We start from the raw sequence: 115343 nt of genomic DNA, 5'->3' as shown, positions 1-115343 counted from the left end.
ACAGTGGAAGTAAACAAACAAGTACAGATAACCAGATTACCAAGGTAAGCCAAACATCTTTTTTTGATGGAAAGTACACTTAAAATGCCTCCTACTTTTTCTGTTAATCCAAACTTAACCTTTGCCTCCATTTTCTTCAACAGGTTTTTATATTTTCGCTCACCTTGGACATGATTGTTACAGGCTTGTATGTTCCTTCTGCCCTCTCCTTTTTCAAATCCATTAAGCACTTCATAAATTTCTCTGGCTCATCGACCGAGATGTATACTTTTTCAATGTTTCGTTTTTTTCCATAAAGGCCCCTCATCGTTATTCCTTCCTTAAATTTCACAACATAATGGACTTTGTCTTCCATCATTGAACCTAATTCCATTGAATAGGCCCGTTTCTCTTTTTGCCTTTCTTCCTTTGTAGACCGATTTACCTCTATCGATTCAATATTGTTATAGTCGATTTCCATCGTGGCCCTCAATCCCTTTTGGATTTTTATAGAACCTTTAGTAAGCATGATTGGGCTTTGCACAATCGCTTTATAATCGGCTATCAAAATTAAAAGGGCATAAACATCAAGAGCCGTTACTGTCCACGCAAGTATGTGGTTTATCTTAAGCATCATAAAATGGACACCGATAATTTCTATGGCCAACGCATGGGACAGCATAATAAATTCTCCTAAATAACTTGAATTCTTATGGTAGCTGAATGCAGTTTCACTTTCCTTATTTTTATTTTTCCAAGAAAACAAGCCGTAGTAAAAAACAGATATCTCAGTTGCAAACAAAATGAGGACTTTTCGCTGTCCCATTGTTTTTATCAGTGCATTTTGTAAATTGATGAGAAACTGATTGCTTACCTGTTTTTCTTTTTTATACTGGTTAATCAGTTTAGGGACTTTTGCAATTAAAAATATTGCAAGAAAAAGTTCAAAMCCTATTAGTACCGCCTCTGCCAATAATAAGCTATTTTTAAGAAAATCCAACGCCGGCAAATCCTCTTTCGGCACAAGCAAGTAGGCGAACCAAAAACAAGCGATTGCAAAAGGAACAACAGTATAGATTTTAAAATTCCTACGGACGATTAAAAAATAAAAAAGAATTGGAAGGCAGACCGATAAATCCAAAAAGGACCAGATTGCTACTTCTTTTCTTATCGATTCAAAATAAGGGAGAGTCATGAATGCTATGTTTGAAACTGAAATAATAAATAAGATTACGATAAAGAATGTAAGTCTTCTCTTTGAAATTTTCCCCATTTCCCTCACCCCAGGTTATGTATGACCTGCCATTTTACTGTTTTTCCATTATTATACTCCAGTTTGTTGTGGAGGATATATTAATAATGGGGGCTGAAATAAATAAAAGTGCAAGAAACGAAACGAACCAGCAGGTTAGCCCCGCTGGTTCATTTATAAGTCTAAGTTTTATTAAAATTTTTCATCCTTGTCGTGGTTCGGCGATTCCTGTCCGCCTGTTGTGTGGCTGCCTTTGTCATTTGAATAGCCAAGCCCGCCTGACTTTTCCGATTCGAATGAATCATCACTGGCTGACATGTCAACCGATTCGGAAGATACGGATGAGTTGCCAAGTCCGTAGTCCACAGTTCCAAGCTCTGTTGAGCCTGTTAACGAACCGGACGCCTTACCAAGATACGTTTCGGACATGGATGAATTCACCGAGTTATCATATTGGGATGAAGATGAGTTGTCAGTGCCCGATCCCGTTGGCGCGGCGGCCTTCAACTCAGAGCCTGCTTCCGCTACCTTCGAACCGATTTCCTTTACTTCACCTTTAAAGCCCATGACAGTGTCGAGAGCATCCTTTGAAATGTCCTTCACATCGGCTACTTTCCCGAACAAGTCGTTGTTCAGGCGATCGTACAGCCTCTGTGCGTCAGCAATCGCTTCTTTCAGTACATTGGATGCCTGCTGGAACTGTGAAACCATCTGATCCTTTACTTCAGTCGGGTTTTGCTTTACTTCCGTAAACATGTTCTTAGAGGTATTTTTCAGGTCTACAGCTGTTTCCTTCAGGCTGTTTCGCGTCGAAGAATCAAGAAGTGTCAGGACTCCCCCGATTACGCCGCCGATTACGATCCCTTTTAACAGTTTGCTGTTCTTTTCATTTTCAGAGTAGCCATAATTCTGGTTGTTTTGGTTTTCGTATTCGTTCATTGCCAATTCCTCCTTAAATCATTTAAAAGTAAAGTTTCGCCTGTTTGTGTATTTCCCGGTCATGGGCTTGCCTAAACAAGGAAAAGGGGTATTTCCAGGATATTCAATTGATTGCACGCGTATTTATCCCCGGTCGAACCCATACTTTATCATGCAAAAAAGGCGATCCCCGCTTGACCCGAGATCGCCTTTTAATAGTTTATTTTTTACCTTGGCCGTTCGCTTGCCGCGAAGCTGAAGGATACATAGTCCTGAATCGGAATCCAGGCGCCAATTCCCTGGGAGGTGACATTTTTGATGACGAGTGATTTTTTGTTGCCCTTTAGCACAAGGTACACTTCGCCGTATGTGACTTTCCCTTTTTCATTGATGGCCGGGGCGTATGCATACAAATACCCGAGCCGCTTCCTTGGAATGTTGTAAATTTGGTCTTTCTTTGTCCCAAGGCCAATCACGGTTTCAAAAGCGAGCGGCAGGTTCGTTTTGCCGGCAGCTTTGATCAGCATCATTTTTTTCACTTCATCTGCATTCGGAATTTTCGCCGTCAGTCCTCCCTTGATGACCTTCTGTGCTTCCTGGACGTAATGGATTTGGTATGGCTTCTCCCCGCCCCGATTGTCAAAATAATTCGTGTTAATCCGCTGGTATTCCCAATTCGGTGACGTTTCCGCCGATTCATAATTGAGCGGCCACTGCCCAAGATAGATGATGGCTTTGTACCCTATGGCAAAAGGGGTGGTGCTGATTGAAGTTTCGTTCAGCATCCGGATTAAATTTGGGTTTTCGATTTTGACCCTGGATGACTCGATTAGCTTTCTCGCAAGGTCGCTTGGCTGGAGTAGGGGCTCATCCTGGTTTGGGTTCGGATACGTATTTTCTTTCGTAATATTCATAACCCCTTCCGGAATCAGCTTTTTCTGCGGCGCCTTTTCGGCAGAAGCCGGCGAAGCGAGAGAAACCATCAATGTAATCATAATGAAAATGACAAGTTTTTTTCTCACAAAAAAGAACTCCTTTCACAAAGGTGCATGTGTTTGCACTTATTGTTTTCGGAGTTCGGCGATATTATCCAATTTCCTGGCTTTTTCCGGCGGAAGCAAGCAGCTTGTTGTACAAATTTTCAAACGGCGGAAAAAAGATTTGGATGACAGGGCCAATTGCAAAGGTAATGATTAATGTCCCAAGCCCAATCGGCCCGCTAAAAATTAGCGCAAGGATAAGGGCAATCAATTCCCCAATTGTTTTTGCTGTCATAATACTGACGTTCAGCCGCTTTTTTATTCCCATCATTAATGAATCAATCGGATTCAGCGGGAATTTCGGCTGCAAGTAAATTGCCGCGCCAATCCCAATCACAACGATTCCTCCAAGAAACATTGAAAGCTGTTCGAACAGCCCTGAAGGTTCCCATCCTCCAAAGAATAGCGCCATCCATACATCAATAAGCGAGCCTATGGCAAAAATGATTCCAATTGCCAGAAACTCCGGCCTGCTTTTATGAAGAAATGCATTCACCACAATCAGGATGGCTCCGACAATCATGACCCAACGCCCGATTGATAGGCCAATCGTTTCCGTTAACGCAACATTCAGCGCATCCCATGCACCCGCCCCAAAGTCAGCGACAATCGTCATGCAGATGCCGATTGTTAAAATCACCAATCCTGTAAAAAAAAATAAAAAACGATACAATAATCCCATTTTACGCTCCCTTTATCAAAAAGTAATATTCAGAATGTTTACAAAAATTAAATAATGGTGTATACTGACCTTACTTTAATAAAAAGGAGGGCAGGATCAACTCGCTGGCAACTTTCCATAAAAGGAGGCAGGGATACACTAATTTATGTTGACTGAGATCGATTTTACCATATTAAGCATGAAGGTTGGTGGTTGTCCCCTAAATAAAAGCGAATTGGTTGAGGTCCCTTATCGGTGATAAAACTGATAGTTGTATGAAAAGATGGCTCCGGGCATTTCGCCCAGAGCCATTTTGTGTTGCAAGGGAAGTTAAAGCAGGAAGAAACCGATTCCCATGATAAAATAAGCCGCCAGAAGCGTCAGCCCTTCAAACCAGTTTGATTCTCCGTCATTTGAGATAATGACCATCAAGAGGACGGATGATGCCATCGCAATGAGCTCCGGCAGGGTAAAGACGAGCGGCATGGCTTCATTGAACAGAAGCGAGACGAGAACAAGCACCGGTGCGACAAACATCGCAATTTGCAGCGTGGATCCGATTGCGATTTCGACAGCGATGTCCATTTTATTTTTCCAGGCAAAAATGAGGGCGGATGCGTGCTCTGCCGCATTACCGACAATCGCCACAATGATGACCCCAATGAACAGCTCAGTCCAGCCAAACGATTCCGCTACGGTTTCGAATGTGTGGACAAGGTTTTCAGATACATACGCAACTGCGAGCGTGGCAACGGCCAGGACGATGATTGCTTTCATTTTGCTCCATTCCGGTTCTTCCTCATGGCCGCCTCCACTGCTATTTTCACTTTGGCTTTGGTAAACCCCACGGTGGGTGACAAGCTTGAAAAAGAGCGCTGCCAGGTACAGTGCGATCAATATAATGGAAATCCCGACACTTAATGAAATCGTCTTGCCTTCATCCATTCCCATCGAAAACACCTCAGGGATGACGAATGCGACGAGGACGGCAAACATTAAAAGCCCCGAATTATGGCGCGCATCATAAACGTTAAAGGTTTGGCGCTTGAACTTGATACCGCCAATAAAAAAGGATAGCCCGGCAACCAGCAGCAGGTTCCCAAGAACAGAACCGGTCAATGAAGCGAGAACGACTCCCGTCAGCCCCGCCTTCAATGCAAATATCGAAATAATCAGTTCGACCGCGTTCCCGAAGGTGGCGTTCAACAATCCGCCTACCCGTGGCCCGGCAATGATTGCGAGGCTTTCAGTTGCCCTGCCCATATAGCTTGCCAGCGCGATGATGGTCAAACAATAAATCCCGAACATAATGGTGCTCGGCCAATGCATCAAGCTTCCAATGACAGACACCGGAACGCCGACAAAGGTCATAATCATAAAAATTTTGTTAACCACAAACTCTCCCTCTCAATCTTGGTGCTGATTATAGTTCTACCTTTACCCGCGTTTCCTTCATTTATTCCCTATTGACGAGCTCGAACGTTTCCTTGATATTGATGCTGCCCTTTACAGATTGGGCCATGGAGCAATTTTTCCCAACAAGCTCAAGCGCTTTTTGGACTTGTGATTCCTCAAGCCCCTTGCCTGTTATGATGAAATGGAGATGGATTGCTTCTATCCTGTTTGCCTCATCCGGATTCCGGTCGACTTCGGTTTGAATTTCGATATCCTCTACTTGAAGCCGCTTTTTTTCAAGAATGGTCCGTAGTATTCCACCGCTGCACACTGCTACGGAAGCGGCCATCAGCTGGTATGGCCGGAAGCCCGCCTCCTCATTGCCTGATACATCGAGACGCCCATACGGCAGATCTGTGTAAAATCCTACTTCTTTCATTTTAAAAATCATTCTCTTCACCTCTATGGATTGTTTTGCTGAAAGCATCTTGTTTTGAGAGTAACTCAAAACAATAACAGTGGAAAGTTTTTTACTCCTTCCGCTTGCAAAAAGGGGGCATAACAGATACCATCAATTTTGACTATTCTAGTAAACTGAGGTTTTCATCATGAAAAAAACTCCCGCTGCCCATTTTTGGATCCTCGTAAGTACGGTCGGCATCTCTGGCATCTCACAGGGCATGCTGCTTCCACTTATTGCAATCATATTTGAACATGACGGGCTCCCTTCATCATTGAACGGAATTAACGCGACTGCCCTTTATATCGGAATATTGCTAGCCTCCCCTTTCATGGAGGGACCGCTTAGAAGGTTCGGCTATAAGCCGATCATCCTTGCCGGCGGCTTGAGCGTCGCGGTGGCGCTCGCTTTATTCCCTGTCTGGAAAAGTTTTTGGTTCTGGTTCATGCTGAGGTTTTTGATTGGCGTCGGTGACCATATGCTCCATTTCGGTGCACAGACATGGATAACAGCTTCCTCGCCGGAAAACCGGCGCGGCAGGAATGTCTCGCTGTACGGGCTTTTCTTCGGAATTGGGTTTGCAGTCGGGCCACTTCTGACCCGGCTTGTAGAAATCAATGAAGCTCTTCCTTTTATCGTATCCTCCGTTTTGTCGCTGATTTCCTGGCTATTCGTCTGGCTTTTGCGGAATGATTCCCCCGATTCGGACGGCGCGGGTTCTTATTTTGGCACCTTTTCCCGTTTTGGGAAGGTTTTGAAAGTCGCCTGGGTTTCATTGCTGCCCCCACTTGGGTATGGTTTCCTAGAAGCCTCCCTAAATGGAAACTTTCCCGTTTTGGCATTGCGTAATGGGCTTGATATATCAGCCGTTTCAATTATCCTGCCTGCATTCTCGATTGGCGGGATCCTATTCCAGTTTCCGCTTGGGATGCTGAGTGACAGATTGGGAAGGCGGAACGTTCTGATGGGCATTATGCTTAGCGGCTGTTTATGCTTTATCGCCGCGGGTATTTTTCATAAAACAGCCCTTGGACTTCTAATTTGCTTCACTTTGGCCGGGATGGCGGTGGGCACGACATTCTCGCTTGGAATTAGCTATATGGCCGATTTGCTGCCGAAACAGCTCCTCCCTGCCGGGAACCTGATGTGCGGAATCTTTTTTAGCCTCGGCAGTATGTCTGGCCCTTTCTTTGGCGGGCTGGCCATTCAGTTCACTGAGGGTGCGACGTTTTTCTATATGATTAGCGTCTTGCTGCTTATCATTTTTGCTTGCCTTTATATTTTCAAACAGCCTGGCAGTTTGATAGCAAAGCAAGCTGCTGATTAACTGGTTTAACAATTCCGGAATTTTGTTCCAGGTTCTTTCCTTTTCTTTGCATATATTATATGATAGAATTATTCTAAACTAGAAAACAAATGCTTTATGCTGCTATCGCTTGTCGGTGGCAGCTTTCGTCATTTTATAAGGGTATTGATTATGATTCTTTTTCTCAATTAGAAGGAGGAAAACGAAAATGGAAGCTGAAGCGAGAGTTAATGAACGGCAAGGCACTCCTGATTCTTTTTTACAAAAAATACTTCCCCACGCGGAATTGATTGCTGCGGCCGTTAGCGGAATCCTGATTCTTGCCGGATGGCTGCTTGGCAAAAATGGCATTGAAGCCGCAAGTGTCATATCCTATTTGTCAGCGTTTGTGATTGGCGGTTTCGCAAAGGCGAAAGAAGGCATTGAAGCGACAATCGAGGATAAAGAACTGAATGTCGAAATGCTGATGGTGTTTGCGGCGATTGGTTCCGCCATCATCGGCTACTGGGCGGAAGGCGCGATTTTAATTTTTATTTTCGCGGTCAGCGGCGCCCTCGAAACGTATACGATGAACAAAAGCCATAAGGAAATCTCGTCGCTGATGGAGCTTCAGCCCGAAGAAGCACTCCTGATTACAAGGAGCGGCGAACGCCGGGTCCGTGTTTCCGAATTGGTGGTTGGCGATGCGATTTTGGTAAAGCCCGGTGAACGCGTGCCGGCAGACGGGATTATTGAAAAAGGTGAATCAAGCATCGACCAGGCCGCGATTACCGGTGAATCCGTCCCGGTTGTAAAAGGCTTGCGCGACGAGGTTTTTGCCGGAACGGTAAACTTGACCGGCGCGGTTACCGTCAAAGTAACGAAAGCAAGCGATGAAACGCTATTCCACAAGATTATCCAGCTGGTGCAGTCGGCACAGAGTGAAAAGTCGCCTTCACAATTGTTCATTGAACGGTTTGAAGGAAGATATGTAAAAGCGGTCCTAGCGGCTGTGGCACTAATGATGGTCGTTCCGCATTTTGCGCTAGGCTGGGGCTGGCAGGAATCGTTCTACCGGGCGATGATCCTGTTGGTCGTTGCCTCGCCATGCGCCCTTGTCGCTTCTATCATGCCTGCGACATTATCAGCGATTTCAAACGGCGCGCGCCACGGAATCCTTGTGAAAGGCGGCGTCCATCTTGAGAATTTGAGCAATCTGAACGCGATTGCGTTTGATAAAACAGGAACCTTGACAAAAGGAAAGCCGGAAGTGACCGAATTCATTATCGGGGAAGGATTTTCCGAAAACGACCTGCTCTGGAAAACCGCTTCAGTTGAAAACCAGTCCAACCATCCGCTTGCGAAGGCGATTGTTGCTTTTGCGAAACAACGGTTTGAAAAAGAGATGGTCCAGCCGGATAAAATGGAGGATATGCCTGGTTGGGGCATTTCAGCCGAAATTGCCGGCGAATCCTGGAAAATCGGCAAGGCGGGGTTTATTGGCGGCGGAGCAGCAGTACTTGGGGGCGAACAGGCTGAACGGCTTGCGGCCGAAGGTAATACACTTGTTTATATCAGTGTTGATGGCGTACCTGCCGGGCTGCTGGCGCTGAAGGATGTTGTCCGCGAGAAAACGATGGCGGCGATTGGCGAGCTTGCACAGGAAGGCGTCTATACGGTGATGCTGACTGGCGACAGCGAAACGACCGCACAGGCGATTGCCGCCGAGAGTGGTGTTGATGAATATTTTGCCGAATGCCTGCCCGAGGAGAAGGTCGATAAGCTGAAGGGACTCATGAACCGGTTTACGACTGTCGCGATGGTCGGAGACGGGATTAATGACGCACCTGCCCTCGCGACTGCGAATGTCGGGATTGCAATGGGTGAAGGCACGGATGTCGCGCTTGAAACAGCGGACATAGTGCTGATGAAAAACGACCTTCCGAAGATTGCTGAGGCAATTCGACTGTCGCGCCGAATGAACCGGATTATCAAACAGAACGTCGTGTTTTCAATTTTGGTTATTATGGTGCTGATTGCCTCGAATTTTTTACAGGTCCTTGATTTGCCATATGGGGTTATCGGACATGAAGGAAGCACGATTTTGGTTATTTTGAACAGCTTGCGGCTGTTGAGGTCTTGAGTTGATGTGTTTTTTTGCGGGTTAGAGCAGCTGGCACTTTGGTGCTGGCTGCTTTTTTATATGGTTGATTGGGGATATGACTAGTGATTTATTGCTATAAATCTCGAAAAATATAGTGAGGGTCTGACCCCTACTAGTTTTTCTTAATATGGATAGTGAGTTTTCACTAGTGAATTCAATTTCAACACGCATTTTGACTAGTGATTTATTGCTAGAAAATTTCGAAGTTCATAGTGAGGGTCTGACCCCTACTATAAACATAGTGAAAATTCACTAGTGAATCCGCTGAAAGCAACCAATATATCGTAAACTCAAAAAAAATTGCCGCACCTTTTTTAAAAAGGCACGGCATTCTTCTCGGCTATTAGCACTTTTTCGCTTTTTCCGCATAGAATGCGTTGATTTCCCCGCCCAGAAGGATAATTAACCCGGTCAGGAAAAGCCAGATCATCAGGATAATGAATGCCCCGATGCTTCCGTACGTCGCGGTATAGTTGCCAAGATTATTGACATAGAACGAAAATAGAAGGGAAACAACCGTCCAGCCAACCGTTGCAAAAATCGCACCGGGTACCGCTGATTTGCATTTCATTTTTACGTTTGGCGCCATCCAGTAAAGGACGGTGAATATTCCGAAAAGGATCAGCGCGCTGACAATCCAGCGGATAGCGGCCCAGATTGCCAGGAACTGTTCACTAAGGCCGAATTGCGAAAACAAAAACAGCCCGATTGCTTTACCGAATACAGGGAGAGCCAACGCGACGATAAAGACCGTGATCATTCCAAAGGTAAAGAGGATTGCCATGCCTCGCGCCACAATAAAAGGGCGGCTCTCCTTTACGTTATAGGCTTTATTGAACGCGCGGACAAGTGCGTTGATTCCGTTTGAGGCGGACCAAATCGTACCGATGATCCCGATGGACAATAGCCCGCCGCTTCTTTTTTCCATTACACTCGCAAGGTTTTTCTCAATCAGGCCCATTGCCTCTTCCGGAGCGTACCGGCTGATCGCCCCAAGGATGTCATGATGGGGAATTGGCAAATATGGAAGAAGCGTAAACAGGAAAATCAGCAATGGGAACATGGAAAGGAGGAAATAGTAGGCCAATTGAGCCGCCAGTCCCGGCAGTTCATCCTCCTGGATCCGGTGCCAAAGCTGTTTAAAGATGTTCTTGCTGAACAAACGGCTGACGTTCTGGACTCTTTCCTCCACTGCCTCATGTGCCAACAGTATCAGCTTCCTTCAGGACTACTTCGCTTAATACCGGCTCGTTGCCATCGCTGTCGGGTTTCACTCCGCCTGCCATGGCCGAAACAGTTTCGGGAATATCGCTGTCTTCTTTTTTCACGAAGGCTTCCTTTGTTTCCTTCAAGATTCCAACAAGCTGTGGTGTTGTGCCGCGCAACTCATCCACTTTTCCCGCGATATAAACAATGTCATCGTTCATTTGTTCAACAGTGGCTTGGATTTTTTTTGCGGCATCACGGATTGATGTCGTGATTTCCTGGGGATTTTTCACGACATACATTAGGTTGCCGGATGTTTTTTTTGCTCCTTCAACAACGGCTGTACGCGTTTCCTTGTTAAAAAGGCTGAGAGCCCCGCCAGCCAGTGCCCCCAAGGCGACTGCCTTCCAAAACTTGCTCGTACCTGCCATAAAAAATCTCTCCTTCTTCTGCGCATTATTCTAATAATTTTTATACATTTGATAAGTCCGTCCTGGCCGGATTCTTGGTACTATCCTTCCCGCTTTCAGAAACAGGCAAACATGGCGCCGCCTGCACGCCTACCGATGGAAATTCTTTTAATCGTTTTTGCCTTCCTTCTGCTGTTGACATTTCCCACTTGCCATGGAAAGATGAAACTACGAAAACCAGGAAGGGTGGATAAGATGGACTTATCGAAAAAATCGACTGAAAACGTTGAGTATATGATCGAAAAAATAAAGGACAAGCTTAAAGTTATGAACCTGGGAGCAATCAAACCCTCCCACTTTGATGAAAATATGTATGAAGAACTCACAGAAATCTATGAAATGGTCATGCGGAAAAACTCCTTTTCCACAAGCGAAATGCAAGCACTCGCCGAAGAACTTGGCAACCTCCGCAAACAATAATATGTAAAAGGAATGGCGCTTCCAAACGAGGCGCCATTTTTAGTTAATTGAGGTGCCTGGCACCCGACTGGGACGGAAAATGTCCCACTATGGTGCCTGGCGCCCTATTTTCACTCCTGGTTTGTGAGGATGAGTGGACCGTCTTTGGTGATGGCTATGGTGTGTTCGTATTGGGCGGAGTAGGTGCCGTCTACGGTTCTTGCTGTCCAGCCGTTTAGGTCCATTTTGGTTGCCCATGCGCCGATGTTGACCATTGGTTCGATGGTGAAGACCATGCCTTCTTTTAATCTGGCGCCTTTGCCTGGCAGTCCGAAGTGTGGTACATCGGGTTTTTCATGGATGACGGATCCGATGCCGTGGCCGATAAAATCGCGGACGACCGAGAACCCTTCCCCTTCGACATATTGCTGGATGGCATGGCCGATGTCGCCGATTCTCGCTCCGATGACGGACTGTTCGATTCCTTTATAAAGCGATTCCTTCGTTACGTCCAAAAGCCTTTGGACTTCATCGCTTACCTTGCCTACAGGGTACGTCCAGGCAGAATCGGCAAGCGCCCCGTTCAGGTTGACGACCATATCCACTGTGACTATATCGCCTTCCTTGAGCGGCTCCTTTCGCGGGAACCCATGGCATACTTCGTCATTGATGCTCGCGCATGTGGCATATTCATATCCCCGGTAGCCTTTCTGCTCCGGAGTGGCTCCATGTTTTTTCAAAAACTCTTCCGTAAATTGGTCAATCTCCCATGTTGTTATGCCTGGTTTGATTATGCCGGCCAACTCTTTATGGCAGGCAGCCAGAACCTCTCCTGCCTTTTTCATCATGGCGATTTCCCTTGGTGATTTGAGGACTATCATGTTTTTCCCGCCTTTTTGCAAATTTCATTTTCTCGTTTACTATATGCTCTCACGATAAAATGCTCTCATACTTATAGTATCTCTCTTTTCCTGTTTTTCAAAGCGGCTTGTTTACTAGCCGGACCTAAAATTACACAAGTCCCCTGCAACAGGAACATGCCGTTATACCGTACTTGCCAGCTTTCCCTTTGCAAGCAAAAAGGCTGTGCCGCACTTGGCCGGCTACAGCCCTAGATATAAAGGGATTGTATTTTATTATGCTTCCAGTAATTTAGTGGATTCTCGAATAAAGGCCGGAATATCATCAGGGGTACGGCTTGTGACGAGCTGGCCGCCGCAGACAACAACTTCTTCATCCTTATAGGTTGCCCCGGCGTTTTCCAAATCAACCTTTATGGATTTGTAGCCGGTTACATTTCGGCCGTCAAGGGCCTTGGCAGTAATGAGCAGCTGCGGCCCGTGGCAAATGGCGAAAACAGGCTTGTTTTCGTCCATGAAATGCTTGGAGAATTGAACAAATCGGTCATCAGCGCGAAGAATGTCGGGCGAGAAGCCACCAGGTAAAAAGAGGGCGTCATACTCGTCCGGTTTCACCTCACCAATAGTGTAATCGATTGTGATTGTTGCTTCACCCTGCTTCCCTTTGACTTCCTTCCCTTTTTCGTTCCCGATTGTAAGAACTTCATGTCCGCTTTCGACATAGGCTTTTGCCGGCTCTGTGAATTCGGAGTCCTCAAACATCGATGTAATCAGGCAGGCGATTTTCTTGGCCATTGCAAGCAGCTCCTTCTCTTGATTTTCAACAATTGCCCGTTATTCTCATTCCCTTCGACATTCCTAATAAAACCTCAACCCGTCTCTCCGGGCGGAAAGTCGGATTTTTCGGTTAATCGGTTTCATTGCTATGGTACTTTTATTCCCAATTTGTTATCATGAATGAAAGATATATATTCCAAGGTGTGTGAACGTTGATGATTGGTGATCGCGTCAAGAAGATTCGTTTGGAAAGAAAAATGTCGTTATCAGAGCTGGCCGAGCAGGCAGGGGTGGCAAAATCGTATATTAGCTCCCTTGAGCGGAATTTACAGCGGAATCCGTCCATTCAGTTCCTTGAAAAAATTTCGGCGGTGCTGAATGTTCCTGTCGACCACCTCATCCACGATGCGGCAGACCAGGGAGAGTTGGACAGCGATTGGCTGAATCTGGTTAAAGAGGCGATGGAATCGGGAGTATCAAAGGATCAGTTCCGGGATTTCCTCGAGTTTAATAAATGGCGTTTGAACCAGAATAATGATCAAAAATAGCAAAAACAATCCAATGGGAATTCCCATTGGATTGTTTTTTTGCACCGAAACTGTTATTTCAGTGCCGCTTTTTCGCTCCTGCTCAAAAAATCCCTGACCAAGTCCGATTCGAGGCCTATCTCTTTAGCCTCCATGATAAGTGCGATCCACTCCTGATCCAGTCCCTCAAATCCTCTTTCTTTAACTAGCACTTTCTCACCCCTAAAATACGATTTCGTATTCCAGGCAGCCCAGCCGTCATTGCAATTATCATGCAGAAGACCTGAAGCTTTGCGTCCCGCCTTTTCAAGCGGTTTGCCTTTTTCTGTTGTACCCAAGAGCTCCATGACACTACTAATGTTATTAACATGGACACATACTTAAGTAGTAGTTCTACGTCTATTATAGATAGTTCTTTTGGGGGAGGTTGTTGCATTTTGTCTGCTAAAAACCATATAATACCAATAAATTCATACAAAAATCTACACTAAATCTTCGGAAAAATCACAATCATTTCTCCTTTTCTGACCGGGCTTGAAAAGGAGTTGGGAAATTGTCGAATGAATGGGGAATAAAGAGTACGTCTGTAGCAACTTTCTTTCGGAATTAAACGAATTGTGCCGATTCTTTTATAAAAAAAATGTTGAATAAAAATTATGAAAACTTTTTGAATTTTCAACAAAATCCAAATATAATATTAACAACATGAAAACAAGGAAAATGAAGGAGTTTTTATGGGGGAGGGATTGAATTGACCGTTATCCATGTATTAAATTATACAATCCCGATAGCATTTATGATATTCTTTGGCTTTTTGCTAGATCGGATGTGCAGGCCAGACCAGGCATCGGAGGAAACACACGTCCCTGGCCAGGAACAGGCTTGTGAGAAACCAATTGAAATTCGAAACGGGGTATAGAAATGGGGGGCCGCCTGTATTGGACGGTCCCCTTTATTTATCGCTATGTTAGCTTATTTATGACTTTATCCCCGTAGTTTTTAAAAACGGAGGAGTTTGTTTTGGCGCCCCGTTTAGCCATCATGCTATTGTACCTGAGAAGCTTCTGATTAAGCTTCTTTTGCATGGAAGCTCGCTCTGCATCATCCGTACATTGGGCTATCATGCTTTCAAGTGTGACCATTTCCTGGCGCAGTGTTTTTGCTTCTTCCGTATACCCGCCATTTTTTAGAATGCGGTAAGCCATGCGCAATTCATCTGGGATTCCCGCCAGTTCATCCGGCGGAAGCGGTTTTCCAAAGCCCGGCAAATTTTCGAACTCACCGTTATCGTATGCCTTTTTAATCCGGTCTTCCGAGATAATTTGAAAAAAGTCCACCCTGTTTCCTCCTCAATGGGATTATTTCTGGCTGCACATGCTGTTAACCTAATTATACCACTTTGCCACTATACACATGGGGTAATTCCTTCTGCAATGGGACGTTTCTTTTCATAAATAGGCAGTTACCGGGGAAACTAACCTCGACAGCCAGCAGATATGAGAAAGGAGTGCCAGTATGGGCCGCGGCAAAGAATTTGATCATAAAAAGAAAGGACATCCCGGGGAGTTCCCGAAGGATAGCCTGACTGAAAAGCACGTAAAGGAAGCAATTGGCGATGAGGAATTCCTCGTTGTCAGGGAAGCATTCAAAAACCGGGTCGAACGCGGGGACGGAAACAGGTTCCATTAAGAGACGCAGGCATAATCTTTTTTGAAATAAGATAAAAGCGGTTCTGCCATTCGTTGGCGGAACCGCTTTTTGATTCTTCCGGCATTCCTTACACTTGCTCCTCTTTTGGCAACAGGACCGTGGCAGGCTCCTTTTGCTTGAGCCAGCTTGCTGCGGCTTCGATGTCTTTTGAAAATACCCGGTCATGGGTGATGCTTGGGACGACTCCCCTTGCTTCCTCATACATTTGGCGTGTTGCTGCGGACAGCTTTTCCGGACCGCGGAATTCAGCCGCCTGTAGCGCACAAATGAGTTCGATTGCCAGGACCCTTCTTGCATTTTGGATGATTTGCCAAGCGTGGCGGGCGGCAATTGTCCCCATTGAAACATGGTCCTCCTGGTTCGCGGATGACGGAATTGAATCAACGCTTGCCGGATGGGCCAGGGTTTTATTTTCCGAAACGAGCGAAGCCGCGGCGTATTGCATAATCATCGCCCCTGACTGCAGGCCGGGTTCCGGACTCAGGAACGGCGGCAAGTCATTCAGCTGCGGATTCACGAGGCGCTCAATACGGCGTTCGGATATATTCGCAAGTTCCGCAACCGCGATTTTCATAAAATCCATCGCGAACGCGACCGGCTGGCCATGGAAATTCCCGCCTGAGACGATCATCTCGCCATCATGGAAAATAAGCGGGTTGTCAGTCGCCGCATTCAGCTCAATTTCGAGCTTTTCCCGTACATAATCAAGCGCCTGCCAGGATGCCCCGTGAACCTGCGGAATGCAACGGAGGCTGTATGCATCCTGGACACGCAGTTCCCCCTGCTTCGTTGTTAACTGGCTGTCGTGCAGATATTGCCGAATTCTTGCGGCTGTTTCGATTTGCTGTACATATCCCCTCGCCTGATGAATTTCATCGGCGAATGCATCAATGATTCCGTTCAGCCCTTCAATCGTCAGGCTGGCTATCAGTTCGCTTTGGAAAGCAAGCTGCGCGGCTTCAAGATAGCCCACCGCTCCCATCGCTGTCATCGCCTGTGTTCCATTAATAAGGGCAAGCCCCTCTTTTGCCTCGAGCGTGATTGGCATAATCCCTTCCTGCTTAAGCGCGGCGGCCGCGTCCATGCGTATTCCTTTGTAAAAGACCTCTCCCTCCCCAATCAGGACAAGCGCCAAGTGGGATAACGGTGCAAGGTCCCCACTCGCGCCCAGCGATCCCTGTTGCGGAATGACCGGGTTGATATCGGCATTCACCAGATCGAGCAGCCTTTCAATCACGACCGGACGCACACCCGAGAACCCTTTCAGCAATGCGTTTGCCCTTAACAAGACCATCGCTTTCGAGACAACCTCAGGGAATGGATCGCCAATACCGCATGCATGGGAACGAATCAAGTTCAACTGCAGGTCGCCAACATGGGCAGCGTCGATCAGCACATCGCTAAATTTTCCAAAACCTGTGTTGATTCCATAAACGACCTTCTTCTCGGCGACAATACGCTCGACTGCCTGCCTGCTTTTCGCTGTTTTCTCCATGCTTTCCTTTGATGCTGTTACATACGCACCATTGTAGAGAACTTCTTTTACCTCCGCGAGCGTCAATGTGTTTCCTGTTAATGTAACCATCATTCTCACCTCTACCAATTTAGCAGGTTAAAGAAAAAGGCTGGACGTCCAAACCGGTTAAGATTTGGTGTCCAGCCTTTTGTATATGCCTGCAAAATGTTTTATTTTCATTAGAATCGTCCTCTTTTTTCAGAAAATAACGATAATTACCTTTATTGTATGCCCTCGGCGTTCCCGTGTCAATGTAAATTTCCGTCTTGGACTAGCTTCCATCCGTCCTGTTTTTAAAAATCCCGCATTTTCCGGTATACTGGTAAAAGGCCAACCCGCTTGTCGGGAGAAGCAAGGCTGGACGAAAGGATTGAATGCTGTGAAATCATTGGTACTTGCCGAGAAACCGAGCGTTGGGCGCGAAATTGCCCGTGTGCTTGGGTGCAGGCAATCTTCGAAGAGTTATATTGAAGGCGATAAATACATTGTGACTTGGGCGCTGGGCCACCTGGTTGAATTGAAGATGCCTGAGCATTACGATACAAAATTCAAGAACTGGAATCTTGAGGACCTGCCAATCATCCCGGATAAAATGGGCATCAAGGTCATGAAGCAGACGAGCCACCAGTTCAAGGCAATTGAGAACCTTGCAAAACGGAAGGATGTCGGCGAAGTCATCATCGCGACGGACGCCGGGCGGGAAGGAGAATTGGTCGCGCGCTGGATTCTAGAGAAAATCAACTGGCGGAAGCCAATCAAACGCCTGTGGATTTCTTCACAGACGGACAAAGCAATCAAGGACGGGTTCCGCCACTTGAAACCCGGCTCTCAGTTTGAAAGCCTCTACCAATCTGCTGTCTGCCGTGCGGAAGCCGACTGGCTAATCGGCCTGAATGTGACGAGGGCCCTGACAACGAAATACCAGGATCCCCTTTCCGCCGGCCGCGTCCAGACGCCTACACTGGCGATGGTTCTGGAGCGCGAAGACCAGATTCAAAAGTTCCAGCCGAAGGAATACTGGACGATTTCCCTATCAGCCGGCCCACTGTCACTGGAATGGGAACAGAAAGGTGAAAAGCGCGTTTTCGATAAGGCGAGAGCCGAAGAAATTGTTGGCAAAGTAAAAAATGCCAAAGCCACTGTTGTGAAAATTGAACGGAAAACAAAATCCGAACCGCAGCCGCTTCCTTATGATTTAACCGAGCTTCAGCGGGACGCCAATAAGCGCTTCGGTTTTTCCGCAAAAAAAACGTTGAACACGATGCAGCGCCTGTACGAGCAATACAAATTGGTTACGTATCCTCGTACCGACTCCCGCTATCTCACAACGGATATGGAGGCGACGATGGCCGACCGCCTTGGCGCCGTTGCAGGTGCCTACAAGGAAGAGGCAAAGCCTGTTTTGGGTAAAAGCAGGGTCCTAGCCAAGCGTGTTTTCAACAATGCCAAGGTGACGGACCACCATGCGATTATCCCGACCGAGGAGCGCCCGAACCTATCCGAACTCGATACGGACGAGCGGAAAATTTACGACCTCATCGTCCGCCGCTTCCTCGCGCTCTTCTACCCCGCGTACGAGTACGAAACCATTTCGTTTGAAGTGGCGGCCGCCGGTGAAACATTCACAACCAGGGAAACTGTTACCATTGAACCTGGCTTTAAAAAAGTTCTCGGAAAAGAAGAAACCGTGCCTCTTAAGCCGGCAGTCGCAGCACTGAAGGAAGGCCAGGCACTGACCGTTTCCTCCGCGAACATTAACCAGAAATGGACCGAGCCGCCAGCCCGCTTCACCGAGTCCGATATTCTTGGGCAGATGGAAAAATTCGGCCTAGGCACCCCGGCTACACGCGCTGAAATCATCGAGCGGGTCGTCGAAACAGAAGTCGTCGAAAGGCAGAATGGCCGCCTCCACCCTACCCAAAAAGGCAAGCAGCTGATTCAGCTAGTCAACGATGACTTGAAATCACCGGAGCTGACCGCCAAATGGGAAGAGGAACTAGAGAAAATCGCGAAAGGAAAAGGCGATGCGAAAGCATTTGGCCGGAAAATCCGCGAGCAGACGAAACGGCTCGTTTCCGAAATCAAAACGAGCGAAAAATCGTACCGTCCGCCAAACCTGACAGGCTCAAAATGTCCGGAATGCGATTCCTTCCTGAAAGAGCGGAACACGAAGGAAGGCAAGATCCTTGTTTGCTCAAGCCTCGACTGCTCATACCGGAAGCGGAAGGATCCGAAGCTGTCAAACCGCCGCTGTCCGCAATGCCGCAAGAAGATGGAAATCCACAATGGCAAAGCCGGCACCTACTTCCAGTGCCGTCCATGCAATGTCGTTGAAAAGGCCGAAGAAAGGAAAAAAGCCGTCAACAAGCGCGAAGAGAAAAAGCTTGTCCAGAAATACACCCAAAAGGAAGATTTCGGCACAAGCCTCGGCGACCTGCTCAAAAAGGCGCTCGAGAAAGAAGACTAAATATTTTATGAAGACCGTTTTGGCTGGGTTTCCCTTTTAAATCGGTCTTCATGTTTTCAAATTTTATGATGAAGACCGTTTCGCTGAGCCTTTTTATGGGAAACGGTCTTCATTGCCATTATGAAGACCGTTTTGACCAGGTTTTCCCTTCCAAACGGTCTTCATGGCCTTTGTGAAGACCGTTTTGACCGGGTTTCCCCTTCGAAACGGTCTTCATTTCTCATTAATTACCAGAACATAGCCACTGCCCCTGCAATTCCCGCAACCCAAAGCAGGATGATTACGGCCGCTCCCGCCTTGCTGACCGGCCTTTTGGTATTTTCCGCCTTAATAGCTGCTTCCCGCCTAACTTCCCCCGGTATCAGTTTTAGGGCAATCCAGATTCCAATCGGCAGCAAGATGACGTCGTCAAGGTAACCGAGGACCGGGATGAAGTCGGGTATCAGGTCAATCGGGCTTAGGGCATAAGCAGCAACCATGGCCGCCACAAGCTTCGCATGCCATGGCATCCGTGGGTCTTGGACCGCGAAATAAAGGATCATAATCTGCTTTTTTAGCTGCCTTGCCCATTGCTTTATTTTTTGCATATTTACACTCCCGCCTATTCTTAGGTGTACAGGTAAAGAATATCTCCCTGTTTTCTGTAGGCTCCCTTAATTTCGCCAATGCCGTCAAAGATGAGCGATTCCTCCGTTTCAACGGGCACGGTATCCAAGATTAGATGCAACTCTTTCATATGACGATAATCCTTTTTTACAACCGCAACCACGGGCTGCTGAATGAGATATTCCTCTTGGCTGATGGCTACTTTCAGGTAATGTTTGTGCAGCAGCTTGTCCTCAAGGCGGATGATGTTCATCGGATCAATCCCTTTGGCTGTTAGTTCTCCGGATATGCACACCCGTGTTCCCCGCTTTTTATAAAATTCCTCAAAGACCTTTTCTCTTTCCGCAATTATCTCCCGGACGATGTTCCGGCTCTCCCCACTTATTGATAACTTTACATCGAGACGCCCAGACCCATGCCCTTTCAAGGCTTCTTTTAAAATAGTATACAAAGTTTTATCAGAGTCCAAAAAAGAGCCCTTCCAGTCAGGTGATACTTTATCGAGAATTAACGATAGAAAGATTCCCGTATAATAGCAACTTCTGCGCAGATGGAGAGAAGATTCATAAGGTTCAACTAGGAAGGCCGCATAGTCATCGAGAACTTTTCCAAAGGGAAGCGGGCTTACGAAGGATTTCGCCTTTGCCTCGATGTAAATGGCCGGCCCCTCAACCGTTTCAACCCTGTTTTCGTATTCGAGCGATTCCCCAATCATGTCCGCCCGTCTCTCTCTTAATGCTATAAATCGGTCCAAGTAGCCAAGCATTTCCTCAGGGCTGTCTGCCATGTACGCCTCATACAGAGCTATCCTTTCCTGGATCCTTGCCTCCACATTTTCCTCGATAACCGGGTACATAATTCCGAGAAGTTCATTCGGGAACCGTTTTTCCCCTTTTATATGTTGATACCCATGGAATAATTCGTGAACCAGGGTGGAAAACAATCCTTCATAATCGTTATGGAGTGACAGATTCGCTATCGCGGTTGGATGAATTACCGTTTCAGCCATAAATGAATCCGTTCGGGTTAACACGCGATATGGCTTTTCACCAGCGGCGGGGKAATTGGGATGATTGAAAAGATAAACGAGTTTCTCATCATAAACCGCACATGCTACATATTGAAATCCGGGCCACATTTCTTCCGGGTGGATTCTTATCATATCTTTGGCAATCCGGTCTATTAAACTGTTCATTAAGGTTCCCCCTTTTGTTTCCTTCAACTTCTATAGTTCGTTATTCTTCATGGGAAAACCTTTCAAATTCATACGGATATTATAACGGCTTTCTTCCTTGAAAATTCTTCCTTAAGGATAGTATGATAAAAAAGCTGCCCCTCAGTTAAAAAGAAATGGAGATTTACAATGAGACTTAAAGACTGGGATACAAATTTACGCATCCGTCTCGCTGCCGAGGCATCTTTTAATACAATGTTCTGGATGTTTTTTCCGTTTTTGGCGATTTATTTTTCCGAGGAATTTGGGAAAAGCAAGGCAGGGCTCCTGCTCGTCTTTTCGCAAGTATTCTCCGTTGCCGCCAACCTGATCGGAGGCTACTGTGCTGACCGGTTTGGGCGCAAAAAGATGATGGTCCTGGCTGCAGCCGGCCAGGGAGTGTCGTTTCTCGTTTTCGGGCTTGCCCAGACGCCATGGCTCGATTCCCCGATGCTCGGCTTTATTTGCTTTGCGTTCGCCGGGGTTTTCGGCTCGCTTTACTGGCCTGCCAGCCAGGCGATGGTCGCCGATCTCGTGCCCGAAAAAGACAGGAGTGAAGTATTTGCGGTGTTCTACACTTCGATTAATATATCAGTTGTCGTCGGGCCAATCCTCGGGTCAATCTTCTTCGTCCGCTATCCTTTCGAAGTGCTGCTAGTTTCAGGTTTCATAGGCATTCTGCTCTCTTTTGTCCTTTTAAAATGGATCCGGGAAACACTGCCACACAAAGTGGCTGCCGCCAATACCGGCGGTGGCGGCTGGTATTCGGCTATCATTGGCCAGTTCAAGGATTATCAGGTTATCTTTGCGGATAAAATTTTCCTTCTATTCATCATCGCCGGGATAGTCGTTTCACAGACGTTCATGCAGCTGGATTTGCTGTTCCCTGTTTACATGAAGGAATTCGTCGGAACCCAGACAGTATTTAGCATGGGGGACTGGAACTTCAGGGTGAACGGAGAGCAGGCTTTTGGCCTTGTCCTCTCTGAAAACGGCTTGCTCGTCGCTCTATTTACGGTCGTTGTGACAAGATGGATGGCAAAATACAAAGAACAGAATGTATTTATCACCTCGTCAATTTTGTTTGCGATATCGATTTTCCTCTTTGGACAAACAGTTTGGGTTTGGGGACTCATTTTTGCAATGGTGATTTTCACCCTAGGGGAGCTCGCAACTGCTGGCATCCAGCAAGGATTTGTATCAAAGCTGGCTCCTGAACACCTCCGCGGGCAGTATTTTGCCGCGGCAAGCCTTCGCTATACAATCGGCAGGACAATCGCACCCCTTTCAATTCCGTTAACCGAGTGGATCGGTTTTGATTGGACATTCATTACGCTTTGCGCCCTGTCGCTTTTGAGCGCGGTGCTGTACTGGATGACCTTCAGGAGATATGATAGGCAAAAAGCGGCTATAGCCTAAAAGGAGGGCCAGGAAATGGTTTGGCAAACAAAGCCACAATTAATGGAATTATTGGCGCGACTCGTCAGTATCCCCAGCGTTACCGGGACTGAAACGGAGGCGATTTTCCCGGATCTGCTGGCGCATGAGCTGAAAAAGCTCCCCTACTTCCAGGAGAATGGCCATCACCTAAACGTGCACAACTCTCCAGACGGCTCTTACCTGGCTGCCTTCGTGGAAAAGAAGGGTACCCGGAAGACAATCGTGATGATCAGCCACTTTGATGTCGTCGGAACCGACGATTATGGACAACTGAAAGAATATGCATTCAATCTGGATAAACTGACAGAGGTATATCACAATAATCCCGGCCTGCTCCCAGGCGTTTTTCGCGAGGAGTTCGAGTCCGGCGATTGGGTTTTCGGCCGCGGTTCAATGGATATGAAAGCCGGCATCGTCGCCCAACTATCCCTTTTGGAAAAGGCCGCGGAAGGCAAGGTTGACGGGAATCTCTTATTCGTTACCGTCTCGGATGAGGAGGTCAGCTCGAAAGGAATGCTGAAGGCCATTGATGAAATTCTCCGCCTAAAAGAGGAACTAGGGCTCGAATACATCCTGTGCCTGAATTCCGAACCATCGTTTAAGGAGCACCCTCATGACACGAACAAGTACATGTATACCGGAACGATTGGAAAAATGATGCCGAGCTTTTTGTGCACCGGCCAGGAAACGCATGTCGGGGAGCCATTTGCCGGCCTGAACGCTTCACTCATGGCGGCTGCACTGACGATGGAATTTGAATTGAACAGCAGTTTTGCGGAGACCATTGGCGAAGAAAAAACCCCTGCCTTAACGAGCTTGATGATGAGGGATTTAAAGGCGGGATACAATGTGCAGACGCCAACCGCGGCCGTGTTAATGTTCAACCTTTTGTATATGGAAAAAAAGCCTGGGGAACTGGTTGACGGGATTTTGTCGGCAACCCGGAAAGCAGCCGCCAGGATTGCGGAGCATTACCTGGTTAAAGCAGAAGAAGCAGGGGTGAAGGGATTGCCCTTTGAGATTGGGGTTTATACATGGGAGGAGCTGTACGCGAAGGTTGTTGATTCAATTGGTATTGAAGCCGCAAAGGATTTAATCGTTTCCGCATTGGCAGCCGCAGCTGGAGAGGATGAACGCGGAAAAACGCTTCGAATTGTTCAGGAATTTTCCGCGTTTGTGGATACAAAGCCGTTTATCGTGTTTTATTTCAGTCCCCCTTTCTATCCGGCCGTTTCATCCAGGGGTTCCGGATTCGTCCAGTCACTTGCTTCTTTTATAAAAAAGGAGAATGGCCAAATTATCGAGCGGAACTTTTTTCCGGGCCTTTGCGATTTAAGCTTTGCCGCATCCTCCATTTCGGATAAGGACATCAAGCTGCTGACAGGCAATATGCCTCTCTACGGCAATGGCTATACGATTCCTTTCGATTCAATCGAGAAACTCGATATGCCGGTTTTCAACCTTGGTCCATATGGAGCCGACCCACACCAGAAAACCGAACGGCTCGAACTCGACTTCTCGTTAACAACTCTCCCGGCACTACTCGAAAAACTTGTCCAGCAGGCCTTTCGGCTATCCCAGTGAATCAGGGGACGTATCTTCTGCTTCATTTAGACAATCGGATCTTCGGTTGCCTATTTTATTTACTTATCCCCATTTTTTCCCATTAATTAGCTGCCGTGATAAGAAATACTCGCGTTTTTTGTCAATATTATTTTGTGAAAACTTGATGAACTTTTAATTGAATTGTTTGAAAAATGAGCGTATACTTCAGGTAAATACATATTAAACCATGTTGGGATGGTGGTAATGATGGATTGGATGTCTCCTACCTCCTTGTCTGGGATTATCGCATTCGCATCGCTGTTTTCCTGGGGGATTTACTTAAATATTAAATTATACAATGATATCGAGCAGTAGGCCGGAGCCTGCTGCTTTTTGTTTCCGCCTTTTCCGGACCAAACTTTTTGATAAATTCGCGTGTATATTATTTCTTTTTTTTCCAAATAAGAGATAAACTGAGGAGGACGAAACAGGAAGAGAGGTACATACGATGAGTGATTTTCAAACAAGATTGGAAAAGTATGCGGAGCTTGCAGTTAAGGTTGGGGTCAATGTCCAGCCAGGCCAGACGCTGGTCATCAATGCGACGCTTGACGCAGCTGAGTTTGTCAGAGTCGCAGCCAGGAAAGCATACGAAGTGGGTGCTTACAACGTCGTCGTCAACTGGACGGATGACACCGTTTCCCGCCTGAAGTATGAGCTTGCACCAGATGAAGCATTCAATGAATTCCCTAAATGGAGGGCCAAGGAAACCGAGGATCTGGCCGAAAATGGCGCGGCTTTCATGTCGATCGTTTCTTCATCCCCGGACCTTCTGAAAGGAATACAGTCGCAACGCATATCCAACTTCCAGAAAGCGGCTGGTACCGCACTTGCGAATTACCGCCGGATGATTCAGTCCGATAAGGTTAGCTGGACGGTTATCGCTGTCCCATCCGCTCAATGGGCGGCCAAAGTATTCCCGGACGTTTCGGAATCCGAGCAGGTCGATAAGCTTTGGGATGCTATTTTCAAGGCTGTCCGCGTCGACTCGGAAAACCCGGTCCAGGCGTGGAAGCAGCATGACGAGACCCTTCATGAAAAGGTCCACATCCTTAACGACAAGCGATTTAAATTCCTTCACTACAAAGCTCCCGGAACCGATTTAACGATCGAACTTCCAAAGGACCATCTTTGGGTAGGCGCCGGCAGCATCAATGAAAAGGGTTTTGAATTCATGGCCAATATGCCGACAGAGGAAGTATTCACCGTTCCGCTGAAAACCGGCGTAAACGGCGTTGTTTCTAGCACAAAACCGCTCAGCTATGGCGGCAACATTATTGACAGGTTCAGCCTGACGTTCCAGAACGGCCGCATTGTCGATGTAAAAGCCGAAGAAGGCGAAGAAATTCTGAAGAAGCTCGTCGAAACCGATGAAGGATCCCATTACCTCGGTGAAGTCGCGCTCGTTCCTTTCGACTCGCCAATTTCGCAATCAAATGTATTGTTCTTCAACACACTTTTCGACGAGAACGCGTCAAACCACCTGGCAATCGGCAGCGCGTATGCCTTCTGCATTAAAGGCGGCAAAACGATGAATGCCGAGCAGCTTGCCGAAGCCGGCTTGAATGAGAGCATCACCCATGTCGACTTCATGATTGGCTCCGCCGAAATGGACATCGACGGGGTCACCGAAGACGGCAAATCGGAACCAGTCTTCCGCGGCGGAAACTGGGCGATTTAACTTATTAATCAAACGTTTGATTGAAAAATCATGTCACTTTAATCCAACATTCGTTTGGATTAGCAAGCGGGGTTTTCGAAAACCCCGCTTGTTTTTTTTTGAAAATAACCGGCCAACGCCACTTATTCCCAGGTCAAACCCACTCCCTTTCACGCACAAGGCAGTGACAACTCCCTGCATAATTTGGTAAGGTAGGCTTATCTTTTTTAAAAACGGGGGATTTGGAATGCTGCAAGAATACAAGAAATTTGCAATGAAAGGAAATGTATTTGACCTGGCCGTGGGGGTCATCATCGGAGGGGCCTTTGGCAAAATCGTTACTTCACTTGTAAAAGACATCCTGATGCCGCTCATCGGCCTACTAATGGGAGGAATCAATTTAAAACGCCTGAGCTATACTTTTCACGATGCGGAAATCCTCTACGGTGAGTTCCTTCAGTCTGTTATCGACTTTTTGATCGTTTCATTTTCAATTTTTCTTTTCATAAGGCTCTTCCAGCACTTAAGGCTTAGGAATGTGGAAGAGAAGGAAGAAGAAATTAAAGAGGAAGTCGACAAAACCGAGGAACTGCTGACCGAAATCAGGGATCTCCTGAAAGAGCAGGTCAAAGAATCCACGGACCGCGGCTAGCATTTTTCTCTAAAAACCAGCTTCGCACAATTAGCCAGCCGGCGTTTACTGTCGGCTGGCTTAAATTTTTTATAAATATTTGTAAAAATAGTTGAAACCTTTGAATCTTCTATCCGTAAATGTTTATACTCAAAAAAATTATGAGGTGAGGCACTGATGTATGTACAAACCAGTACGGAGTATTTGCCGTCCGTCATGAGGGCATTCGCACTGTCGATTGCGTTCGCGCTCCTCGGAGCAATGGCTGGCGTTTACGTTCCATCGGCATTATTCCTGCCATTGATAATCCTTGAAATCGGCATGCTCCTTTTCGCATTCCTGATTCGCAGAAAGAAGACGATTTCGTACACATTCCTTTATACCTTTACGTTCATATCCGGAATCACCACTTATCCAATCATTTATCACTATATGGCGCAATCCGGTGGCAATGTCGTCTTGCTCGCACTAGGGACAACCACGGTGGTTTTTGCGGGAATCGGCGTTTACGCGACAAAGACGAAGCGCAATTTCTCCTGGATGGGCGGCATGCTGATGGCAGCCCTGCTCGCACTAATTGCGATTTCGATTTTTAATTTTATCTGGCCACTAAGCTCGACAGGGATGCTTGCTTTTTCATTCGTCGGCGTCCTTGTTTTCAGCGGCTACATTCTATTTGATTTTAACAGGATGAAGCATTATGGAGTAACGGCTGAAGAAGTTCCGCTCATGGCACTGAACCTGTATTTGGACTTCGTCAACCTGTTTATCAATTTGCTCCGTATTTTCGGCATTTTGTCGAGCGACGATTAATATGTGTTCCCCCTTTCTTTAAATAGATAGCGAAAGGCAGGCCTTCCCCCGGGCCTGCCTTTTGCTCATTTAAAGAAAGAATTCCGTTTTTTACCCCGTAAAATATCACCCGACCAGCCTTTCCTTTTCAGGACAATATAGAGAACGAGCGTTGAGAGGACAACCAATCCGATTGCGAATACATACCCATACTTCCACTCAAGCTCCGGCATATTCCGGAAGTTCATTCCCCATAAAGCACCAAGGGCGGTAATTGGGGTGAACAGTGTAGTCAGTACGGTCAATGTTTTCATAATCTCGTTTCCACGATGTGTTGAAACGACTTCCTCAAGCTTGATAAGTGTATCGATTTCAGCCTGATATTCGTTGGCGATTTTGAACCCTCTTTCTATTTTCAGGCATGTTCTTCGGTACTCTTGCTTTCCGGTGGCCCTCTCACCGAAGGCTTCTTCCATTGCAATCTTTATTTCCTGAAGTGGGATCATAAGATGTTTGAGAACAAGCAGTTCGTGGCGGTAATGGTAAATTTCCTCAAGGACACTGGTGCTATTTTCCTTTTTCATCCTCCAAAAAAGGTCGTTGAGCTGTTCCTCAAAAGGATCGATTTCCATCAAGCTGCCAGTCGTAATTTCACCAAGGAGGACAGAAAACCCTTCAAGGGCATTATCCCCGTTGCCCATTTGCTTCTTAAGGAGAGGGTAATCTTTTTTTCCGAGAACCTCGAAATTGAGGCCGCTTGTAATCATGAAGTTTTCCGCAACAAAGAAATGAAAATAATGAAAATCATCCTTGTCATCAAGGTCCTGCTTAAAAACAAGCGACCCTGCCACCCATTCCGAACCTTTATGAAACGTGTCAACCATAATACTGTTGGTTTGCATGGATGCGGACTTTTCAATCCATTGATATAGATCATAGGAAACCTTTTCTCTGGCAAGCTTTTTTAGCCCCTCTGTATCCCCTTGCGAAAATTCATGCCATTCCCAGGCTCCGTCCTTAAATACATGCTTCACTTCCCGCCACATCCTGTTCCGTTCATAAAATATAATCAAGATTCAGTCCTACCTTAAACATCCCCACAACAGCCGCTTTCAAAACTTTTTAGCCGGGAATGTTTTTATGGCCAAGGCTCCGGGTAAATAAAAATTACATTCTAGAGAGAAATTAAACGAAAAGGAGATGGTCTGGCATGAATAAGAATACCCGTTACATGGTTGCAGGAGCCGGCATTGGGGCACTCCTATGGTATGCATTGAAGCCTTCAAAAATGGGTGTGAAGGAAATGGCCAATACAGTGGTTAACAAGCTTCCGTTTGGAAAAAACAAAGTTGAGCCTGTTGTCGCAAAAGCAGGCCTGTCCGACCCAATGGACCTTGATGACAACAAAATGGTTAGCGAAGGATCACAGTACGGAGTCCACTATTACAACCAGAACGAGCAGGATAAGGCCTAAAGGGTTACCTTTAGGTTTTTTGCTGATCCGGGCAATATGATCGATTAGACGGAGGAAACGGCGATGGGCTATTTATTTATTTGTATTTATATTGGAATCATCCTCGTTGTAGTGGAAGTATGTACGATGTTATTTGTCCTGACGGGGCTCGAAAAACCCATCGCCCGTTTCCAGGTGGTGTCGATGCTGACAAGCACAGGTTTCACTACCGGCGAATCAGAGCTCATTATTGCCCATCCAATCAGGAGAAGGCTTGGCGCTTTCCTGATTCTGTTTGGCGCTTTTTCCCTCGCTGTCATCATTTCCGCCATCAGCGGCATCCTGCAGAAAAATTTCCATATAACCGAAATAGGCATCGTCGCAGGAGTCCTGGTCCTGCTGTTGGTTATCCTGAAGCTCCCTTTTTTACAAAAAAAGCTCTCTTCCATACTCCATGAAGAACTTGAGCAACATTACAATCTGGAGGACCTCCCGATCAAAGATGTATTATTGCAAAATGACGATGACTACTTTGCGGAAATCCATGTCCATGAGGACTCCGATTTAGTAGGTTATACATTGGAAGAAACAATCAAGCCGGAAGAGGATATCAATATCCTGTTTATTAAAAGAGGGGATGTTGCCATTCGCCATGACCGGCATAAAGAAAAGATCCAGGCCGGTGACCTGCTGGTGTTGTACGGTGACAAATCGCTTCTGAAAAGGAAGTTTGCCGCCGAAATCAAGGCATATGAAGAAAAAGTTGAGGAACACGCAAAAGGTCAAAAGGTTTAACCTTCCTTGTTGTAATTAACGGTGCCAGGCACCAAATCTCCGCTGTCCGAGGATTTTATATACGTATTGGTCGATAGCACAGTTTGCTGGCTTAATAGCAGACGGCTAGCAGCCACTAGCTTTTATGAACCAGTTTGCTGGATTTATGAACCATGGTGATGCATTTGTGAACCGGTATTCGATTTTATGAACCGGATTTATACTTTTATGAACCGAAAATCATTTTTATGAACCTGATGGCTTTTATGAACCGAATTACGAATCATTTTTAAAACAATTTAACCTCCTGAAAACTCCCAACTCCAAAAGCCTCCTATTCTTAAGAAAGGAAGCTCTTCTATCACTATCCTATTATCGGTCCCTACTTCGTCAGGTTGTGCTTGAACGCGTAGATGACAGCCTGCGTCCGGTCCTGGACCTGGAGCTTGGAGAGAATGTTACTGACATGCGTTTTGACTGTCTTCAGGGCAATGAATAGTTCGTCGGCGATTTCCTGGTTTGTCTTGCCTTCGGTCATTAACAGGAGAATTTCCATTTCCCGTTCCGTCAGTTCCTCGTGGGGCAGGAGTTCTTTTTTCTGGCGCATCTTGAGCATCATTTTGCCGGTGACTTCTGGTTCGAGAATGGATTGGCCTGCGTATGTAGCGCGGACGGCATTGGCAATTTCGCTTGCCTTCGATGTTTTCAGCATGTAGCTTGTCGCTCCCGCTTCAAGGGCTGGGTACACTTTTTCGTCGTCAAGGAAACTGGTGACGATGATGATTTTTGCTTCGGGCCATTGCTCAATAATTTGGCGCGTCGCCTCGATTCCATCCATCTCTTTCATAACCAAGTCCATCAGGATGATATCCGGCCTTAGTTCCAGCGCCAATTCGACGCCGCGTTTCCCGTTATCCGCTTCGCCAACCACTTCGATATCGGGCTGCGCGGACAAGTAGGAAGATACTCCGATTCGGACCATCTCGTGGTCATCAACAAATACTACTTTAATCATTTTCCCCATCCCCATTCGACACAGCCGGAACCTTTACTTCAAGCCGCGTCCCTTTATTCTTAACAGAGACAATCTTCAGTGTGCCTCCTATTTCAAGTGCCCGTTCATGCATATTCTGCAGGCCGTATGCACCTGCTTTCCGGTCTTCTTCGTCAAAGCCGACCCCGTCATCGACAACCCGCATAATAATCAGGCCATCCCTTTTAATCAAAAGCACCTCGAGCGATTTTGCCTTTGCATGCCTAAGCGTGTTCGAGACCGATTCCTGGAGAATGCGGAAAAGGTGGTCCTCAACTCCTTTGTCCATTGAAAATTCTTCTGCCCTCCAAGTAATTTCCATCATTACCTTTTGCGAAAGTTCATTAAGAAGCTCGGCGATGCCTTCCTGAAGGGACTTGCCTTTCAGGGCTGCCGGACGAAGGTGAAGCAGGAGCGCCCTCATCTCAATCTGGGACTGGTGGATCATCCCCTCCACAAGCTTCAATTGTTTCGCTTCCGGGCCATCCTCTTCCCCTCTCGATTCCGTTACCGCCGACATCAGCATCGAAGCGGCGAAAAGCTGCTGGCTCACCGAGTCATGAAGTTCGCGGGCAAGCCGGTTTCGTTCCTGTGAGATGATTTCCTGTATTCTCACTTCCTGCTCCTCCGCTTTTTCAGTAGCAAGCCGCTGTGATACCTTCGCTTTTTCCGACAGCTGTGCATTCAGTTTTTGAAAACGGTCATGGATTTCTTTCATTTCGTTAATAGAACCTTCATCCTTTAATTCCGCCTGGTGCCCCTCCTCAATCTGGCGCAGCGACTGGCCAATCTGCGAAAGCTGCGATTTCCAAAAAACACCGGTAATCAACCCAAATAAAATTCCGAAGGCTCCGCTTGATGCGGGCAAAAAAATGATAAACGGGATGCCCATCAACTCCCTCTCCCAAAGCTGCGACAATTCGGAAATCGGGAATACGACAAAAAATGCCACTGAACCAATGCCCATCAAAACGAAGGCGAACCCGAGGCTCCAGACGACTTGTCTTTGGATTGCGCTCATATCCGGCTCACCTCGAGATTCCCAACGATTAATGATGTGAAGATTTTGACCTTCTGGATTGATTCATCATAGTCGGCTGTTTTCAGCTGATAAACCTGATTGAATACCTTTTCTTCCTCCTGGCCAAAAATGGCCGTCGACCCCGCCACTACCGAGTGGTTGATGCTTACTTCCATATCGTACGGGACAAGGATTTGCACATTGCCAATCAAGTTCCGGATAAAGATGACCGTCTCCCCTTTTGGAAAAACAGTATAACTTAAATCAATTGTCGTATCGCCAACCCCCGCCTGGATATTAATATCATTCCAGTCATACACATGGTCAGGGGTTTTTTGCTGGCCAAATACTAGATTTTCAAAAAGCGGCTTTGTCCTAGCCATTTCCTTTTGGCTGCCTGCGGAATCAGGAGCCCCAAGGGTCGGAGCAATTCGCTTTGGCGTGTTTTTTGACTGAATGAACTGAATGAAGTACAAAACAAGCATGCCAATCAATACGATTTTCAGTGTAATCATATTCATTAGGCTCGCAATTAAAATGACAATCCCAACCCAAAAAAGAATCTTTCCGAACTTAGAAGGCGACTTCTTCCTGCCAAAGTAAATCAATGCCCCCGACAGGAAAATGGAAAAGACAAGGCCGCTGTTAAAAAATGCGATTTCCAATAGAAGTATGATCCCGCCGCCAAATATGAGCCAGCCCATATAATCCCCTGTCATTTTCCTATCCATCTTTCTTCCTCCCCGAAAGCCGCTTCTGTACTATACTCTTTGCGTCCTCTTTAGAATATCATTTACCGTTGGTTGTTGTCTTTAAGTTGTTTCATAAAAAGGGCGTCCCGGCTAATTACCGGGATTCGCCCCTTGCATTTTCTGCTGGTACTGCTCGTACAGTGCATTCGGCTGCTTATTAAATATGCGCATTTAGCCCGAGGCTACCGCCTATCTTATTGTGCGTTTTGCTGCCCTTCATTTTCCCTCAACTGTTTTTCCAACTGGGCGATCCTTGCGTCGATTGTGCTGCGCATATAGTTGTTATTCGCTTCGTGTTCAATCGTGTCAAGGTAGGTTTCGATTTCCCGGAAGCGGTTTTCTGATTTCAATTCGCTGGACTCAACTACCTGGCTAATGCGGTGATTGGCCCTGCTCATATTTTCCCGGCCCATCAATTCAAGGCGGCGAATGTTCATATCCTTTAGCTTGTGCTTCATTTCCTCGTATCTTGCTTCTAGTTCATCATGCTGCCTGGCCGCTTGGGCAATCGCTTCTTCCAGGCGCGCCGCCCGCTCCGTGTATTGCAGATATTCTCTTGATGCAAATTCCTGAAGGCCCAGTTCTCCAGCCTGGGATGCTACGTCCGCCTGATGCTTACGCTTTGCGGCCATTTCCTTTGCTAGGTGATATTCACGTGTAAATTCATCCTTCAGCGCGTGCTGGCGCTCGACAAGCTTCCGTACCTTTTCTGTTTCCTTCTCGCATTGGCGAAGGTACTCGTTCAGCATTGCGATCGGGTTTTTCCTTTCCTTCTGGTCCAACGCCTCGTGCAGGTCCGCCATCACTGTGTTTTTGAGTTTAGTAAATAAGTTTGCCATCATCGTTTCTCTCCCTTATCATTTAGTAGTTTTTATGCAGTTCGTTCCATTGCTTTTCAAAATTAACGAATGGATCAGACTCTTTAACGGGTTCGGAATACCTGGTTTCATTCCAGTTTTTGTACACGAGGTACAGGACATAAGCCGCAGCGATGCCGAATAGGGCAGGCGCGTTGCTTGCCGCAGCGGATAGAACGATTAGACCAAGGATACCAAGGCCAATCCTCGCCGCTGTTGATTTTGTCTTCAGGAATTGCTTAACCACAAAGTACAGAATCGCCAGGCTAATCACCATTCCCGCGATTGGGCCGATTGTCGATAGCAGGACGATGGCTGCGATACCTCCCGCTACGAGCAAACCAAATTTTTTCATTCCATTTCCTCTCCTTTCCTTTCATGTCTCTATCTTACCTTCACGGAGAATTTTCAATAACGTGCTCAAGACAGATTTTCATCTAGGACTTGAGGCGGAGGACAGGCTCGGCCCTTCGTAAACCAGGCTAATTTTCAAAAAAATAAGCATCCGCTTTAAAAAGCGGATGCTTGATTCAAGCTTATTTGGAGATGAACATCTGTGTCCAGTAATGGCGCTGGGCACCGCCAGCCGCATAGCCGACGCCGATATGTGTATAGCCCTGGTTCAGGATATTCGCCCTGTGGCCCGGCGAATTCATCCATGCCCGCACGACTTCCGCAGCGGTTGTTTGCCCGGCCGCGATATTTTCACCAGCGGACCTGTAGGCAATGCCGAAGTTCTTCATCATCGTGAACGGTGAACCGTATGTAGGGCTCGTATGGGAAAAATAATTTTTGTCCCTCATATCAACGGACTTATACCTCGCCACCCTTGAGAGTTCCCAATCATGGGCAAGCGCCTTAAGCCCATATTTGGCCCGCTCCTGATTGGTTAGGCTAATGACCTGCTGCTCTACCGATTTTGCACCAATTGTCGGAATGGTTACCTTTTGTCCGGGATAGATCAGGTTCGGATTTTTGAACTGCGGGTTTGCCCTAATCAGTTCATGCAGCCCAACATGATATCGAACGGAAATTTTCCAAAGCGTATCGCCGCGGACAACCGTATGGATCGTCTGTGCGCTTGAGATTCCCGGCACGGCCACCAATGCCATAACAAACACCATTAGAATCAATACAAATTTTTTCATATAATCGCCTCCTCGGGATAGATTGTGTTTTTTCCACAAAAATATACCGGGATCAAAGGAGGGTATGGTTATTCTTTTCTCAGGCGGGAAAACAGGTAAGGACCCACAGACATGTTTTGGGAAGACTAACAGCAAACTTTTGTAGGAGGCGCATGATGGAAAACCTGTCCTGGCTTGAACTAATCATCCTCATCCTGGCGAGCTACCGCCTGACCCATTTGATTGTTTTTGACAAGATCACCGAATTCATCCGGAAACCCTTCATGAAGAAGAAGAAAATCGAGACTTCGCATGGCAGCGAGGTAAAGGACGTTCCGAAGAACATGTTTGGCTACCTGCTTAACTGTTATTGGTGCGCGGGTATCTGGAGCGCAATTTTTCTCGGGGGCGGCTATCTGCTTTTCCCAAAAACATTCCTTATCCTCGGGTTGATCCTTGCTATCGCCGGCGGCCAGTCCGTCATTGAAACCTTTGTTGGCGTCAATATTAAAAAAGTCGCCTACTACTCCGCAAAGGAAAACGAAAGCAAGGCTCCCAACGCCGAACCGCCAAAGGAACACCCAAAAGGTTAACATACAAAAAAACTCGCCACCTCCGGCGAGTTTTTTAACGAACAGTGGCACCACACGAAAAATCTTGTTTCACAGATAAAACAGATTAGGGTGCGATGTTTGATTTAGCACCGCTATTTAACTATTAAGGATAAGGTGGAACAAGTTCTATCCAGTGGTGTGCCAGATTTTAATCTGTGTCCATTTTTATCAAATCCCACGAGGAAACGATTCCGATTGGCATTTCCTTATGGGAGCCGTTCTCGGTAATAATGACCGCCTCCAGTTTGTTTTCATGCTCTGGACGTGAATCATACAGGTCCTGGAGTTCGAAAATATTCATTTCCTTGGAAACGATTTTAACCGTATTCGTCTTTTCATGCTTTTGGACATCGCTCAGCTTTTGCCCGGCAAGGTCGATCTTGGAGCCCTTCAGCCTGCTGGCAAAATAGCTCCTTAGGCCGCTTTCGGTCACAAGGAATTTAAATCTTTCACCCTCGTAGACCGGATACTGGGTAAATTCATGCTTTTCCATTTCGAGAAGCGCGTCCTTGATTGCTTCATCCGCCTGGAACGTCTTCACCGGTTTTGAAGCGACGGTTAGGATGGAGGGCGGGACTTGCAGGAATTCAGCGATTGCCTCAATTTGCTCGACCACCTCCGGATGGGGTTCCGCGATGTAGAAATTCTTCCGGCTTTTTTCGTGGACAAGCGCGTTCCTGAGCCGGGCGTAACTCTTTAAATCATCGAAATAACGGCGGATTGGCGCATGCCTGTTCTTCACTTTATGAAGCAGCTCAATAAAATGGTCCGTATCGGCATTTTTCTCAAGCTTTTTTAATTCAGTATGGATTTGGTTGAACGCCACCTCAAAGCGTTCAGACCTCTCCCTTACCCTATTTATCACTTTTGGATTATGAGCCATGAACTGGCCTCCTTATGGTTTCTAGTTTCACCTTACTTATTTACCAACCTTGAGGCGATTGTGAAACATGGCAGATTTTTGTGTACGGGGAAAAGTTTGCGCTTCGGGCTTGAAGTGCCACCCAGACCGGGTTTTAAAATTTTTTGCCATACGTGGACGGGGGCTTATGCGGCTAACCGAACCGCGTTTAATCTTGTTGTCACCTAATTGGGGGTTACCTGTACGAAAAGAAAACGCACCAGCTTGGTTGAAGCCGGTGCGTTAATTGCTATTTTTAACCTTGAATAGATTGTTTAATTGCCGTTTCGAACTGGTTGACGATGTCATTCGCATGCTCGATGCCGACGGAAATGCGGACGACCTGGCGATTGATGCCAAGTGCGGCCCGCGCTTCCGGTGTTAATGCGCGGTGTGATGTGACTTCCGGATGGGAAACGGTTGTCTCCACACCGGCGAGCGTTGGCACAATTTTAATCCAGAAAAGCGCCCTGAAAAATGCATTCATATCCGCCTTTTCGGAAAGCTCAATCGTGACAATCGCGCCGTATCCCTCTTCCCCATGCCCAAATGGATAATACACTTTTTTCACATCAGCGTTTTCTTTTAATGCCAATGCAAGCTGACGGGCATTGGAGGACTGGGCCTTCATGCGCAGCGCCAGCGTTTTTAAGCCACGGGTGGTGAGCCACGCTTCAAACGGGCTTAGGTTTGCGCCAAGGTTGGCGATTTTCCCGCCCGCCCTGGCAATCAGATCTGCCCTGCCCACCACGACACCGGATGTGACATCGCTATGCCCGCCAATATACTTTGTTGCGCTGTGCACAACCAGATCCGCACCGAGCTCATAAGGCCGGACATGCAGAGGCGTCGCGAACGTATTGTCAACAAGTGTGAGCAGGCCTTTCTTTTTCGCAAAAGAAATAACGGACTCGAGATCCTCGACGCGGAGAAGTGGATTCGTAATCGATTCCGTATAAATCAGGCGGGKATTTTCCCGTACTTCACTTTCGACATGGGAAAGGTCCTCAAATGAAACAAAGGTTGCCTCAATGCCAAAATCCTTCAGTTCTTCCTTCAGCATATGGTAACTGCCGCCGTATACGTCATCCGCCGCGATGATATGGTCCCCGCTTCTAACTGCCGCGAGCACCCCGGCGAGGATTGCTGACAATCCGGATGAAGCCGCCACTCCTGCAGGCGCCCCCTCAAGCCTGGCAACCGCAGCCCCAAGCTCATCTGTATTCGGGTTTCCAACCCTCGAATACAAATAGCGTCCATTGCCCTCATAGAACCCTTCAAGTTCGTCCAAATCCTTGAACGTAAAGGCAGACGTCTGGTAAATCGGCGTTACCTTGCTCGCAATTTCCCTGCCGGCCTTTTTATCCCCATGCAACACTAGCGTTTGAAATTCCTTTGTCATTCAAGCCACCTTCTTCTATTGGGTATCCTTATTATGATGGTGAGTATATCAGCCGGGCGATGAAGCGTCAAACGCAATTCCCAATCCTTCGAAAAATCTGACAGAGAAAGCGGAGGTAAATTATTGGGTTTATTTTCCCTGGACAGGGAACAATATAGTGAACCTTCCATCAGCGGGGGTTTTTCGCTGATGGTTAGCTGAACCAATCGGACCTTTAGGGACAGTTGCCCTTTAGGGCTTACTGTCCCTTAAGAGTGGGATATAGTGAATTACAGGATCCGGATGAAGGAGGAATAACATGAGTGAACAAAGCGGAACACCAAAGTATCCGAGAACGTATTGGCGAGAAATCGATCTTCCGAAGTTCGGCAGGCTCGAGGGGAATCTTTCAGTTGATGTCGCCATAGTTGGAGCAGGAATGACCGGTATCACGGCTGCCTACCTGCTTTCAAAACAAGGCAAAAAAGTCGCCATTATTGAGGCCGGCAGTGTCCTGAACGGGACGACCGGGCATACGACCGCGAAAATCACCGCACAGCATGGCCTTTTATACGATGAGCTGATCAGCCACTTTGGCGAGGAAAACGCAAAGCTTTACTATGAATCCCATTCCGACGCGCTCGGTTTTATTAGAAGGATCATTAACGAAGAAAATATCGACTGTGACTTCAGCGACCAGGACGCCGTCATTTACTCGGTTACGGATGAATACAAGTCGAAGATCGAAACCGAAGCCGAAGCCTATAAAAAGCTCGGCATCCCGCACGAGTTGCGCACAAGCATTCCTTTTAATATCCAAGTGAAAAATGCACTTGTGATGAAGGACCAGGCGCAATTCCATCCTCTGAAATATTTAAGGGCGCTTTTGAAAAAAGCCATCGAGGCCGGCTGCCAAGTGTTTGAAAATACGACCGCGAAGGATATCACACTTGAAGGCGGCACGGTTGTGCATACGAAAGAGGACAGGAAAATTTCCTGCGGGCATGCAATCATCGCCTCACACTGGCCATTTTTTGATAAAAGAGGGCTTTATTTCGCAAGGATGTATGCTTCCCGCTCGTATGCGATTGGCGTGAAGTCGGACAAGGAATACCCCGGCGGCATGTACGTCAGCGCAGATTCACCGACACGATCGATCCGCTATACGCCGCTTGATGGGGAAAACCTGCTGATTATCGGCGGCGAGAACCATCGCACCGGGAAAAGTGAGGATACGGAGAAGCATTACCATGCACTGGCTGAATTCACCGGGGAAGTGTTTGGTAATGGGGACTATACGTACCGCTGGTCGGCGCAGGATTTGGATACACTCGATAAACTCCCTTACATCGGGCCTTTGAAGGACGATGAAGAAACGATCCTCGTTGCAACCGGCTATAAAAAATGGGGCATGACAACAAGCACGCTCGCCGGACATATTTTGGCCGACTATGTGCTAAATCTCGAAAGCCCATACAAAAAGCTTTACCACCCATCCAGATTCGAAGCCGATCCGTCCTTGAAGAAAGCAGTCAGCTTTAACGCGGCAGTAGCCGGCCATCTCGTAAAAGGGAAGCTGGAGTATATTCCGAAGTCCCCTGGCGACCTCGCGGTTGGTGAAGGCGGCGTTGTCCTGGTCGATGGCAACCGTGCCGGCGGCTACAAGGACGAGACCGGCAAATTGTATCTTGTTGATACGACGTGCACACATCTCGGCTGCGAATGCGAATGGAACAGTGCCGAAAAGACGTGGGACTGCCCATGCCACGGCTCGCGGTTCGCTTACAACGGAGAAGTTGTCGAAGGCCCGGCAATCGAAAACCTTAAAAACCTCGAATAGTGAGGCAGGGGACGTACCCTTTGCCTCTTTTTTTGCAATTTCCCGGATTAAGAATTGCACTTTTTTTAAAAGAATCACGCAAAATCGTATTTACTAGTAATCGTCTCGCTTTATTCGCCCCACTTTATAAAGAGTTCGCCCCAGTTTTCCGATTATTCACCCATTATTTATCGTATTCGGACCTATCTAAATTTTCGGAATTATGTATTTCCCAACCTCTCCCCACCGGGCAAATAAAAAACAGCCACACCACAGTGCAGCTGCCCACAACCTAAGGCTTCATATTCATCCAGCTTTCAAGATGATGGATGGCAAAAACAACGTTGCCGCCGAGTTTTGAAAGTTCACCTTCCATATAGGCTTTTCCTTCTTCATGGAAAGAGATGAAATCCCCCTCCGAACTGGCGTCTGTTTCAACGCCGACAATCAGCGTCTTCCCCGCATTCTCTGCCATGCGCATTTCATTGCTGATAATTTCGGCAATAGCCGGGGCCGTATCGCGGTACGCCATGATGGACGGGAATTCAACTGTTTGAATAACCCAATTGGCGAGATTCCCTTTGCCGATTTTATTGTTGTAATCATGCTCGTCAAACCAGAATGGAATGTCCGCCCCAAGCGGAAGGCCGAGCTCGCTTGCCTGCACCTTTGCGTTTAAAAGAAGGTTCTGATAGGAAAGGACCGTAGCTTTGTAGTTGGACGTCCAGCCACCGTACAAATACGGCTCAACATCCAGATGGATTCCGGTGAACTTCTCTTCCGGAGCGGCCTTGGCCTGGTACGCGGCAACCCAGTCCATGAACTGGTTCAAGTATGCACCGCCTTTTCCCGATACCCAATCGGGAGCGCCGTCAAGGGCGTGAACCTTAATTCCAAGGGCCGAGGACTTGCCAATAAACCGCTTGTATGAATCCATATCAATGTTCCGATTAATTTGCAGAAAAACCTCGTCTGCGTGCTTCTCCTGAAGAAATGCGAGCACATCATCCGGCCGGGCTTCAATCATGGCTGTATCCCAAAGCCACGTTGCCCGGGGCATCCCCTCAGCCTTTACAGTTAGATTTCCCATTGACCCCGCCGCCAAAATTAATAAAATTGCACACAAAAAAGCTTTACGCATAGACTTCTTTTCCTCTCCTTTTTGGAATTGTCCCAGACATCCAAAAAGAAGTCCGGCGGCGTGGCAGCCATTAGGTTTCCCGGGCAGGCCCATCGCTTTGCGTCCCTGTCTTTCGGCAGGTTTGCCTTTTTCTGTATATAGTATAGCGTCTTTGCCCCCAATGGAAAATAGACCAATTTGACCAAAAAAATAGCCACCCCTAGTTGGAGCGGCTAACCTTAATCATCATTCGGCCTGTTGCGGATCAACCTGTCCTGCCCGGTAGTAAACTTCACAAGCTCCGAACTAGTTTTGCCGACACTTTTGTTATTGTTAATCTGCGCATTCCGGTTCCCCAGCTTCTTTCTGCCCATTAACCTCATCTCCTTTTTCTTTAGTTTGGGCTCCGGAAACCGGATTATTCTAATCGGAAGGTGGCAGATTCTTCTTTGTTTTTACGGCTTTTTTGAAAAAACAATCATCAATCAATGTGCGGCTTCTTTCCCAAGGCTGGGCGCTTTCCGGGCAAGGGTTTCCTGCTCAAACGCGTACGCAATCCGGATCAGCTCCGGCTCGCTCCAGGCCGTCCCTGCGAAACTAATGCCCACAGGCTCGCCGTCCTCCGTGAAGCCGACGGGCACGACAACCGTCGGATAGCCGGCGCGCGCTGAAAGATCCGCCCCCTCATCATGCGGGAAAACAATCGCATTAAGCTGGTACTCGTACAGTGCATAATCGATGCCGTTATCTTTCGCATGGTACTCATTGAATTCGAGTGAACGGACATACGCTTCCTCATACAATCCGCCGCTAGTTGCCTCCGAGCCAATCAGGACTTCCTGGCCGTACTTAAGCATTTCCGCTTCATTTTCCTTGTTGAACCGGATTACATCGGCAAGCGTCCGCACCTTCGCGTTTGGCCCAAGGCTTTTCAGGTAGGCGTTCAGCCCTGCCTTGAATTCGAAGGTAAGCACTTCCCAATCCCATTGCTTTTTGGCGGAAGGAATCGAAATATCAACCACATCCGCGCCAAGTGCTTTCAGCTTTTCGATCGCCTTGTCGACGACAGCGGTCCTTTTTTCGCCCGCTTCGGCAAAATAATGTTCCCGGGCAACGCCAAGCCTTTTGCCGGAAAGCCCTTTTTCCAAATTTATCGTAAAGTCCACCCCGCCGAGCCAGCTCGCCAGTGTCGCCGGGTCCCCATTATCCTCGCCAGCAAGCACGTTCAGCAAAATCGCCGCATCCTTAACCGTTCTTGCCATCGGGCCGGCCGTATCCTGGGTATGTGCTATCGGAATGATTCCCCTTCTGCTGACCAGGCCCACTGTCGGCTTGATCCCGACTAGCGAATTTTGCGCCGCTGGATTGAGGATCGAACCCGAAGTTTCTGTCCCAACCGCGACCGCTGCGAAATTAGCCGCGATCGCCGCACCCGAGCCGGCACTTGAACCGCCCACGTCGAAGCGGCCAGGGCCGTATGGATTGAGCGTCTGGCCGCCCCTTGAACTGTAGCCGCTCTTCATGCCAATCGCCATGAAATTGGCCCACTCCGTCATGTTTGTCTTCCCAAGAATAACAGCACCCGCTTCACGGAGCCTGCGCGCCACCTCCGAGTCGGCCGGCGCATAGGAATCGGCCAACGCCTTCGAACCCGCGCTCGTATGCATCCGGTCGCCCGTATCAATATTATCCTTCAGGAGCACCGGAATCCCATGCAGCGGCCCGCGCGCTCCGGAAACTTCACGCTCAGCATCCAAGGCAGCCGCGATTTGCACCGCATCCGGGTTAACTTCAATCACCGACTTTAATTCCGGTCCTTTCCTGTCATACTGTGAGATCCGGTATAAATACATCAGCACAAGTTCCTTTGACGTCAGCTCCCCGGCCGCCATCTTATCCTGCATATCGCCAATCGTCGCTTCTTCAAGCCATGTATCGTGCAGTTCTTTCAACTTTGGATTTTGCATAAGAATCCCCCTTGCTCCCTTTTTTAGGCTCAGTTAAAATTGGCTGTTGATTTCCACTACGGGCACACGCTTTCCGCGGGGCGAAGCAGCTACCTGTATCAGCTTCTCGAGAAACATCTGTGAATTGGCCCCGTGCAGCTTTGCGACGAGCTGAAGATTCACTTCCTCGAATATTCTGTGGCGCAGGAGCATCTTTTGTGGAGCCTCCTCGGCGCTAGCGCCTGCTTGTCTAGCTACAGCGCCTACCCCCTCGAGGTCGCTTCGGTCCTTCAAGCGAAGTCAAAGAGCGACTTCTCCTTCAGGCCCTCCAGCGCTTGTCGGGGCTGACCGAGGCGCTTCTGCTTTTCAAGTGGTCTCCAACATCCCGCTGGACACTGAATAGCATCCTCGAATATTCCCACGCACGAAGGAAACGCGATAGCGTTTTCGAGGAGTCGGTGCCCTCCGTTACAATCAACGTTGTAAAAACCTAGCTTTTCTTCGAAAAATATCTCCTAACTCTTCCTAAAAAAATCGTCCTATCTGATAATTAATAAACAGGCTAACTTCTTATAAATCAGTACAATCTTCTGCCAGGATGGAAACACCGTCTTGTTTACATACATTCGATAAAAGCTCCCGGGAACCCTTTTTTTGCAAAAGGGAGCATAGCCGGAAAAATCAAGGGCGCCCACCCTATAAAGTGGACGCCCTGCTCCCTATCTCTTTTTCGCCCGTTCGAGCTGCCTGATATTTTCAACCGCAATTTTCCCTTTGTAAAAAATCCGCTTCTCCACAGAAACGCCTAGCTTTCGGCCATATACCTTCAGCTCACGCTCCTCCCGTTCCGTCACAAGTGAAATGACCGTTCCATTCGCACCCATCCTTCCAGTACGGCCGGAGCGGTGGATGTACTGGTCAATATCTCTCGGGAAGTCGACATGGACGACATGAGTGACACCCGGGATATCGAGCCCCCTCGCGGCAACATCGGTTGCGACAAGCATCTTAATGTTCCCTTCGCGAAAATCCTTGACCGCCTTTTGCCTGTCCATTTTCCCAAGCTCGCTATGCAAAAGGCCTACCGACAGCTCCTTAAACTGAAGCTTCGACGTGATAACCGGAATTTCCGTTATATCATTAATGAACGCAAGCGCCTTAATCCCGTCCAGACGGGCAATTTTTTCAAGCAGCAACATCTTCTCCCGCGGCTCGCATGAGAAATAAATATGCTCAACCATCCCCTGCTCAATCGCTTCATCCTTCGTAACCCTGAGGATTTCCGGATTTTCCGTCAAATTTTTCGCAAGTTGCTCAGTCTCTGGCTTCATTGTCGCCGAAAACAGGACAACCTGGCGATCCTTCAGAGCCGATGTTACAATATCAAGCACCGGACCGAAATGCTCACGAACCAAGAGCTGGTCGCCCTCATCAAGGACAATCATCTTCACCTCATGCATCTTCAGCTTTTTCTGCTTAATCAGCTCATTCACCCTGCCCGGCGTCCCAAATGCAATATGCGGCTTCTTCTTCAGCTTCTCAAGCTGCCTTTTCACATTTGCGCCGCCAATGAACGTCGCCCCGCGGATGCCGCTCCCCTCCGACCATTTCTGGAACTCCTGATACACCTGCATAATCAGCTCCTGGCTCGACGCAAGCACAACCGCCTGAAGCGCCTGGCTCGAACTGTCCACCTTCTCAAGCGCCGGCAAAAGATACGCCAGCGTCTTCCCCGTCCCGGTCGGCGACTCCGCAATCACGTCGCGCCCCTCAAGAATCACCGGAATCGCGGCCTCCTGAATCGACGTCGGCCGGCTAAACCCCGACTTCTCCCACACATCCTGAATAAATGGCTTAAATGTTTCACGTATCGTTAGCATAAACTGCTCCTTTTCACCTGTTGATTGTCCTTATTATAAGGAAGATTCCCTCACAAATCCATTTATGGCCAAGCCTTTTTGGAAAAATCGGCCCATGCCATCAAGGAGGCCCCATCAATCCGCACACACCATTGTCTTGCATCCTTCTAGCACCCCAAAAACCAAATTTGTCATAATTTACACGCTAATTATGAAACTATTGTGAACAATGGCCTCATAGCCCCTTGCGGCTTTCTATAGATGTTAAAATATAACTATCACGATAACAACATATCGGAGTTGAAAACAATGTTAAAGAAAATTCTCGTCATTTTCGGACTCTTGTTCCTTTTTATATCCAACGAAGCAATTTCACCTACACATACAGGCAAAAACCAGCAAATCACTTTGGCTGCCACATCCGGCAAAGAGCCGCAAAAGCCCGCACTTGGAAAATCCGTGGAATCTTCGCCAATCAAGACATTCGTTCTCCCCGGAATAGCCGGAATCCTGATTATCGGCGGCCTCGCGTCTTACTGGCTCGTGTTCAGGAAAAAGGTTGTCTGAAGGATTTAAAACCAGCCACCGCCTGGCTGGTTTTTATTTTGCAAAATAAATCATCCCTCCTAGTTGAAGCGTTTTCCATAATTAATATTTACCTGTTGTGGTTTTATTTTATCCACAGAAAATCCATCGTTTGATTCCCTGTCAATTGCTTATGTCACAGCAAAACGAATGTATCCTAAATGTTCATATATCTTTCATCTTTTCATGGGGTTGAAAATGGTATTTCAGTATTATAATGGTTTCATGGGAATGGGGGGATTTTTATCCTGCAGTCTTTTTTATCCAACCTGGGCATCCTTTTGCTCATGCATTTATCCATTAATACCGCTTACCATTTAAGTGAAGAAAAAAGAATCCGCGTGGCCTGGTTGCCTGCGATACATATTTTCATTGTAGCGTTGACAGTCATTTCAATGTTTCATTTCCCGTTTATGAGCGGAGGCCATCGGGTCGATTTAAGGCTGATCCCGATTATCCTTGTCGGCTTTTTCCACGGTTGGAAATATGTCCTGCCTGTTGTGGCCATGGCCTCGATATACCGCCTTGGGCTTGGCGGACCGACCGCCATACAGGGAGTTCTGTTTGGCCTTCTCTTCCCGGCGGCATTTTCCATTCTAGCCAATTTACTCAGCCGAAAGAAGCATGTACTTGGGTATTATATTGGCGTGGTCGCCCTATCGTGGGCCTCGTCCGATCTATTATCAGCGAAAATCAGGCTCTTTTTGCCAATGCCGATCGCTGTCCTCCATCTTGGCGCGCTATTATTGGCATTTGCGGTTATGTATTTTTTCGTGCAAATGGGGAGGCGCCATCTCGATTCAACAAAGACGCTCCAGTTTTTTGCCGAACGGGACCCGCTAACCGGCCTGTATAATATGCGGAAGTTCGAGGAAAAGCTTAAGAGCCACAGCCATGACGGGAAGCAAATGTTCATTGCGATGATTGATATCGACCGCTTTAAGGAGATCAACGATAAGTTCGGCCACAAGATTGGCGATGCCGCGATAGCGAAGATTGGAAACAATCTTATGTCCCATTGCGGCCGGGACCTGATTGTCGCCCGCTATGGAGGGGATGAGTTCATCTTGTACATGGCCGCGGAGCGAATTTTAACCGTAAAGCAAAAGCTTGAGGAAATCCGGAAAGGCGCCAAGGAGGCGAACGTTTCAATTCCCGGGAATCCGCCTTTCGGGCTCTCCCTTTCAATCGGAATGGCGGAACTAACAAGCATCCCAAAGTTGAATGAAGCGATAGAAGAGGCCGATAAACAGCTGTACCTCGCGAAAAAGCTTGGTAGGGACCGGGTATGCTAGCAGCCTCCATACAAGTAAAATCAAATGCCTGCCCCGGAAACTGGGCAGGCATTATTAGATTTCATCGCGGCAGCAATCAGCTTTGGCTTGCCGTAAACCCGTTTGCATACCTTGTCCGCAGCCTTTCAGTGTCCGATATTGTAAACGTTCGGGATGAGGACCTTGAATTCTTCGTACGAGATGATTGTATTCCAGTGGCCGGTTACTTTCGCAATCACGACAACGAGAAAGAAGGCTGCGAAAAATGCCGCGGGTACGGCCCATTTATTGACCTTTTTGCCTGCGACGGTCATGTTCAGCGTGTCTTTTATAGGGCAAACTTCGACGCACGACATGCAGGCCGAGCAGTCCGGGGCCCTGACGGCTTTTACCTTGGAAACGGTAATCCGCTGCGGGCATACCCTTGTACAGGCGTTGCAGTCAATGCATGTCTCCTCATTGCGCCTGATTTTCGTAATCCCGAAAACCGACCCAAGCCCGATTAGCGCGCCATACGGGCAAAGGAAGCGGCACCAGAAGTTTTTTACAAAAAGGGACAGGGCCAAGAGAACAAGGATGACCTTCAGCCCAAGGCCGCCCATATGCAAAAAGAACAGCATCATTTTCACATCGGAAATTTTATTGTAATCGCCCGCCATGAAATCTATCGCATAGAAAACCGGCATATCAATCACGATGAATTTGATGAAAAAAAGCAAGATTAAATATTTGAGCGGCTTCAATAGCCTTCCGAGCCACTTTGGAACGTCAAAGTTCCGTTTGAACAGCTTTTGGCCGAGCCTGCCAATCCACTCGGTCAATGTCCCAATCGGGCACATCCAGCCGCAGAATGCCTTCCGGAAAACAAAGCCAGAGGCGACAAAAAAGGCAAACAGCGCAAGCCCCGCGGGATGGATCGGGTCGAATATCCCGGTTGTCATCCACACCTTCAATGCCACCAGTGCGCTGATCGGCAGAAACCCTTCAACAGCTGATGGCCTTGGCACATATGGCGCCGCCCCCATTGAATTGAAATGCTCATAAAATTGGTAAAAACGAAATCCGATGAACAGAAGGAACAGCACAAACACAATCTGCACCGCTATTCGCGCATACTGAACCGGACGCCGCCTCATTCTCTTATAAAACCGGGTGAAAGCAGCCATAACACTCCCTCCATTTCCTACCTATACATCCACTATAGGAAATGTTCTACGGAGAGTATGTGATCTACATAACACACCGCACAATGTCGGAAAACTGTCACATAGTGTTTGGTGTCCTTTTTGGTGCCGGCACCCTTGCTACTTTTTTTCTGCAGCAAAGCGGATTGCGTTTTCGTGCCTTGCTTGCTGGGTTATTTGAAGTACGGTGCGGCTTAGATTCGCTAATTCTTTGTATGCCCCGTCATCCTTCATTTCGATGATGTCGGCAAAACGGACGACTTCGTACATCATATCCTGCTCTTCCAGCCTTTCACCGAGATCGATACGCTCCTTTGTATGGCTGTCATGAAAGGAGAGAGTGGAGATTGGGGCTGAGTCCCCTAGTATAAACGTCCCTTTTTCACCGTGGATTTCACAGGGAATAGTTGAATCGGATATTTTCGAGCAAAGGATTGTGCAGACAAATTCAGGGTATTTCATGACAAGAGTTCCAGAACCGTCTACGCCTGTTGGAAGAATTACCGGTGAATAGGAAACTTTATCAGGTCTCCCAAAGAGGGCCACTGCCAGGGATAACGGATATACCCCTAGATCGACAAGTGCGCCCCCAGAATAGTTGGCCGAGAAAATATTCGGCTCTTCCCCCTTTAGAACGAGGTCGTAGCGGGACGAATAGGAAATATACGTTAGGACCGCGCTTCTCAGCTCCCCTGCCCGATGGATCTCCCGCTTGAGAATATCCAGGTTAGGCGAATGGATGTTGCGAATGGCTTCAAATAAATAAACGCCATTCTCCTCGGCAACCCGGAACGCTTCTTCTAGCTCCCCTAAATTAGAGAATATCGGTTTTTCACAAATGACGTGCTTTTTATTTTTCAAAAAAAGAATTGCTTGCTCATAGTGGAGCGAATTCGGCGATGCAATATACACCGCATCGATATCCCTGCTTTCCGCCATTTCATCAAGGCTTGTAAACGCCGCCGGGGCATTGTTTTCCTCAGCAAACTGACGGGCTTTTTCAGGGGAACGCGAATAAACCGCCTTCAATTCCATTCTGCCGCTCAGCCTTGCAGCTGAAATAAATGCTTTTGTAATCCAACTTGTACCAATTGTTCCATAGTTGATCATCCATCCAACCTGCTTTCCTGATTTTCTTTCATTGTAGCCTTAATCGCGGGCAATTTTAATTTATTTGCCAGAAACCGAAGCTTTCCTTATTAAATAGCCGGTTTTATGGAAAAATAGTAGTATTTATGATATATATACAAGTATCATTTATCGCGCTTTTGAAAGAGGTAGAAAACTGTGGACAATACGTCTAATTTTATCCGCGACATCATTATCAAGGATTTGGAATCGGGAAAACATAATACCGTTGCCACCCGCTTTCCCCCTGAGCCAAACGGCTACTTACATATCGGCCATGCAAAATCGATCGTCCTGAACTTCGGGCTTGCCGGAGAATTTGGAGGAACGACAAACCTCCGCTTTGATGACACGAACCCATTGAAGGAGGATGTCGAATACGTTAAGGCGATTAAAGAAGATGTCCAATGGCTCGGCTTTGAATGGGACAATCTTCACTTTGCGTCGAATTACTTTGAGGAAATGTACGACAGGGCGGTTCTTTTAATAAAGAAAGGGCTTGCCTACGTTGATGACCTTTCCGCAGATGAAATCCGCGAATACCGGGGTACTCTTACAGAGCCGGGGAAAAACAGCCCGTACAGGGACAGATCGATTGAGGAAAACCTGAATCTGTTCGAACGGATGAGGGCCGGAGAATTCGGGAACGGCGAGAAGGTCCTCCGCGCAAAAATTGATATGGCCTCGCCAAACATCAACCTGCGGGACCCGGTCATTTACCGGATTGCCCATGCGGAACATCACAATACAGGCGACAAATGGTGCATCTACCCAATGTACGCTTTCGCCCATCCGCTCGAGGATGCGATTGAAGGGATTACCCACTCGATTTGTACAATTGAGTTTGAAGACCAGCGTCCATTCTACAACTGGGTTGTCGAGCAATGCGAGATGGAAGCGACCCCGCAGCAAATCGAGTTTGGCCGCCTGAACATCACCAATACGGTCATGAGCAAGCGGAAGCTGAAGCAGCTTGTGGACGAAGGCTTCGTAGACGGCTGGGATGACCCCAGGATGCCGACGATTTCCGGCATGCGCCGCCGCGGCTACACAGCTGAAGCAATCCGCGCGTTTGTCCGGGAAACCGGTGTATCCAAGAGCTCAGGCGTTGTAGATGAACAAATGCTCGAGCATTTTGTCCGCGAAGACCTCAAGCTGAAAGCGCCGCGGACGATGGGCGTGCTGAATCCGCTCAAGGTGGTCATCACGAATTATCCAGAAGGCGAAGTCGAGATGCTTGATGCGGAAATCAATCCGGAAAACCCGGACATGGGAATACGGCAAATTCCGTTTTCACGCGAAATCTACATTGAGCAGGACGATTTCATGGAAAACCCGCCTCCGAAATACTTCCGCCTCTTCCCTGGCAATGAGGTTCGACTGAAGCACGCGTACTTCATTAAATGCGAAGAAGTCATTAAGGATGAAAACGGTAATGTAATCGAGCTTCGCTGCACGTACGACCCAGAAACGAAAAGCGGCACCGGATTTACCGGCCGGAAAGTAAAGGGGACAATCCACTGGGTTGAAGCAACCCAGGCTGTACCCGCCGAATTCCGCCTGTACGAGCCGCTCATCCTGGACGAAAACGGCGAGGAAGACGGCGAGGATGAATCCAAAACGTTCCTGGACAAGGTAAACCCGAACTCACTTGAAGTTCAGCAGGGCTTTATTGAGCCGAATATGAAGGACGTAAAGCCGCAGGATAAATTCCAGTTCTTCCGCCACGGTTATTTCAATGTTGATCCAAAGTATACTTCACCAGAAAAACCGGTATTCAACCGGATTGTTTCGCTGAAGAGTTCGTTTAAGTTATAAACGAACCACCAAAATATTTACTAAAAAAACTCGTAGTAAATCCCCTTTCCACCCTGTTATGGCGGAAAGGGGATTTTTTGATTACACCCATATCACTAAAACAAAAAACCCCTCGAAACGGGGCTATTGCCGCAAAGAGAGGTTCTTCATCCACTATCATTCATACCGCAACGATTCAATCGGATCGAGCTTCGATGCCTTGTTGGCAGGCAATATACCAAAAAGGACGCCAATAACCATTGAGAACAGGACCCCGATGGCGACGACCTGCCAGGATATGAGGGACGGCCATCCGGCAAAAAAGCTGACCAAAGTCGCGATGCCCCAGCCAAAGCCGATGCCGAGAATCCCTCCGATCAGTGTAAGAGTGACGGATTCAATCAGGAACTGGGTCAGGACCTGATTCCTAGTCGCCCCTAGCGCCATCCGGATACCGATTTCCCGCGTCCGCTCGGTGACGGAAACGAGCATAATGTTCATAACGCCGATGCCGCCGACAAACAAAGAAATTCCCGCGATGCTTCCGATGATCAAGGTCATGATTTTCGTAACCTGCCCGACGCCAGCGGCGATTTCCTCCATATTGATTACCTGATACGACTTTTCGGTATTATGGAGCGTATTCAATGTTATCGCAGCTTTTTTGCCCGCTGCCTGGATTTTATCGGGATTGGCTGCCTGGAGCGTTATTTGCGTATAATCGGATTTCCCATAAAGCGTCCGCCAAGTTTGGAACGGGAGGTACACTTCCATTGATCCGAATGCAAACAGGCCCTCCGGCTTTTCCAATACTCCGATGATTTCAACCGGGTTATTGGCGACAAGGATGACTTTTCCGACAGGAGACTTCCCTTTGAAAAGCTCTTCCTGCAGTTTATGGCTCGCCAATGCCACCCTTCTGCCGCCAAGGAAGTCGGATGCAGAAAACGTTCTTCCTTTTTTCACCTTAAGCTCATGGAGGCTAACATACTCCTTCGTAATCCCGGTTGCCGAGACATCAATCACTTTATCCTGAAGGCGCGCCGAGGAAAACTGCGAGCTTGATGCGACTACCCGTTTTATTTCGGGAATCCTTTCAAGCGCGCGGATATCCTCCTGGGTAAACGGCGCCCTGCTGAACACGTTTGGGTTTGCGCGAATCTCTTCATCGGAAGGCTGGTAAAACACTTCAATCGTATTTCCCGGGCCGGTTATCTGGGTTTTCAGCATCGCCTCCCCACCCTGGCCAATGGCGACGACAATGATGACCGCGCCGACGCCGATGACGATTCCAAGCATGGTCAAAATCGACCGCATTTTGTGGGCTTTTAGCGAGCCGAGCGCCATTTTGAAGTTTTCCATCAAGCTCATCGGCTACCCCCCCGATCGTCTTCCAGCGCAAAGTTCCGAACCGGGACGGAACAATCTCCGTTGCCTGGTTCGCCGCAGATTTCTGCTTTATCTCCCGCCGAATCCACTCGCCTGTAGGAAAGGTCTGCCTGATTACCAGACGAACCTGCCGAAACGATTTCCCCATCACGAACTAGAATTGTCCTATTCGCATATTCGGCGATTTCCGGTTCATGCGTTACAACGACAACCGTGACGCCCTCATCATTCAATTTCCGGAACTGTTCCATAATCGTCCGGCTTGTTTTTGTATCAAGGGCGCCCGTCGGTTCATCGGCAAGGATGAGCGAGGGCCTGTTCACAATCGCCCTTGCAATGGCGACGCGCTGCTTTTGCCCGCCGGAAAGTGCGTTTGGCAAATGGCCCATCCGGTCGCCGAGCCCCATTTTTACAAGAGCTTCCTCGGCTCGCACCTCACGCTCCGCCTTCGTGACTCCTGCGTAAATCATTGGGAGCTCCACATTTCTTAACGCGGTCAGCCGCGGGAGGAGATGGAATTGCTGAAATACGAATCCGATCGATTCATTGCGGACCCTTGCCAATTCGGCATCCTTATAGCCCGAGACGTCCTCGCCACCGAGAAAGTAAGATCCTTCTGTTGCTTTATCCAGGCAGCCGATAATGTTCATCAACGTCGATTTCCCAGACCCCGATGGCCCCATAATGGCGACAAATTCACCGTCTTCAATCGTGACTGACACATTTTTCAGGACATCGATTTTTTCCGATCCGACGGTGTAGGATTTTGTGATCGATTTAAGTTCTATCATTTTACGGGCACTTCCATGCCGTCCTCAAGTTTTTCAGGCGGGTCGGCAACGGCATTGTCATCCACTTTGATTCCTTCAAGAATTTCCACTTTCGAACCGGACATGATTCCCGTTTTTACTTTCCGCTTATGGGCGATTCCGTTTTCGACGACAAAGACATACTGCGAATCGCCTTGGTCAACAAGAACAGAATCAGGAAGGACGATGGCTGTTTTTTGTTCCGTTTCAATTTCCATGATAACCTGGAAACCAGGTTTCAAAATGGGGTTCGGCCCTGAAAGCTTCACAATGACGGGATATTGGACGGCCTGGCTTCCCGTCATGGCCCCTTGTGATTCCGGCAGAGTGCTGACCTTTACTACCTCACCCGGCCATGACTCATCGGGCACCGCGTCCGAACGGATGGTTACTTTTTGCCCGGCACTCACCTTTAGCGTGTCGTATTCGGACAAAAGTCCCTTTGCGATAAGCCCTTCCATGTTACCTATTAAAATAATCGGGCCGCCCGCCGCTGTTCCCTGCATTTGGACATTTTCATTCACAAGAAGGACGATTCCGTCTATTGTACTTTTAATCTCCAATTCCGAGGTTCTTTTCCCAATGCTTTCCTTCTGCAACTCCGCCTGCCTGCGCTCCAGCTCCGCCACTTTCAGTTCCATCTCAAGCTGGGAGATTTGCGAAGCGATTTGGGCGGAAGCAGCCGGGTCCGGAACAGGTGACCCTTCCAGCATTTGCTCCTGGTCTTTCAAACTGTTGATCTTATCTTCAAGCTGGGCAATCTTCATTTCATTCGATTCAAGCGAAAGCGCATTTTGTTCTACCTCAAGCTGCAGCTGGGGATTCTCAAACCGGGCGATTGTGGTCCCTTTTGCGATGGATTGCCCTTCCTCAACAAGAATTTCCTTCAATGCCCCCCGTTCAGGGGACAAATACACTGCCTGTTCCTCTTCCAGGGCCGCGGTGCCTGGCACCATCAGGAAAGCGGAAATGCGATCTTCTTTTGCTTTTACTAGTTTTACAGAAGGGCCTTTTGCATAGACCTCGCGGTAAACGCTGACGCTGATCATCGATAGCAGGAGGACGACGATTACTGAGCCGATTAGCAGTTTCTTTTTCTTGTTCATCAAAGTTTAGGCGCCCCTTGCATTATAGTTCCAATCGCAGCCAGCCCAATTCCTAAAAGGAAAAAGACGATGGCAATCGCCCAGGCGAGCCCTTTTGGGAAGCGCGCCGTCCTGTACAGCCCGATTGCGGTCAGCACCATTCCCCAAATCGCGAATAATTCAATTGCGCCAAGAACCCCTGAGCTGCCTTTGCCGAGCAATCCGCCGAGGCTTGTAACATGGGTATCAGCGTCCGCCCCGATCAGGTACCCAACAGCCATATTGAGCAGATGGCCGACAGCGGCGACAAAGCTTATGTACGTATTCATTGAAAACAGCTGCCTGAATGTTACCTGTGTATCTGCGACTTTTGCCACAGCCATCTGGATGGCACTTAAAATAAGCGCGCCAATCGCCGGCGAGAAAATCCCTGTCGCAACCATCGCAATCCGTGAAAAGCCAAGGATCATTTCCGCATCCTCTTCCGGCACCCCTTGTTTGATGAGCGTCCCCGCATCCATCATCAACGCCATCAGGCCCATTCCAATCGCATTGACAACCCCGACAATCAGGAGCGGCACCCAGATTTTCGGATTTGTCCTGATCCTATCAAACTGCTCTCCCGGGCTCGTAAAAATACCGAATAATGATGGCGGCCTCGTTGTATTCGTTTCAATTTGAGTTTCCATTTGTTGTTCCCCCTTTTTTCTCTTACGGAAAACTTACCATATAAAGGTAGTTAGTTAAATAGATATGGGCTGTTTCCCAAAATTTTTATATACTGGGTAAACGTCTGGACAACCGAATAGTTTCAACCTTCTGTTTTCTGGAAAATAACCAGTTCAACGGGTTTGCAGCCCAGGGCACTGTTGACCCTACCTTTAAAACTATGTTATTTTCTTAATGCCATCTTGAGAAAAGACAAACAAAGGAGCCTTTACTTTGAGGAAAATAATTGCCTCGGTCCAATGGTTTTTATATATCGTTTCGAGCAGCATCGTTGTGCCCGTTTCAGTCGGGGCGCTATATGGAATGACGGGCCAAGACTCAATTGATTTCATCTCCAGAACTTTTTTTGTTCTCGCTTTAACCGGTCTATTGCAAGTCATTTTCGGCCACAGACTGCCAATCAACGAAGGACCCGCAGGATTGTGGTGGGGTTTTTTCATTTTATATGCCGGGATCGGAACGTCCCTTTACGGCTCCGCGCATGAAACACTGAAGGTAATGGAGTTTTCGCTGCTCATCAGCGGGATAATCGCCATTCTAATGACATCACTCGGACTTGTGGCCCGTTTGTCGAAACTGTTTACTTCCACCGTTATCGGTACTTACCTGATATTACTGATCGTCCAGCTGAGCGGTTCTTTTTTAAACGGAATGCTAGGGGTTACATCTAAAGGCGCTGTCAGCCTAAAAATTCTGCTCGTATCCACTATTACTGCGGTTCTTTCTTTTGCTCTCAGCCGCAGCAAATTGCTTGGCCAGTTCAGCATCATCATAAGCCTAGGCGCCGGCTGGGCATTCTACACACTGTTGGGGATCGACTCACAAGCTGGTGCAAAAACGGACCATATCTTACAGCTTCCATCCATGTTCGTGTTTGGCGGACCAAGAATTGAGCCTGGAATGCTGCCGATTATCTTCATGATTACGATTCTTTTGATCACGAACATGATCGCAAGCATAAAGGTTGTCGAGAAGGTCATGCAGACCCATACCGAATTACCGCTCAAGCCGAATTCCATGAAAGCGGGAATTGCCATGGGCGTCAGCCAAATGCTTGGCGGGCTATTTTCCACTATGGGCACAGTGGCCATTTCGGGCGCTGCCGGCTTTATCCGGACGAATAAAATTTTCACAAGAGGCCCGTTTATCATCGGTTCTGTCCTTGTTCTTACCGCGAGCCTGTTTTCACCGATTATGGCATTTTTCTCAACACTTCCGGTTGCGGTAGGCTATGCGGCTATCCTGCCGGTTTATGTGGAAATTTTAACGCTTGGCTTGAAGGAACTCTTTCATAGCAGGGATGCCGAGAAGGTGATTAAAAAAGCAACCATCCCTTTATTCACAGGCATCGGCTTAATGTTTATCCCGCTTGATTCGTTTTCGGCACTGCCGCCACTTGCCGTCACCCTGTTAAGCAACGGGCTGGTTGTCGGCACGTTGCTTGCCCTTGCCATTGAGGTGTTTTCAAGGAAAAGCGCTGCATGATAAAGGGGCAGGCAGATATTTAGCCACAGAAAAAGCCCGGGCGTTACCGGGCTTTCTTAACTCATTATCAGCTTCGGTATACCCTCAGTTTTTATGTCTTCTGTTTTTCCAGCAACTCAATAATGTGGTCGAGTTTTTTGGCGATTTCAACATTTGAATCGGTCCGGATCTTTTGATTCCGCAGCAATCTACTTATAAACAACCCCAGGGACACGAAAAGTAGCAGCGTAAAAACAAGGGGCAGCAATTGAAAAATGACATCACCCATCTTCATTCCCTCCCTTTTTACTATTTAACGTCCTGGAAGCTGTTTAGTTTCGCCTTTTGGAAGAAAATTCTTTATTCTTATTCCGAAGTTGGAAACTACTCTCCAAGCTTTTCCCCAGTAATAATTTCGTACATTGCAGCCGAAGCTTCCTCCGACAATTTCGTATATTTGTTTCCACCATCAATGATGATTTCAAGACTGCCACTCCCAGGCCCCCGCCAGACGAAATAATGATTGTTCAGCTTATAATCAGGCTGGGTGGCCATTTGCATTTTCGCATCTTCCCAATCGGCAGCCTCCAAAATTTCAGCCACCTTGTCAATTTTCGCCTGTTCGGTAATTTCCTCCTTCGCTCCGTCCCTCGTTTCAACAACCAATTTGCCGCTAGGTTTGAACTCCCTTTCATAAGCAGCCCTATCCTGCGCACTATCCGCATCACTCTTGCTCCCCGACATTTTTGACGAGTCACCTGAATTAAACTGCGGCCCCATCGAGAACCCGAAAAACAGCATAAGGCAAAGTACCGCGGCTCCCGCCATTCCCATTGCTGTCTTTTTCAGAACCGAACTCCATCTTTCCCTTCTGTCGAGCGCCGCGGCCTTATTCACTAGACGCTGATGGATTTCATTGAACGAATTCGGATTCATTTTTTTAGAAGGAAGGCTATTCAATTGTAATTCCAACTCACGAAATTCGTCCTGGCTGTTCACCGTGGCCACCTCCTTTTTGCTTCCTGAGCGCTTTCAAGGCACGATAATAATTCGTCCTGACCATATCCTCGGTCCATTCCAGGACAGCGGCGGTTTCCGCCACGCTTAACTCCTTGATTCCGCGAAGAATCACGACTTCCCGGTAATTTTGTTTCAGCCCACGGATTGCCGCCAGCAGCTCCTCTGCCTGCTCATTCCCCTCGAAAATCGTCTCGGGCGTTTCACTGTCCACCCCTTCATTCGATTTATCAAAACGGGCTATTTTATCCCATATCCTGTTTTTCTTTTTCCGTGCCTCATCAATTGCGAGGTTTCGGGCAATCGCAAACAGCCATGTCTTCGGGCTCGAATTGTAATTGAACCGCTCCAATCCCTTTAGCGCCTTGATGAACGTCTCCTGGACCAGGTCCTCCACATCGCGTTTCCCCGTATAGTAAATCAAAAAATTGTACACATCATGGCTGTATTGCCGGAACCACTCTGAAATGATTTCTTTCCTCGACATCGGCTTTCCTCCGCTTTCCCTCATATAGTAGACGGAACCATGCTCCATTTGTGGCATCCTTGTTGATTTCCATATTACCTAATTTTAACTGTAAAAATAAGAGCCATGATATTCTTTTTACAAAAAAAGCCTCTGTCATCAAAAAGAGTTGCGCCAATGGAAGAATAAATGCCATGATTACACGCTAAAACCACAAAAAACCGGGCTGAAACCCGGTCCCGTTCTTCCTATCCAAGTCTTCTGAAGCTATCATTCCCAAACTCTCTTAATCTCCGGAGTCGCACTTTTATATCCAATTTCATATACATCCGGATTCGAGAGGGCCTTCCACTGTTCAAACCCATAGCTCTCGTCATAATGGTTGAGAATCAGTGCCATCAGATTGCCATGCGTGACAATTGCCGCATTTTCACAGTTCTTTCTTAAGACATCGTTAATGGCGGCAATGCCTCGTTTCCCCGCGTCAGCTCCGGACTCCCCGCCTTCAAAAGCGAGGGCCGGATTATTGAAGGACTTTTTCAGCATATTGAGCCAGTCCTGATGGGGCTCTCCCGACAGTACCCGCTCCGAAAGCCGTTCGTCCGTTTCGATATCCATTCCTGCTTCCTTCGCAAAGGGCCTTATGGTGGCAACTGCCCTTTCAAAAGGGCTTGAAACGATATGGCCGATTTGATTATTTTTCAGAAATGCCGCAAGTTCTCTTGCCTGGTTTTCACCGGTCTCGGTTAGCCTGGCTTCCCGTTCCTGTCCTTCCGCCTGGCAGTGGCGAATCAGGTAGATTTTTTTCACCAGCCCATTCCACCTTCCATTAAAATAGCGCCTACCGCATCCCAGCTAATTCAGCGGGATTCGCTTATCTAACGGCGCTTCCATTGAACTATTCTTTTTTAAAAGGACACGTCCCATCATGATGAACCAGACAGGAACCGCGGCCAATCCGCCAAGCCCCATGCCAATCATCGTCAGGAAGGATACCCCGGAGACATTTCCCAACACAGTAATAATAAAGCAAGAACCTCCAACGAAACCGAAAACGGACAGGAGCTTCATGCCCCCTGATTTCAAGGTAAAATAACTAACCGTGACAATCCAAATACCAACAAACCCGAAATCAATCCAGCCCTGTGGACTTAATTCAACCAGCCCCACCCAGGCCATCACAATGGTATCGAGGGTCTCGCCGCCTTTTTCCACCGCCGCATGGCTTAGTTCATGATCAAGCCCTACCTGGCGAAGATTATTAAGCGCAAGAATCGCAAATCCAATGATCGCCATGACCTTTGTATAAGGATACCATTCACTCCACTTCGTCTGGCCTTCAAGCTTATTCGATACGGCCAGCACCGCCATTATCCCAAACAGCCCAAGAAATCCAAGAACATAATGGACTGCAATCAATCGGTTCATATAGTGCACATGGTCAATGACCGAATTCTCGCCCGGGGGTGCCGATAAAACAAGCACGACTGTCAACAGGTACAGCAGGCCAATCACGATTGCCGAAATTCCGCCCAACCTCGTTTTTTTCATATAGAACCTCCATTCATATCGTTCAGTTCCTTCTGCAAATACGATTTTAATACTTCAAATTGCCCTTTGACTTCAGCCTTTTCAGGACCAAGCTGGAAGGCCGTTACATAGATTCCATCACAGAAGGTAATGATGGATTTCGCGATTGCCTCAGGAGCCATGAGCGGCCTGAACTCGCCTTCGCCAATTCCCTTCCGGATAATCGCGGCGAAAGCGGACACGCCTTCTTGCACCCGCTTCTCAAGCATCGGTAAATGCTTTTTGGATTTCCAGCCGATTGTAAAATAGTACTCGTATATAGCGTGGACGAGTTTGTTCTTTTGGTTCGCAATTTCATCTTCAATTTCATTCAGCATGTTCATGAGAGCTCCCCAGTTGGAGCCAGCCCCTTCACTTTTTAATAGTTGGCTGATTTCCATCCTGCTTAAAAGCTCAATGAAAATATCTTCGGTGTTCTCGAAATACGTGTACACACCCCCTCTGCTGATTCCGGACGCATTGATGACATCCTGGATTGTTGCGGCATTGAAGCCTTTTTTGATAAAAACCTCTTTTGCAGCCTCAAGAATCAACTTTTTGCGTTCCTCCCGGTGTTCTTCCGAAACAATCGGCGGCAAAGACAGCCCCTCCTTTTTAAAGAGTCATTAATGACTCTTATTTTCATGCTACCCGCGTGGAATGTCAACATATTTTTACATATAGGCCATATAAAGGTAATTTTGTTGCAGACTAGTAAATTGGTCCGTCCACCAACCATTTTTCATTAAAAAGGGCAAGCTTTTTCTATTAAAATTGTATTGGGAAAACTCTAAAAAGCCATTCTTGTTCAGAATTTACAAATTATTTTGATAGTTATATAATAACGTTGATATTATGACAATCTACTTTTTTCCACAAAGGAGGCATTCCCAATGGCATTGAAGGAAAGGCAAGTAAAGCAAGCAAATCTTTCATCATCCTCTTTGGACTATTCAAAAATCGTCCAAACAAAATCTTTTCAGCAGCTATTACGCGAAAAGAGGAAATTCTTGCTGCCAGCCAGTTTGTTTTTCCTGGCCTTTTACTTTACACTCCCTGTTCTGACAGCCTATTCCACCATTCTGAACAACCCCGCAATCGGCCCAATCAGCTGGGCTTGGGTGTTCGCGTTTGCGCAATTTATCATGACCTGGTCATTGTGTATCCTTTACACGAAACGGGCAGCCGGGTTTGACCTACTTGTCGAAGAAATTAAACAGGAAGTTAGACGGAGGGCCCAGCGATGAACAGTGTTGCGTTTTCCCTATTTTTGGCCATTGTTCTCCTTACACTCGTAATCACGTATTTTGCTTCAAAAAGAACGAAAACGACGAGCGACTTTTATACAGCCGACTCCAGCCTGACCGGATTCCAAAACGGGCTTGCCATTGCCGGTGACTATATGTCCGCCGCTTCATTCCTCGGTATTGCCGGGATGGTCGCGCTTTCCGGCTTCGACGGTTTCTTCTATAGCATCGGGTTTTTGGTCGCTTACCTTGTCGTCCTCTATCTCGTCGCTGAACCCTTAAGAAATCTTGGGAAATATACGATGGCCGACATGATTGCCGCCCGCTTTAAGGAAAAGAAAGTTCGCGGCGTCGTGGCTCTTAATACAATTACAATTTCGATTTTTTATATGATCGCCCAGCTCGTCGGGGCCGGAGCGCTCATTAAACTGCTGCTTGGCATTGACTATGTTTATTCCGTACTCATTGTGGGGATACTCATGACCGTTTATGTCGTTTTCGGCGGAATGACGGCGACTTCCTGGGTGCAAATCGCCAAAGCCGTCTTGCTGATGGCCGGTACGTTCATCATTTCAGTTATCGTTTTCGCGAAATTCGATTTCAGCGTGTTCAAAATGTTTAACGAAATGAAGACAGCGACACCGCTTGGGGAAGCCTTTTTAAATCCCGGCAATAAATTCAAGAACCCACTGGATACCCTTTCGCTGAACCTCGCCCTTGTGCTTGGAACGGCCGGACTTCCGCATATCCTTATTCGCTTTTTTACTGTCAAGGATGCGATTACGGCCCGGAAGTCGGTTGTGTATGCAACCTGGATCATCGGGATTTTCTATGTGATGACTGTATTCCTCGGCTTTGGGGCCGCGGCATTCGTCGGCTACGAAAAGATTGTTACTGCCAATGCTGCCGGAAATATGGCGGCGCCTCTGCTCGCAGAGGCACTTGGCGGGGAATTCCTGTTTGCATTCATATCGGCCGTCGCCTTCGCTACGATTCTTGCCGTAGTGGCGGGACTTGTTCTTTCCGCGGCATCCGCATTCGCGCATGACTTTTACGCGCATATTTTAAAAAAGGGAGAGGCAACGGAGAAGCAGCAAGTCAAGGTAGCCCGCTTCGCATCAATCGGGGTGGCGGTCCTGTCGATTTTGCTGGCATTGTTCGCCCAGAAGATGAACGTGGCATTCCTAGTTTCCCTGGCGTTCGCCGTTGCTGCAAGCGCGAACCTGCCTGTCATTTTACTGACGATTTTTTGGAAAAAATTCAACACGGCAGGCGCCATCACCGGGATGATTGTCGGATTGGGCAGCGCCCTGCTCATGGTGGCAATCTCGCCAAATATTTGGTCGCCTGAAGCCGGCGCAGCAATCTTTGTCGGCAAACCGCTCGTTACCCTGACAAACCCGGGCATTGTGTCCATCCCAATGGGCTTTTTAGCCGCCATCCTCGGCACCCTTCTCTCTACCAAGAAGGAAGATGCAAGGAACTTTGATGAAATACTAGTAAAAGCAAATACTGGCCTTTAGTAAAGAAAGCCGGCTGCGTTAACGTTAACTGCAGCCGGCTTTTTGGTAATAAAACTGCTATTCCCCTGCTCAGGCACTGTTTTAAGTGTTTAAAACGGCACCGATTGGCTTCGGTATCATCATCAAGACCGTTTCCTCTCGTAAACTTACTTAAAACGGTCTTGAGACTACCTGTCAAGACCGTTTCATCTAGTAAACTCACTCAAAACGGTCTTGAGACTGTTCATCAAGACCGTTTCATCTCGTAAATCCGTCCAAAACGGTCTTGAGACTGCCCATCAAGACCGTTTCATCTAGTAAACCCGTCCAAAACGGTCTTGAGACTGCCCATCAAGACCGTTTCACATCGTAAACCCAATCAAAACGGTCTTGAGACTGCTCATCAAGACCGTTTCACATCGTAAACCTACTCAAAACGGTCTTTAAACACCTCCTCTTCTTCCCCTTGCCAGAATACAAATAATAAAACGGCAGCCGATCGCACGCACAATGGCGTGTACAACTGCCGTTTCACTATTATTCCTCAATATATTTAATCACTTTCGCCGGGTTCCCGCCGACAACCGCATTTGCAGGGACATCCTTCACGACAACCGCCCCCGATGCGATAACAGCATTGTCGCCAATTACCACGCCCGGATTAATAACAGCCCGGCCGCCAATCCAGACATTGTTTCCAATCGTGACCGGCTTGCCGAATTCACGCCCCGAATTCCTCTCGGCGGCTCCCAGCGGATGGGTTGCCGTATAAATATGTACCCCCGGAGCGAGCATGCAATTGTCGCCGAACCGCACCTCGCACACATCCAGAATCACGCAGTCAAAATTGGCGTAAAAGTTATCACCCGTATAAATATTCGAACCATAATCACAACGGAAGCTTGGTTCTATGAAAGCATTTTTCCCAAACGAACCGAAAAGCTCCTGTAGAATTCCCGTCCGCTTCTCAAGCTCGGTTTCGGCTGTCCGATTGTACGCATTCGTCAGCCTGCGCGCGTTTAACCGCGCTTCGACTAGTTCAGGATCTGCAGGGTTATACATTTCCCCGTCAATCATTTTTTGCTTTTCTGTTTTCATATTTTCCACTCCTCGTTCAGCTTTGGAGAAACTGGCACTTCAAGGATGACCTTCGTTCCCTTTCCCGGCTCCGACACTACCTGAAGCTCGCCACCCGAAGCCTTGGCGCGTTCGTCCATGCTGAACAGGCCAACCCCGCGCTGGCCGCCGCTGACATCAAATCCCCTGCCGTGGTCCTCAATCAGGACGCGGACCGCATCATCGTATTCCCTTATTACAACAAAGGCCTCGTCCACGTCCGCATATTTCCGGGTGTTGGTCAGCGCCTCTTGGATCACACGGTAAATCGTCGTTTCCGTGCCTGAAGGAAGCCGCCGGCCAAGGACGCATTCAAAATGGACAGCAATTTTATAATGGTTCGAGTATCGGTTTAAAAAGGAGCGGATAGCCGGAACCAAGCCAAGATCATCAAGCACGGATGGGCGAAGCTCCCACGAAAGGTCACGGATCTCTTCGATCATTTCCATTGCTTCCTCCTGCATTTGGACGAGGAGCGGATGATTGATTTCCGACAACAGCCGATTAATCGTAATCAGATGGCTGTACAGATTCTGGCCGAGGCCATCATGCAGTTCACGCGACAGCCGTTTTCGTTCGTCCTCCTGCACATCGATGATCCGGGTCATCATTTTTTGCAGCTCACCCTCCATCAGTTTCCGTTCCGTTATTTCAAAGCGAATGGCAAGGTATTGATACGGCTTGCCCCCTTCATCCAAAAACGGGATGATCGTCGTATCAACCCAGTAAAAGCTTCCATCCTTCGCCCGGTTTTTGATTTCTCCATGCCACACTTCCCCTAATGAAATCCTCCTCCACAGCCGCGCAAAGAATTCCTTCGAATGGTAACCCGAGTTAATAATCCGGTGATCCTGGCCGATTAGTTCCTCGGCCCTGTATTTTGAAATCTCGCAAAACTTGTCATTCACATATTTAATCGTCCCGCGCCTGTCTGTTATCACAACGATTGCGGACTGGTCAAGCGCGAACTTGAGGTCGACCAATTCGTTAAGTGTTTGGGACAGTTCCTTGTCGAGCCTTTTCCTGTTTTTGATGTCCTGGATTACGATGAGGACAAACTTTTCCCCATCCAGCAAAAAGCTGTTCATACTGAAAAAGAGCGGAAATGTTTCCCCCTCTCCATTTCGTCCATATGCACCTGTCACAATTCCTTCCGAAGCGGTTCCCAAATCAATATCCGGCAGAAAATCACCAAAATAAAGCTCCTTTTCCTGGTGAACTCCTTTCCTATAGCCGAATTTTACCCGCGCCTGCTCATTTATGTACCGGMCCTTGCCGCCATAATCGACAAGCAAAACCCCATCCCCAAAATCATGTCTCCCTGCCAAACCGCCTTCTTTTCCCATAAAGAGCCCCCATCAAGTAAAGTAGATTTGCCCTTCAAGAATTTTCTCCAATGCCGCGGCCGTTTCCTTGACCACCAGGCATGATTGCTCGCTGAAGGAGCTTGCTGTCCTATTTCCGGCCAGCAGGACACCTTTTGGCATCCCCCTGAAAAACAGCGGCACCGCATAGGAGGACACCAACTTTTCGGCCAGCATGATCGGGTAATCGGTCACTTTGCCAAGGATGTTCTCCGGAAAATTATCGACGAGAAGCGGGCTTCCACTGGAAACCACCTTGCCGGCAACCCCTTTCCCGTACCGGACCGTAATCCGCTCGTATTTATCATTCAAATTGCCGGATGCGAAATGCCAGCGGATATCGAGGCCTACCCTGTTCTGGAGCGCGAGCCCGACAAAATCACAGCCAATCGCTTCCCGAAGCTGTTCGCATGTTTCAATGACAGGCTGAAGCCCCCTTAAGTTTTCCATGCCGGCTCACTCCCTTACAGGCCGTATCCCAACAGCCCTTTTTTAATGGCATATTGGACGAGCTCGGGCCTTGTTTTCAATTGCAATTTTTCCATAACATTCCCTTTATGCGTTTCAACCGTTTTGACGGAAATCACAAGCTGCTCGGCAATCTCCTTATTTGAAAAGCCCTTGGCAACCAAGGTCAGTACTTCCTTTTCCCTGTCGGACAACAGGTTGAATGTATCGGTGCTTCCTTGCCTAACCGCGCCCATGTATTCTTCCATCAGCCGCTTTGTCGCCGATGGATGCAAATACGCATCGCCTTTCGCCACAGTCTCGATTGCGGCCAAAAGCTCATCATGCGGTGCGCTTTTCAAAATGCAGCCAGACGCGCCAGCCTGGATTGCCCTGAATAAATATTCCTCGTCATCATGCATCGTGAGGATCAGGATATTGACTTCAGGCATCAGCTTCTTCAATTCAGACGTTGCCGAAAGGCCATCCTTGCCGTGGGGCATGCTCAAGTCCATGATCACAACATTCGGCTTATGCTCGAGTGCTTTTTGGATCCCTTCGTTTCCTTCCGAAGCCTCGCCAACCACCCTCATGTCCGGGTGCGCGTTCAAAAGCATTGAAAGGCCCATCCTGACCACCGCATGGTCATCTACAAGCAGGATGTTAATCAAAGCAACCCCTCCTTTACTCAACAGACAGCTTTTTAAGGCTTCGCCCAACGCTTCCGCTGTGCATTCCCTTACCATTGTCATTTTTTATAAAAACCGGGCCGGCTTCCTTAAAGCGGCAGGGTCAGTTCAATCAATGTCCCTTCCCCTATTGTAGAGGAAATATGGCAATTGCCGCCAGCGAGAAGCATCCTCTCCTTCATCGCGGCTAGGCCTGAGGACTGTATGGAGGTTTCGTCAAGATTGAAACCCTTGCCAAAATCTTTGACCGACACAGCCAACGAATCAGGCGACCACCGAATTCCCAGGCTGACATGGCAAGTTTCCGCATACTTCGCGATATTCGCGAGCGCTTCCTGGCAAACCCGGAACACCGCGATACGGCCTTTTTCCGAAATCGCCTGCTCCTCGCCCTCCACCTCGACATCGACAAGGATGCCGAATGTCGAAGTATACAGCCTGATATAGCTTTTCATTGCCGCCACAAACCCAAGGGTGCTTAAAGTCGGAGGATGCAACTCAACGGACAGAAGGCGAATCTCCTGGATAGTCCTCTCCATCAGCTGCGACATTTCGTTCACATACGCCTTCATCCCCGGATCCTTAATGGAAGCCTGGATAAACTGAAGGCCATTGAAGACGCTGTACAGATTTTGGCCGACCCCTTCATGGAGGTCTAGCGCGATCCTTTTTAATTCGTCTTCCTGGGAGTGAATAATATACGTGCTGATTTCCTTGTTTCCCGTTAAAGCCTCCATCCTGCTTCCTCCTTCTATTAATGCCTTTACCCTTTCACTCTCACCGAATAAGATAAGCCGCTCACCGCGTCAAACGCCGTCAATTCTTCCGCCGTACCACCAAACTCACTGGATACAGGCACGGCAAGGAATTTGTTTTTATCAAAATAAAACCTCACATGCGTCCCGTCCGGGCACATGAGGACATACTTGATTGACTTCCTGATGGCGGGTGCCTGCTCGCCGCCTTCCCTGTCCGTAATGGCCAGTTCGACATTTGCGCCTTCAAAACGTTTCAATTCCTTTAAATTAATGGGTTCCACAGCTGCCGCACCCTCTCTTGTTTGGATAAACAAAGATTTTGTAACCTTGCAGATAGTCCCAGAACCGATCGCCGGCATGCATCTCTATAAAGGCGATTCCCTCTTCCTCAGTCTGGAAGGGGCTCATTCCTTTGATTTCAGCAATGACCACATCCACCCCGTCCTCCTGCTTTTCTTCAAGATACCAGTTCAGCCGCTTCCCGGAAAAAAGCTCTTTCAGCAGGGAATCGACCTCAGGCGAGAATTTTCCTTCTTCTTTCCTGGCAAAAAACAGGTCGATGTACGTCTCGCTGTTCATCATTGCCTTTCACACTCCTGTTTCCGATCCCTTTTATAGATGTACAAAGCGAACGGGAAGAGCGCGATGTTCAACGCGCCAAAAATGAGAGAGTTGGCATAGTTTTCAAAAAAGTACTGCTGGACCATGAAATGGGTGCAGACAATGTTCATCATCAGGACAGCGCAGAGGATGAAGAAATTTGCTTTACTAGGCTTCATAACGTTTCACCCCTGTTGCATAGACTGTGCCTTTGTCGACCTTTACAAAGATCTCCGGAAGCGGCCTTCGTGGCGGCCCCGCGGTCGGCGCCCCTGTTTCAACGTCGAATTTCCCATGGTGGCACGGGCAAAGCAGGTCCTTCTCTGCTTTATCCCAGAAAACCGGGCAGCGTAAATGGGTACACGCATTTTGGTAAGCGACGAATTTTGTCTCCGACAGCCTGATCATAATCGCGCTGTCATGCTCGCCAGGGAATGAGAACTCGACTGCGTCCCCAACAGTGACTGAATCAAGGCTGGCGATTTTTTTGCGCGGATATTCCTTCTCGCCGAGGCCCATCAGTTCCTTCGCGGCCATTGCGCCCCACGGAAGGGAGGAGACGGCGAACACGCCCGCCGCGCCGACAAGTGTTTTCATGAAGCCGCGCCGATCCAGCTTCCGCTCGTTGTTGCGGTTAATATTATGTGTATAATTATCTTCTTCGAACGGGATTTTATTATTTTTCTCTGCCATGACAATCCCTCCTAAAACAATTTCGTGACGCCCTGCAGGATGCCAGGCAGGTTCACTTTGACGTTTGTTTCGCCTTCAAGGTACGGCAAGCTAGTCACCCATTTGCCGCCATTATCCAGATTGAACTGCTTTCTCTTCGAATCGATTTCCTCATCGGTCAGCCACTGCAGCGTGTTCGTCGGGCAGACACTCGCGCACATTGGCGGGATGCCGTCCTTCGAGCGATCGATGCAGAGGTCGCATTTGTACATCAGGTTCTGCTCCGTATCGAATTTCGGGATGCCGTATGGGCAGGCGATCGTACAGTTTTGGCAGCCGATGCATTTCTCGACGAGGGCGGAAAGGACCGCGCCCGTTTCATGGATCTGGATGGCCTGGGCCGGGCAGCTTCTCGCGCATGCCGGGTTCACGCAGTGAAGGCACATAAGAGGCATCGTCTGCCGGTCGACAAGCGGATTCACGTCATAAACGTAGTTCCGGTTCCGCTCTTCATGCCCGCCGCACTGTGTGCAAGCAGCAAGGCATGAGCGGCATCCTATACAGTTTTCTAGTTCTATATACAGCCTCTTATCCATTAGTGCACCTTCTTCATTTCGTGATTTGCGGCTTGCACCTTCTTGATTTGCGCGGCGCACGCCTTAAATTCCGGCATCCTGCTAATCGGGTCAAGCGCCGGGATTGTTAATAGATTGATAGACTTTTCATGCCCCCATGAATATGGGACAAAGACCGTATCTTTCCGGATTGCTTCTGTTATCTTTACCTGATAGACCGCTTCACCGCGGCGGGTATAAAGGAGAACCCGTTCCTCATGCTCGATGCCATACTTCGCAGCTGTTTCCGGGTGGACCTCGACGAAAGGATCCGGGCACATATCGTGCAAAAATGGAATTCTTCTAGTCTGGTTGCCTGATAGATAATGGTACACAACACGTCCGGTCGTCAGGCGAAGCGGGAATTCCTGATTCGGCTCCTCGGCCGGCGGTGTATATGGAAGGGCGAAAAGCTTTGCCTTTCCATCCGGATGGTAGAACTTTTTATCGAGGAACAAGTGCGGTGTCCCAGGGTCGTCCTCGCTCTTGCAAGGCCAGAAAACCCCATCCTGTTTTTCGATCTTTTCCCACGTTACCCCGGAGTAATCCGCAATTCCGCCTTTTGAAGCACGGCGCAATTCATTGAATATATCAAGCGGGGTCTTCAGGTGGGAAAAATATTGTCCCCGTCCCATCCGCTCGGCAATCTCGATTTGGATTTTCCAATCCGGCTTTGATTCCCCAAGCGGCTCCTGGGCGCGGTTTATTTTAATAATCCGGCCTTCAACATTCGTTGTCGTTCCTTCGTCCTCCGCCCAAGTAGTTGTCGGCAGGATGACATCGGCAAATTCAGCCGATTCGGACATATAAAAGTCGACACAGACCATGAAATCAAGATTCTTCATTTGTTCCCTTACATAATTCAGGTTCGGCGCGGATACGGCCGGATTCGAACAAAGCAGGTATAGTGCCCGGATTGTCTTATTTTCCATTAGGCCGAACATTTCATAAGCGGAAACGCCCGGGAGAGGCATTTCCTCCGGTTTAATTCCCCATACTTCCGCTACTTCCTTAACATGCTCAGGATTCGCAAGCTTACGGTATCCAGGAAGCGCGTCAGCCTTTTGCCCATGCTCCCGGCCGCCTTGCCCGTTGCCCTGCCCCGTAATCGTTGCGACGCCTGACTTCGGCCGTCCGATTTTACCAGTAACAAGTGAGATATTCACATAGGCGGAAACGTTGTCGACGCCTTTCTGCTGCTGCTCAATCCCGCGGGCGAACATGACGATCGCATCCGGGGCCTTTCCAAACAGCTCGGCAGCGCGGATGATTTTTTCCGGGGCTACGCCAGTTAGTTCACTTGTGTATTCAGGAGTGAATTCCTTTACGAGTTCCTTCAGTTCAGCAAACCCGTTCGTGTGGTTATTTACGAATTCCTCATCGGCATAGCCGTTTTGGATTAATAAATTCACAATGCCGTTTGCAAGCGCAAGGTCCGTCCCCGGCTTCAAGTCAAGATGGACATCCGCCCTCCTCGCAATCGGTGTTTCACGCGGGTCGGCAATGATCAGGTACCCGCCCCGTTCCTGTACGTTCCAGACGCGGAACATTGAAGTCGGGTGGCACTCGGCGGTGTTGCTTCCGGCAAGGAACAGGCAGTCTGTTTCATGTACATCCGTCCACGGAACAGTCGATCCCCGGTCAATCCCTAAAGAACGGTTCAAGCCGCCAGCCGCGCTCGACATACAGAAACGGCCGTTATAATCGATATATCTTGTCTGAAGGGCGACACGGGCGAATTTTCCTGTCAGGTAGCATTTTTCGTTCGTCATCGAAACGCCGCCATATACGGACAGGCTATCTTTTCCGTATTCATCCTGGAGACTTTTGAATTTTTTTACGATCAGGTCATACGCTTCATCCCAGGATGCTTCGCGGAAGCCTTCCTTCGTTCCCTTCAAGGACTTATCATCGCGAATCAAAGGCTTTAGAATCCGGTCCGGATGGTTGACCTGCTGGTAAGCGGTCACGCCTTTCGGGCACATTTTGCCTACCGTTACAGGCCAGTCATAGCGAGGCTCAACACCGATGATTTTATTGGTTGCTGTATTTACCCTCAGGTTCATCCCGCACTGCATCGCGCAATAGCTGCAATGCGTTTTAACGAGCGTTTCATTCGGATGCGTGAGGTTTTCAACTTCCTTGAAAAATTTATCCCGTTCGTTCCTGAACTCAACCTTTTGCATTCTGGTTGGCCTCCTTGACTTTCACTTGGTGGGTCGCAATTCCCGAAAACTGGGCGATCCGGTATTTCCGGCGGCACGGAAGGCAGAGCTCGGCAAGCTGGAAGCCTTCTTTTGACGCAAATTCCATATTGTTCATTCCTAGCACATCGATAACATCATTTGATTGTTCAACGGAAACGAACCCTGTTCCGCAAACCTTGCATTCCTTTGTGGCCTGCTCCGCATAATGCTCACGGTAGTTTCTTGCAAACACACTCAGCGGACGGAATGGAATGTGGGCTAGTTTTCCGAACGGGAGGTAAATCAACGTAACAATAACCGAATACTGATGAATCAGTGACATAACCTGATGGCCGAAGCCGTGCAGCGCAATGTTGATAAACGTAAGGGCAAGACCCGTAATTGACACAAACAGCAGAAGGTAGAGCGGCAGGAAATCGTAGATGAATGTCTGCTCTGCGCGGGCCTGCATATTCTTCAGGCGGCGGTACAGCGCCATTGAAACGCCAGTGATAACCATGAACGCCGAAATATTCAGGGCGTTATACGATAAAAACGCGATAAAACCATCAGCCGGAACCGTCATGATGTTCATTCCCATAAGGACGATTGTATACATGCCATTGTCCGCCATCGTAAAGTACATCCATCCGAAAACAAGCGGGAAAGTTACAAGGATGGCAATCACGCAACCCCAGCCCATCATGATATGCTGTGTCCAGCGGTACAGGCCGCGGTTCCAGATGAACCGGTATGTGACTAGCTGCTCTGTAGCCGTTTTAGGAGTCGTTTTTCTAAAAAGAAGCTTGATTCCCTTTTTAATAAAAATCTTTGTCGGTGGCCGTTCTCCCCAGGCGATGAACCGGTAGAAAAATCCGCCCAGGAAAACAATCGTCCCTACCATATATCCGTAAAGATTCAAATCAACGTGGGTAAACATTCTCGTACCAATGAAAGATAGAATGACAAGGCCGCTTACCGCCAGAAACATCGACTTTGCAAAATGAGATGCAAAAGCATCGTTTACAGACCGGCCAGGTTTTTTTACAGTTTCAAGTTTTGCCTGCATGGGAGTTCCTCCTTAAAAAATCGCACATTCTTTTGTTACTCCCATTGTAAGAAAAACCGGCTCTCCATCTGAATAAGGGGATTCCCCCATCCTCGGGGGGAAATCCCCTTAGTTCCTACGAATCTGACAAAGATTAGACACAAAGGGGCGATTAAGGGGCAATATCGCTGACACACTGGCATCTTCATGGCACAAAAAAAACCATTCCGGCTCATAATCCGAAATGGCATAAATCACTTATTCTTTTTTGAGTCGGTACTTTTTGTTCCAGGAGTAGAGGAGGAGGCTCAACCCTGTCAGTGTTTGAATCAAAACAATCGACCCATCAAAGAAAGGTTGTGAGAATATTGGGCTGCCGAGCCTTTCAATGGAACGGCTCATTGTCATGATAATCTGTGGGACGGAGTAGAAAGCAAAGACCATAATGGTTAAAATCACTCCCAGGAAGTAGATGACACTATACCACTTAATCGTCCTTTTCTCATCCTCATAGGCAGTCTCCCCCGCCTTTCTTGCTTCTTTTTTAAAAAAGCTTTTTATGTAGTGATGAGCATTTTCCATAAGGTTATAACTACCAGATATATTCTCAATCATGTAATATAAATCGGTTTTCATATAGACTCCACACTGGAAGATAAAGCGGATAAATATATCTATTACCACAATCCTCATGATTGCTAGAAGTAATTCGGGGGCTTTTGGATAAAAATATTGAGTTGATAAGGCTATTGCAAGAATTGTCATATCAAAACAAAGGCCGCCTAGATAGAGAACATTACGTTTTCCTGAGGGAAGCTTCCACGCACCCTCCATATTGGTCTCTAGTACCAAAAACATTAGCCTATGCCCTATACTTAAGCGAGTCGGTAAATCATTGGACCGCATGGCTAAAACATGCCCAATTTCATGAATGATTAAGAGCGTCATTCCTATTGCAATCCAAAGCAGAACATTCAGCGACATCCAAGAAAACACAAAATAATCCTTATAATTTGGAAAAAGATCCGGTTTCACAATGAAATAAAAAATATTCAATAGGAAAAGAAGTCCAAACAAGATGTAACTCCCTCGATTGAATGCCATTTTACCAACCCAAGCTGGAATCCATGTGAAACCGAGGTTTTCCTTCTTATCTATTTGTATAGAAATTTCTTCTCCGTCAACCTTACTAACCAAACCAAGCCCTATTAGCTGATTTACAAAATCCAAAATGTTGATATCTTCGTTTGGGTATTCCGCTCTTAATTGCAGTTCTATATCTACTAGAGGATATCCCTGATTAATCATCTTTATTGCATCAATAGCCGGGCTAGGCATCTCGTAGAATTCACCGCTGTACTCATCTTCAACTATGAAGTTTTTTTTATCTCTTCTTATAATGACAGGTCTTAGTTCCATCCTTGTGTATATATTAATTTTCATTTTTTCACCTTTAGAAATTAAATAAGAGGATACATAGCGAAATATGCATCCTCCTCTTCACATATTATAACCAGAAACACCACCAGCAAGGTATAGCTGTAGCCTTAACCTTTTTCAACTTGCGAATTTTCATATTCTCACCTCCCTTTTAAACTATATTTAAGTTTGAAAACTTTCCAACTGGTTTGGAATTGTACTCTTTATGAATCTCTTTCCAAGTAGGATAGATTTTTTCAAATACCTCCACCAACTCAGGATCAAATTGGGTACCTTTTCCTTCTAGGATCCTTTCGTAAGCTTCCTCAACCGACAAAGCTGCCCTATATGACCTGGAACTGGTCATCGCATCAAACGCATCAGCAATTGCAGTTATTCTAGCTAAATATGGTATTTCAAGTCCCTTCAGTTGATCAGGATACCCTTTGCCATCCCATCGTTCATGATGTGAACGGATAACAGAAATGCTTCCTTGAAGACCATCTACATTAGAAACGGCCCTTTCACCCACTTCTGGATGAGATTTGATAATTTCGTATTCCTCTCTTGTAAGTGCACTCGGTTTCATTAAAATATGGTCTGGAATATGCACTTTTCCTATATCGTGAAGTAGACAGGCATAATTAAAAGTCTTAAGTTCGTCTTTTGAGAATTTCCCCAATTCCTTTGCCATTAATAATGCATAGTTTGCTACTCTCTCACTATGGCCTCGAGTATATGGGTCTTTAAGTTCCAGTGTTGAAATAACTCCTTTAACTATTCCCACAAGTTGTTGGTCATAAGAGGTTTTTACAGCATTTACATAAGACTGAAATCTATTTAATAGTATATAAGATAAAACAGCCAATACTCCAATCAGCATCAATGCAAAAAAGGCGTTCGGAGCTTGAATAACAATCCCCGCTATAAGGTATTTAGCCATTAACCCCAAAAGAACGAGAATAAAAAAAGGAGTACTCACAAAAATCGGGGCTAATAATAACCAAAACACTTCCACGGGGTTTCCGCTTTTAAAAAGCTCTGGGCTTCCCACAAATGTTACAATATCATTTATTAAGCTTAATAATGTGTAAGTAATAAAGTATACATATTTAACCAAATAGGCCTTATTCTGTTTGATTAAATAAATTGCAATTGGAATCAATGCGAACAAAAATATATAAATCCAATACCCTAAAACAGAAGAAATAAAGTCCCCGTCAGATGATATATATTTTGGAACAACCAAGTCATAAAAAAGATCAAAGGATAGCGAAATTATATAAAATAGAGCGATAAACCACTTTAAGGATCTCTGTTCCTCATTCAGTAAAGTTTGGTAAATAGGTTTCTGCATGTATATACCTCGCAAGTAAAAGTCCATTTCCTAGTTCGATTACTAATATCTAGTTTTTTTGCCATTTTATAAGATATCTCATACATTATAAAACAATTTCTACTATCAATACATACCTCTTATGGATTAATTATGTATAATGATAGAAATTTTCTTAAAAATGCGTAGTTTTTTATAAAAAAATGTCCTTTTATTGTAACTTCGGAAATAAGATGTCAATTTTTGTTCCTGTATATAACTTACTTTCTATTTCAATTTTCCCMCCATGATCTTCCACAATTTGATTTGTTACCATAAGTCCCAAGCCGGTACCGTCCTTTTTTGTTGTAAAAAAAGGATCGCATAGCTTCCTTATGTGTTCTTCTGGTATCCCAAATCCTTCATCTGCGACAGACAGGATGATTTGTTTTTCATCAAACGATTTAAGAGAAATTTTAATTGTTCCTTCTTCGGGCATTGATTCAATTGAATTTTTAACCAAATTGATGATAACCTGCTTAAGTTGCTTTTCATCGCCATTTATTAAGGCGGGATTTGCATCGAATTCCTTAATAAATGTAATCCTTGTTCCCCTTGCAAATTGCATGGCAATTGAAAGGCCATAATCAACTATTCCCTTTAAGTCAATTTTTGCAAATGGGGAGTTTTTTGGTTTCCCCAAAATCATCAGGTCGTCTACGATTGTAGTCAGCCTGTCAATTTCCTGATTCATGATCAGAGAGTAATCCTTTTGGTTCGATGACTCTTGCTGGAGCTGAATAAATCCTTTCAATGCTGTTAAAGGATTCCGAATTTCATGCGCAATCCCTGTAGCCATCTGTCCAATTCCAACCAGCTTTTCATTTTGCCTTAATTCTTCATATACTTCTGTAATGGCATTTAAATATGATGAATATCGATTCAATATAATATAGGTTATAAAAGATACAACCATGTATAGAGCTATTGGTACAAATGCCTCCGTGGTTTGAAGAACCAATCCCAAGAACAAATATTTAATCATTGTCATAATGGAAACGACCCAGAAAAATCTTTTATTCACATAAATTGGAATAAGCAAAATGAATACAAGCTCAACAAAATTCGAGCTTAAAATGTTATTGGGAGAGTTCAGATAAGAATAAACTATATAGTTAAAGTCAACAATTGAAAAACAAATAAAAAACAAATATTTTACTAAAAAAGGAGAATACTTTTTAATCCAGTATATTGATAATGGAAGCAACCCCAAAACAATCAAATAGTACCATTCAACCTCCAAAGGATTTATCAAATAATGGGCTGAAGATTTGGTTCCCCTATAAGCAAGGAATAAAAATAGGTCCACTCCAATAAAAGTAGGATAAAAGAGATAGAAAAAAATCTTAAGCGCCTTTACTTCTTCTGAAACCATTCTCTCGTCTTGCAATTTTTCGGTCATTGGTTGTCTCCCTTAAATTAAAACTTTATCCCTCCTTTATATTACCACCTTTTCCAGCAAAATTAATTGCATATTTTAAAAAAACCCCAAAATTCGTCATTTTTCGCATTTCATTCGGTTAGACGCTAGGGATATTCAATAAGTCACATGTACGCAAAAAAAAAGAGGCCCAATTTCAGGCCTCTTTCATGCTTGTTCAACCGAAGTTACTCTCGGCCGCTTGGGTTGGAATTATTTAATACCGAATGCTTTTTGCCATAGATAAAATAAACAACAAGCCCGATTGCCAGCCAGGTCAGGAACCCTTTCCAGGTAGCCGCCGGGAGCCGGGTGGCAAGGTAGCCGCAGAACAGGAACGCCATGATCGGAATGGCCGGCACGAAAGGTACACGGAAGCCTTTTCCGGTTGGCACGTGATGTTTGCGGAGATACAGAATGCCAATTGACACAGTCATAAAGGCAAACAATGTCCCGATGTTAACCAGTTCGGCAAGCCTGTTCAGCGGGACAACCCCAGCGAATATAGCAACCATCACGAATGTAATCCAGGAGTTAACGACCGGTGTTTGTTTCTTTTTGTCAACTTTTGAAAAGACCTTTGGAAGAAGCCCGTCCCTTGATATAGCGTAGAAAAGGCGGGTCTGTCCGTACAGCATGACCAGGAGAACGGTTGTAATGCCTGTAATGGCACCAACAGAAATGAAGCCGGCCACCCAATCCTGATGGATATAGTTCAGGGCAAATGCGACTGGATTTTTTACGTTCAATTGATCATAAGGAACAATTCCGGTCAAAATAAGCGAAACGACAATATATAAGACCGTACATACAAGCAAGGAAACAATAATTCCAATTGGCATATTCCGCTGCGGATTTTTTACTTCTTCCGCTGCAGTCGAAACCGCATCAAAGCCAATGTAGGCAAAAAACACAGTAGCCGCGCCCGTTGTCACCCCGGAAAAACCGAATGGCATGAACGGGGTCCAGTTCGCCGGCTCGACATACCATGCGCCTACGGCAATAAACAGCAGAATGACAGCCAGTTTAATGAACACCATTATGGCATTGAAACGTGCGGACTTCTTGGCTCCCTGTGTCAAAAGCAAGGTAATCAGCAACAGGATAAAAATAGCCGGTACATCTATATATGTTCCTTTCGCAGGGTCGTATGCGCTTGAAATGGCGGTTGGAATATGAATGCCGAATCCTGCCAGCAATCCTTGGAAATACCCGGACCATCCGCTCGCGACTGCCGATGATGCCAGTCCATATTCCAATATTAAAACCCAGCCAAGAATCCAGGCGATAAGTTCGCCGAATGCCGCGTAACTATATGTGTACGCACTTCCGGATACCGGTACGGTTGAGGCGAATTCAGCATAGCAGAGCGCGGCAAACACACAGGCAAGCCCCGATAAGATAAACGAAATGATAAGTGCTGGCCCGGCATGGGTAGCAGCCGCCACTCCTGTCAGTACAAAGATGCCCGTGCCAATGATCGCACCGATGCCAAGCATGGATAAATCAAAGGCTCCCAGGTCCTTTTTAAGCTTGATTTCTTTTTTTCCAGCTTCCAATAGTAGCTGTTCAATTGATTTCTTTCGAAATAAACTCATGATGTCCCCCTCGGTGAACGTTAGGAATTTTCTGAAATTAATTCCCAAGAAAAAGTCATAAAGCCATATTATAACCATTTCACTATCAATTCAATAATTTCCGAAAAATAATTTAAGATAAATTCTTACCAAAACTTCCAATAGCTTTCCTGTTTATCAATGTTCTCCGTGCCATCCCATCCCTTAATTCCTTATATTCACATAATAAAAAGGTTTTCACCTAAACGGCAAAAACCTTTTTAAAATCGTTTTTATTTTGCTACTTCCAATCTCGACTGGGGTTGGAGGGAGCAGCTCTTTTTGCTTATTGGCATAAGCAACGTCACCTTTGTCCCCTTTTCCAATTCACTTGAATAAAAGGCACGCCCGCCCATTTCATTGATGATCCGTAAAGAAACGCAAGTCCCCAGGCCGGTCCCTCTCTCCTTTGTCGTATAAAAAAGTGTACCAATCCTGGAAAGCTGTTCTTTTGTCATTCCCCTGCCATTATCGATAATTTCAATAACCGCCTGGCCATCTTTACCATAAAGCCTGACGGAGACCAAACCTCCGTCCTGAGTGGCTTCGATGGCATTTTTCACAAGGTTGACTATTGCTTGTTTCAGCTGGTTCCGGTCTGTGGCAATTTTCAGAAGGTCTTTTGACAGCCTCCCCCCCAGTGCAACTCCTCCTTTGGCGGCGAGAGGGTTAAGGAGGGCAATGATTTCCGAGAGTACTTCATGGTAGCAGCATTCTTCAATTTTATGAAACTGCGGCTTTGCAAAATTCAGGTAATCGCTAAGGATCATTTCGGCGCGCCCCACTTCACTTAAGGCAAGGGTAAGATATTCATGGTTTTTGCCGGTTTCATTTTGGTGCATAAGCTGCATAAACCCCTTTACAACCGTAAGAGGATTCCTTACCTCGTGGGCAAAAGAGGCGGCTAGTTCTCCCATCGTGTTTAGTTTCTCGCTTCTTAAAATATCGTCCCTCATTTTTTCCCTCTCAATAATCTCCTCAATCAATCTCGCGGCAAAGCCAATCCCCACAATACTGATGACTCCAAACAAGAGGATATCCGTTGAAAAAATCAAGTCCTTATCCAAAGGTTTCCCGGCAAGAGCCCGGAAAGTCGCAAACATGCCAAAACAAAAGAAAATGGACCAACCACTCCCAAGGACAGCCAGTTTTATCCGTTTTGAAGGAGTGTATGACCAAAACTTTTTATACCAGAAGATTGCGAAAACCACCGTAGCGATGCTTGTGAAATAACTGTAAATAACAGCTTCGCCGCCAATAAAGGTCCTCGTAATAAGAATGACGACGAACACAATCAAGCCCGCTCCCGGCCCGCCATAGAGGAGGGCAAGTACAAAAGGGACAAACCGCAAATCCCAATGAAATCCTTCAAAATTATATGAAAACACAACACATAAAAAAGCTGCGCCAGCCTGGAATACGCCAAAAATTAAACTATTATTCTCCAGGCGCCTGTTTTCAGGCAGTAGGCTGAACAGGAGTACAGGGGCCAAAATCAGCAGAGCCTGAAGAAGAAGCTTTTCCTCGATCATCTTATACACCCAATTTCCCAATTGACTATTTCTGTTATATTTATTTTACGACAAATCTCTAGCCAATCCTTCATTTACTCCCTATTTTTCGTCCGACAATTACTTAGCAATTCCCCTAAAAAACGACATATGGGCTTCATCCAGGCACGAAAAAACGGGATGCATGGCATCCCGTTCAAATAACCAACCTATGAAACTTTTTCAGTTTCTGTCGAGTTGTAACCATCTTCCCAATACTCGGCGTTTTTGATGCCAAGCTTCTTGGAGTTGAATACAGGGTCAAGCCCGGCTTTTTTCTGGGCCTCGTAATCCTTCAGCGCCATCAGTGCCGGCTTGGCCAGAATCACTACGGCAATCAGGTTGAGCCATACCATGATGCCGAGGCCGACGTCCCCGAGCGCCCAGGCAAGGTTTGCGGTTTTAACTGCACCATAAAATGTTGAGGCCATTAAAACAATTTTCAGCACAAACATCGGCCATTTGCTGCTCATGCCCCTTGTCAGGTAGGCAATGTTCGTTTCCGCGATATAGTAGTATGCCATAATCGTAGTAAAGGCAAAAAAGAACAGGGCAACCGCAACAAATCCTGCGCCAAAACCAGGCAATGCCGTATCAACAGCCGCCTGTGTAAAGCCCGGGCCTGCTTCGACTCCCGGCAGTTTTTCCATAATAAATGTCTTACCATCCGTTCCAAATGTGTTGTACATGCCTGTAAAAAGAATCATGAAAGCTGTGGCCGAGCAAACGAATAACGTATCAATGTAAACCGAGAAAGCTTGGACAAGCCCCTGCTTTGCCGGGTGGGATACTTCGGCAGCACCTGCTGCGTGCGCGCCTGTCCCCTGTCCAGCTTCGTTGGAATAAATCCCGCGCTTAACGCCCCATTGGATTGCCAATCCAAGCAGCGCTCCAAACGCCGCATCCGCGCCGAACGCGCTTCTGAATATCAATGAGAAAACAGCTGGTACTTCTGTAAAATTAATTGCGACAATGTAAAGGGATACAAGAATGTAGCCGAGCGCCATAAAAGGAACCACATAAGAGGCTACCATTGAAATCCTTTTTACTCCCCCAAAAATGATTGCACCAAGAATAATTACAATGATTGCCCCTGTAATTGCCCTGTCCACTTTAAAAGCATTTTCGATTCCGATTGCAATGGAATTGGATTGGATTCCCGGCATCAGGAAGCTCATGGCTGCCAGAGCGGAAATTGCGAACAGGATTCCGTACCATTTCATCCCCATGCCCTTTTCGATGTAATAAGCCGGCCCCCCGCGGTACTCCCCGTCCTGCTTAACCTTGTATATCTGCGCGAGTGTCGATTCAACGAACGCCGTTCCGGCACCGATGAATGCAATCGCCCACATCCAGAATACCGCTCCAGGCCCGCCCATAGCGATGGCTGTTGCAGTTCCCGCAATATTCCCTGTTCCTACACGTCCGGACAAAGCAAGAGATAGCGCCTGAAACGATGAAACCCCCGCATCCGAGCTCTTCCCTTTGAACATCAGTACTACCATGTCTTTTATATGCCTGACTTGAAGAAAGCGAGTACGCAATGAAAAGTATAGCCCCACCCCTAGGCAAAATACGATCATTGGTGTACTCCATAGCCAACCACTTAACGCGTTAACAAAATCGTTCACAAACATCCCCCTCGCGTGTTTCTGAATTGTTGTTTCTTTCTGAATTATAAAATAATATTATGGCTTAAACAACTATTTTTGTCACACTATTTGAAATAATCTAATAGTATTTTTCGACTAATATGGCAAACTCTTGATTTGTATGTATTTTTAAAGGATTCTAAGGCATAAAATGAAAGCAAAAAAACAGAAGGCTGACGGTTAAATGAGCCGCCAGCCTAGTTTCGATTATTATTCAGTTCATAATAAAATCCTTTATTCCGCAAAAGGGACTCATGGTTCCCTTCCTCGATGATCTCCCCGTTTTGAAGGACTATAATTTTATCCGCATTTCGGATTGTGTTTAAACGGTGGGCAATAACAAAGCTGGTCCTTCCCTCCATTAGCCTTCCAAGCGCATCCTGGATTTTCAATTCTGTAATCGTATCGATTGAACTTGTCGCTTCATCCAAAATTAAAATGGACGGATCGGCCAGTATCGCCCTGGCAATTGATAAGAGCTGTTTTTGTCCCTGCGAAATCCCGCTTCCATCTTGTTTCAGGACGGTATGATAACCCTCCGGCATTTTCTCGATGAAAGAATGCGCATTGGCCATTTTCGCAGCTTCAACTACTTCCTCATCGGTCGCATCAAGCCTTCCATAGCGGATATTTTCCAAAATCGGCCCTTCGAACAGGAAGGAATCCTGGAGCACAAAGCCCATATGGCTGCGGAGGCTTTTTCTTTTAACAGAGGATGTATCTTGCCCATCAATCAGTATCACTCCGCTATCAGGGTCATAGAAACGTGATAGCAGATTGATGATCGTTGATTTTCCGGCACCCGTCGGGCCAACCAGCGCGACCATTTCCCCGGGATGGACCAGGAATGAAACATCCCTGATTGTATTCCCTTCTTTTTCATATGAAAAAGAAACATTACGGAATTCCACCTTGCCCTTTACTTCTTCCAGTTCAATGGCACCGGATTCATCGGTCGATTCGGCATCTTCATCCAAAATTTCAAATACCCGTTCCGCACCCGCGACGGCGGATAGGAGCGTGTTGAACTGGTTCGCCAAATCGTTCAAGGGCCTTGTAAACTGGCGGGAATACTCGGCAAAGATAATGATAACGCCAATGGTAATCATTTTATTCAAAGCGAAAATTCCGCCGATTGCCGCAATAATCGTAAAGCTGACATTGTTCAGGACATTCATGAGTTTCGGAATGAACCCGGAAAAGGTTTGCGCCCAAAAGCCCGACTGCCTTAACCTGCGATTTTTTTCAAGGAAAGCTTCAATGGCTTTCTGCTCCTGCGAAAAGGTTTTGACAATACGCTGGCCGGAAATTGTCTCCTCAATGTATCCATTAATTTCTCCAAGGTTCCGTTGTTGTTCTTTGAATAAGATCCCCGTCCGGTTCGTAATCCATTTCATGCCAAGGAACATAAGCGGGACAATAATTAGCGAGATCAGCGTCAATAGCGGGCTCAGCCAAACCATGACGGAGATTGTTCCGACAAGCATGAGGACGCTTGAAAAAATCTGGATGACCGAACTGTTCAGTGTCGCGCTGACGTTTTCAATGTCGTTCGTCACACGGCTCATCAGCTCACCCGATTGCCTTTTGTCAAAAAAGGAGATTGGCAGCCTGTGAAGGTGGCTGAACAAATCTGTTCTAAGCCTAGATACGGTATCCTGTGCAATCCCGATCATCAGATAGCCCTGCAGGAAACTTGAGAGTGAAAACAATAGATAGACCCCGAGGATTCCAGCAAGCAAAAGCGGAAGCCCCGCTGTTTCCTTCGTAACAATATAGTGGTCAACGGTCCTCCCTATGAGTATCGGTCCGAGAAGGGATAGTCCGGTGCTAAGGATGACGAGGAACAGGACGAGTGTGATGCCGCCTTTTTTTACAGACAGATAGTCCCATAATCGTTTAATCGTGCCCGCCCAGTTTTTTGCCTTAGCCTTTTTCTTGGGCTCAGGTGCTCCTTTTGCCTTTAGGACCGGCTTCGGATACATAAAAGGCCTAGTTAATACCTTCAGCATATAATCTGTTCTCCTCTTCAAGCTGGGTTTCGTAAATTCTTCTGTAAAGCGGCTCTGTCCTCATTAGCATCGCGTGGGTCCCGGCCGCCTTAATCTTTCCGTCCTCAAGCAAAAGGATGGAATCGGCGCTCATCGCGGTGGAAATTTTTTGTGTAATAATCAGGGTTGTGCATTTGTATTTTTTCAAGGCCTTCAAAAGATTGGCTTCAGTCTTCAGATCCAGTGCGCTAGTACTGTCGTCAAGAAGAAGGATTTTTGGCTTCCTGACAAGAGCCCTGGCAATTGAAATCCGCTGCTTCTGGCCGCCTGACAGGTTAACACCTTTTTGGCCGATCCTCGACTGGTAGCCCTCCGGGAAGTTTTCGATGGACTCGTGGATCTGGGCATTCATTGCGGCCTCGGTAATCTCTTGTTCAGTGGCGTTTTCCTTGCCCCAGGAGATGTTTTCCGCAACCGTTCCTGTAAAAAGAAGGACATCCTGCGGCACATAGCCGATTTGCCTTCTCAGTGTTTCCAGCTTCATTTTGCGGATATCCATTCCATCAATCAGGATTTCACCATCCGTCACATCATAGAGCCGGGGAATCAACTGGAATAAAGAAGTCTTGCCCGAACCTGTGGCGCCGAGGATGGCTACAGTAGAACCAGCCTTGGCCGTAAACGATACATGTTCAAGAACCGGCGTATTCGTTCCCGGGTACCGGAATGAAACGGATTTGAATTCAATTTTCCCATTAGGAACAGCCTTTTCTTTGTACGGCAATGGAGCATCCACGAGGTCAACCTCCGTATCAAACACTTCGGCAATCCTCTGCCCCGATGCCCTTGCCCTTGAAAAAATCATGATAATCATTGAAACAATTGAAAGGGCCGATGTAATCCTCGTTCCATAGTTGATGATTGCGACGACTTCCCCTACCTTTATTTTGCCGGCGCTGACTTCAAAGCTGCCAAACCAAAGCACGGCAAGGATTCCCGCATTCATGGCCAGCATGAGCACAGGGGTCGAGTATTCAATCAGCCTGAAAGCGGAAACGGTTTTTTCCTTGAGGTGGCCATTTGCTTCTTTAAATCGGCCAATCTCGTGCCTGCCGCGTAAAAAAGCTTTGATAAGCCTCATCGCGGTCAGGTTTTCCCTTAGTACCGAATTGACCCGGTCAAGATTTTTTTGCATCATCAGGAAATAGCCGCGCGCTTTCGTCATCGCCCATGCGAGGAAAACGATGAGGAATGGCGTGACACCGGCAAGGATCAAACCAAGTTTCAGATCGACCACCATTGCCATCACAAGCCCGCCGATTATGAGGAGCGGAGCCCGGAGCATGATCCTCAAACTCATAAACACCGTATTTTGGATCATCGTTACATCATTCGTCATCCTCGTGACAAGGGATGACGTTGAAAACCGGTCAAAATTTGCGAAGGAGAAAGATTGGACTTTTTCAAAAAGTGCCTTCCGCACATCATAGCCAAAGCTTTGGCTGGCATGGCCCGCGTAAAATGAATTAAGGATTCCCGCCGCAAATGCAAGCGCCGAAACCCCGAGCATGATTGCCCCGCCCTGCAGGACGAGGTTCAAATCCTTTTTCATGACGCCTTCATCAATGATTCTTGCCATCAGCAATGGCTGCCACAGCTCGACGATCAATTCGACGAGCATTAGGACTAGCGCGATTGCCATATGGATTCGGTATGGTTTTAGAAAAGAAAAGATTTTTGACACCGTCTGCCACCTGCCTGAATGGATATATCCCAAGCTGCGGTACCGGAGGCCAGTACCTTTGCAATACTTCGGAAATCTAAATATTCTTGCAAATCAATCATACTGCTTTTTTCCATTTTTTTAAATCATTAAGCGAAAATTTTATTAACAAAAAGTTTGTTGACATTCTTATTTTAACATGTTATTATTAATAATTGTTTGATCGAGTAACTTGAACGTGCGGATTGCAAAGTAATGTAGACTGGCATTCTGCTATTGTTTTATATAGAAAGACTTATTCACACTGGAGCGGCTTCGGAGCCGCAAGGATGTAAGAGAGGCAGGGCTTGCGTCGTTTAGGTTTAAACAACCAGGTGGAATATTGAACCGCGGCAAATTGATTGTTCACGTTAAACAATCCTAACTTTAATTATTACCTTGCAACAAGCTGCAAGTTACTTGATATGGCGCGAAGCTCTTTGGGCTCATCGCGCGGATTACGGCGCTATTTATGCCGCCGCAAACTCAAAAAAGGCAGGGAATGTCGCCACATTCCCTGCCTTTTGCTATTTTAGCGCACCTTTAGCGTTTTGTGCTGTCCCTTCCTTCGCCCCTGAACCTGTCATCGAAGCTGTCGCGATTCTTATTCGTTTCCCTCAGCGTGTCATCCGTTCCACGGAATGGATCATTGCTGATCATCGAATCGCCCATCGTTGATTCAGGATTGGCATTTGGCGTATTGGCAAAATTCGGGTCGGTTCCAAGCCCTGCGTTATAGCCGGTGCCTGCGCCCATAGTCGTATTGCCGCCAGTTCCCATCGTTGAATTTCCGCCGGCGCCGCCCATAACCGTATCTTCATCGGTTCCAAAAGCAGCTCCTGCGGTATTCTGGTTAATCGCGGATGGATCCGATGTCCCGGTATCACTGTTTCGAAGTGACGCATTGCCACGGGCCATGTCATCAGAGCCGACAGGATAGTCATCCATCATGCTTGACCTTCCTACCGAGGCGCCGCCAGACATCATGCCGCTCGCGGAATCATCGTTCCAGTTTGTCGGATTTCCCGATCGATCGTCACGGGTATTCAGGTTTCCACCCAGGGTATCATAGTTCGCATCAACCGTCCCGGTTCCGAATTCATTGCCCGTTCTCATTGTTGGGTCATCCATCGTTGTGCTGCCGGACCATTCATTCGTATTTCCGGTCACCGCGCCTGTCCGATCGTATCCTAGATTTTTCCCGTCTTCATCAACAAGGACAAGGATTTTACCAGACTTTACATCCCTTTCATAACGGTCCGCTTCGTCTTCCGGAATACCCATGCCAATTAATGCACCAGTCAAACCGCCAGCTCCGGCTCCGACAGCTGCCCCCGTCAATGTGGCTGCAATTGGGCCCGCCGCAAGAATAGGGCCAACGCCCGGAATTGCCAGCGCACCAACACCTGCAAGAAAGCCGGCCAGGCCTCCGAGCACTCCGCCAGTCGCCGCTCCTGTCGCCAATCCTTCCTCTGTTTTCGTGCCTGTTTCATCATGTATGTCGTCAATGTCGTCTCTGTCTCTTGCAACTACAGAAATTGCATCCCTGTCATAGCCTTGTGCTTTCAAATCCTCAATCGCTCTAACCGCTTCATCTCCGTTGTCAAAAACACCAACTACTCGTTTATCCATTGATCTTCCTCCTTTAAAGGTTGATACAACGTTTAATTACCCCTGTAGGTTGTCCATTAACCCTCCAATAAATTACAATTTTATTTCAAATGCTTGCCTGGCGCGGGTTTCGACAGAATCTGGCAAGGGCATTGAGGGCTAAAGTATAGAAGGAAACTTCACTCATCCGTGATTTGGGTGAAGTATAAACCGGGTTTTGAAGCTGTGCTTCACTCAACTGGAATGTATGGAACCGCTTCTAAACTGGAGTATGGTTGTTCGCTGTCCCTAACCCGGGGTTTACGTGAACCCAAAAGCTGGTTTGGCTGGCACGCATTCAGGATTTGCACCAAACGTGCTTCCTTTAACCACAAAAAAACATCCGCTTAAACCGCGGATGCCTGAATCATTATTTCCCCACTACAATGGAGCAACCTTTTTATTTGGAAATCACAGCCGCACTTTCGCGGATGGTTCTCGCAAAATCGTGACCAGTTTTAAATGATTGTCGGTTCAGGATAAATTCCTTCCCGGCAGTGAGGCAGATTTTTTCTGCCATCACCCGTGTTTCAGGTTGATCAATCGTTGTAATGTCCTTTACATGGGCGAGCCCGATGATTCGCCTGCATAGCTCCAGGCCCGCTACCGCCGCAGTATCCCGCAAAATCGAATCCAGATAATACTCCTTGAACCCTTCATAGCGGGCGGTCCGCTCGACTGCCTTCTCTTCCCATAACGCCAAGAACTTTTCCTTAAACAGGTCGATCACTTCGGATATGGTCCGTTCCAGGTATTCAACCTGTACTGAAGGGCCGGTAAACATGGCGTTCACGTAGGCAAAAATCAGGTTGGCCACGACATTGCCGACATCATACCCAGCCGGACCATAGAAGGCGAATTCCGGATCAATCACTTTTGTTGAATCTTCTTTTATAAAAATTGATCCTGTATGAAGGTCTCCATGGATGAGCGATTGAGCATTTGCCATGAATTCAAATTTAAGCTTTGCCGTTTCAAGGGCCAGTTTTTTGTCTTCCCATATAAATTCCTTTACGAAATCCCTGGAACCTGGAAATACATCGTTCCTCGGGCAATCATAAAACGGTTCGGTGTAGACAAGGTCCTCCGAAATTTCACAAAGCTCGGGATTAATGAATGATTTTACAAGTTCCTTTTTCTCTTTATGCCCCATCACTACATCCGTTGTCAGCAGAAGGGTTTGGGCCATGAACGTCGATATGTGATCGGCAAACAATGGAAATTGTTTATGCTTCATGAGGGCGCTGCGCATAATTTCGTGGTCGGATAAATCCTCCATCACACAGCAATTCATGATTGGGTCATAGTGGTACATCTTCGGCACAAACCCAGGGGCTAGCTTATCCTGGAGCGAAAGAATTTCGCTTTCAATCCGGTTCCTGTCAGGGGATAACTTAAATTCATCCGATATCCTCGCAACGGGACCGGCTTGTTTGATGATGATCGATTTTCCGCTGTTTCCGTCAACAACACGGAATACATAATTCAAATTTCCATCGCCTATTTCCTTGCATGATAAATCAGCTTTCGTCGGAAAAAGTCCCAACTTTGTCTTAGCATATTCAATGGCTTGATTTTCGTTCATTGTAAAATATCTTTCTGTAAAAACCGCCATGCTGCCCACCCCTCCAGAGGCTACGCGAAAAAACGCAGCCAGCATTTCAAATTATCTAAATTTTAACACGAGTGGACAACCGCTACAATATTTTCCCTGTTCCAACCTTATTCCCGGAAAACAATCTATATAGCCCCAATTCATTTCCTTCTGCTGGAAATTCCCGCCACAAAAGCTTCTACCATAAAAGAAAGGCTTGTATCGAGGCTAAGATTTAAGCCAAAGCCCCCTTTTTGTTCCAGGGAACAGAAGCCATGGATCATGCTCCTCAACCCCCGGACCGCATGGAGGGCTTCCTCCTCCCCTAACGGGATTGATTCGAGGCTTTCAAGGACGAGCCCGACAATTTTACTCCCGGCTTCCTGTACTTCCGGGTCGGTGGGATCTGGGGCATTGAAGGTCGCCTCATACAATCCGGGATGTTTCCTGGCAAAGCCGACATAACCGAGGCTTAATGCCAGAACAGCATCCTTTTCCAAAAGTGTTTTCCTGGAATCCTTCAACACCTCATAGAGATTATTTATGCCATAAATGGCCAGTTCCTTTTTCAGTCCGGGTAGGCCATCAATATGGTTATAGAGGGATGGAGGCTTGATTTTCAATTCCTTAGCGAGATTGGCCAGGGTCACTTCCTCGAAGCCTTTTCGATCCGCCAATTCGGCCGCGGTGCGAATAATCGTGTCAATGTCGAGAGCAATTTTGGGCCTTGGCGACATTTTCTACACTCCTTTTTCGATCCGGCGTTCAAACCGGCTAATTGCTTTTTCCATTTCCCGTACGGGTTCCTTCAGCAACTTTCCATGACCGCATGCGAGAATACTTGGTTTCAATGAGGCTAGCTTCCTTCCACTCTCAAGAGCTGTTTTCCCGCACCACGTTCCAAAAGCCGGGAAAGGGAACAAAGGCCTTAAGTCACCAGCAACAGAGATTCCTCCCCGTGTCTGGAATGCATCACCAGCTATGAGGGAGCCCGATCTGACATCCAAAAAAGCCATGGAACCGGGCGTATGTCCCGGGACATAAATTGCCTGTAACGAACCGATCCGCTCTCCATCTTCAAGAAGAATGTCGGGCCTTGCCATAAGCTTTTTCGGTACTCCCCCTTTAATCGGTGCTTGGCTCTCGTGCCCATCCAGGCTCCGGTCATTTTCCATCAACCGCGCATCCCTTCCGGAAATATAAATAGGAACATTTGCCAATGCGGCTTTTAGCGAATCAAGCGCGCCGACATGGTCCTCATGGGCATGCGTAAGGACGATTTTTGTAATCGGCTTGCCAATCCGGCCGGCCGCCTCAAGTATACCCTTCGCGCTATACGGCAAAGCCGCATCAACAAGTGTCAGACCTTTATCCTCCTCGACGAGATAGCAGTTTACCGGAAAAACCCTGGGCAAGAAGGCCAGTTGATAAAGTGCCCCTTCCTTTGTCATTTTCATAAGTTATCACCCCTATACTAATGGTATTAGTTAAATAATAACTAATGCCATTAGTTAGGTCAATCCCCATCAAAAAAAAATTCCACCCCAAAGGGCGGAAAAGATTTTCTTTATTCTACAGCGAAGGGTTGAATGGACCTAACCATTCCGCCAAGCTGTTTTCAAAGTTATTTAACCAAGCTTCAAAAATCTATTAGTTTAACAGTTCATCCATCTAATTTTGTATAAATTAGATGTAGCTCTCCTTGATGCCACATTGCATTGAATTCATCTTTTTCCGGGGAGGCAATTATTTTCAGAAAAAGGCTCTTTATAGAAAATAAAAAATTGTCCTTCACCATTATCTTTTCGAAGAATTTACATGCCTGTATATATGATTCAAAGCTTCAGAAAAAACAAGCCCCATCGCGATGGCACCGGAAATCAGGAAAGCCCTTCCTGCAAGGCTTAAAGCGGAATTGTAGTCAATGACCACAAAATGGCGCATGGCATTATAGAACGTTCCGCCGGGAACAAGGGGGATGATTCCGGCAACACTAAATATAATCACCGGACCCCGGTATTGCTTGGCTAGCATATGGCTGATAAACCCGACGACAAACGCCGCTGCGAGGGTAGCTGAAACGACATTGGAGGTGTGTTTTTCCAAATAATAATAAACGAGCCAGCCGGTCATCCCGACGAATCCACATTTTAAAAGTGAATTACGGGGGGCATTGAAGAGGATGCCAAAAGCCGCTGTCGCAAGGAAACTCATGATGAGCTGTTCGATCATTTCCAATTGTAATGCCCCCTTTTTTTATACTAACATCAGAACAATGGCTACGCCCGACCCAATGGCAAAAGCGGTCAAAGCAGCCTCCGCCCCTTTTGAAATCCCAGCAACGAGGTGGCCCGCGATCAAATCCCGGACAGCATTCGTCAACAGCAGCCCCGGAACAAGCGGCATGACCGAGCCGATGATAATTTTATCGAGCTGGACTCCCAATCCCGCATACACAAACAAGTATGAAACAATCCCGATAACCAACGACCCGCAAAACTCCGCGAAAAACTTGATTGGCACGATTTTTTGTGTATAGAAAACTGCTAAAAAACCAAGGGCCCCTGCTACTAGCGCAGGAAAAAAATCTAGCCAGACTCCATTGTACATAATGATAAAGCAGCCGCTTGCGAACGAGGCAGCCGCGGTTTGCAAAGTGATTGGAAATGTTTGGCTCATCGCATCAATATCCCTAATAAGTTTCGCAGCCTCTTCAAGGCCGATTTCTCCATTGCTTATTCTTCTTGAAACGGCATTGACGAGCGTTACTTTTTGCAAGTCCGTGGAACGCTGTGAAATACGGATCAGCTTAGTAATGCCAGGCCCACTGTCACCGTCATCCACTGTAAAAATAATCCCGGTGGGAATAACATAACTGTGTGATTTCTCTATACCGAATGACGACGCTATCCAGGTCATTGTATCCTCGACACGGTACGTTTCAGCGCCGCTTTGAAGCATGACTTTTCCTGCGTTCAGGCAAACTTCCATTACGCCATATAGTTCACTGCGCTGTTTTTCCATACTTAACCACTCCATAATGACGTAAATAGTTCTAGTTATTATATACTTTTTACCCATGAAACTGAAAAGATAATTTTTAAAAGCCGGAGGAAAGGACGATGCCGATGGGTTTAAATGGATGAATCTTTCTGGTATTATATTTAGGGAAGCGAAATAAATTGCCCCTGAATTTTGATAGGATTCATGCATTTTTCATCATTTTTGATGAAACTGCACATCATGACGGGGTGCCCGTTAATTGGGATACATACCCCTATCTATTCACCTTAAAAACTGCATCCGGAAAGAAGTGATTCCAGCTTGGATGAACAAAGTTTGCTAAAACGGAATTTAATGATTATGTGGTTTTCGAATTTTTTTGTTGGCGGCAGCATGACCATGGTCCTCCCGTTTATTTCCCTTTATATAAATACACTGGGGAACTTCTCGGAAACCTACGTCCAGCACTGGGCGGGTATTACGTTTGCGGCAACATTCGTGACCGCATTCTTTTTCTCTCCGGTTCTCGGCAGGCTCGGGGACCGGTACGGCAGGAAAAGGATTTTAATCACCCTCGGGATGGGCATGTCGGTCTCCCTTTTCTTAATGGGGGTTGTCGAAACTGTCTGGCAGCTTTTCACCCTCCGCCTGTTTATGGGTTTTTTCGCAGGTATGGTTTCCATCACCCAAGCGTTCATTTCAACCCAGACTCCGAAGCATATGGCGGGGCGGGTTTTGGGTACTTTGCAGACCGGAAGCATTGCCGGCACTCTGCTCGGCCCGCTGATTGGCGGTTTTTTGGCCGATTCGTTCGGTTACGCTCTTACGTTTAAAGGAACATCAGCGATCATCCTGATTTCGGTCATCCTGATTTTTTCAGCCCGGGAACATAAACTCACAACGAAAGAAAATAAAAAAACGTATTATACAAGACTCGAAGTTATCCAGCACATCATCGGGAACCCTGCCCTTGCAACGGTCCTGTTCATTTCGATGCTGATCCAGGTTGCCCTTTTCAGCATCCAGCCAATCCTGGCGCTCTTCGTCAGCAAATTGCACGGGCCCGAAAATCTCGCCTTCATCTCAGGGCTTGCCTTCTCGGCGGCTGGAGTCGGAAATTTGATGATGGCGAGAAAATGGGGCGACCTTGCCGACCGGAAAGGGTATTTGAACATCCTGATCATCCTTCTCTTATCAGGAGCAGCCATCTATACATTGGGAGCGTTTGTCACGGAGGTTTGGCAGCTCGTCCTCATCCGGTTCGGGCTAGGCATAACGACCGGCGGGATCATCCCTGTCCGGATGGCTTATATCCGGCAGGAAGCACCCATTGCCATTCAAGGGGAAGTGCTCGGCTACAATACAAGCCTGCGCTTTCTTGGGAATATCGTCGGCCCTGTACTGGGCGGATTCCTTGCGGGCAGCCTGGGATATGCTTCAGTCTTCGTTGTGACAAGCGCATTGCTGCTAGTTAGCGGGCTGACATTATTGGCCGTTACACGGAGGATGCATCTCTCGAAAAGCGGTGCCCACTGATTTTTGTTCATTTAAAAAGGGAGGAGCCCAAACGCTTCCTCCCTTTTCTGCTGTTTTTTGTAAAATCAAAGCCCTTTACCCGATGATGACGCGCTCCCTTGAATAATGGATTTTTTCCTTCTTCGGTTTTCCCCTCATCATGATCAGGAAAGAGAAAATGCCAATCCTGCCAATGAACATCAAGATCATTAAAACAGATTTCCCCAGCGTGCCAAGTTCCGGAGTGATACCGAGAGACATTCCGGTTGTCCCGAAAGCGGATGAAACTTCGAACAATATTTCTTTTATCGAAAACGAGGGCTCAATAAAAGCCATGAAAATGACTGAAAACCCGCAAATCAGGAAAGCCGTCATGATGACAATGAATGATTTGACGATATCCTCCGGCATAATCTCGCGGTTGAAAACCTTGATTGTGCTATTGCCCCTCGCATATGAAAAAATGGCCAGCAGGGCAATTGCAAACGTAGTTGTCCGGATCCCTCCCCCGACACTGCTGGGCGAGGCCCCGATAAACATAAGCAGACAAAACAGCAGCTGTGTGGGCGTGGAAAACTCATTTACATCGATTGTTGATAGGCCCGCGCTCCTGGTCGAGGACGAATGGAATGCGGAATAGAAGAAGGCCTCGTGCCATGTTTTCCCGGCAAACAACTGGTTCGATTCAAATATAAAAATGAAAACCGTACCGAATACGAGCAGGTACGCAAACGTACTTACTGCTATTTTTGTAAATAAGGTGAATCGAAACTGGCTCTTTTTCATGCGGTGGGCCAGGAATTCCCGGAATTCAATAAGGACGGGGAACCCAATCGCCCCGACGATAATCAGGAGTATATTGACCGTTTGGACAAAATAATCATTGGCAAACGGAACAAGCGACTCGCCCGTTATGTCGAAACCCGCATTCGTTGTGGCGCTGACCGAAGCAAAAAATCCTTGCCTGAAAGCTTCCTGCCACGTTGGGAAGTAATCGAGGAAATGAATCCCCAATATAACCGCCCCAACCAGTTCGATTGCAACAATCAGGAAGAGGACTCCCCGCAGCAAATTTACCATCCCAGAGAGGGCTGACTGGTTTTGGTCGGCCATGATGAGCATCCGTTCCTTCAGGCCGATTTTTTTACCCAAAAGGAGCCAGACGAATGTGCCAAGCGTCATGACGCCAACCCCGCCGATTTGCAAGATGAACGCCATTATAAACGTTCCGGGATAGCTGAGCGTCTCATCCAGGGAAATCGTTGACAGCCCAGTCACACTTACTGCGCTGACAGCGGTAAACAAAGCATCAATAAACGGCAGCTTTACATCTTCCTTCAGCGTAATCGGCATCATCAGCAAGAACGTCGAGACAATGATTGCTGAAAGGTAATAAAGGACGATAATTTGGACTGATGAAAGCCGCGCGGTCAATTCATCGAATTTTATTTTCATAACAAACCTCTATTTACTATGTGATGGAATATCCACATTATATAAGATTCGCAATGAAAACAGAAAGGATATCTTTATTTGGCATTAAGGAAAGCAAAAGAAATCCCTCCGGCATGTTGCCGAAGGGATGAACCGCCATTTAATTATTGCCCTACCATCTCAAGCCATTCCAACTGCCTGAGCCTGATTCCGAACAGCGCCATCGGATCATGGAATCTGGCCGGATTTTTTTTCATATCCGCGGCTTTTTGCCTGCTGTCCGCCAACTCTTCCTGGGTGGCCGCGTGCGTTCCTTGGAGAACCTGGTGCGGATTGAGGAAAAAGAGTGAAAGGTCCCTCGCAATCGCTTTTTCAAACAGATCGAATTGCATGAAAAAGCGGTCGTTCACGAGCCTTGCTGTATCAAGGTAATCCTCATTCTCAACAAAGCTTTTATAACGGTTATAAAGCATTGCATTGTTTTGCGGCAGGGCCCCCAGGAGCTTTCCTGCCCCTTTCAAGAAGATTTGTGATGGGGTCCGTCTTAGAAGGACATTCACTTTATCAAGCTGATAGCTGTTTGCCATGCGGCCTATATCCCTTTGCCAGTCATCGAGGACGCGGAAGTCGCAATCAAGCCTGATCCAATCGGCGCCATAAAGGGAATTGAAGCTCTCGGCCATTTCATCGAGGAACTCCTGAATACGGGAAAGCTCCGTTCCGGTCTCCTCCATCCACCCCCCGAGCGATTCCCGCAGTTTCGGGAGAGCGGTATCATTCAGATAGGCGTTCAACCGCCTGTTCATCTCATCATTCAGGCTGAGATGGACTGTCCTGAAGTCGCTGTCCTCCTTCAGGAAGTCGACCGTGCCGCGGAGAAGCTCGGGAATATCCGCCAACGCATCCGCTTTTGCCTCATCGATCCTCTTCCGATAGGATTTCCGTACCTTTTCAATGCTTTCCGATTCGATATCGCCGAGCTGGTGGATAGCCCCGGTCAGCTTTGCCGCCATCTGTTCCTTGCTTTCAATCGCTTCCTCGATTCCCTTTTCCTGTCCGGCCCTTTGGAAGAGCAGGTGGTCAAGTGTTTTCCTGATCAGCAGGAGCAGTTTGTCGGTCCGGCTGCCAAGAATGCTCCGTTCGGGCGTCCCGATTACGGCTGCTTTTACAATGCCTTCAAATAAGCGCTCCCGGTCGGGGACAGGCCCTGCCTTAATCACTTCCGAATTAGGGAATGACCCTTTGATTACCAATGCCGCCTGTTCAAAAGCATGGGGGTCTGGTTCCCCGGTCTGGGTCAGCAGGAAATGAACCGGCAGCCCAGGGGCCTGTTCGCGGATCTGGCCAAGCACCAGCCGCTCCTCGGCGGTAAGCGGATCGGTTGCATCAACCGCAAAGAACAGGCTATCCGCCAGATCAATATAGTCAAAATGGTCAGGGCTTACATGATCGCTATCTAATTCCGGCAAATCAATGATTGACAAGCCTGAGTCTTTTAAAAACGGGACAGGCAACGAGAAAGTACAAATCCCATTTTCATTTTCCACTCCTTCAAGCTCGCCAAATTCTTCCGCCTCGACCACATTCTCGTCTGTAACCATGCTGATAGCCGCTTCATCGCGGTATTGGAAAGCTAGCGCAGTGGATGATGCCATTTCCGCTTCCGAATACGAGTCCCCAAGAATCTGCCTGAGGACATGGGCTTTGCCGCTCCCTTTCAAGCCTGCTGTAACGACATGCCTTGTCCTGAAATTGGCCAGTTCTCCCGCAATCCATTCCAGGCGGGGGCTGATTTGCAAGCCCTGGCCCCCAGCCCATGTCGAAATTTCCGAAATGAGCGCAAGCCCTTCCGCGAAGTCGTTTTCAGTCCGCTTTGAATGGGCAAGGAGAGATTCAGCTGTCTCAATTGCTTCAAGTGAAATTCCGGCCGGGTATCGTCCGCTCCAGGCAAGCAAAGCGGATGCTGCCAGGCCAATTGTCCTTCTGTCCTCAATCGCAAGCCAGTTTGAAAGCAGTGATGGCATGATTGGCGCCAACGACTGAATCGAGTAATTTCCCGAAGTGGTAAAGTCGAGATAGGCTTCTTTGTAAAGCAAGGAAAGTTCCGGCCATATTCCTTCGGGCAGCCCGCCAAACCCGCCAAGGAGCGCGTTGAATTCCTCAATCCACGCAAAATACCCTTCCCTTCCCCGGTAGGTTTTCCAAAGAGCTGCCGCAAGTTCGCCAAACCTGCTCTCATCCGTCTCATAAAGGACGGCAAGAACTTTATTAAAATAACCAGGAGGATAGGAAACAGTTGCTTCCCTGTCCACGTAGGAAATAAGGATATCCGCCCATCCGGCCGATTTTGTCCTGACAATTTCGTTTGCCGCGAGTTCCGTGGCACTGTCCCAATCAGCCCGTCCTTCAAAAAACGAACGTGCCAGGTCTGCGGCGTCCGGATAGCCGGGATTTTCGGCAATCAACCCCTTAATCGTTTCCGAAGCAGCCTCTTCCTTGCCTTTTTCAATATAAAGCGAAAATAGTTGAAGTGCGACCTCGGCTTTCAGGGATGCATTCATCGTTTCAACTGATTTGTAAAGGTCTTCCGCTGTTGCCAACTCACCAAGCTCGTAATAGGCATCCGCTGTATTTTTCACTGCCCATTGACTAAGCGGCCCATCGCTCCCTTCCCACTTATGGATGGCCGCCTCGTAATCACGGAAGGCAAAATACACTTCACCTTGGGCGAATTTGATTTCCGGGAGCCCCTTCCCCCCTTTTCGCCTTGCTTCCAAGTAAGCCTCCGCCAGGACGAGTGCCGGATGCTTCTCTTCATTGCCCTCCATAAAACTTTCGTAATACGTCTTTTCGATTAGCATTCTTTCGAGATTCATAGCCGCCCCCCTGATACTCTCGTGAATTTACGTCCGCAAAATTATTTAACGCATAATTTTGATTATCCTTTTTATTTTAACAAAGTAGCAGGAAAGATGCGAAGCGGAAGCAGTCTCCGGCAACTTCGGATACGTTGCCGGGCAGAAAAAAATTTCCCCCAAAAAGGAGATTGCATATACTGCATCACTCCGCCCTTTAAACGGGAATGGGCGAAAGCCGCGACTGGCTCCTAACCCGGGCATATTGTATAGGGACTTCCACCTATTATATATAAAGGAGAATGCCCAATGTATCCACAGCATCAAGGAGCCTTTGAGTACGGTCATGCCATGAACAGCCCTTTCGAGCAGGAAACCGTTTTTTACGGAGGGATGCAACAGCCTTACCAGCACGAATTTTCCGGCCACTATCCGCAACAGCCAGATTATTCGTTCAGCTTTCAGTCCCAGGAGAATCATCCTTACTACTACCAGCAGCATGATAGCGGGTTATCGTATGGACAATCGGATCCAAGCCGCCAGCCACAGGAACTGGAACGGAGGATTCGCCAGCTTGAACGGAGGGCTGGCCTAATTGAACGTGAAAACGACCGCCAGAGCAGGGAAGTTACCCGTCTCAATAACCAGCTGGAGCGGATGTCGCGCCGGCTAATACGAGTCAACCAAAGGCTTAGGTTCCTTGAAAACAGGTTCAATATCCCGTTCACACCTTTTGACGGGGAATTCTAATGCCCCACTTTAGATGAGGCAGGGCCCGGGGCCGAGGCCCTGCTCCTCATCAGGATTACCACATGCTTGGACGGGAATAATAATACAGCGAACCTTTTATGAACGGCGGTTTTCCGCTGGCAGAAAGTTCTGCCAGGCAAGAATAAGATATAGTTTGTAAGATTTTTATCCGCAAAGGAGGGCTGGATATGATTTACCTGAATAAAAACCATGACCCCCGGAAAAATGCTGAACTTATCTCACAGCTTTTGGACGATGGCACTGATATCGGGGAAGCGGTCGCCGGGACTGAACAACTTTTCAGTGAACATAGCGCCCCGCCTGCGAGTTACTCCTTTGAACCGGAACAGAAAAGGCCGCTTTCAGGAATCATTAAACAATTTTTCACGACCATGCCCGTTTTCTTTTTTGCAAAAAAAGCAAAGGCTGCCCTGTGCGATTCAAATACGCTAGTGGATGCCGCGGGCCAAGTGTACCCCTCCTGGAAGGGTATCCTTGACGAGGAATACAGCCATTTGAAGGCGATTGCAAAGAAGGAAGTGAATGTAGAGGATTTCGGCGCTGTTGGGGACGGGGTGACAGACAATACCGAAGCCTTCAAAAAAGCGCTCGGCAATGGGCGGGTGACAGTCAGGATCCCTAAAGGGATATTCGTTACGAGTGAAATCCGGGTTCCATCGTGGACATGCCTGGTTGGCGAGGGGAAAGGAAAGTCCATTTTAAAACTCCACGGCAAGGCGCCTAAGTCCTCCCAGCTTGTAACGAATTCTTCCCATTGGAAAGGAAACCGGAATATTCTTGTCGAAGGAATGACCCTTGATTGGAATGTGGAGCGGCTCGGGGATGAAGTGAAAACGGCCGCCGGCAATAATTTTTCCAGCTGCCTGCTTTTCGCCAATGTAACGTTCGGTTGGGTAAAGGATGTCGAAGCAATCAACCCTGGGCTCCACTGCTTCGATGTGTCCTCGACCATTTATAATTATTCGGGTGATGGCTATCGGGCAAGGGGCGGCAGCAACTATATTTGGCTGGATGGGCTGAATGGGTACGGATTTGGCGATGACGGCGTGACAACACATCATAGTGACAACATCCTCATATCAAATTGCCATATGTGCGACCCGAGTGGACGCGCCCATAAAAAAGGATTTTCCAATTCGAACGGATTTGAAGCCGATGACGGTTCACGGAATGTGTGGCTCGTCAATAACTCTTCGACCCGATGCTTTGGCGGGGTCGAAATTAAGGCGCATGGAAATTCCTCAGCCGCAACCAACGTCCATATCATCGGCCACCTTTCAGTGAACGACAACCGTTCCTTTAACTGGAGGCATATTGGCCATCATAAAAGCACGGACCCTGTTTCAAAGACCGCGTTCAATATTAAGGCGACAAACCTCGTTTCCATCGCCCCGGTCCGCACAGCGCTCTATGAAGACTCAAAACCACGTGCGCTTGTTGTATCTGGTTACCGGAATGTCGCCATCAACCATTTTACAGCGATTGGCGACCCTGACTATGATTACCGCGGCGAACCTGTCATGGCACTCCAGTACCGTTCACGAAATGTTGCGCTCGACAATATTTCAGTTAGCGGTTTCCGGACGGCAGGGGCGGATATTAAATTATATGGCGGCGACAATTGCACGGATGCAGTCGCAATTAAAAAACTAACGGTTCGGCACTCCGCCCGCGAAGCCATCCAGATTGGCAAGGGAGTCCAAAGGGCCAGCATCGGGACAGTATTGGCCAAGGGAAGCGAAAACAGTCTCCCAAAAAGATTTGTGTAAAATTTTTCGCGGTGCCTGTTAACCAAAAACCTGCTATACTAAATTTCATGGATTCAAAAAGAAAGAGGGAAGGATTTTGCGCATCCTCCCCTCTTTATCATTGCTCCGGGCTCTATCCGGAAAACGGAAAGAAGGAAGCGATAAGTGGATAGAAAACAGCGTCTACAGACATATGCCATCCTAGTAGCAGTCATGGCCGCATGGGGATTGAATGTCATTGCAACAAAAATCATTGTCACTGAATTTACCCCGGTAACCATTACTTCCCTAAGGATTTTGACGGCCAGCGTTGCTGTATTCCTCGTTCTTGCCGTTTTAAAAAAAGTCAGAAGGCCCAGCCGGAATGAACTTATTTATACATTAATCGCAAGCATCTTCAATGTTGTCTGCCACCATTACTTTCTTTCGGTCGGACTGACGAAAACAACTGCTTCTAACGCGGGTTTGATTCTTGGCCTCGGTCCGTTGCTATCGGCGATTCTTGCCGCCATTTTCCTCGGCACCCGCCTTACTGCGCCTCGCCTGTTCGGGGTCCTTGCGGGGCTTGCGGGTGTTTCGTTCATTGTTCTTGAAAATAGTTCGGGAGTTGGCGCAATCTCGCTTGGCGATTTGTTTATTTTCCTATCGATCCTAACTCAGGCAGGTAGCTTTATTTTAGTAAAGAAAGTATCACGGACGATGGATGCGCGCCTGATGACCGGGTACATGCTCCTATTTGGTTCATTGGCCCTCTTTCTAATCAGCATTGTACAAGAACCGGGGGCTATCAGGGGAATTGCCCATGCTCCCACTTCTGTTTGGCCGATATTTTTTGCATCCGCCATTATTGCGACCGCGCTTGGGCATATGGCATACAATTTGGCGATAAGTAAGGTCGGGGTTGCCGAGTCGGCAGTTTTTATTAATTTAAGCCCATTTTTCTCGCTTATCGGCGCAGCCGTCTTTCTGAATGAAACGATTACTTTCTCCCACCTTGCCGGCTTCATCCTGATCCTCATCGGGGTGTTGCTCGGATCGGGGGCGGTTGAAGATTGGAACGCAACATGGAAGAAGCCATACAGGAAACGAAAAGCTGAGCAGAAGATTTAGAGATTTGTGTAGCCCTTCACGGTACGGGCTCTCTATTTTTATTTGCCTATTGGAATTATTTTTTCCCAGGAGTGGTCTGATGGAGAAAAAAAAGCTGATTTACTACTTTGTCATCTGCGGTATTATCTGGATTGCCGGAACAAACCTGCTGCTCGCCCAGTTTGAACCAACTCCTTACATTCAAGTAATTGGCCACTTAAAAGAAGCTTTTTTTGTCGTCACCACGGGGGTCATTTTTTATTTTGCCATTAAAAAGGCAGAGGAGCTCAATACCGCAAAAATGGATCGGCAACGGTTGTCGACGTTAATCAATTCAATGGTAGATTTCGTCAATTTCAAGGATGGCGAGGGAAGATGGGTTGAAGCCAATGAGTATGGCCTTAAGGTTTTCGGCCTCGAAGGTGTCGATTACCGCGGCAAAAAGGATTCCGAACTTGCTGCCTTCAGTCCCCATTATGCCGATGCCCTTATTTATTGCGAAAAATCCGACGAAGACACGTGGAAAAATCGGAAAATAACCCGTGTCGAAGAAGTACTCATTTCCCCCAACGGATCGGAAAGGATTTTTGACACGATAAAAGTCCCGCTTTTCAATCCGGATGGCACACGGAAAGGCCTTGTCATCATGGGAAGGGATATTACGGAAAAAAGACGGCTCATCAATCTCCTTGAAGAAAGCCGCCAGCAATATAGTTCCCTTTTTGAATACAGCCCTGATATCGTTTATATGACCGACCTTGAAGGCAGATTCATCGACGTAAACCCAAGATTTAAGGAAGTGACCGGCTTCGATCCGGATGATATAATCGGCAGGTATTTTCAAAAACTGATTCCCCGTAAGCACCGGGAAGCACTCGAAAACTACTTCTCAATTGTTAGCAAAAATAATAAACCGCAGCTTATAGAATTTGATATTAAAAGCAAGAACGGAGATAAAATCATTCTTGAATGCACCTCAGTCCCGATGGTCATTCACGGAGAGACGAGAGGTATTATCGGCTATGGCAGGAATGTTACACAGCTGAGAAAAACGGAGGAAAAACTGCGCCGGTCCGAAAAACTATCGATTGTCGGCGAGCTGTCTGCAAGTGTAGCGCATGAAATCCGGAACCCGCTAACCTCGTTAATGGGCTTTGTCCAGCTGCTAAAGTCAGAGGATGAAAGACATCAGTATTACTATTCGATTATGGCGGATGAGCTGAACCGGATTAATCATATTACAAGTGAACTGTTGTTGCTCGCAAAACCGCAGCAGCTCAAATACGTCCAGACAGACCTTCATTTGCTGTTGAAGAATGTCATTTCGCTATTAACGCCGGAGAGCGCCATGCATGACATTAACATTGTTTCATCCTTCGGGGACAGACGCTGCATAATTGAATGCGAACCGAACCAATTGAAGCAACTATTTATCAATCTAATTAAAAACGCAATCGATGCTTCACACCCGGGGGGAAAGGTGGCCATTTCGACAGAATGCGGGAAAGATGGACAGGTTACAATTACCATCATGGACAATGGCATCGGGATTTCTGAGGAACGGCTTGAAAGGATTGGGGAACCTTTTTATTCATCGAAGGAAAAAGGGACAGGCCTCGGCCTTACCGTCAGTTCGAAAATTGTTGACGCCCATCATGGAAGGATGGAGTTCAAAAGTGTCCTGAACAAGGGGACGAAAGTTATCGTTACCCTTTCTGCCAATTGCGTCCCCAAAGAGGGAAATTGGCATATTAATTAGAGGTAGTAGTTCAATTCATGTTCAACTATATAGGTTGAACTTAATAATTACACGCTTTAGTTTGAGAAGCTGGTTGATTGGAGCTCAGGCATGTAGACTCCTCGAAAATGCTAACGCATTTCCTTCGTGCAAGGCCAATTCGAGGAAGTCGGTTGTCCTGCGGGATTGAGCGGCAAGGGGAGACCCCGCAGGAGCTTTGCTCCGAGGAGGCTCCACTGACGCCCCGCGGAAAGCGAAATGCCCGGAGCGGAAATCAACCACCTAGTTCACATTTGGAACCCAATTCTTATTTCAACCTATATAGCTTCAATAAAAGTGAATGGCCAATGGGGAAAGAAAGCTTCAACCCGAATGTATGGCCAATACGCAAAAGAACCTGGACTTGTTATCCAGGTTCTTTTTCGCGTTAGTTTCGCCAACAATCTTTAAATTGTCCAACTTCACGGAACATTATATTGGTTTAGTTTTTGCCATGGCCATCCCGGCCGTCCTCCTTCAGTTGGTCGGCAAGCTTTTCGGCTAGCCGCCTGTACATCGTACTCATATTGACGAGCGAGGCAATGAGAAGGATTGTTTCCACCTCATTGTCTCCTCCGTGCACAAGCCCATTTTCCTTTTCAACTGCATTTTTTCGCCGGAGAGCTTCTTCACGAAAATTGCGTTCATTTTCAGAAGACAAAGAAAGGAATGCCGAATAGAAGTCTTCGAGGTTCAAATCGCCATTTGCCGCGCGGTCATTGATGCCGCTTAATACCGCTTTAATGTCTGTAATCGATAACGAGCCTTTCAGTTGGTAAATAAGGCTAATCAAAATCAGATGCCCGCGGGTATATTTTTTCTTTTTGATGGGTAAAAGCAGATTGCCCTTCGCATAATTGTTGATCATTGTTTTCGTAAGGATTTTTTCATCTTCGTTCCGCCTCGTTTCCGCGAAAGCCTGATCGAAAAGCTGAATCACCTGATCCATGTATAGGTCAATTGAAGGCATCTCCTCGAGACGAATCTGTTTATCTAACCCAAGATTATCAATTAGTTTTTCCAAGCCTTCCATTAGCAGCCTCCATAACTTCAAGTTGAATTAATTACATTATACAGGAATCCTCAAAAATTGTTGACTACTTATCGCATTAGTAATATTGTTATATGTAGTTATTAAAACTACATTACACGTTAATTGGAGTGTGCCAAATGAAAATGTATATACGCGAACCAATCAATGGCTTAACCCATCTTGCCGGTGCTTTGCTATCGTTTGCCGGCCTTCTCGCCATGGTCATCAAGGCATCGGCAGCCGCCGCTTCCCCGCTGGCAATTTCAGCTGTAATCATTTTTGGCATCAGTATGATTCTGCTTTATTCCGCCTCGGCCACCTATCATATGGTTATGGCCAAAGACCGGGTAATTGCTTTTTTGCGCAGGCTCGACCATTCAATGATCTTCGTATTGATCGCCGGAACTTACGCGCCCTTTTGCCTTATTAGCCTGAACGGCATGACAGGCTGGCTGATGTTTGCGATTATCGGCACGGCAGCCGTAAGCGGCGTCATTTTTAAGATGGTTTGGTTCAATTGCCCGCGCTGGCTGTCCACGGCCCTTTACATCATTATGGGCTGGATGATTATCTTCGTCGCATCGCCGCTCGCTGGGACAATCCCAACTGAAGGACTCGCCCTCCTGATCCTGGGCGGGGTAATATACACAATCGGAGGAATCATCTACGCCACAAAACCAAACTTCCTCCGCACAAAAAACATGGGCTTCCACGAAATCTTCCACATCTTCATCCTACTAGGAAGCCTCGCCCACTTTCTCAGCATCTACCTTTATGTTCTGTAGTAGTGCCAGGCACCCGGGTGTGAAGTTTTTTGCCCCACTTGGGTGCCTGGGCACCGCTTTTCCCTGACAACCTAACCCGATTCCAGACTCCGCTTGTCACTCATACGCGCTTTCTTGCTTTTTATCACCTCTTTTAGCCACGCTTTTATTCACAAATAGCGGCCGTTAATTTTTTCCTTCAGGGAACGCTTACATTGTTGAAGGGGTGGGGTTTTGCTTTTAGTGCGATTTTTGTTGCTGCGAGGGCAATAGTTTAAATTGTCAAAAAAGTAATTGACACAACCAACAGCCTCTGTTAAATTATTTTTAAATAAAAAATTCGATCCTAAATTCGATGACGAGAAGAGTAAGCTGGGAAGACTGTTCCCTAGAGAGCCGGTACATGGTGCAAGCCGGCGTCCAGTACCTGGCCGAAAATCATCTCCGAGATGCAAAGCTGAAAGATGATCCCAAGTAAGCTTTGACGGTTTTTCCACCGTTACAACGGAACACGTATGAATCGTACGTTGGCTAAGTGCCGCATGCCTTTTGGCCGTGCGGAAGTAGGGTGGTATCGCGAGTATTAACTCGTCCCTGTATTTTTACGGGGGCGGGTTTTTTATTTTACAATAACAAAAAGGGAGAGTTAGTGATGAAGAAATTTGATACATTGTTTATCGGATTTATGTTATTTTCAATGTTTTTTGGAGCTGGCAATCTAATTTTCCCTCCAATGCTTGGCGCCTTATCAGGTACATCCTATTGGCTCGCAATGGCGGGATTTGTCCTTACCGCGGTTGGCCTTCCGCTTGCGGTCCTGATTGCCGTTTCACTTGTAAAAGGAGGGGCGGAAGCACTTGCCAGCAGGGTACATCCTACATTCAGCACGATTTTTATGGCTGTCGTTTACCTCTCAATCGGGCCTTTCCTTGCAATCCCAAGGAACGCATCCGTTGCATTTGAAATGGGCGTCCTGCCTTTAGCTCCTGAATCACTAAATAAAACCGTGGCATTGCTTGTATATTCGGCTGCTTTCTTCCTCATCGTTTACTTGACAGCACTGAACCACGAAAAGATGGAGAAATATATGGGACGCTGGATTACACCAGTCCTACTTGTTTCGATTGTCGCACTTTGCACTGCCGGCTTCGTAAAATTGGGCGGGAATTTCACCGCTCCAACCGGAGGCTATGAGAAAGGAGCCTTCTTTAAAGGTTTCCTTGAGGGATACAACACAATGGACGCCCTTGCCGCGCTGGCGTTCGGGATCGTCATCCTGACTGCCGTCAAACAACGCGGCATCAGCAATGAAAAGCAGCTTACCCGCTATACAGTGAAAGCAGCGGTAGTTGCCGGCGCGCTGCTGGCACTGATTTATGTATCGATTGGCTATGTAGGCGGACAAATGGGCGCGGATGGATCGTTTGCAACTGGGACAGAATTGCTCACCGCAACTTCAGCTTTTCTTTTTGGTAAAAGCGGCCCCGCACTGCTTGGCTTGATTTTCACACTAGCCTGCTTTACGACAGTAGTCGGCCTTACCGTTGCATGCGGACAATATTTTTCGAACCTCATTCCAAAATTGAGCTACAAAGCGGTTTTATCAATGGTGTCAATCGTCGGCTTCATCCTTTCAAACATGGGTTTGGCACAAATTTTAAAAGTTTCAGTTCCGTTCCTGGTTACTGCATATCCGCTAACAATTGTCCTTATCACGCTGAGCTTCTTCCATCGCTTCTTTAAAAACCCGCGCCGGGTATACGGAACAGCGATGCTATTTACTGGAGTGTTTGCGGCAATCAGCGGCTTAAGCACCTTTGGGCTGAATCTCGGGCCAATCCTTGCATTAAGAAACGCTCTTCCATTTGCCTCCGCTGGAATGGACTGGGTCGTTCCAGCGCTTGTTGGGACATTGCTCGGCATGGCCATGGGCGGTAAAAACCCGACACCCGCCAGCCAAAGTTCAAAACTGAAAGCATCTTAACGCAACGCAAAAGAGCCACTCCGGCATCGGGGTGGCTCATTTAAATTTTCTTGCAAAAGCGGTTATCTTTTCTTCTTCAAGGGCATCCTGGTCGACTTTCTTTCTCAGTATGGACTTGGCGATACTCTTTTCAAGCCGGTTCAACTCCTGAAAGCGAAGTTCATACCCGAAAATATCCTGGGCCACCGCGCATTTCCTTAACTCCTCGGGAAATGCATGTTCCAGTTCTTTTTCCCGTTCCGCGGCATCCGGATGGGCCCCGCATATAAACAGCCCAAGCCGCTTTCCAAGCAGTTCTTCCCGATGCTTTGCCATGAACGAAGACAGGTTTTTTTGGATTTTCCCGAAATAAATCGACCCTCCGATGATGACCGCATCAAACTCGGAAAGCCGGGGCATGTTAGCCGAAMCCCTTGCTGTCTCTATCTCTCCATCCAGTTTTCCCGCCAACAGCGCAACTGCATGTTCAACCGTCCCATGCTTAGTCTCATACACAATCAATGTTTTCATTTAAACCACCCGCCCCCTTCCTTCACATTTTCCGGGACAAAATACACACAATGGACAAACGCTCCGATGATTGAAAACCTTCCAATAACATTTTTGGACTCCGCCAAGTCAGCGCAGATAGCATCCTTCCTACCCACATTAAGTTGGCTGCAATCCAAATAAACTGTTCTCTTTACCCCCATTGTATCGAAGCAGGTAACTCCATCCCGCCTTAAAATCAACAATATTTTGACTATTTTAAAAAAAAAAAAAAACAGCCCGCTTTGGCCACATAAATCTACGGCCATCCGCGGGCATCACATATGGAAAATAAAATTACTTTTGATTCAATCGATAACCAACAAACAATAGCGCAAACCAGATAGGGGCGACGATAAACGCCACCGCCATTCCTTCAATAAAGGCCATGGCAACGACCACAGCCGCAAGTGCCACAAGGCCGAAATAAGAAGTATAAGGATAAAGCGGCATCGGGAACAGCCCACTACCGCCGCTTCGGGCTTTCCTGAACCTCATATGCGTGACGAGGATAATCGTCCAGCTCGTTACTGCAGCCACTGTGGCAATCGAAGTGATATAATAAAACACCTTTTCTGGAACGATGTAATTAAGAAAAACTGCAATCAGCAGGATGGCAGCTGAAAACAGGACACCGCGTGCCGGCACTCCCGACCTGCTCAATTTCCGGAAGAAGGACGGTCCGTTGCCCTGGTCCGCCAAACTGTACAGCATCCTCCCCGTTCCGTACATCCCGCTGTTAAAGGCGGAAAGGGCCGCGGTAAGGACAACAAAATTAATGATATCCGCCGCCGCGGGCATACCGATTTTATCAAAAATCAGCACAAAGGGGCTCCCAGTTGTCCCGATTTCATTCCAAGGGTACAGGGTCATAATGATTCCAAGCGCGCCGATATAGAAAATAAGGACCCGCCAGATGACATTGTTTATCGCGGAGGGAATCGTTTTCTCGGGATTTTCGGCTTCTCCCGCGGTCAAGCCGATCATTTCAATCCCACCAAAGGAAAACATAACCATCACAAGCGAAAGGAATATCCCCCATACGCCATTCGGGACAAAGCCTTTATTTTCCCACAGGTTCCCAAACCCGGCCGGCACACCGCCATTTCCTAGTCCAAACAGGATTATGGCAAGGCCCACGATAATCATGCACACAATCGCAACTACTTTAATAAGCGCAAACCAGAACTCGAATTCGCCATAGGCCTTCACATTGATCAGATTGACGAGCGTCATCACAACCAGTGCGGCAAGCGCCGAAACCCACTGGGGAACTTCCGGAAACCAATGGTTGATGTACACGCCGACTACCGTAATCTCCGCCATCCCGACGATAATCCAGTTAAACCAGTATGTCCAGCCAGTCAAATAGCCTGCAAACGGCCCAAGGTATTTATTCGCGTATGCACTAAAGGATCCTGAAACAGGGTCGGCAACCGCCATTTCCCCCAAAGCCCTCATGATAATAAAAATTACCGCACCGCCAATCAGGTAGGAAAGCAGGATGGCGGGGCCCGCAAGCTTGATTGTCGCGGCAGACCCATAAAACAGCCCTACCCCAATCGTCCCGCCGAGGGCAATCAGCTGGATATGCCTGTTGCTTAATCCCCTTTTTAATTGATTCTCATCCATACTTCCCGCACCCTTCCGAATTCATTCAAGCATCAGCAAATGCAAGTCTTCTTCTTTACCCCTATTTTTCCTTTTTGCTCAACTTTTTTAATGTAGTCCGTGGCAACCGGGACTTTGCAAGCCGTATTTCCTACATTGACCTGAACTTTGCCAATAACGCCACCAACCCTTACTGCTTCTTCATGAAGCGGTTTGATAAACGAGCCGGCGCATATGACAAACAAGTTCATGACATAACGAACCCTGTTTCTTTCCGAATGGATCATGTTCTCAACCCGATTCAATAGCCCCCTGATTTCATTCAGATCCAGGTCTTCGTCAGGAATAATCGATATATAATTGGCATACGTGCTCCACCCACATACAGCAACATTTTCCTCGCCGGATTCAATCCATTCCCTGGCGAGTTCCAGGGCGTAGTTGCTCTCGGCAGCTACACCGGCAACAGTATATTCCGCAAGCCCATGCCAATTTGCCTTCTCCGCCCATTCCAAAAGCGTCGATTTGTCCATTTGCTTCGGATCCACAGAAAGCCCGGCAAGGTACATGGCGTCGTAATTTCCTGTATTGTAGAGCGCCAATACGAGTTCCTGGTCCTTTTTTACATATTTCACAAGCTTTTTTAAATCTCCAATCTTTACCCCAAAGAGCGGCTCCTTCGCGCCATGCCGCAAAAATGTTTTTTTCGTTTGCTCCGTCCCCATCTCCGCAAGCCTTTCCAATACTTCTTCTACTGTCACTGTCCCCAGCCACCTTTGCATTTAATTCTTTATTATACCATTCCTATTTATAATGGGCAGCAGTCCGGCGCACCTTCCTTTTTATAGCCAAACACCACCTTATTCCATTCATATTTTGCCCATCCGGTCGAAAAATAAGGACGTACCACTATATTGTCCATAGGAGGCATGCAACTTGATAAAAAAGACCGTAGGCATTATGGCCGCCAGTGTCCTGACATTGGGCCTTGCCGCCTGCAACGCCAACGACAACAATAGAAACAACGCCATGGACCACCGAACCGGCGCATATAATGTCCGCGACAACAACGGTGACAGAAACAATGGCCTGTTCGGCATGGACCATGAAGGCCTGCTGACCGAAGAGTGGAACCCAGGGCACGATGATGACCGCAATGACCGGTTCGGCCGTGACAACAGGAATGACCACAATGACAGGTTTGGCACATTTGGCAACAACGACCGCCGTGGCAAGGACCGGAACCGGAACGGCATGTTCAACATCTCCAGCTACGAAACCGATATGGACAGCCAAAATTATCCGGAAACGCGGGCAATATTAGTCCAGCCAGCGAGATACCAGTTCCTCCGGGTCGACCCGCGTACCGGACAAATTCTCAACTATCCGGGCGGATTACAAGACTGGCAAATCTCCTTCCCACAAAATACGGGAGCACAACCCCCAGTCATGCAGCCGGGGCAAACCCCGAACCAACAAGGAATGGCACCCGCTCCGCAGCAAGGCCTCGCACCCTCACCACAACAGGGACAGGCACCTGCTCAACAACAACGACAGGCGGCACCAAAACAAACCACGCCAACAGCCGGTATCAGCAAAGAGGCTCAGCAGGTCATTGACCTCACCAACACCCAGCGCCAGCAAAACGGCCTCCCTCCACTAAAGGCGGATGCAAAGCTAAGCGGCGTCGCGGTGAAAAAGTCACTCGACATGCAGCAGAAGAACTACTTCTCGCACACAAGCCCTACTTACGGGTCGCCGTTTGACATGATGCGAGACTTCGGAGTCACCTATTCAAGCGCCGGCGAAAACATCGCAATGGGACAGCGCACACCAGAGGAAGTCGTCCAGGCATGGATGAACTCCGAAGGACACCGCAACAACATCCTGAACCGCGACTTCACCCACATCGGCGTCGGATTCGAACAAAGCGGCTACCACTGGACACAAATGTTCATCAGTAAATAACTTCGCAAGCCGGCTCCCATCATCGGAGCCCGGCTTTCTTTTTTTAAAAAGAAAAAGCCGTAAATMCCCCGCTTCCTCCATCACCACTTTCCCCATCCACGCGCCCTATCCTAAATCTGCAATTTATTTTTCATCCGCCACAAGCCTAAAAATGGAATTGTATAGTATCCTTGAACAAAAGGCATTAACAAAGGAGGCGTTTTTATGCTGGCTTTATTTTTCATATTAATGGGCACCGCCCTGCTGCTCCTCCTGCTCGGCTGGGCAGTCAGGAAAGGGGCTTACTGGCTTATTTCGGGATTTGCCTTCCGGCCAAAAGAGGAGCAGGAACAATTGATTGAGAATGGGCTGCCGCAAAAGGCTGGAACGCTTTTAATGGCAACGGGCGCCGGAATGATTTTATTGCTGCCGCTCCTATTCACTCCATTTCCTTATGCAATCGAAGTGGCAATCAGCTTCATGCTCATTTTTTTGCTCGGGGGAATAATTTATCTTTCACGCTTTGAAATACCGGCAAAGAGAAAGAGAGCCTATTTTATCACGTCCGGCATCGCCCTGTTTACATTCGCTTCAATCGCGGTCCTCATGTACTTTGGCTACAAGGAAGCGGAGCTTATTTTCAAAAAAGACGGATTTGAAATTACAGGGATGTATGGCGAGGAAATTCCTTACGGGGACATCCGGAAAGTGGAGCTGCTTGATAAAATGCCAAAGGCAACCGTTAAGGTCGATGGCTTCGGAATGGCCACTATCGCAAAGGGAAAGTTCAAACTCGAGGGCTATGGCACGAGCCTCCTGTTCATCCGAAAAGGCATTCCGCCCTACCTGCACATCGAAACAAACAATGGCCACCTTTTCATCAACAGCCCTGACCCGCAAATCACCCGCTCATGGAAAAACAAACTCGCCGAATGGGAGTGAAGCAGGAGTGAAGCAGGAGTGAAGCAGGGGACGTATCTTTTGCTTCACTTAACCAATAAGGTTTTTAAAGAGAAGGAATCCCTTCAAACAATCGAGAAGCTTAACAAAATAACTACATAGGAGGCCATTATGACGAAAATCGGTTTTATCCGCCATGGAACTACGGCATGGAACAAGGAAAGGCGCGCCCAGGGAAGCTCCGATATCCCCCTTGACCAGGACGGGATCGACGAGGCGCGCATGCTTGCAGACAGGCTGTCCGGAGAAGATTGGGATGCCATCTATGCCAGCCCTCTCTTACGGGCCAGGCAAACTGCTGAAATAATCGCAGCCAGGCTCGGAGTCGGCGAAATTCATTTCGACCCAAGGCTCCGCGAAGTCAGCGGCGGCCAAATAGAAGGCACAATTGAAGAAGAACGGATCGCCAAATGGGGCAGCAACTGGCGGGAGCTGGATCTGGGCGTCGAAAAACACGAAAAGATCCTTGAACGTGGCCTCCCCGCCATCCAGGAAATAAAGGATGCCCATCCCGGCAAAAACATTCTCATTGTCAGTCACGGCGCTTTCATCCGGAAAATAGTAAGCGAACTCGTACCAGCGCTGAAAAGTGAACCGCCCCTTACCAATACCTCTGTTACCATTCTCGGGCAGACAGGCGAGGTTTGGGAATGCAGCCTCTATAATTGCACAAAACATATAGGTTAATTTTGAAGCGGGGGACGTATCTCCCGCTTCATTCGGTCCTCGAATAAAGCTACGGATGTACGATGAAAAGGGCAAACCCGGCCAGCGGAGTTTGCCCTTCACTTTATTTAATCCGTATTTTTTCTTCCGACTTGATCCAGGATGGATAATAATTCAGCTCCAGGGATAAAGGATTTTTATATTGATTGAGGCCAGGAATGCTAATCCCAATCTCCGCATATCCCTCTAATTCATATTTAGAAAATCCAGCAGTCAAGACTTCCTTCCCATCCGTGTCTCTCATCAACCCATTGGGAATGTAATTGAACTTCTCCTTCGTTTTCATTCTCAGGGATACTTCGTTTCCATTCGACACTTTTACAAGGCCAAATTTTGCTGGATGAGGCTGCTTTAAGATAGTTTCCTTTTCCGTATCCACTATTAAATAAGCTTCATTCTTGTCAACCGCCTGCATTTTGCCTGGAATCAAATAAAGCTCTTTCGGTTCCCTGAAATAATTGCTCTGAACATAAAGGACCCGTTTGTCATCGGCAACCCCACCGAGTGCAGTAATGCCGTTCGAAATTTTATTCCATGTCTCGCCATGTTCATCCACTAGCCTGATTTCATCAAAATTAAGAATTCTTTTTGAGTTATCAGGGTCCATTTTGACATGAATGGCTACCCTGAGCGGATAGATTTCAACTTTTTCAAAAGTAATTTTCTGTCCCTCGATTGAAACAGTTTTATTCAAAGTGTATTCCTTTTTCGAGGAAATTTCCTTATTCAGTTTAAAATCAACCTCATGTTCTTTTCCCTCAATCTTTACAATTAAATTGAAGGATTTTGCTTCTAGCGGTTCCTGAAAGGTAAAGTCCATGGTTCCGGTAAAGGATTTTTCACCTTCTAGAGAATAATGCGGCATACCAAAGCTAGCACTCCCTAGCAAGAACCTTTTCCCATCTGTACTTTTTAGCCTGGCATCCTGAATAAAAATTTCCTTCCGCTCTGTCACCGTATCAATCGTATAAAACAAGAGCAGCCCGGTTTCATCCGCAATCGCTCTTGTAATCGTAAAGGTGACCCCATTCTTCGTACTTGATACACCTATTTCCTGGTCGTATTCGGATTCCAGCGCGGCAATGATACCTTTGTCACCTTGAATTAAATCAACAAGCTTTGCAAAGCCAGGCAGTTCAGAAATATATCCCGCGAAAGCAGGCGAAAGCCTAATTGAGGTAAAAAAGCTAATTAAAATAACAGCTGCAGCTGCGAGTGAGAATAAGCTTCTCATCCGCTGCTTGGCACGCTTTTTCTCACGCCTGCCCCTTTCAAATCCTTGCAATAGAGCTGCATCCACTAATTCTTCCGGAACAGGAAGGCCATCAACAATCCGTTTGTAGTCGGTAAGCTTTTCTTCTTCAGTACTAGGCACGGAACCCTCCCCCTTTCTCGTCCAGTTTTTCCCTAAGCGACCTCAACGCCCTGTTCAGCCACGTTTTGATCGTACCTTCAGGGTGGTTGAGGGCAGCTGCAATTTCACTGATTTTCAGGTCCTGAAAGTATTTCATTGCCAGGATTTCACGCGACCGGGCATCAAGGCCTTCCATCGCATCTCTGATTTCGAGTCCGTCATGGCACTCAAGCCGCCCTTCTTTATGGATAAATGCCTCATCAAGGACCACCCGCTTCTTTTTGTCCAAAACATCATTGCAGTAGTTGATCATGATCCGAATCATCCATGTTTTGGCGAAAGAAGGTTCCTTAAGTGAGCGGATTCCCTTATAGGCGCGAAATGTCACTTCCTGTACCGCTTCGAGAGCATCCTCTTCATTACGCAAAAATGCGAGGGCTGTTTTGTATAAATCGATCTTGCAAGCCTGCATTAACTCGAGAAAGGCCTGCTCCTCCCCCTTGATGGCATTCCTCGCCATTTTTTCAATATCCACCAGCCCGCCCCCTTTCTATCCATTAGACAGCCGAACTGCAAAAAAGTTTTATATTTTTTTATTAAAAAAGGAACCAACAAGGTTCCTTCTCTGGCAATCTATCATTTCCCCGTCCGAACGGCGGTTTCACTAATTACATAACTCAATTCAAGGCGGCCCAGCCATTTCTCGGCTTCACTTCTGCTCCCCTGGATACCGTTCGTATGCTCATGATACTCTAGCCCCTCCACAGGAAGGTAGCCCACATCCGACTTTGCGATCCGGCTTGCGATCATCACCCATTCGGCATCGGTCATTTTCCCTTTTGAATATTCCTTTATGTATTCGGCATTCGATCTTGAAAACGCGCAGGAACCGGCTGTTATATCGACTTCCTGCCCAAGTTCTAGGGAAACAATTTTATTCGTAATCCGTTCGGTTTCCTTCCACTCGACCGGGTGGGTGTCCATCGCCCGATCCGTCCGGCCGAGAATCAGGTAGTCATAGCCGGGAATCCTCTGGACGATTTTTTTCAATTCCTCCAGGTGATTCTTACCCCACGTCAGCAGCCTGTCAAAATCGCAATAGTGAAAATGCCCGCCATCCCCTTCCAGGCCGAACTTCACCGCTTCCCTCCGCGCTTCAGCAGCGCCTTTTTTGGGGATGACCCTCACATTGAATCTGCTGTGTTCCATCATTTCAATCAATTCAGCGGAGGATTGGTCGCTGATCGCTATGAACAACTCCGAGTAGGTGCTTTCCAGATCATTTTGCAGCTGTCTGAAGAGCTTTATCTTTTTCCCGTCCGGGTCATGAACAACTGTTATAAGGGCTGTCCTTGCCATGTGGTCACCTCATTTTTTAAAAAAGATGCTTAAAAATATGTTGGGAAATATTCCATCGGCTCTTTGCAATGCGAGTAGCCGTTTTTTTCATAAAAACGGACCCCTTCCTCACTCGGCCACACGATGATGAATTCATACTGATTTGCTTTGGCCCATTCATTTATGGTGGATATTAATTTACCGCCGATTCCTTTGCCCCTGTATTCAGGCACCGTATTTACATTCGTCATATAGGCAAAAGGGCGGGTAACCCTGCCCGGGCGCGGCACCTTGTGTATGAGTTCAATGTACATATGGGATATGATCCGCCCTTCTTCCTCAGCGATCCATATAAACCATTGGCCCCCATCCATGGCATCTTGCAGGAAGGCACTGCATTCCTCTTCAAAGACCTTGTAATCACTTTCAAGCACAGCCGACGGGTAGTCTTCCATCGTAAAATCCCATCTCATTTTACTCAACTGCTCAATATCCCTCTTTTCGGCAAGCCTGATCATTCGCTGTTCCCCCCTCAGCTACTATCGATAACTGAACTTCCCCTTTTAACCTGCCTTTTGTTTTCCTTGTCAATTGATTGAAAGTTCGTCCAATTAATGGTAACACGTTTGAATCCTTGCAAGCAAAGGGGAATGGGATTATGGCGGAAATTTCTTTGGGCTAAAGTTTTTAATAAAGTAGGACGGGAACTAATTTACGATTTCTAGAGACCTGGAAGAACCTTTCTTGATGTTAGAATAACCCAGGTAGTTATTACATATGGCATTGTTAATGCAGGCAAACCGTAAGGCATTAGCCACGTATCAATACTCGCCGTCAGCGGAACTGTCAAAATGGCGGCGATCGCCCCGCTTAAAAAGTGGATGGTTCCTCCTTTTCTTTCGTTATAGGCATATCCTGCCGCAATACATGCCAAAATTGCATTATATCCGTAAAGCCCTTGATAGATCACCGTATGTTCCCCTCCAAGCCAGTAAGCAACGAACAACGAAACCACATTTCCTAAAACGGCCAGTAGAGTGTATCTCCACCCTGCGGCGATGACTGCCCCGAAAAGCAGAATCCCTGCGGCTGTATTATCGAGGAATAAAACCTGTCCGAGCCCGCTAACCGCTCCTTCAAGCCAATTAATATGGCCTTCTATGTTCAACTCCCAATGTGACAGGGAAAGAGGTTCAAGTTCAGGAGATAGTTTAAATAACTTCAAACGATAAGGGACGAGCAGCATTGCCCATGTAAAAAGAATGAAAGGAGCGGTCAGTACAGGGATTTTCATACTTCTCATCCAAAACATCATAACCGCGGTCATGATAGGGGCCGCCGCTGCGCCGAATAAGGCAACCACCCATGCATTAGGCCCACTTAATAACAAAGTGAGCCCAAGGCCCGTCAAAACAGAGTTATACCCGAAGATCCCTTTGCTTATTTCATCTTTATCAGCCCCGCCTAATTGGGCAACCAGTGTTCCAATTAATGATGAAATGAATGCGATGGCGCCAAGTTTAAACGACTCAACAGTGATGGCCAGCAAAATAATCAAGCCGGAAATCGCATTTTCAATAAGCAGGACTTGGGATATCCCCCTCAACGAATTAACCAGCAACGTTTTAATACTCTCTTTATTCCAACCCTTCTCCTTATCCCTATCTTTTTCCATCTCCCCGTCCCCTTCAGCACAATTCTTCGCTACTCATTTAGTGTAGGCAGTAGAGCGTTAAACATACGGGTAACTATTGCGGCTGAAGACAATTGGTAAAAAACATCTGTGATTGCATACAAAAAGGCTCCGTAGTGCCAAGTACTTTGCAGAGCCCTTCATTACGCTAATCCCTACTCTTTGGAAAATTCAATCAAACGTTTGATTGAATTCTTAAAAAACAAATTGGAATAGCGAAAAATGCTTTTTTACCATCATAACGAACCGGCCTTTCCTACAGCCGGAGTGTGAAGGACTCGCGGAACCGAAAAGCCACAGGACAACGCATGATTTCAAGGCGCTTTTGGAAAAATAGGCCCATGCACTATATTTTCTAAAGGAGGCACCCCTATGGAAAACACACACCAGTTTGTTGAAAAGCTCCACGAAAAACAAAAAAAGGACGAACAAAACAAAAAACGCCAAGGAAAAGGAAATCCCAGCGAACAACTCCCGAATAAACAGCACTGAAACCAAAGCCCTGCAGCGTTTATCCTGCAGGGCCTTTTTAACGTCCGGCATCATCATCCTTTTTTCCCAAAATTTATACAAATTTATGCTTGTTTTTGAATATTTTGTACATTATTATTATGGTAAGTAGTTCCAATATACCACAAGGGGGTTTGTTAATTGGTTAAATTGAAATGGGCACTTATCGGCGGCCTTGTCCTATGTCTTGGATTAAGTGATGCAGGGGCGGATCAATTCGCTTCAAGGGACCGTGAAACGAAGGC

110 protein-coding genes, 2 pseudogenes, 2 riboswitches and 1 other annotated feature (1 of these 115 running past the window's edge) are annotated in these 115343 nt (G+C 47.3%); of the genes and pseudogenes, 33 read left to right on the top strand and 79 right to left on the bottom strand.

The window, feature by feature from the left end; translation table 11 throughout:
- The 7 genes from ADU24_RS02285 to ADU24_RS02255 form a co-directional block, all read right to left on the bottom strand.
- Nucleotides 1-79: the 5' portion of a PH domain-containing protein gene (locus tag ADU24_RS02285; protein ID WP_053365115.1), read on the bottom strand. The gene continues 320 nt to the left of window position 1, outside the view; 79 of the gene's 399 nt are visible here — the first part of the coding sequence; the start codon lies at nucleotides 77-79; its stop codon lies beyond the left edge, outside the window.
- A gap of 57 nt (nucleotides 80-136) precedes the next feature.
- Nucleotides 137-979, bottom strand: a complete 843-nt coding sequence (locus ADU24_RS02280; protein ID WP_156324494.1) for a hypothetical protein — start codon at nucleotides 977-979, stop codon at nucleotides 137-139.
- A 444-nt stretch (nucleotides 980-1423) separates the two neighbouring features.
- Nucleotides 1424-2170 carry a hypothetical protein gene (locus ADU24_RS02275; protein WP_053365113.1) on the bottom strand — a complete coding sequence of 249 codons (747 nt, stop codon included), beginning with the start codon at nucleotides 2168-2170 and terminating at the stop codon, nucleotides 1424-1426.
- A 206-nt stretch (nucleotides 2171-2376) separates the two neighbouring features.
- Entirely contained in the window at nucleotides 2377-3132 is a 756-nt protein-coding gene (locus ADU24_RS02270; RefSeq protein ID WP_082307016.1) for a YfkD famly protein, read from the bottom strand.
- A 103-nt stretch (nucleotides 3133-3235) separates the two neighbouring features.
- Entirely contained in the window at nucleotides 3236-3871 is a 636-nt protein-coding gene (locus ADU24_RS02265) for a YczE/YyaS/YitT family protein (protein WP_053365112.1), read from the bottom strand.
- A 309-nt stretch (nucleotides 3872-4180) separates the two neighbouring features.
- A complete protein-coding gene (gene cax, locus ADU24_RS02260; protein ID WP_197277554.1) occupies nucleotides 4181-5227 on the bottom strand; it encodes a calcium/proton exchanger in 1047 nt (348 codons plus the stop codon).
- 79 nt (nucleotides 5228-5306) lie between these two features.
- Nucleotides 5307-5696 (bottom strand): OsmC family protein, encoded by a 390-nt coding sequence (locus ADU24_RS02255; protein ID WP_053365110.1) that lies wholly within the window; start codon nucleotides 5694-5696, stop codon nucleotides 5307-5309.
- Between the two features lie 157 nt (nucleotides 5697-5853).
- On the opposite strand from ADU24_RS02255, the gene ADU24_RS02250 reads away from it, so the two are divergent.
- Nucleotides 5854-7032, top strand: coding sequence for an MFS transporter (locus ADU24_RS02250; RefSeq protein WP_053365109.1), 1179 nt, complete (start codon nucleotides 5854-5856; stop codon nucleotides 7030-7032).
- Between the two features lie 187 nt (nucleotides 7033-7219).
- A complete protein-coding gene (locus ADU24_RS02245; RefSeq protein WP_053365108.1) occupies nucleotides 7220-9133 on the top strand; it encodes a heavy metal translocating P-type ATPase in 1914 nt (637 codons plus the stop codon).
- 364 nt (nucleotides 9134-9497) lie between these two features.
- Here ADU24_RS02245 and ADU24_RS02240 read toward each other — a convergent pair whose 3' ends face one another.
- Together ADU24_RS02240 and ADU24_RS02235 are read right to left on the bottom strand one after the other, a co-directional pair.
- Nucleotides 9498-10316, bottom strand: a complete 819-nt coding sequence (locus tag ADU24_RS02240) for a YihY/virulence factor BrkB family protein (RefSeq protein WP_053368736.1) — start codon at nucleotides 10314-10316, stop codon at nucleotides 9498-9500.
- A gap of 34 nt (nucleotides 10317-10350) precedes the next feature.
- A complete protein-coding gene (locus ADU24_RS02235; RefSeq protein WP_197277460.1) occupies nucleotides 10351-10791 on the bottom strand; it encodes a YtxH domain-containing protein in 441 nt (146 codons plus the stop codon).
- A gap of 234 nt (nucleotides 10792-11025) precedes the next feature.
- On the opposite strand from ADU24_RS02235, the gene ADU24_RS02230 reads away from it, so the two are divergent.
- Entirely contained in the window at nucleotides 11026-11250 is a 225-nt protein-coding gene (locus ADU24_RS02230) for a DUF1128 domain-containing protein (protein WP_053365107.1), read from the top strand.
- A 110-nt stretch (nucleotides 11251-11360) separates the two neighbouring features.
- Here the strand turns inward: ADU24_RS02230 and map are convergent, their stop codons facing one another.
- Both map and ADU24_RS02220 read right to left on the bottom strand, forming a co-directional pair.
- Nucleotides 11361-12110 (bottom strand): type I methionyl aminopeptidase, encoded by a 750-nt coding sequence (map, locus tag ADU24_RS02225; RefSeq protein WP_053365106.1) that lies wholly within the window; start codon nucleotides 12108-12110, stop codon nucleotides 11361-11363.
- A 255-nt stretch (nucleotides 12111-12365) separates the two neighbouring features.
- A complete protein-coding gene (locus ADU24_RS02220; protein ID WP_053365105.1) occupies nucleotides 12366-12884 on the bottom strand; it encodes a type 1 glutamine amidotransferase domain-containing protein in 519 nt (172 codons plus the stop codon).
- A 197-nt stretch (nucleotides 12885-13081) separates the two neighbouring features.
- Between ADU24_RS02220 and ADU24_RS02215 the strand changes: the two genes are divergently transcribed.
- Nucleotides 13082-13414 (top strand): helix-turn-helix domain-containing protein, encoded by a 333-nt coding sequence (locus tag ADU24_RS02215; RefSeq protein ID WP_053365104.1) that lies wholly within the window; start codon nucleotides 13082-13084, stop codon nucleotides 13412-13414.
- 53 nt (nucleotides 13415-13467) lie between these two features.
- On the opposite strand, the gene sinI is transcribed toward ADU24_RS02215, so the two are convergent.
- Nucleotides 13468-13605, bottom strand: coding sequence for a DNA-binding anti-repressor SinI (sinI, locus tag ADU24_RS22875; protein WP_156324493.1), 138 nt, complete (start codon nucleotides 13603-13605; stop codon nucleotides 13468-13470).
- 30 nt (nucleotides 13606-13635) lie between these two features.
- Nucleotides 13636-13723: riboswitch (cyclic di-GMP riboswitch) on the bottom strand.
- A 421-nt stretch (nucleotides 13724-14144) separates the two neighbouring features.
- Between sinI and ADU24_RS22870 the strand changes: the two genes are divergently transcribed.
- Nucleotides 14145-14312, top strand: a complete 168-nt coding sequence (locus tag ADU24_RS22870) for a hypothetical protein (protein WP_156324492.1) — start codon at nucleotides 14145-14147, stop codon at nucleotides 14310-14312.
- Between the two features lie 43 nt (nucleotides 14313-14355).
- Here the strand turns inward: ADU24_RS22870 and ADU24_RS02205 are convergent, their stop codons facing one another.
- On the bottom strand, nucleotides 14356-14730 hold the full coding sequence (locus ADU24_RS02205; protein ID WP_053365102.1) for a J-domain-containing protein: 375 nt from the start codon (nucleotides 14728-14730) through the stop codon (nucleotides 14356-14358).
- Nucleotides 14731-14908: 178 nt separating this feature from the next.
- Between ADU24_RS02205 and ADU24_RS23250 the strand changes: the two genes are divergently transcribed.
- Nucleotides 14909-15082 carry a hypothetical protein gene (locus ADU24_RS23250; protein ID WP_197277459.1) on the top strand — a complete coding sequence of 58 codons (174 nt, stop codon included), beginning with the start codon at nucleotides 14909-14911 and terminating at the stop codon, nucleotides 15080-15082.
- Between the two features lie 88 nt (nucleotides 15083-15170).
- Here the strand turns inward: ADU24_RS23250 and hutH are convergent, their stop codons facing one another.
- Nucleotides 15171-16688 (bottom strand): histidine ammonia-lyase, encoded by a 1518-nt coding sequence (gene hutH / locus ADU24_RS02200; protein WP_053365101.1) that lies wholly within the window; start codon nucleotides 16686-16688, stop codon nucleotides 15171-15173.
- 310 nt (nucleotides 16689-16998) lie between these two features.
- On the opposite strand from hutH, the gene ADU24_RS02195 reads away from it, so the two are divergent.
- Complete coding sequence (locus tag ADU24_RS02195) at nucleotides 16999-19086, top strand: DNA topoisomerase III (RefSeq protein ID WP_053368735.1); 2088 nt, start codon at nucleotides 16999-17001, stop codon at nucleotides 19084-19086.
- A 227-nt stretch (nucleotides 19087-19313) separates the two neighbouring features.
- Here the strand turns inward: ADU24_RS02195 and ADU24_RS02190 are convergent, their stop codons facing one another.
- Together ADU24_RS02190 and ADU24_RS02185 are read right to left on the bottom strand one after the other, a co-directional pair.
- Nucleotides 19314-19673 carry a YkvA family protein gene (locus ADU24_RS02190; protein WP_053365100.1) on the bottom strand — a complete coding sequence of 120 codons (360 nt, stop codon included), beginning with the start codon at nucleotides 19671-19673 and terminating at the stop codon, nucleotides 19314-19316.
- A 20-nt stretch (nucleotides 19674-19693) separates the two neighbouring features.
- Nucleotides 19694-20887 (bottom strand): hypothetical protein, encoded by a 1194-nt coding sequence (locus ADU24_RS02185; RefSeq protein ID WP_053365099.1) that lies wholly within the window; start codon nucleotides 20885-20887, stop codon nucleotides 19694-19696.
- Between the two features lie 168 nt (nucleotides 20888-21055).
- Here ADU24_RS02185 and ADU24_RS02180 point away from each other — a divergent pair, with 168 nt between their 5' ends.
- The 5 genes from ADU24_RS02180 to ADU24_RS02160 all read left to right on the top strand — a co-directional run bounded on the left by ADU24_RS02180 (nucleotide 21056) and on the right by ADU24_RS02160 (nucleotide 27054).
- Nucleotides 21056-22324 (top strand): MDR family MFS transporter, encoded by a 1269-nt coding sequence (locus tag ADU24_RS02180; RefSeq protein ID WP_053365098.1) that lies wholly within the window; start codon nucleotides 21056-21058, stop codon nucleotides 22322-22324.
- Nucleotides 22325-22339: 15 nt separating this feature from the next.
- Nucleotides 22340-23929: a M20/M25/M40 family metallo-hydrolase gene (locus ADU24_RS02175; protein WP_053365097.1), complete on the top strand. Its 1590-nt coding sequence runs from the start codon at nucleotides 22340-22342 to the stop codon at nucleotides 23927-23929.
- Nucleotides 23930-24398: 469 nt separating this feature from the next.
- The gene (locus ADU24_RS02170; RefSeq protein WP_053365096.1) at nucleotides 24399-25631 is read left to right on the top strand and encodes an aminopeptidase; all 1233 of its coding nucleotides are present in this window, start codon (nucleotides 24399-24401) and stop codon (nucleotides 25629-25631) included.
- Nucleotides 25632-25857: 226 nt separating this feature from the next.
- Complete coding sequence (gene mscL / locus ADU24_RS02165) at nucleotides 25858-26262, top strand: large conductance mechanosensitive channel protein MscL (RefSeq protein ID WP_053365095.1); 405 nt, start codon at nucleotides 25858-25860, stop codon at nucleotides 26260-26262.
- A 156-nt stretch (nucleotides 26263-26418) separates the two neighbouring features.
- Nucleotides 26419-27054, top strand: a complete 636-nt coding sequence (locus ADU24_RS02160; RefSeq protein WP_053365094.1) for a Bax inhibitor-1/YccA family protein — start codon at nucleotides 26419-26421, stop codon at nucleotides 27052-27054.
- A gap of 65 nt (nucleotides 27055-27119) precedes the next feature.
- Here the strand turns inward: ADU24_RS02160 and ADU24_RS02155 are convergent, their stop codons facing one another.
- Entirely contained in the window at nucleotides 27120-28106 is a 987-nt protein-coding gene (locus tag ADU24_RS02155) for a magnesium transporter CorA family protein (protein WP_053365093.1), read from the bottom strand.
- Between the two features lie 137 nt (nucleotides 28107-28243).
- Between ADU24_RS02155 and ADU24_RS02150 the strand changes: the two genes are divergently transcribed.
- Nucleotides 28244-28507 (top strand): hypothetical protein, encoded by a 264-nt coding sequence (locus ADU24_RS02150; RefSeq protein WP_053365092.1) that lies wholly within the window; start codon nucleotides 28244-28246, stop codon nucleotides 28505-28507.
- Nucleotides 28508-28570: 63 nt separating this feature from the next.
- The gene (locus ADU24_RS02145) at nucleotides 28571-29281 is read left to right on the top strand and encodes a TrkA C-terminal domain-containing protein (protein WP_053365091.1); all 711 of its coding nucleotides are present in this window, start codon (nucleotides 28571-28573) and stop codon (nucleotides 29279-29281) included.
- 361 nt (nucleotides 29282-29642) lie between these two features.
- Here ADU24_RS02145 and ADU24_RS02140 read toward each other — a convergent pair whose 3' ends face one another.
- The 6 genes from ADU24_RS02140 to safA form a co-directional block, all read right to left on the bottom strand.
- Nucleotides 29643-30275 (bottom strand): response regulator transcription factor, encoded by a 633-nt coding sequence (locus ADU24_RS02140; protein WP_053365090.1) that lies wholly within the window; start codon nucleotides 30273-30275, stop codon nucleotides 29643-29645.
- Nucleotides 30268-31314, bottom strand: a complete 1047-nt coding sequence (locus ADU24_RS02135) for a sensor histidine kinase (protein WP_053365089.1) — start codon at nucleotides 31312-31314, stop codon at nucleotides 30268-30270. Before ADU24_RS02135 ends, ADU24_RS02140 begins: the two co-directional genes overlap by 8 nt.
- Nucleotides 31311-32045, bottom strand: coding sequence for a cell wall-active antibiotics response protein LiaF (gene liaF / locus ADU24_RS02130; protein ID WP_053365088.1), 735 nt, complete (start codon nucleotides 32043-32045; stop codon nucleotides 31311-31313). The genes ADU24_RS02135 and liaF overlap by 4 nt, the downstream gene beginning before the upstream one ends.
- A gap of 215 nt (nucleotides 32046-32260) precedes the next feature.
- Entirely contained in the window at nucleotides 32261-32905 is a 645-nt protein-coding gene (locus tag ADU24_RS02125; protein ID WP_053368734.1) for a PspA/IM30 family protein, read from the bottom strand.
- 22 nt (nucleotides 32906-32927) lie between these two features.
- Complete coding sequence (locus ADU24_RS02120) at nucleotides 32928-33278, bottom strand: lmo0954 family membrane protein (protein WP_053365087.1); 351 nt, start codon at nucleotides 33276-33278, stop codon at nucleotides 32928-32930.
- 181 nt (nucleotides 33279-33459) lie between these two features.
- Complete coding sequence (gene safA, locus ADU24_RS02115) at nucleotides 33460-34071, bottom strand: SafA/ExsA family spore coat assembly protein (protein ID WP_053365086.1); 612 nt, start codon at nucleotides 34069-34071, stop codon at nucleotides 33460-33462.
- 155 nt (nucleotides 34072-34226) lie between these two features.
- Here safA and ADU24_RS02110 point away from each other — a divergent pair, with 155 nt between their 5' ends.
- Nucleotides 34227-34643: a DUF1360 domain-containing protein gene (locus ADU24_RS02110; RefSeq protein ID WP_053365085.1), complete on the top strand. Its 417-nt coding sequence runs from the start codon at nucleotides 34227-34229 to the stop codon at nucleotides 34641-34643.
- A 169-nt stretch (nucleotides 34644-34812) separates the two neighbouring features.
- Here the strand turns inward: ADU24_RS02110 and ADU24_RS02105 are convergent, their stop codons facing one another.
- Both ADU24_RS02105 and ADU24_RS02100 read right to left on the bottom strand, forming a co-directional pair.
- Nucleotides 34813-35547 (bottom strand): CBS domain-containing protein, encoded by a 735-nt coding sequence (locus ADU24_RS02105; RefSeq protein ID WP_053365084.1) that lies wholly within the window; start codon nucleotides 35545-35547, stop codon nucleotides 34813-34815.
- A gap of 274 nt (nucleotides 35548-35821) precedes the next feature.
- Entirely contained in the window at nucleotides 35822-36967 is a 1146-nt protein-coding gene (locus tag ADU24_RS02100; protein ID WP_053365083.1) for a trans-sulfuration enzyme family protein, read from the bottom strand.
- 298 nt (nucleotides 36968-37265) lie between these two features.
- Between ADU24_RS02100 and ADU24_RS02095 the strand changes: the two genes are divergently transcribed.
- Nucleotides 37266-38786: an FAD-dependent oxidoreductase gene (locus ADU24_RS02095; RefSeq protein WP_053365082.1), complete on the top strand. Its 1521-nt coding sequence runs from the start codon at nucleotides 37266-37268 to the stop codon at nucleotides 38784-38786.
- 271 nt (nucleotides 38787-39057) lie between these two features.
- On the opposite strand, the gene ADU24_RS02090 is transcribed toward ADU24_RS02095, so the two are convergent.
- The 5 genes from ADU24_RS02090 to ADU24_RS02070 form a co-directional block, all read right to left on the bottom strand.
- Complete coding sequence (locus tag ADU24_RS02090; RefSeq protein ID WP_053365081.1) at nucleotides 39058-39855, bottom strand: hypothetical protein; 798 nt, start codon at nucleotides 39853-39855, stop codon at nucleotides 39058-39060.
- Between the two features lie 102 nt (nucleotides 39856-39957).
- Nucleotides 39958-40042, bottom strand: a riboswitch (cyclic di-GMP riboswitch).
- 82 nt (nucleotides 40043-40124) lie between these two features.
- Nucleotides 40125-40259, bottom strand: a complete 135-nt coding sequence (locus tag ADU24_RS23625; protein ID WP_269432215.1) for a hypothetical protein — start codon at nucleotides 40257-40259, stop codon at nucleotides 40125-40127.
- A 111-nt stretch (nucleotides 40260-40370) separates the two neighbouring features.
- Entirely contained in the window at nucleotides 40371-41852 is a 1482-nt protein-coding gene (locus ADU24_RS02080) for an amidase (RefSeq protein WP_053365079.1), read from the bottom strand.
- Nucleotides 41853-41885: 33 nt separating this feature from the next.
- Nucleotides 41886-42044, bottom strand: a complete 159-nt coding sequence (locus ADU24_RS02075; protein ID WP_156324491.1) for a hypothetical protein — start codon at nucleotides 42042-42044, stop codon at nucleotides 41886-41888.
- A 506-nt stretch (nucleotides 42045-42550) separates the two neighbouring features.
- Nucleotides 42551-43711: a DEAD/DEAH box helicase gene (locus ADU24_RS02070; protein ID WP_053365077.1), complete on the bottom strand. Its 1161-nt coding sequence runs from the start codon at nucleotides 43709-43711 to the stop codon at nucleotides 42551-42553.
- Nucleotides 43712-43999: 288 nt separating this feature from the next.
- Here ADU24_RS02070 and ADU24_RS02065 point away from each other — a divergent pair, with 288 nt between their 5' ends.
- Both ADU24_RS02065 and ADU24_RS02060 read left to right on the top strand, forming a co-directional pair.
- Nucleotides 44000-44257 carry a hypothetical protein gene (locus ADU24_RS02065; protein ID WP_053365076.1) on the top strand — a complete coding sequence of 86 codons (258 nt, stop codon included), beginning with the start codon at nucleotides 44000-44002 and terminating at the stop codon, nucleotides 44255-44257.
- A gap of 305 nt (nucleotides 44258-44562) precedes the next feature.
- Nucleotides 44563-45570 (top strand): GGDEF domain-containing protein, encoded by a 1008-nt coding sequence (locus tag ADU24_RS02060; RefSeq protein WP_053365075.1) that lies wholly within the window; start codon nucleotides 44563-44565, stop codon nucleotides 45568-45570.
- Between the two features lie 125 nt (nucleotides 45571-45695).
- On the opposite strand, the gene ADU24_RS02055 is transcribed toward ADU24_RS02060, so the two are convergent.
- Nucleotides 45696-46715 carry a 4Fe-4S binding protein gene (locus ADU24_RS02055; protein ID WP_053365074.1) on the bottom strand — a complete coding sequence of 340 codons (1020 nt, stop codon included), beginning with the start codon at nucleotides 46713-46715 and terminating at the stop codon, nucleotides 45696-45698.
- 138 nt (nucleotides 46716-46853) lie between these two features.
- Nucleotides 46854-47840, bottom strand: coding sequence for a Gfo/Idh/MocA family protein (locus ADU24_RS02050; protein ID WP_156324662.1), 987 nt, complete (start codon nucleotides 47838-47840; stop codon nucleotides 46854-46856).
- 180 nt (nucleotides 47841-48020) lie between these two features.
- Between ADU24_RS02050 and ADU24_RS02045 the strand changes: the two genes are divergently transcribed.
- On the top strand, nucleotides 48021-49679 hold the full coding sequence (locus tag ADU24_RS02045; RefSeq protein WP_053365072.1) for a glutamine--tRNA ligase/YqeY domain fusion protein: 1659 nt from the start codon (nucleotides 48021-48023) through the stop codon (nucleotides 49677-49679).
- A gap of 156 nt (nucleotides 49680-49835) precedes the next feature.
- Here ADU24_RS02045 and ADU24_RS02040 read toward each other — a convergent pair whose 3' ends face one another.
- The 4 genes and pseudogenes from ADU24_RS02040 to ADU24_RS02025 form a co-directional block, all read right to left on the bottom strand.
- A complete protein-coding gene (locus ADU24_RS02040; protein WP_053365071.1) occupies nucleotides 49836-51029 on the bottom strand; it encodes an ABC transporter permease in 1194 nt (397 codons plus the stop codon).
- 140 nt (nucleotides 51030-51169) lie between these two features.
- Nucleotides 51170-51838: pseudogene (locus ADU24_RS02035) on the bottom strand (ABC transporter ATP-binding protein); the annotation flags it as partial.
- A complete protein-coding gene (locus ADU24_RS02030; RefSeq protein ID WP_053368733.1) occupies nucleotides 51835-52962 on the bottom strand; it encodes an efflux RND transporter periplasmic adaptor subunit in 1128 nt (375 codons plus the stop codon). The gene ADU24_RS02030 and the pseudogene ADU24_RS02035, both read right to left, overlap by 4 nt.
- A complete protein-coding gene (locus tag ADU24_RS02025) occupies nucleotides 52962-53630 on the bottom strand; it encodes a Yip1 family protein (RefSeq protein ID WP_053365070.1) in 669 nt (222 codons plus the stop codon). The genes ADU24_RS02030 and ADU24_RS02025 overlap by 1 nt, the downstream gene beginning before the upstream one ends.
- A 253-nt stretch (nucleotides 53631-53883) precedes the next feature.
- Between ADU24_RS02025 and ADU24_RS02020 the strand changes: the two genes are divergently transcribed.
- Complete coding sequence (locus ADU24_RS02020) at nucleotides 53884-55155, top strand: purine/pyrimidine permease (protein WP_053365069.1); 1272 nt, start codon at nucleotides 53884-53886, stop codon at nucleotides 55153-55155.
- 91 nt (nucleotides 55156-55246) lie between these two features.
- Here ADU24_RS02020 and ADU24_RS22455 read toward each other — a convergent pair whose 3' ends face one another.
- From ADU24_RS22455 to ADU24_RS01995, 6 genes are all read right to left on the bottom strand, one after another.
- Nucleotides 55247-55423 carry a DUF4083 family protein gene (locus ADU24_RS22455; RefSeq protein ID WP_197277458.1) on the bottom strand — a complete coding sequence of 59 codons (177 nt, stop codon included), beginning with the start codon at nucleotides 55421-55423 and terminating at the stop codon, nucleotides 55247-55249.
- Nucleotides 55424-55518: 95 nt separating this feature from the next.
- Nucleotides 55519-56133: a hypothetical protein gene (locus ADU24_RS02015; RefSeq protein WP_053365068.1), complete on the bottom strand. Its 615-nt coding sequence runs from the start codon at nucleotides 56131-56133 to the stop codon at nucleotides 55519-55521.
- Entirely contained in the window at nucleotides 56108-56686 is a 579-nt protein-coding gene (locus tag ADU24_RS02010) for an RNA polymerase sigma factor (protein ID WP_331457033.1), read from the bottom strand. Before ADU24_RS02010 ends, ADU24_RS02015 begins: the two co-directional genes overlap by 26 nt.
- A gap of 201 nt (nucleotides 56687-56887) precedes the next feature.
- On the bottom strand, nucleotides 56888-57427 hold the full coding sequence (locus ADU24_RS02005) for a histidine phosphatase family protein (RefSeq protein ID WP_053365067.1): 540 nt from the start codon (nucleotides 57425-57427) through the stop codon (nucleotides 56888-56890).
- A 45-nt stretch (nucleotides 57428-57472) separates the two neighbouring features.
- Entirely contained in the window at nucleotides 57473-58168 is a 696-nt protein-coding gene (locus ADU24_RS02000; RefSeq protein ID WP_053365066.1) for a hypothetical protein, read from the bottom strand.
- The gene (locus ADU24_RS01995) at nucleotides 58165-58785 is read right to left on the bottom strand and encodes a TetR family transcriptional regulator (RefSeq protein WP_053365065.1); all 621 of its coding nucleotides are present in this window, start codon (nucleotides 58783-58785) and stop codon (nucleotides 58165-58167) included. The genes ADU24_RS02000 and ADU24_RS01995 overlap by 4 nt, the downstream gene beginning before the upstream one ends.
- 294 nt (nucleotides 58786-59079) lie before the next feature.
- Here ADU24_RS01995 and ADU24_RS01990 point away from each other — a divergent pair, with 294 nt between their 5' ends.
- Together ADU24_RS01990 and ADU24_RS01985 are read left to right on the top strand one after the other, a co-directional pair.
- On the top strand, nucleotides 59080-59433 hold the full coding sequence (locus tag ADU24_RS01990; RefSeq protein ID WP_053365064.1) for a DUF485 domain-containing protein: 354 nt from the start codon (nucleotides 59080-59082) through the stop codon (nucleotides 59431-59433).
- Nucleotides 59430-60956: a solute symporter family protein gene (locus ADU24_RS01985; RefSeq protein ID WP_053365063.1), complete on the top strand. Its 1527-nt coding sequence runs from the start codon at nucleotides 59430-59432 to the stop codon at nucleotides 60954-60956. The genes ADU24_RS01990 and ADU24_RS01985 overlap by 4 nt, the downstream gene beginning before the upstream one ends.
- Nucleotides 60957-61472: 516 nt before the next feature.
- Here ADU24_RS01985 and ADU24_RS01980 read toward each other — a convergent pair.
- The 26 genes and pseudogenes from ADU24_RS01980 to ADU24_RS01855 all read right to left on the bottom strand — a co-directional run bounded on the left by ADU24_RS01980 (nucleotide 61473) and on the right by ADU24_RS01855 (nucleotide 89482).
- The gene (locus ADU24_RS01980) at nucleotides 61473-62033 is read right to left on the bottom strand and encodes a maltose acetyltransferase domain-containing protein (RefSeq protein WP_053365062.1); all 561 of its coding nucleotides are present in this window, start codon (nucleotides 62031-62033) and stop codon (nucleotides 61473-61475) included.
- The gene (locus ADU24_RS01975) at nucleotides 62030-63397 is read right to left on the bottom strand and encodes a PAS domain-containing sensor histidine kinase (RefSeq protein WP_053365061.1); all 1368 of its coding nucleotides are present in this window, start codon (nucleotides 63395-63397) and stop codon (nucleotides 62030-62032) included. The genes ADU24_RS01980 and ADU24_RS01975 overlap by 4 nt, the downstream gene beginning before the upstream one ends.
- Nucleotides 63398-63409: 12 nt before the next feature.
- Nucleotides 63410-63865 (bottom strand): GAF domain-containing protein, encoded by a 456-nt coding sequence (locus ADU24_RS01970; RefSeq protein WP_053365060.1) that lies wholly within the window; start codon nucleotides 63863-63865, stop codon nucleotides 63410-63412.
- A gap of 14 nt (nucleotides 63866-63879) precedes the next feature.
- A complete protein-coding gene (locus ADU24_RS01965; RefSeq protein WP_053365059.1) occupies nucleotides 63880-64533 on the bottom strand; it encodes a response regulator in 654 nt (217 codons plus the stop codon).
- 107 nt (nucleotides 64534-64640) lie between these two features.
- Nucleotides 64641-65288, bottom strand: a complete 648-nt coding sequence (locus ADU24_RS01960; RefSeq protein ID WP_053365058.1) for a sensor histidine kinase — start codon at nucleotides 65286-65288, stop codon at nucleotides 64641-64643.
- 26 nt (nucleotides 65289-65314) lie between these two features.
- Complete coding sequence (locus tag ADU24_RS01955; RefSeq protein WP_053365057.1) at nucleotides 65315-65590, bottom strand: hypothetical protein; 276 nt, start codon at nucleotides 65588-65590, stop codon at nucleotides 65315-65317.
- The gene (locus tag ADU24_RS01950) at nucleotides 65577-65891 is read right to left on the bottom strand and encodes a hypothetical protein (RefSeq protein ID WP_231689548.1); all 315 of its coding nucleotides are present in this window, start codon (nucleotides 65889-65891) and stop codon (nucleotides 65577-65579) included. The genes ADU24_RS01955 and ADU24_RS01950 overlap by 14 nt, the downstream gene beginning before the upstream one ends.
- Nucleotides 65888-66088, bottom strand: coding sequence for a hypothetical protein (locus ADU24_RS01945; protein ID WP_053365056.1), 201 nt, complete (start codon nucleotides 66086-66088; stop codon nucleotides 65888-65890). The genes ADU24_RS01950 and ADU24_RS01945 overlap by 4 nt, the downstream gene beginning before the upstream one ends.
- On the bottom strand, nucleotides 66078-66602 hold the full coding sequence (locus ADU24_RS01940; protein ID WP_053365055.1) for a Rieske 2Fe-2S domain-containing protein: 525 nt from the start codon (nucleotides 66600-66602) through the stop codon (nucleotides 66078-66080). The genes ADU24_RS01945 and ADU24_RS01940 overlap by 11 nt, the downstream gene beginning before the upstream one ends.
- Before the next feature lie 11 nt (nucleotides 66603-66613).
- Nucleotides 66614-67177, bottom strand: coding sequence for a 4Fe-4S dicluster domain-containing protein (locus ADU24_RS01935; protein WP_053365054.1), 564 nt, complete (start codon nucleotides 67175-67177; stop codon nucleotides 66614-66616).
- Nucleotides 67177-69381, bottom strand: coding sequence for a molybdopterin oxidoreductase family protein (locus ADU24_RS01930; protein WP_053365053.1), 2205 nt, complete (start codon nucleotides 69379-69381; stop codon nucleotides 67177-67179). Before ADU24_RS01930 ends, ADU24_RS01935 begins: the two co-directional genes overlap by 1 nt.
- Nucleotides 69368-70450 carry a hypothetical protein gene (locus tag ADU24_RS01925; RefSeq protein ID WP_053365052.1) on the bottom strand — a complete coding sequence of 361 codons (1083 nt, stop codon included), beginning with the start codon at nucleotides 70448-70450 and terminating at the stop codon, nucleotides 69368-69370. The genes ADU24_RS01930 and ADU24_RS01925 overlap by 14 nt, the downstream gene beginning before the upstream one ends.
- A 237-nt stretch (nucleotides 70451-70687) precedes the next feature.
- Nucleotides 70688-71872, bottom strand: coding sequence for a hypothetical protein (locus ADU24_RS01920; protein ID WP_053365051.1), 1185 nt, complete (start codon nucleotides 71870-71872; stop codon nucleotides 70688-70690).
- A gap of 148 nt (nucleotides 71873-72020) precedes the next feature.
- Nucleotides 72021-73205, bottom strand: a complete 1185-nt coding sequence (locus ADU24_RS01915; protein ID WP_053365050.1) for an HD-GYP domain-containing protein — start codon at nucleotides 73203-73205, stop codon at nucleotides 72021-72023.
- 190 nt (nucleotides 73206-73395) lie between these two features.
- Entirely contained in the window at nucleotides 73396-74625 is a 1230-nt protein-coding gene (locus ADU24_RS01910; RefSeq protein ID WP_053365049.1) for an ATP-binding protein, read from the bottom strand.
- A gap of 206 nt (nucleotides 74626-74831) precedes the next feature.
- The gene (locus tag ADU24_RS01905) at nucleotides 74832-76241 is read right to left on the bottom strand and encodes an amino acid permease (RefSeq protein WP_053365048.1); all 1410 of its coding nucleotides are present in this window, start codon (nucleotides 76239-76241) and stop codon (nucleotides 74832-74834) included.
- A gap of 251 nt (nucleotides 76242-76492) precedes the next feature.
- The gene (locus ADU24_RS01900; protein ID WP_053365047.1) at nucleotides 76493-77791 is read right to left on the bottom strand and encodes an ATP-binding protein; all 1299 of its coding nucleotides are present in this window, start codon (nucleotides 77789-77791) and stop codon (nucleotides 76493-76495) included.
- A 188-nt stretch (nucleotides 77792-77979) separates the two neighbouring features.
- Nucleotides 77980-79440: an alanine/glycine:cation symporter family protein gene (locus tag ADU24_RS01895; protein ID WP_156324490.1), complete on the bottom strand. Its 1461-nt coding sequence runs from the start codon at nucleotides 79438-79440 to the stop codon at nucleotides 77980-77982.
- A 218-nt stretch (nucleotides 79441-79658) separates the two neighbouring features.
- Nucleotides 79659-81473: an ABC transporter ATP-binding protein gene (locus ADU24_RS01890; RefSeq protein WP_053365045.1), complete on the bottom strand. Its 1815-nt coding sequence runs from the start codon at nucleotides 81471-81473 to the stop codon at nucleotides 79659-79661.
- Complete coding sequence (locus ADU24_RS01885) at nucleotides 81454-83196, bottom strand: ABC transporter ATP-binding protein (RefSeq protein WP_053365044.1); 1743 nt, start codon at nucleotides 83194-83196, stop codon at nucleotides 81454-81456. Before ADU24_RS01885 ends, ADU24_RS01890 begins: the two co-directional genes overlap by 20 nt.
- Nucleotides 83197-84423: 1227 nt before the next feature.
- Nucleotides 84424-84846 (bottom strand): annotated as a pseudogene (locus ADU24_RS23480) (general stress protein); the annotation flags it as partial.
- A 418-nt stretch (nucleotides 84847-85264) separates the two neighbouring features.
- Nucleotides 85265-86479 (bottom strand): S-methyl-5-thioribose kinase, encoded by a 1215-nt coding sequence (gene mtnK / locus ADU24_RS01875; protein ID WP_053365042.1) that lies wholly within the window; start codon nucleotides 86477-86479, stop codon nucleotides 85265-85267.
- A 140-nt stretch (nucleotides 86480-86619) separates the two neighbouring features.
- On the bottom strand, nucleotides 86620-87195 hold the full coding sequence (locus tag ADU24_RS01870) for a TetR/AcrR family transcriptional regulator (protein ID WP_053365041.1): 576 nt from the start codon (nucleotides 87193-87195) through the stop codon (nucleotides 86620-86622).
- 3 nt (nucleotides 87196-87198) lie between these two features.
- Complete coding sequence (locus ADU24_RS01865; RefSeq protein ID WP_053365040.1) at nucleotides 87199-87915, bottom strand: MBL fold metallo-hydrolase; 717 nt, start codon at nucleotides 87913-87915, stop codon at nucleotides 87199-87201.
- Between the two features lie 340 nt (nucleotides 87916-88255).
- The gene (locus tag ADU24_RS01860) at nucleotides 88256-88696 is read right to left on the bottom strand and encodes a threonine/serine exporter family protein (protein WP_156324489.1); all 441 of its coding nucleotides are present in this window, start codon (nucleotides 88694-88696) and stop codon (nucleotides 88256-88258) included.
- 18 nt (nucleotides 88697-88714) lie between these two features.
- A complete protein-coding gene (locus ADU24_RS01855) occupies nucleotides 88715-89482 on the bottom strand; it encodes a threonine/serine exporter family protein (RefSeq protein WP_053365039.1) in 768 nt (255 codons plus the stop codon).
- Between the two features lie 315 nt (nucleotides 89483-89797).
- Here ADU24_RS01855 and ADU24_RS01850 point away from each other — a divergent pair, with 315 nt between their 5' ends.
- The gene (locus tag ADU24_RS01850; protein ID WP_442853732.1) at nucleotides 89798-90997 is read left to right on the top strand and encodes an MFS transporter; all 1200 of its coding nucleotides are present in this window, start codon (nucleotides 89798-89800) and stop codon (nucleotides 90995-90997) included.
- A 75-nt stretch (nucleotides 90998-91072) separates the two neighbouring features.
- Here ADU24_RS01850 and ADU24_RS01845 read toward each other — a convergent pair whose 3' ends face one another.
- The gene (locus ADU24_RS01845; RefSeq protein ID WP_053365037.1) at nucleotides 91073-92431 is read right to left on the bottom strand and encodes a TrkH family potassium uptake protein; all 1359 of its coding nucleotides are present in this window, start codon (nucleotides 92429-92431) and stop codon (nucleotides 91073-91075) included.
- A gap of 143 nt (nucleotides 92432-92574) precedes the next feature.
- Complete coding sequence (locus ADU24_RS01840; protein WP_053365036.1) at nucleotides 92575-95286, bottom strand: tetratricopeptide repeat protein; 2712 nt, start codon at nucleotides 95284-95286, stop codon at nucleotides 92575-92577.
- Between the two features lie 288 nt (nucleotides 95287-95574).
- On the opposite strand from ADU24_RS01840, the gene ADU24_RS23620 reads away from it, so the two are divergent.
- The 4 genes from ADU24_RS23620 (at nucleotide 95575) to ADU24_RS01810 (ending at nucleotide 100632) form a co-directional block, all read left to right on the top strand.
- Complete coding sequence (locus tag ADU24_RS23620; protein ID WP_053365034.1) at nucleotides 95575-96015, top strand: hypothetical protein; 441 nt, start codon at nucleotides 95575-95577, stop codon at nucleotides 96013-96015.
- Nucleotides 96016-96203: 188 nt separating this feature from the next.
- Nucleotides 96204-97805, top strand: a complete 1602-nt coding sequence (locus tag ADU24_RS01820; protein ID WP_053365032.1) for a glycosyl hydrolase family 28-related protein — start codon at nucleotides 96204-96206, stop codon at nucleotides 97803-97805.
- 144 nt (nucleotides 97806-97949) lie between these two features.
- Entirely contained in the window at nucleotides 97950-98894 is a 945-nt protein-coding gene (locus tag ADU24_RS01815; protein WP_231689547.1) for a DMT family transporter, read from the top strand.
- A 79-nt stretch (nucleotides 98895-98973) separates the two neighbouring features.
- Nucleotides 98974-100632 (top strand): PAS domain-containing sensor histidine kinase, encoded by a 1659-nt coding sequence (locus tag ADU24_RS01810; RefSeq protein WP_053365031.1) that lies wholly within the window; start codon nucleotides 98974-98976, stop codon nucleotides 100630-100632.
- A gap of 460 nt (nucleotides 100633-101092) precedes the next feature.
- Here ADU24_RS01810 and ADU24_RS01800 read toward each other — a convergent pair whose 3' ends face one another.
- Nucleotides 101093-101683 carry a DUF1836 domain-containing protein gene (locus ADU24_RS01800; RefSeq protein WP_053365029.1) on the bottom strand — a complete coding sequence of 197 codons (591 nt, stop codon included), beginning with the start codon at nucleotides 101681-101683 and terminating at the stop codon, nucleotides 101093-101095.
- A 137-nt stretch (nucleotides 101684-101820) separates the two neighbouring features.
- Between ADU24_RS01800 and trhA the strand changes: the two genes are divergently transcribed.
- Both trhA and brnQ read left to right on the top strand, forming a co-directional pair.
- A complete protein-coding gene (gene trhA / locus ADU24_RS01795) occupies nucleotides 101821-102468 on the top strand; it encodes a PAQR family membrane homeostasis protein TrhA (protein ID WP_053365028.1) in 648 nt (215 codons plus the stop codon).
- Between the two features lie 325 nt (nucleotides 102469-102793).
- Nucleotides 102794-103046, top strand: a binding site (T-box leader).
- A gap of 53 nt (nucleotides 103047-103099) precedes the next feature.
- Nucleotides 103100-104431, top strand: a complete 1332-nt coding sequence (brnQ, locus tag ADU24_RS01790) for a branched-chain amino acid transport system II carrier protein (protein ID WP_053365027.1) — start codon at nucleotides 103100-103102, stop codon at nucleotides 104429-104431.
- A 36-nt stretch (nucleotides 104432-104467) separates the two neighbouring features.
- On the opposite strand, the gene ADU24_RS01785 is transcribed toward brnQ, so the two are convergent.
- The 3 genes from ADU24_RS01785 to ADU24_RS01770 form a co-directional block, all read right to left on the bottom strand.
- A complete protein-coding gene (locus tag ADU24_RS01785; protein WP_053365026.1) occupies nucleotides 104468-104941 on the bottom strand; it encodes a flavodoxin domain-containing protein in 474 nt (157 codons plus the stop codon).
- A 315-nt stretch (nucleotides 104942-105256) separates the two neighbouring features.
- On the bottom strand, nucleotides 105257-106591 hold the full coding sequence (locus ADU24_RS01775; protein ID WP_053365024.1) for an amino acid permease: 1335 nt from the start codon (nucleotides 106589-106591) through the stop codon (nucleotides 105257-105259).
- 32 nt (nucleotides 106592-106623) lie between these two features.
- A complete protein-coding gene (locus ADU24_RS01770; protein ID WP_053365023.1) occupies nucleotides 106624-107331 on the bottom strand; it encodes a DNA alkylation repair protein in 708 nt (235 codons plus the stop codon).
- A gap of 523 nt (nucleotides 107332-107854) precedes the next feature.
- Here ADU24_RS01770 and ADU24_RS01765 point away from each other — a divergent pair.
- From ADU24_RS01765 to ADU24_RS01755, 3 genes are all read left to right on the top strand, one after another.
- Nucleotides 107855-108538: a CAP domain-containing protein gene (locus tag ADU24_RS01765; protein WP_082307013.1), complete on the top strand. Its 684-nt coding sequence runs from the start codon at nucleotides 107855-107857 to the stop codon at nucleotides 108536-108538.
- Between the two features lie 204 nt (nucleotides 108539-108742).
- Nucleotides 108743-109459, top strand: coding sequence for a DUF3784 domain-containing protein (locus ADU24_RS01760; protein WP_053365022.1), 717 nt, complete (start codon nucleotides 108743-108745; stop codon nucleotides 109457-109459).
- A gap of 129 nt (nucleotides 109460-109588) precedes the next feature.
- The gene (locus ADU24_RS01755; protein ID WP_053365021.1) at nucleotides 109589-110164 is read left to right on the top strand and encodes a histidine phosphatase family protein; all 576 of its coding nucleotides are present in this window, start codon (nucleotides 109589-109591) and stop codon (nucleotides 110162-110164) included.
- Between the two features lie 103 nt (nucleotides 110165-110267).
- Here the strand turns inward: ADU24_RS01755 and ADU24_RS01750 are convergent, their stop codons facing one another.
- The 5 genes from ADU24_RS01750 to ADU24_RS01730 all read right to left on the bottom strand — a co-directional run bounded on the left by ADU24_RS01750 (nucleotide 110268) and on the right by ADU24_RS01730 (nucleotide 114570).
- A complete protein-coding gene (locus ADU24_RS01750) occupies nucleotides 110268-111578 on the bottom strand; it encodes a DUF4179 domain-containing protein (RefSeq protein WP_053365020.1) in 1311 nt (436 codons plus the stop codon).
- A complete protein-coding gene (locus tag ADU24_RS01745) occupies nucleotides 111571-112092 on the bottom strand; it encodes a sigma-70 family RNA polymerase sigma factor (protein ID WP_231689545.1) in 522 nt (173 codons plus the stop codon). The genes ADU24_RS01750 and ADU24_RS01745 overlap by 8 nt, the downstream gene beginning before the upstream one ends.
- Before the next feature lie 101 nt (nucleotides 112093-112193).
- Nucleotides 112194-112916 carry a hypothetical protein gene (locus ADU24_RS01740; protein WP_053365019.1) on the bottom strand — a complete coding sequence of 241 codons (723 nt, stop codon included), beginning with the start codon at nucleotides 112914-112916 and terminating at the stop codon, nucleotides 112194-112196.
- A gap of 29 nt (nucleotides 112917-112945) precedes the next feature.
- A complete protein-coding gene (locus ADU24_RS01735) occupies nucleotides 112946-113413 on the bottom strand; it encodes a GNAT family N-acetyltransferase (protein WP_231689544.1) in 468 nt (155 codons plus the stop codon).
- Nucleotides 113414-113616: 203 nt separating this feature from the next.
- Nucleotides 113617-114570 (bottom strand): urea transporter, encoded by a 954-nt coding sequence (locus ADU24_RS01730; RefSeq protein ID WP_053365018.1) that lies wholly within the window; start codon nucleotides 114568-114570, stop codon nucleotides 113617-113619.
- Between the two features lie 390 nt (nucleotides 114571-114960).
- On the opposite strand from ADU24_RS01730, the gene ADU24_RS22450 reads away from it, so the two are divergent.
- On the top strand, nucleotides 114961-115080 hold the full coding sequence (locus ADU24_RS22450; protein ID WP_082306774.1) for a DUF4023 domain-containing protein: 120 nt from the start codon (nucleotides 114961-114963) through the stop codon (nucleotides 115078-115080).
- The last annotated feature ends 263 nt before the right edge of the window (nucleotides 115081-115343 follow it).

Origin of the sequence: Bacillus sp. FJAT-27245 (genome assembly GCF_001273955.1) — a bacterium.
Lineage (GTDB): Bacteria > Bacillota > Bacilli > Bacillales > Cytobacillaceae > Bacillus_D.
Note: the sequence above shows the minus strand (reverse complement) of the source record. Positions and strands in the feature narration are given on the sequence as shown.

Coding starts and splice junctions, on each gene's coding strand:
- ADU24_RS01970 (WP_053365060.1), bottom strand. CDS start 63,865: ATGGAAAACTTAAGGGGGCTTCAGCCTGTCATTGAAACATGCGAACAG.
- ADU24_RS01765 (WP_082307013.1), top strand. CDS start 107,855: ATGGACAGCCAAAATTATCCGGAAACGCGGGCAATATTAGTCCAGCCA.
- ADU24_RS01735 (WP_231689544.1), bottom strand. CDS start 113,413: ATGATCAGGCTTGCCGAAAAGAGGGATATTGAGCAGTTGAGTAAAATG.
- mscL (WP_053365095.1), top strand. CDS start 25,858: ATGCTGCAAGAATACAAGAAATTTGCAATGAAAGGAAATGTATTTGAC.
- ADU24_RS01935 (WP_053365054.1), bottom strand. CDS start 67,177: ATGGATAAGAGGCTGTATATAGAACTAGAAAACTGTATAGGATGCCGC.
- ADU24_RS01730 (WP_053365018.1), bottom strand. CDS start 114,570: ATGGAAAAAGATAGGGATAAGGAGAAGGGTTGGAATAAAGAGAGTATT.
- ADU24_RS01865 (WP_053365040.1), bottom strand. CDS start 87,915: ATGAAAATGACAAAGGAAGGGGCACTTTATCAACTGGCCTTCTTGCCC.
- ADU24_RS01775 (WP_053365024.1), bottom strand. CDS start 106,591: ATGGATGAGAATCAATTAAAAAGGGGATTAAGCAACAGGCATATCCAG.
- ADU24_RS02080 (WP_053365079.1), bottom strand. CDS start 41,852: ATGCAAAATCCAAAGTTGAAAGAACTGCACGATACATGGCTTGAAGAA.
- ADU24_RS02265 (WP_053365112.1), bottom strand. CDS start 3,871: ATGGGATTATTGTATCGTTTTTTATTTTTTTTTACAGGATTGGTGATT.
- ADU24_RS23625 (WP_269432215.1), bottom strand. CDS start 40,259: ATGGGCAGAAAGAAGCTGGGGAACCGGAATGCGCAGATTAACAATAAC.
- ADU24_RS01990 (WP_053365064.1), top strand. CDS start 59,080: ATGGCATTGAAGGAAAGGCAAGTAAAGCAAGCAAATCTTTCATCATCC.
- ADU24_RS01945 (WP_053365056.1), bottom strand. CDS start 66,088: ATGAAGCCTAGTAAAGCAAATTTCTTCATCCTCTGCGCTGTCCTGATG.
- ADU24_RS02230 (WP_053365107.1), top strand. CDS start 11,026: ATGGACTTATCGAAAAAATCGACTGAAAACGTTGAGTATATGATCGAA.
- mtnK (WP_053365042.1), bottom strand. CDS start 86,479: ATGGCGGTTTTTACAGAAAGATATTTTACAATGAACGAAAATCAAGCC.
- ADU24_RS02140 (WP_053365090.1), bottom strand. CDS start 30,275: ATGATTAAAGTAGTATTTGTTGATGACCACGAGATGGTCCGAATCGGA.
- ADU24_RS01960 (WP_053365058.1), bottom strand. CDS start 65,288: ATGGAGGCTTTAACGGGAAACAAGGAAATCAGCACGTATATTATTCAC.
- ADU24_RS01855 (WP_053365039.1), bottom strand. CDS start 89,482: ATGGAAAAACAGCGCAGTGAACTATATGGCGTAATGGAAGTTTGCCTG.
- ADU24_RS02215 (WP_053365104.1), top strand. CDS start 13,082: ATGATTGGTGATCGCGTCAAGAAGATTCGTTTGGAAAGAAAAATGTCG.
- ADU24_RS02105 (WP_053365084.1), bottom strand. CDS start 35,547: ATGGCTCATAATCCAAAAGTGATAAATAGGGTAAGGGAGAGGTCTGAA.
- ADU24_RS01820 (WP_053365032.1), top strand. CDS start 96,204: ATGATTTACCTGAATAAAAACCATGACCCCCGGAAAAATGCTGAACTT.
- ADU24_RS01980 (WP_053365062.1), bottom strand. CDS start 62,033: ATGAAAACAGAAAAGCAAAAAATGATTGACGGGGAAATGTATAACCCT.
- ADU24_RS01905 (WP_053365048.1), bottom strand. CDS start 76,241: ATGAGTTTATTTCGAAAGAAATCAATTGAACAGCTACTATTGGAAGCT.
- liaF (WP_053365088.1), bottom strand. CDS start 32,045: ATGGATAGGAAAATGACAGGGGATTATATGGGCTGGCTCATATTTGGC.
- ADU24_RS01870 (WP_053365041.1), bottom strand. CDS start 87,195: ATGTCGCCAAGGCCCAAAATTGCTCTCGACATTGACACGATTATTCGC.
- ADU24_RS02010 (WP_331457033.1), bottom strand. CDS start 56,686: ATGGAGCATGGTTCCGTCTACTATATGAGGGAAAGCGGAGGAAAGCCG.
- ADU24_RS02250 (WP_053365109.1), top strand. CDS start 5,854: ATGAAAAAAACTCCCGCTGCCCATTTTTGGATCCTCGTAAGTACGGTC.
- ADU24_RS02030 (WP_053368733.1), bottom strand. CDS start 52,962: ATGAACAAGAAAAAGAAACTGCTAATCGGCTCAGTAATCGTCGTCCTC.
- safA (WP_053365086.1), bottom strand. CDS start 34,071: ATGAAAAAATTTGTATTGATTCTAATGGTGTTTGTTATGGCATTGGTG.
- ADU24_RS02245 (WP_053365108.1), top strand. CDS start 7,220: ATGGAAGCTGAAGCGAGAGTTAATGAACGGCAAGGCACTCCTGATTCT.
- ADU24_RS23620 (WP_053365034.1), top strand. CDS start 95,575: ATGTATCCACAGCATCAAGGAGCCTTTGAGTACGGTCATGCCATGAAC.
- ADU24_RS01920 (WP_053365051.1), bottom strand. CDS start 71,872: ATGAAAATTAATATATACACAAGGATGGAACTAAGACCTGTCATTATA.
- ADU24_RS01740 (WP_053365019.1), bottom strand. CDS start 112,916: ATGGCAAGGACAGCCCTTATAACAGTTGTTCATGACCCGGACGGGAAA.
- ADU24_RS02055 (WP_053365074.1), bottom strand. CDS start 46,715: ATGGCTGCTTTCACCCGGTTTTATAAGAGAATGAGGCGGCGTCCGGTT.
- ADU24_RS01985 (WP_053365063.1), top strand. CDS start 59,430: ATGAACAGTGTTGCGTTTTCCCTATTTTTGGCCATTGTTCTCCTTACA.
- ADU24_RS02075 (WP_156324491.1), bottom strand. CDS start 42,044: ATGCTCCTGCGCCACAGAATATTCGAGGAAGTGAATCTTCAGCTCGTC.
- ADU24_RS02065 (WP_053365076.1), top strand. CDS start 44,000: ATGTTAAAGAAAATTCTCGTCATTTTCGGACTCTTGTTCCTTTTTATA.
- ADU24_RS02060 (WP_053365075.1), top strand. CDS start 44,563: ATGCATTTATCCATTAATACCGCTTACCATTTAAGTGAAGAAAAAAGA.
- ADU24_RS02120 (WP_053365087.1), bottom strand. CDS start 33,278: ATGAAAAAATTTGGTTTGCTCGTAGCGGGAGGTATCGCAGCCATCGTC.
- ADU24_RS02180 (WP_053365098.1), top strand. CDS start 21,056: ATGAGACTTAAAGACTGGGATACAAATTTACGCATCCGTCTCGCTGCC.
- ADU24_RS01755 (WP_053365021.1), top strand. CDS start 109,589: ATGACGAAAATCGGTTTTATCCGCCATGGAACTACGGCATGGAACAAG.
- ADU24_RS02175 (WP_053365097.1), top strand. CDS start 22,340: ATGGTTTGGCAAACAAAGCCACAATTAATGGAATTATTGGCGCGACTC.
- ADU24_RS02040 (WP_053365071.1), bottom strand. CDS start 51,029: ATGAGCTTGATGGAAAACTTCAAAATGGCGCTCGGCTCGCTAAAAGCC.
- ADU24_RS02110 (WP_053365085.1), top strand. CDS start 34,227: ATGGAAAACCTGTCCTGGCTTGAACTAATCATCCTCATCCTGGCGAGC.
- ADU24_RS02090 (WP_053365081.1), bottom strand. CDS start 39,855: ATGGGAAATCTAACTGTAAAGGCTGAGGGGATGCCCCGGGCAACGTGG.
- cax (WP_197277554.1), bottom strand. CDS start 5,227: ATGATTATGACCTTTGTCGGCGTTCCGGTGTCTGTCATTGGAAGCTTG.
- ADU24_RS01810 (WP_053365031.1), top strand. CDS start 98,974: ATGGAGAAAAAAAAGCTGATTTACTACTTTGTCATCTGCGGTATTATC.
- ADU24_RS01915 (WP_053365050.1), bottom strand. CDS start 73,205: ATGCAGAAACCTATTTACCAAACTTTACTGAATGAGGAACAGAGATCC.
- ADU24_RS02125 (WP_053368734.1), bottom strand. CDS start 32,905: ATGGCAAACTTATTTACTAAACTCAAAAACACAGTGATGGCGGACCTG.
- ADU24_RS01845 (WP_053365037.1), bottom strand. CDS start 92,431: ATGAAAATAAAATTCGATGAATTGACCGCGCGGCTTTCATCAGTCCAA.
- ADU24_RS01930 (WP_053365053.1), bottom strand. CDS start 69,381: ATGCAAAAGGTTGAGTTCAGGAACGAACGGGATAAATTTTTCAAGGAA.
- ADU24_RS02145 (WP_053365091.1), top strand. CDS start 28,571: ATGGGCTATTTATTTATTTGTATTTATATTGGAATCATCCTCGTTGTA.
- ADU24_RS01840 (WP_053365036.1), bottom strand. CDS start 95,286: ATGAATCTCGAAAGAATGCTAATCGAAAAGACGTATTACGAAAGTTTT.
- ADU24_RS23250 (WP_197277459.1), top strand. CDS start 14,909: ATGGGCCGCGGCAAAGAATTTGATCATAAAAAGAAAGGACATCCCGGG.
- map (WP_053365106.1), bottom strand. CDS start 12,110: ATGATAGTCCTCAAATCACCAAGGGAAATCGCCATGATGAAAAAGGCA.
- ADU24_RS02270 (WP_082307016.1), bottom strand. CDS start 3,132: ATGGTTTCTCTCGCTTCGCCGGCTTCTGCCGAAAAGGCGCCGCAGAAA.
- trhA (WP_053365028.1), top strand. CDS start 101,821: ATGAAAATGTATATACGCGAACCAATCAATGGCTTAACCCATCTTGCC.
- brnQ (WP_053365027.1), top strand. CDS start 103,100: ATGAAGAAATTTGATACATTGTTTATCGGATTTATGTTATTTTCAATG.
- ADU24_RS02220 (WP_053365105.1), bottom strand. CDS start 12,884: ATGGCCAAGAAAATCGCCTGCCTGATTACATCGATGTTTGAGGACTCC.
- ADU24_RS02190 (WP_053365100.1), bottom strand. CDS start 19,673: ATGCAAAAAATAAAGCAATGGGCAAGGCAGCTAAAAAAGCAGATTATG.
- ADU24_RS02000 (WP_053365066.1), bottom strand. CDS start 58,168: ATGAAAAAAACGAGGTTGGGCGGAATTTCGGCAATCGTGATTGGCCTG.
- ADU24_RS02095 (WP_053365082.1), top strand. CDS start 37,266: ATGAGTGAACAAAGCGGAACACCAAAGTATCCGAGAACGTATTGGCGA.
- ADU24_RS22455 (WP_197277458.1), bottom strand. CDS start 55,423: ATGGGTGATGTCATTTTTCAATTGCTGCCCCTTGTTTTTACGCTGCTA.
- ADU24_RS02170 (WP_053365096.1), top strand. CDS start 24,399: ATGAGTGATTTTCAAACAAGATTGGAAAAGTATGCGGAGCTTGCAGTT.
- ADU24_RS22450 (WP_082306774.1), top strand. CDS start 114,961: ATGGAAAACACACACCAGTTTGTTGAAAAGCTCCACGAAAAACAAAAA.
- ADU24_RS01890 (WP_053365045.1), bottom strand. CDS start 81,473: ATGCTGAAGGTATTAACTAGGCCTTTTATGTATCCGAAGCCGGTCCTA.
- ADU24_RS01940 (WP_053365055.1), bottom strand. CDS start 66,602: ATGGCAGAGAAAAATAATAAAATCCCGTTCGAAGAAGATAATTATACA.
- ADU24_RS02255 (WP_053365110.1), bottom strand. CDS start 5,696: ATGATTTTTAAAATGAAAGAAGTAGGATTTTACACAGATCTGCCGTAT.
- ADU24_RS02025 (WP_053365070.1), bottom strand. CDS start 53,630: ATGGAAACTCAAATTGAAACGAATACAACGAGGCCGCCATCATTATTC.
- ADU24_RS01760 (WP_053365022.1), top strand. CDS start 108,743: ATGCTGGCTTTATTTTTCATATTAATGGGCACCGCCCTGCTGCTCCTC.
- ADU24_RS02235 (WP_197277460.1), bottom strand. CDS start 10,791: ATGGCAGGTACGAGCAAGTTTTGGAAGGCAGTCGCCTTGGGGGCACTG.
- ADU24_RS02160 (WP_053365094.1), top strand. CDS start 26,419: ATGTATGTACAAACCAGTACGGAGTATTTGCCGTCCGTCATGAGGGCA.
- ADU24_RS01950 (WP_231689548.1), bottom strand. CDS start 65,891: ATGATGAACAGCGAGACGTACATCGACCTGTTTTTTGCCAGGAAAGAA.
- ADU24_RS01925 (WP_053365052.1), bottom strand. CDS start 70,450: ATGCAGGCAAAACTTGAAACTGTAAAAAAACCTGGCCGGTCTGTAAAC.
- hutH (WP_053365101.1), bottom strand. CDS start 16,688: ATGGTTACATTAACAGGAAACACATTGACGCTCGCGGAGGTAAAAGAA.
- ADU24_RS02135 (WP_053365089.1), bottom strand. CDS start 31,314: ATGAGCGCAATCCAAAGACAAGTCGTCTGGAGCCTCGGGTTCGCCTTC.
- ADU24_RS02150 (WP_053365092.1), top strand. CDS start 28,244: ATGAATAAGAATACCCGTTACATGGTTGCAGGAGCCGGCATTGGGGCA.
- ADU24_RS01900 (WP_053365047.1), bottom strand. CDS start 77,791: ATGATCGAGGAAAAGCTTCTTCTTCAGGCTCTGCTGATTTTGGCCCCT.
- ADU24_RS02070 (WP_053365077.1), bottom strand. CDS start 43,711: ATGCTAACGATACGTGAAACATTTAAGCCATTTATTCAGGATGTGTGG.
- ADU24_RS02275 (WP_053365113.1), bottom strand. CDS start 2,170: ATGAACGAATACGAAAACCAAAACAACCAGAATTATGGCTACTCTGAA.
- ADU24_RS01800 (WP_053365029.1), bottom strand. CDS start 101,683: ATGGAAGGCTTGGAAAAACTAATTGATAATCTTGGGTTAGATAAACAG.